A 111,862-nucleotide genomic window follows, 5' to 3' on the forward strand; every position below is an offset into this window, starting at 1 on the left:
TCCCGCTCGATCACGCTTGATCCCGCTTGATCCCGCTTTCAAGACAGCAAGCAGAGCAACAGGAAGTATCAGGCGGATCGCCGCGCGTCAGCAGCGGCGACCCGCCTGCAGCAGCAACCACGCGCAATACTAGAAACTGATCAGAAGCCGCGCGGTATTCGCCTTGTCTTTGTCCTGGGTGGAAGGATGAAGCCGGGCAACAGTGCATGTGGCGCCTGCACGCGTAGCGCGCAACGCCACGGATTGAACGATGCTCAACTCTCGCGGATATATAGGATGACTAATCGTATTGCATTGGTGACAGGTGGTATGGGCGGCCTCGGCGAGGCCATCAGCGTGAAACTGCATGACGCGGGTTATCGCGTTGTCGTGACGCACTCGCCGGACAACGCGGGCGCCAGGGACTGGTTGGCGCGCATGAAGGAGACCGACCGCGAATTCCACGCCTACGGCATGGATGTGGCCGACTATGATTCGTGCCAGCGCGGCGCGAAGCAGATCCAGAGCGAGATCGGCCCTGTGGATATTCTCGTGAACAACGCGGGCATCACGCGCGACATGACGTTCCGCAAGCTCGACAAGGTCAATTGGGACGCCGTGTTGCGCACGAATCTCGATTCGATCTTCAACATCTCGAAGCCGCTGTGCGACAGCATGGTCGAGCGCGCCTGGGGCCGCATTATCAACATTTCGTCGGTGAACGGTTCAAAGGGTTCGGTCGGCCAGACCAACTACGCCGCGGCGAAAGCCGGCATGCACGGCTTCACGAAGTCGCTCGCGCTGGAAGTGGCGCGCAAGGGCGTGACCGTGAACACCATTTCACCGGGCTATCTCGCCACGAAAATGGTGACCGCCATTCCTCAGGATATTCTCGATACGAAGATCCTGCCGCAGATCCCGATGGGCCGCCTCGGCAACCCCGGTGAAGTCGCGGCGCTCGTGCTGTTCCTGTGCTCGGATGAGGCGGGCTTCGTGACGGGCGCAAATATTCCTATCAACGGCGGCCAGCATATGCAGTAACGCTATGCTAAACATGTATCGCGCATGAATGATGTCAGGCGACTTTCGCTGGGCGATGCGCGGCGCATGGGGCAGCGGTAATCCATACCGACCGCCGCATTGCAGGGGACGCGTAAAGCGTGCCTTGCAATGCGGCGGTTTTGCATGGTGCCGCCGGGGTTTGCGGGGCACGAACGTCGCGGTCGCCGGTTTCGGGCCGACGGGTGCAACGCTCGCACGCGCTAGGCGCGGCGCGTGTGCCGCAGCGGCGCGAGGCCGCTTGACCCGACGCGCGGGCGGTCCGCAATGAAACGCGAGCTCAAAGAAAGCCTTCCGGCGTTTCGAACTCCGAATCGTCGACCTCGATATCGGCCGAGCAGGCTCCCTCGATGGCGGGCGGCGTCTGTTGCGCCGCGAAGCGCTCGCGCACGCGCTCGCGAATGCGTTGATGGATCATGCGCCGGCGCGCCGTGTCCATCGCGGCGTAGCGGTCGAGTTGCTCGCGCGAAAAGTGCAGCGTGGCGGCGCAGCGCGCGTCGAGCGTGGTGTCGCGGTGCGAGTCCACGACCCACGAAAGCTGGATGACGATTGTCTCACCCTCGTCGATGAGGCTGACCGCCGGCCGCTTGGGCGATTCGAAAATATTCGCGACGGCGATCTGGATTTCCTCCAGGCGCTGGGCGAAATCGAAGGTGTTCATAAGGGCTCCCGTCTCGATGGCTGATTCCCGCACACTTCGCAGCGCGCATCGGGCGTTCCAGCCGTGCCTGGGCACGCACGATGCGCCCATTGGCAAGCGGCAGGCGAACGCGCAAGCCGCGTAGCGCCACACGAATGGCACGACGCATGCGCGCCCGCTTAGGGACTGTCACTCATCGAAGCCTGCAAGGAGGGAGCCATGTCCATGATCGTTGCAAGCCGCTTCACGACGCTGCACGAAGCGGAAGTGGCCGTCGACAAGCTGCGTTCGAACGGCTTCGTCGGCGAGGATATTGCCTCGTTTTTCGTGAATCCGAGCGGCCAGCACGCGCGTTATCCGGCGGGCGGCGACGAGTTTGTCGACCCGGGCGCGCGCGGGTCGTCGCTCGGCGCCGCCACGGGCGCGGCGGCGGGCGCGGTGATCGGCCTCGTGCTCGGCGTGCTGATCTCGTACGTCGTGTTCCACTCGCTGGTGGTGCTGGCGGTGGCCGCCGGCGTGGGCGCCTATGTGGGCACGCTGGCGGGCGCGCTATGGCAGACGAGGGGCGGCGGCAAGGCGCGCCCGCCCGACATCGGCCACGAGCCCGACGGCACGCCAAGGGCCCGCGAGTCCGGCGTGCTGGTGGCCGTGCACGTGAGCCCCGGCACCCAGCACACGGCGGCGCAGGTGCTGGGTACGGCAGGCGGTATGGAGATCGAGCGCGCGGACGGACGCTGGCAGCAAGGGCACTGGGCGGACTTCGACCCGACCCGCAGCGTCGAGCCGCTGCGCGAATGAGGGGCGGCACGTTGCGCCGACAAGGAGGACGACATGAAGCATCGCGAGAGCCCGGACGACGACGGCAAGCACGTCAAGCGTCCGCAGCACGAAAGCAGTGAGCCGCTCGCGCGGCGTCACCCGCACGAACCGCGCTCGGTGGGCCGCCAGGGGCATAGCGACGTGGAAAGCGGGCAGGAGGACACGGACCGCTGGGGCGGCGATACGTACCAGGAGCGCACGAAAAACGACGCCCATGTGAACCGCAATTCGCGAGAGGGGCGGCGCTGAGTTCGCTCAGGCCGGACAGCTGCCGCTGAGCGCCGCGTATTACCTGGCGTTACGTGGGCATTACTTCGGCATTACCTGGGCGACACGTCGATGTCGCCGAAGTACTTATGCGCGAGCGATGTGACCGTGCCGTCGGACTCGATCTTCGCGATGGCGGCGTTCAGGCGCTCGCGCAAGGCCGTATTGCCCTTGCGGATGCCGAACGCCACGCCGCTGCCCAGAATCTTGTCGTCGCGCACGGCTTCGCCCACGAAGGCAAAGCCTTTTCCTTCGGGCTGCGAAAGAAAGCCCTTCTGGCCCGCGGGTGCGAGCACGAGCGTCGCGTCCAGACGCCCGGCGCCGAGGTCTGCGTAAATCTGGTTCTGGTCCTGGTAGGGCACCACGGTCACGCCGGCGGACTCCCAGTGCACCTTTGCATAGGTTTCCTGAATCGACGACTGCAGCACGCCGACACGTTTGCCCTTGAGCGACGCGGCGGTGGCGACGAGCCCGCTGTCACTGCGCGCGATCAGGCGGCTCGGCACGCGATAAATCACCGTGGTGAAATCGATGGCCTCGCGGCGCTTTTCGGTGGCGTTCATCGCCGAGTTGATGGCGTCGAACTTGCGGCCCTGGAGCGCGGGAATCAAGCCGTCGAACGAGGTTTCGACCCATTTGCAGGTCATGCCCGCCTTCGCGCACACGGCATTGCCGATGTCGATATCGAAGCCTTGCAGCGTGCCGTCCGCGGCTTTGGTTTCGAACGGCGGATACTGCGCCTCGACGCCGAAGCGCAACAGGTTCGCATCGGCGAATGCCGATGCCGGGCCGAGTACGCCGTATACGCACGCCAGCGCGAGGAGCGCGTTGCGTCGCTTCATGATGATCTCCTTGCCTATCAGGCTCGTTGTGTTTCGAAGGCGGTGCGCTAGATCGCGCAAAGGCGGCGTGCGCCTTCGAGCAATGTTTCGTCATCCTTGGCAAAGCTCAGGCGGATGATGCCTTCGTCGGTGCCGTCGGTGTAGAACGCCGAGAGCGGAATCGTCGCCACGCGGGCGTCGCGAATGAGCCGCAGCACGAAATCGCTGTCGCGCTCGTCGGAGAAAGACCGGAAGCGCACGAGCATGAAGAAGCTGCCTTCGCTTGGCAGCAGTTCGAATCGCGAGCCCTCCAGCGCGCGCGCGAGCAGGTCGCGCTTGTGCTGGTAGAAGGCCGCGAGGCCCAGATAGCTTTGCGGCTCGGCAAGCGCCTGCGCGAACGCATACTGCATGGGCGTGTCGGCGGAAAAGACCATGAACTGGTGAACCTTGCGGAGCTCGTCCATCAGCGCGGCGGGGGCAAGGCAATAGCCCACGCGCCAGCCTGTGACGTGATACGACTTGCCGAACGACGAGACGATCACGCTGCGCTCGGCCAGCTCGCGATAGCGCGCCATGCTCCGGTGCGGCGCGCCGTCGAACACCACGTGCTCGTACACCTCGTCGGAGAGAATCACGATGTCGGTGCCGCGCGTGAGCGCCGCAAGCCGCGCGATGTCGTCCTCGCCGAAAATCGTGGCCGTGGGATTGTGCGGCGAGTTCACGATGATCATGCGTGTGCGCGGCGTGATGGCTGCGCTTACCGCGTCCCAGTCCACGCGGAAATGCGGCTGCGCGAGCTTGACCGCGACGGGCTTCGCGCCCTGCAGGCGGACGATGGGCGCATAGCTGTCGAACGAGGGCTCGAAATAGATGACTTCGTCGCCGGGATGCACGAGCGCGCTGATCGTCGAGTACAGGCCTTCGCTCGCGCTTGCGAGCACGGTCACTTCGCTCGACGGGTCGTAATGCGCGCCATGAAGCGTCTCGAACTTCGCGGCGAGCGCTTCGCGCAGGTCGGCGAGGCCCGCCATCGGCGCGTACTGGTTGTGGCCTGCGCGCATGGCGGCGGCCACGTCATCCATGAGTTTTGCAGCCGGGTCGAAATTCGGTGCGCCTTGCGAGAGGTTCAGCGCCTGATGTTCGGCGGCAAGCTGGCCGATTACCGTGAAAATCGTCGTGCCTACATCGGGCAGCTTGGAGCGGGCCTGCGCGGCGCTCTGCATGGTCGGTCTCCCTCTGGGCGGCGCGCGGCCGCATGGTGTGACAAATGCGAGGTTGCCGGAAGATCGGGCCTTGCGCTGAGCGCCCCATTACGCCGAAAGAGCGACCCGCATGCAATCGATTAATTCTCATGCCCGCCATGCGCTGCCCTCATGGCGCACTACGGCGTCGTGCGGTCCTCACCCATCCACTCGCTGAAGAGCCGCACCTTCTGCTGTTGGGCTACGCACTCGGGGTACACGAAATAGTAGCGCGAGCCTGTGGGAACGGCGAGATCGAAGGGCATGACGAGACGGCGTGTTTCGACATCCTCGCGTACGAGCGTGCGGTCGGTAATCGCGACGCCGAAGCCCTGCATGGCGGCAGTGGCTGCGAGATCGAGCGATTCGAACGTGGGGCCGAGATCGGCATCGACCTGTTTCGCGCCCGCGCGCGCGAGCCACAGACGCCAGTCGGCGTGATCGCGCGTGGGGTGCAGCAGGGTTTGATGGGCGAGGTCGTCGGGCTTGACGAGCGGGTGGCGCGAGAGCACCTCGGGCGTGCAGACGGGCGTGAGGTATTCGTCGAAGAGCGGCACCGCATGCACGTCGGCGCCGGGCGACGAGCCATAGATGATCGCCGCGTCGAAAGGCTCCGCCTGAAAGTCGACTTCGTGCCCCCACGTGGTCGTGATCTGGATCTGCAGGTCGGGGTGCTCGTTCTGGAAGCGCATGATGCGCGGCAGCATCCAGCGCATCACGCAGGTCGGGACCTTGAGCGCAAGCTCGGTGCGCTGGCGCGTGAGGCGCTGCGAGGCTTCCTCGATGCGGCCGAAGCCGTCGCGCACGGCGGGCAGCAGTTGCTCGCCTTCGGCGGTGAGCGTGAGACCTTTCGATGAGCGGCGAAAGAGCGGCAGGCCGTAGTACTGCTCGAGCGCGAGGACTTGCCGGCTGACTGCGCCTTGTGTGAGGCAAAGGTGCTCGGCCGCGCGCGTAAAGCTGCCGTAGCGAGCGACCGTTTCGAAAATCTGCAGGGCGTTGAGCGGAGGAAGGCGTCTCATGGCGGTCGTTGGGCGGCCGGGCGAGTGCACACCCGGCGGGAATCGAGCCGCTATGATACGACGGCCGCCCGCTTCAATCGTCCGCGCCGCCTGCGCTGCGCGCCGTGCTTGCCGCGCCGCTTCCCGCAATAAGTATAGCGATTAGCAGTGGGAGAAAAAGCAGGCCAATTCGGAATGTCGGACGCATGGTCCAGGTTCCTGAAACTCAAGTCCTGGCTTTTCGACGGACTTGCGACGTACGGAGACAGTTGCGTCTCCGCGCGATTATTCAACAGGACAATCGCTAATGCTGGAGTTACCCACTGCAGATTTTCTGATACGCGTCGCGAGACCTGGCATCAAAAGGAGCGCGCGAAAGTCACTGCGGGCGCGCCAGTCAAACGCGTGGCATATGGCGATACTCCTGCAAATGACGGTAGTACGCAGGCCTCAAGCAGCGGCAGTACCCCAGCTTCCGTACCAACCGGAGGTAAGATTGTGCAGATGTCCGATAAATGGGTGTATCAAAATCTTCCCGCAGCAGTGGGCCGCGAACTGGCCGAAACGATTCGAGACGACGGGTATGCGCGGCATATTCTCTATGTACCGTTTTATCTGCCAAGCGCGATTGAGCATGTGGCTGCCTTGTTGGAGGGACGGGAGCACGACCACGGCAATCACCACCTATCCCTTCACTACACCGAAGCGGAAGTGGCGAAGGCCGTAGAAGAAAAGCAGGCGCGGCTCGACAAAAAATTTGGAAGGACGTAAGGATGGCTGATTTTTCGCAGAAACGACGCCAGCGCTTCATTAGCGAGCCGTACTTCAAATGGCTCTCAGGTTTTCTGGTTCAGTCCATAGACAAATGGTCGAACACGCTGCCCGCTAACGGTACCGAGGCACAGAAACGGGCCAATGCTGCGTCTTCTCGTGCAGACGGACGGTTCGAACTACTCCTGCTCCGCTACACGGCAGGCGAGCCTATTGCAGCGATGCGTGACGAACTCGACGCTGTGGTCGTAGAGTACGAACAGGTCGCAAAATACCGAGGTCAGGAGTTCGGTCGGCCGGACTGGCCCGCTTTTCTTCTCAACGAACTCGCCGACTACGAGCGTGCGATGCAGCTCATCGGGCTCTGCCACCTGCTTCACCGAAAGGACCTCCTTCCTCGTATTGCTGCACTGGAAGACCCGATGTATCGCGCCCAGGATACCCTGTATGAGGACCTTCTCGCATACGGCATCGACGACCGTGTAGACGTGGATACGTGGTTTCATGAGTCGTATCGGGACTGCATCAACAGTGTCTACGGCGATTCTGATGAAGAGAGCTTGACGGACCTGGATGCTTATCTTGAGAAGTGGTATGCGTCCATGCGCGGCGTCCAATGGCACGACAACCATCTGGACCTGTCCGAAGACAAAGGGCTTTATTTCGGCTACTGGGCAATCGAGGCGGCCGCGCTCGCGTATCTGCTGGAGCTGGACGACACCTCGCTGCGCGAGCACATCGTCTACCCCAAGGACCTCGTCGACTTTGCGCGTAGTTTCCAGGAGAGTGCTCCGAGCGGGGCTCCGACTACCGGGCCCGTCACGGTCCGAACTGGCCAGATTTGCCCGGAGACGGGTGTCTGGAAAGCGCAAGGATTCAATGTACCGGGTGTGCTGGTAAAGCAGGGCGATGTAATGCCCGACGTTTTCGCTCCGGACCGCAGCGGAGCGCACCGGCCGCAACCGGCGATGTGGGCGTTCGAACGTAAAGCCTGACGGCACGTTGAATTCCACCTGTAAAGCCCGCCGCGCCTAATCCGGCGGTGGAGCGGTTCCGCGAAACCGTATTCGCGTTCGTGGCGCGTTCGCGCGAGGACAGCTGACGCTTTGAAATATTTTTGTTGCGCCCCTTTCGGATTGCGCCGACCTGCCGTTAACCCGTATGCCTCGATACGGGCGTCTGGCGAAACCACAAGAGCAAAACGAATAGACAGTGGCAACGAGAATCATCGAAGGAGCGGCAGCGCGGTCCGCCGCCGGGCGCGAGGCGTCCATCGCAGGCCGCCCGGCGGCGGTGTACCTGCTCATCAAGCTGCGCGAGCACAAGGCGCGGGTCATGCTGCTGGCCGTCGCGGCGGGCTGTGTCGTCGCGTTCGCGTCGTGGCTGGACAACCAGTTGCGGCCCGCGCTCGAAGCGCGCGAGCGCAACGAACTGAACGAGGAAGCGGCCGAGGAGATGCGCACGGCCGTTGCGCCCTGCGTGCCCGGCGCGCGACACAGCCATATCTCGTGGTGCGGCGCAGTGAGGATTGTGCCGCCAGTGCCAGGACCCGTCGCGCCGCTTCCCCTCATCGCGGGCGCGCCCGCGGCGTTCTGCACGGCCAATCGCAGCCCGTCCTGCTGACGTCCTGTTCGCGCGTTGCCGGGTAGTGCCGGTATCGGTAGGGGCCGTGCACGGCGAAGTGCCGTTGCCCCGTGCAGCGAGCGAGATCGTGCGCGTTGCCGTGCTGCCGTGATCAGGGCCAGATCCGCTCCGCCGCTTTCGATCTATGCCTGCAGGCGCGCATGCTGCGCCGGCACAATTGCGGCGTGGTGACGCTGCGTTTGTCGAGCAGGACGTCGGGTACCCGCAAGAGCTTCAGATCCGGCATTCTGATATCAATACGGTGTGTGACAAAAATAATGAGCCGCGATTGGATTGATTCCGGCATAGTCCGCATGACTTCTCGTGTCCACCGCACCTAAACCGACAGCATCGAAAGGTAACGCACATGAACGAGATTTTCGGGCCCGAAGACGACTTGCCCGGCACGGCCGATTGCTGCTGTTCCAACGAAGTGACCGTGGCGGGCCTCTCCATGGCCGACGTCTGGCCGCTGCCTGGCGGGCGCGCGCTCACGCAGGTATCGCAGAAGGGCAAACCGGCCGTGACGCTCGCGAAAACGCGCCCGAATCCGGTGTTCAACGGGCACCGGGATTGGCTCGACGGCCGCCTCGTCGATACCGTGCACAAGGCGCAGGGAGCACGGCAATGAAGGCCGCCGTGGTGCGCGCGCCGGGCGGGCTCGACCGGATCGAACTGCGCGACATCGCCGAGCCCGGTGCGCCCGGCGCCGGCGAGATCCGCGTGGAGCTTCACGCCACGTCGCTCAATTTTCACGACCTGCTGGTGGCCAACGGCGCGATCCCCACGGCGGATGGGCGCGTGCTGATGGCCGATGGGGCAGGGGTGGTGTCGGCGGTCGGCGCGGGCGTGACGGAATTCAAGCGCGGCGACCACGTCGTGTCGTGCTTCTTCCCGCAATGGGCGGACGGCTTGCCGTGGCAGGCCGTGGGCAACTTTGCGCAGACGCCCGGCGACGGCGTGGACGGCTTCGCGACCTTGCACGCCGTGCGGTCCGCGAGCGCCTTCACGCTCGCGCCGCGCGGCTGGACCTCCGCCGAGGCGGCCACGATCACGACGGCGGGGCTCACCGCATGGCGCGCGCTCGTGGCCGAAGGCGGCCTCAAGGCCGGCGACACCGTGCTGACGCTCGGCACCGGCGGTGTGTCGATCGCGGCGCTGCAGATCGCGCGGATGATGGGCGCTTCGGTCATCGTCACGTCATCGTCGGACGAGAAGCTGGCGCGGGCGAAAGCGCTGGGCGCGGACCAGGTGGTCAACTACCGGCAACACGAAAAGTGGGGCGCGCTCGTGCGCGACATGACGGGCGGCAAGGGCGTGGATCACGTGATCGAAGTCGGCGGCCCCGGCACGCTCGCCCAGTCGATCGATGCGGTGCGCGTGGGCGGCCACATCGCGCTGATCGGCGTGTTGACCGGACGCGAAGGCACCGTGCCGACCTCCGTGCTCATGGCGAAGCAGGCGCGCCTGCAGGGCTTGATCGTGGGCAGTCGGCGCCAGCAGCAAGACTACGTCGCGGCGCTCGACCAGGCCGGCATTCGTCCCGTGCTCGACCGGACGTTCGGACTGGACGAGCTGGCCGACGCGTTTCGTCATCAGCAGGCCGGGGCGCATTTCGGCAAGATCTGCGCGGCCTGGTGAGGCCAACGTGGCGCCGATGGGGCGCGCGTAGGCGGTCGTCGTGCAAATTGCTTTGCATGGCAAAATGATTAAAAGCGCCATGCGAGGCGCAATGTTTCCGTTCTTTACACCGCATCACGAAGTGATATAAATAAACAGCACACGGAAAAAACGCGAACGAACCGGCCTGCTGATCCGCAACCACGAGAGCCGGGTACGTTCCATGCTCAGGAGCCCCACCATGCCGCTTTCCCGTCGTCGCTTCATGATCCTTGCCGCCTCCGTGGCTTCCACGGCGGCACTCTCCAGCGAATCGCGCGCCGACGCGCCCGTGCTCTCCGAGAGCGATCCGACCGCCATGGCGCTCGGCTATAAAACCGACGCGAGCAAAGTCGACAAGACCAAATTCCCGCGCTTCCAGACAGGACAGACCTGCGCGAACTGCCAGCTGTTTCAGGGCAAGCCGGGCGCGCCGAATGGCCCGTGCGCAACCTATGGCGGCAAGATCGTCGACGCCAAAGGCTGGTGCAATGCCTACGTGAAGAAGGCCTGAGCCATGCCCCCGCGAGGGGTATGCTACAGGCCATCGGGCAATGAGTTTCGGGAGGCGCAATGAAGGCGGTGTGCCCGCTGCACGGGCCTACGACCATCGTCGGTACGAACGCGTACGGGTTTCCGGTGTATGCGTGTTGCCGCGACGACATTCCCTTTGTCATGCCTCCGGACGCCTGTACGCGCGAGCCGGTGCGCTCCGCAGACGAGCCGGCGCCGAAACCCCGGCAACCTCCGGCAGACAAGGAGCCACGCTGACGAACCGATCGTTCGCCCACGCCGCTACGCGTTAGTCATGCGTAATGACGGCCTCGAGCAAACAGCCGAATTCCAAAGCGAATTCGACCGAGACGCGTGCATGCACGGCGCCTTGTTTGTCGAAGAATCGCTGCGTCCCGGCTAGCGTGAACACACCTTCATGCCAGATGCCGGGGTGGATATAGAGACCGTGCCGCCCGTCGAAGCGGAAGCACACGAAATTCTCCGGCGTAATGTCGTCTCCCGGCAATGCGAGCGGAACATAAAACGGGCGACGATCGAGCGGAAAGAATAGTTGCCCGCCGTCGGGGTGATAGTTCGCATGCCATATCAACATGCGCTCCGGTGTGGCAGCGCTGTCTTCGTGTGCGTCGTCTGGCTCCGTTGCGTACGCGAGAACATAGTTGCCGCCAACCGCTTCGTTTCGCCCGTAAAGAATGTCGCCGCGCCATTCGCTCACGAACGTGCCTTCGGTCGTGCCCGCTTCGTCGCCGGTTCCCGGGTCGATCGGTCTTGACCCCACTGCGGGCCACTGGACGATTTCCACCTGGCACGCGTGCGGGTCGTCCACCAGCTTGCCATAGCCGTTCAGCGTTGCCGAAGTCGCCTCGACCACGGGCATCGCCACTCGCCGCAGGTTTCGCGGAAGGGCCGGATTGAGGTAGTCGATCTCTTTGCTCATGACGAATGTCACCGGGCGTAAAAAGGCGATGCGCCAGAACCGCAACGGCACCGAGCTTAGAGCGCGTACCCGTCGGCAGTCAAATGAATAATCGTGCGGCGGCGCGATTCGCACGCCGCCGGAGCCGGTGTTCGCCTGGTGGTGCAATATGGATCGCGGCCGGCGCGTCCCTGCGCGGCAAATTCAGGAGTGGGTCATGAAATCGAATCTGCGATGCGCCTTGTATGCGTCTTTTCTGTTGACCGTCACTGGCGTGGCGCATGCCCAATCGGCAAATGCGCCCATGGACGCGTCGATGGCGCCGGGCACGACCCAGGCGGCGCCCAGCACGACGAAGGCGGACCGCGCACTCGCCCGAGCCGTGCGGCGCGCCTTGTCGAGGGCACAGGGATTCAATGTTTCCGGCGTTTTCGTTCGCGCGCGCGGCGGCGCCGTGACGCTGAGCGGCACGGTTCGCACGGGCGACCAGATTCGTCAGGCGGAAGACGTTGCGCGTTCGGTGCAGGGCGTGACTTCGGTGACGAACAAGCTGACGCTCTTTCACGGCGGGAACGGTTGAATTCGCCACGTTGGGATTCGCGCGCGGATTGCCCGGGATGCAGTCAGCGTTTCCCGAAGCGGCTCCTTCGACCCCGGCTTGTCACGCAGCAACCCGGCGAGCAAAAGAAAATGGCGCCGCAGGCTGAAAGCCTGCGGCGCCACTGTCCGGTGCTACGGCGCGGAACTCAATCCAAACCCCGCGCCGCACTCCGGCATGACACTTACATCGTCACCGTATCGGCCACTTCCTTGAAGTCGGCGATCTGGTCGAAGTTCATGTATTGGTAGATCTTGTCGCCGTTGGCGTTGATCACCCCGATGTCGGCCATGTACTCTTCCCTGGTCGGGATCCTGCCCAGACGCGAGCAGATCGCCGCCAGCTCCGCCGAGCCGAGGTACACGTTCGTGTTCTTGCCCAGACGGTTCGGGAAGTTGCGCGTCGAGGTCGACATGACCGTTGCGCCTTCGCGCACCTGTGCCTGGTTACCCATGCACAGCGAGCAGCCCGGCATCTCGGTACGCGCACCAGCCGTGCCGAACACGCCGTAGTGGCCTTCTTCGGTCAACTGCTTCTGGTCCATTTTGGTCGGCGGCGCAACCCACAGCTTGACCGGAATGTCGCGCTTGCCTTCGAGCAGCTTCGACGCGGCACGGAAGTGACCGATGTTGGTCATGCACGAGCCGATGAACACTTCGTCAATCTTGGCTCCAGCAACGTCCGACAGCGTCTTCACGTCGTCCGGATCGTTCGGGCAGGCCACGATCGGCTCATGCACGTCGGCCAGGTCGATTTCGATGACGGCGGCGTACTCGGCATCCGCATCCGGTTGCAGCAATTGCGGGTCGGCCAGCCATGCTTCCATCGCCTTGATGCGGCGCTGCAGGCTGCGCGGGTCCTGGTAGCCCTGGGCGATCATCCACTTCAGCAGCGTGATGTTGCTGTTGAGGTATTCGATGATCGGTTCCTTGTTCAGGTGCACCGTGCAACCGGCGGCCGAACGCTCCGCCGATGCATCCGAGAGCTCGAACGCTTGCTCGACCTTCAGATCGGGCAGGCCTTCGATTTCGAGAATGCGGCCCGAGAAGATGTTCTTCTTGCCTTGCTTGGCGACCGTCAGCGTGCCTTGCTTGATGGCGTAGAGCGGGATGGCGTTGACGAGGTCACGCAGCGTGACGCCCGGCTGCATCTTGCCCTTGAAGCGCACGAGCACCGATTCCGGCATGTCCAGCGGCATCGTGCCGGTGGCGGCCGCGAAGGCGACCAGGCCCGAGCCTGCCGGGAAGCTGATGCCGATCGGGAAACGCGTGTGCGAGTCGCCGCCGGTGCCGACGGTGTCGGGCAGCAGCATGCGGTTCAGCCACGAGTGGATCACGCCGTCGCCCGGACGCAGCGCAATACCGCCGCGGTTGCTGATGAAGTTCGGCAGCGTCTGGTGCGTCTTCACGTCCACCGGCTTCGGATACGCGGCGGTGTGGCAGAACGACTGCATGACGAGGTCGGCCGAGAAGCCGAGGCACGCGAGGTCCTTCAGTTCGTCGCGGGTCATCGGGCCCGTGGTGTCCTGCGAACCGACCGAGGTCATCTTCGGTTCGCAGTACGTGCCCGGGCGCACGCCCTGGCCTTCCGGCAGACCGCACGCGCGGCCAACCATCTTCTGCGCCAGCGAGAAACCCTTGCCGCTGTTGGCCGGCTGCTGCGGCAGGCGGAACAGTGCCGACGGGGCGAGACCCAGCGCTTCACGCGCCTTGGCGGTCAGACCGCGGCCGATGATCAGCGGAATGCGGCCGCCGGCGCGCACTTCGTCGAACAGCACGTCGGACTTGACCTGGAATTCGGCAATGACTTCGCCGTTCTTGAGCGCCTTGCCTTCGTACGGACGCAGTTCGACCACGTCGCCCATTTCCATCTTCGAGACGTCGAGCTCGATCGGCAGGGCGCCGGCGTCTTCCATCGTGTTGTAGAAGATCGGGGCGATCTTGCCGCCCAGGCACACGCCGCCGAAGCGCTTGTTCGGGATGTAGGGAATGTCTTCGCCCGTGAACCACAGCACCGAGTTGGTGGCCGACTTGCGCGAGGAGCCGGTACCGACCACGTCGCCCACGTAGGCGACCAGGTGGCCCTTTTCCTTCAGCGACTCGATGAACTTGACCGGGCCGCGCTTGCCGTCTTCTTCCGGCGTGATGCCGGGACGGGCGTTCTTCAGCATCGCCAGCGCGTGCATCGGGATGTCCGGGCGCGTGGTCGCGTCCGGGGCAGGCGAGAGGTCGTCGGTGTTGGTTTCGCCCGTCACCTTGAACACGGTGATGGTCAGGCTCTGCGGCACTTCCGGACGGCTCGTGAACCATTCGGCGTCGGCCCAGCTTTGCAGCACGGCGCGCGCGTTGGCGTTGCCGTTGTCGGCCAGTTCCTTGACGTCGTGGAACTGGTCGAACATCAGCAGGGTTTTCTTCAGCGCGTCGGCAGCCACGGTGCCCACTTCGGCGTCGGACAGCAGTTCGATCAGCGGGGCGATGTTGTAGCCGCCCAGCATCGTGCCGAGCAGTTCGGTCGCGCGAGCGCGCGAGATCAGCGCGCAGGCGGTTTCGCCCTTGGCCACGGCAGCGAGGAAGCCGGCCTTCACGCGAGCGGCTTCGTCGACGCCCGCGGGCACGCGGTTCGTGATCAGGTCGACCAGCATCTGCTCAACGCCCGCGGGCGGGTTGGTCAGCAGTTCCACCAGTTCGGCGGTCTGCTGGGCCGTGAGGGGCAGGGGAGGAATGCCGAGCGCGGCGCGTGCGGCTACGTGAGCGCGATAGTTTTCAAGCATTGGGGGACCTACTGGTATTGCGTTTGAAGGCGAAGGCTTTTCAGGCACTCCGAGGCTTTTCCAGACACTGCTTTGAGCGGGATTTTAAGCGCAATACGATATAACGTCAAATGTCTTATGTCTTATATAAGAGTTGGCCACGACGCCGATGCCGGCGTCAAAAAACCTGCGATTTCCCTCAGGGCTTGCGGCCAAACGCTTCCCGCAGCTTTCCTTTTGCTTTCACGAGCGTGTCGCGCCGCGATTTGGGCAGGTTTCTGCCCGCGCGGTTGATGTAGAAGTTCAGCATCGACATGGCCGACTGGAATGGCGTGCCCTTGCGCCGCCGGCTGTGCAGCGACGACTCCTTGAGCGAGCGGGCGATCGCTTCGGCGCTGCCGGACCTGAATACGCCGGCCTCGATGTCCATGGCGTCGCTCGTTTCGTTCACGTGTTTCGACCATTTGTTCGTGGTGCCGCTCGCGGCGCTTTTCCTTTGACCTTTGGCGGCGCGCGCGCGGGCATGACGCTGCCGCGCGGGGCGGCCGCCCTTGCGTCGCGTAGAAGGAGGCTGGCTCGTGTTCATGACTTCTCCCATCAGACGATTCGTTTGCTGCGCAAATGCAATACCGGCTGCACCGTGCGGCGGCGTCCGGCACGCCCTATGCGGCCACACGGTGTATACGCACGCGGAGAGGGCGCGTCGAACCGGCAAGGGAGGCAGGCGATCATGAAGTCAACGCCACGCTATGAAGTGAATGTCTGCGGCGGCAATTTCCAGCATGTCCGGGAATGCTTTCGCGAATGGAAGAATGAGACGCTTATCTATCGCAAGGACCAGAAGATGTTTGAGGGACGCAACGAGGTGCGTCCGCTGGAAAAGCGCGAGTACGACAACACGGAACAGGCGCGCAAGGCGCTGCAAAACGCCTGCAGCCCGCACGATCGCTATGCGCTGGCTGCAGAAGTGAGCAACGGCGAGCGCGACATGTGGATCGTGATGGCGGCCTATCGGGAATGAAGGCGGCGCAAGACCGGCGCAGGAGCGAGCGCGCCGGCGCAATCGTGAAGATCAGCCCGACGGGCGAGGTAAAAGAATTACAAGCGCGGCGCGCGGAATTGCAACCGCCGCGCACGAGGGAGGGATCAAATGAAAAGCATTGCGAAATCGGCTGCCAGTCCGGGCAGGCCGCGCGCCCGCTCGTGGCTCCTTTTGTGGCTGCCCGGCGCGCTCGCGCTGGCATTCGGCTGTACGGCCTGCAAACGTGCGGACGAAGGCGCCCGCCCGCAAACCGTGAACGCTTCGAGTAGCCAGATGCCGGCGCCGGCCGGCGCGCAAATGGCGCCGGCGAGCACCCCGAAACCGTAAGCAGGATGCCTCGCATCCACCCCTTTGAGGAGCCGAGTATGGGTCTTTCGACACAAAACCCCACGCCGGACGAGTCCGGCGAAACCGGCGACGAACGCGCCTCCGGCAAGCAACCGGCGCAGAAGAAACCCGCACGGGGTGCGCCGGGCAGCTTCGATCAACCGGAGTCGCGGCCTGAGTTCATGCCGCGCGAGGGCGGCCCGCACCCGGAGCAGACCGCGGAGGTGCCGCTCGGCCATCACGGCCGGGCGGAGCCGCCGGGATCGTTCGGGCACAATAGTCCACCCGTGAAAAGGAAGGGCGGTTAGTCATGCGAGGTACCGCAGCGCGCTGCCTTCAGGCGGCTCTTCGTAGCCGGCGCTCCAGCATAGGGTGAAAAACCGGTTAGCCGCTGGCGCTTCAGGCGTGGCGGCCGGCCGGCTCGTGCGCCTCTTTCCGGAGGCCGCCTTCACGTCGGCGCTGGCGTATTACGTGGTCTATCGGCCCGAGTGCGCGAGTTTGCCGCGCCTGACGGCGTTTCGTGACTGGCTAAGAAGCGAGGTGCGGGAAGAGGGGGCGCCCGGCGCGAAAACCGCGCTAAGGCGCGAGTATCCACGCCGTGATGGCGTGCACGACTTCGCTTTCGATGCCGTTGAAGCCGTGATGGGCGAACGCCCCGCACGGGTCGCCCCGCGAGGCGCCGCCGGAGACGAGCATCAGCCTGGTTTCCGGCGATTGCGTGAGCTTTTGCATGAGTGTGTCTGTCTCCGATACCGGACAGAGCTTGCAGGCGTCGTCCTTGTTGTGCACGACGAGCACGGGAATCCTGAGCGCGGAGAGGTTCATGCCCGTGACCGGGTCGCCGCCGCGGTTTTCGCGCAGGATCGTCGAGGTGAGCACGATGCCGTCCGGGCCCGCGCCGGGGTTTGCGTCGGGGTTCGCGAGCGCAATGGCGACGGCCGCGACCGACTGCGTGCCGCGGCTCGTGCCCACGAGCCATACCGGCACGTGTAGTTGTTCGCGCAACCATGCGATCACGGCGCGGGCGTCCGCGGCGTGTTCGGGCGTCTGGCGAAAGCCGTCCAGGTAGGGCGGAGATTGCCGGTCGCCCGGCGCGTCGATGACCGCCACGGCAATGCCGTCGTTCACGAACAGCATGCGGCTTCGCACGAGAAAATTGTTGGCGCCCCAGCCGAAGTTTCCCTGCGGGTCCAGTTGCAGGCCGCCGTGGCCGCCCGCGTAAAGAATCGCGGCCGCCTTTGGCGCTGCGGGCGCGATGAAGAGGAAACGCTGGGTGACGCCGGGCCGGGTGGGAATATCGACGACCTTGGGCGCGCTTTGCGCGTGGGCCAGCAAGGACGACGCTGCGAGCACGAACGCCAATGTCAATGCCGACGCCAGCGGCGCGCCGCGCCGCCAGCGCGAAGCCATGCGAGCGCTCATGGCCGCGTGACCTGGTTCAGCGCCCTGCGAGCATGCGCCCGCCGAGCCCGATCAGCACGACGCCCACCACCGAGTCGAGCGCGGCCTTGCGCCGGACGAGGAACTGGCGCACGGCGGGATGTGAGGCGAGCAGGGCCATCGAGCAATACCAGGCGCACGAGATGAGGATCGCCATCACGACAACGGCCGCTTCGAGCCAGCGCGGCGCGGCGGGGGGCACCATCAACGCGAAGATGCTGCCGTAGAACGCTATGGCCTTGGGATTCGTCATGCTGACGACGTAGCCCTTTTTCGCTGCGGCCCAACCCGATGCACCCGCCTGCGCCGCAATCTGCAAGGGCTGTCGCGCGGCAAGGAGCATTTTCGCGCCGAGCCAGATCAGATAGGCCGCGCCTGCAATGCGCAGCCCGGTGCCGATCCAGGCCACGTGCGCGACGATCAGGCTCAAACCCGCCATGGCTGTCCATGCCCACGTGCCGGAGGCGGCCGCGAGGCCGAGACCCGTCGCGAGGCCCGCGCGCCGCGAGGCGACCGCCGTGGAGGTGACGATGACGAAGTTCGGCCCGGGGCTGGCGACGCTCAGCAGCAGGACGCCCGAAAGTGCGAGCAGGACGTTGAAATAGTTCATGATGGCAGGTTCCGCGGCAGGTTCGATGCGGCCTCAATCGACGCATCGTGGATGCCTGGCATGATACTCCGGGCGATGCGATGCGATGCACTGCGCGACGAGCGCATCCCGCGCCGCGGCCAGTCATACGCTGGGCCGCTTAAGGTATCGTTTTACATGGCTTGGTGTCCGGCTTGCGCAGGTTGGCTTACAACGTGCGAAAGTCAGGACCATCCCAAAACCCACTGAACGGAGTCACCGCGATGACCACCTCCACCGCCGCACGCCGCGCCGCTTTCCGCGCCAAAGTCAACGAACGCCGCGGCCTGCTCGTGCCGGGCGCCTTCAACGCCATGAGCGCCCGCGTGATCGAGGACGCCGGCTTCGAAGCGCTCTACCTTACGGGCGCGGGCGTCACCAACATGTCGTTCGGCCTGCCCGATCTCGGTTTCATCGGTTTGAGCGACATTGCCGAGCACACGGCGCGCGTGCGCGACGCGGTCAACCTGCCGCTCATCGTCGACGCCGACACGGGCTTCGGCAACGCGCTCAACGTGCGCCAGACCGTGCGCACGCTCGAGCGCAGCGGCGCCGACGCGATCCAGTTCGAAGACCAGGTGATGCCGAAGAAGTGCGGCCACTTCGCCAACAAGGAGGTGATTGGCGCGGGCGAGATGGTGGGCAAGATCCGCGCGGCGGTGGACGCGCGCGAAGACGGCAACCTGCTCATCATGGCGCGCACCGACGCGGCCGCCGTGCACGGCATCGAAGACGCGATCGCGCGCGGCCACGCGTTCATCGAGGCGGGCGCGGACATTCTCTTTATCGAAGCCACGGAAAAGCTCGAAGACATCGAACGCCTGCCCAGGCTTATCGACGCGCCGCAGCTCATCAACATCGTGATTGGCGGCAAGACGCCGGTGCAGTCGCGTGAAGCGCTGGCGGGCCTTGGCTACGCACTGGTGCTGTACGCGAACGCGGCGCTGCAGGGCGCGGTGGTCGGCATGCAGCGCGCACTTGGGCAGTTGCGCGCAAACGGCCGCCTGGACGAAGACCCGACGATCGTCGCGCCGTTCGCCGAGCGCCAGCGTCTCGTGAACAAGCCGCTCTTTGACCGGCTCGATAGCGAGTACGCGCCGAAGGACTGAACGACGCCCCCCGGCCGCGGGCGCCCGGCAAGTTCCGTGTGATGCGAGTCAATCGGGGCGGCGTCTCACGAAACGCTGCTCCGTGACTTTCGTGCCCCATTGGTCGCCTTCGAACGCTTGCGCGAGCTGGAAGCCGAACGACTCGTACAGATGCCGCGCGGCGTCGAGGCCTTTGAAGGTCCACAGGTAAGTCTCGGCGTAGGACGCATCGACGAACTGCATCGCGTTTGTCATCAACTGCCTGCCGATGCCGGTGCCGCGCAGCGAGTCGTCCACGATGAACCAGCGCAGGTGGGCGACGCCCGCGTTGCCGCTTTCGTTCCCGTCGATGGCAAGCGAAGCCAGTACGCGATCGCGCTCCATCGCGAGCCAGAGCGCCTTGCCAACGGCTGGCAAGGCGCCGGCGAATTCGGCGAGTTCCGTCGCTACCTTCTTCTCGAAGTAAGCGCCGAAGCCCCAGTTCGCCGCGTAGAACCGGGCGTGCAGGCTCGCAATGTCGCCAATGCAGCCGGGCCGGTAGCCCTCGACGATCTGCACCCCCGCCGCCGGCGCGGTTGCGCCGGTCTCGTTGGGGTTGTCGTGCGCGAGCGCGTCGGCGTAGAGCGCGAGCGCGCGCACGAGCGCCTGCTGGTCGGCGGGCACGAGTCTGCGCAGCGCATTCGAAACCTGGTCCGTGGCGAAGCGGTCGATCTTCGCGCGCAGCTTCTGGCCGGCCGCGCTCAGGGTCAGTTCGGCGGAGCGCGCGTCGTCGGCGGTCTTGCGTTTGACGAGCCCGGCCGCCTCGAGCCGCGCGACCTGCCGGCTCGTGTTCGACTTGTCGAGCCGCAGGACGTCGCCCAGCGCCCTCGCATTGATGCCCGGCCGCGCACCGATCTCGATGATGGCGTGCACGGCGGACGGGGCGAGGTCGCTGTCGGCGAGCGTCGCGCGCATGAAGCCCAGTTCGCGCACCAGTCGCCGCGAAAACTCGCGCAGTTCGAGGATGGTCGTCTCGCGGGGCTGCGCGGGCACGTCGACAAAATCCATGATGGTCTCCGTTATGATATTCCGTTCTAATGGTTGCGACTCGCAACCATTAGAACGGAATATAGGCGCGCCCGGCAGGGAACGCAAGCTCGCAACGCAGCCGCGAAATTGCCGTTCGACCCTTGACTCGCCTGGGCTCAAGAGGAACGCCAATTGCGAGAAGGCAGAGCCTCCACGAACGCCGCGCGGCCATGCTTCAGGAACGCCTCAATCCGCTCAGAAACGCACCGGGAAAGAAGCCGCGCAAGCCGGCCGACGACGCCGGCCAGCGCGCGCTGATGCTCGGCGCGCTCGGCGTGGTCTTCGGCGACATCGGCACGAGCCCGATCTACGCGCTGCGCGAAGCCGTCCAGACGGCGCATTCCACGGCGCAGCCCGTGATGATGGGTGTGCTCTCCATGATCCTGTGGGCGGTGCTGATCGTCGTGGTGCTCAAGTACGCCTGCTTCGTCATGCGCGCCGACAACGAAGGCGAGGGCGGCATCGTCGCGCTCACTGCGCTCGTGCGCGCCGGGTTCGCGAAGGCGGGGCGTCCCGCGCCGCGTCTGCTCGTGCTCGCGGGGCTCGTCGGCGCGGCGATGTTCTATGGCGACTCGATGATCACCCCCGCCATTTCAGTGCTCTCCGCAGTAGAAGGCCTCAAGGAGATCAATCCTGCGTTCGACAGCGCCGTGCTGCCGGTTTCACTGGCGATTCTCGTGGCGCTCTTCCTGTTCCAGTCACGCGGCAGCGCCGTCGTCGGCCGCACGTTCGGTCCCGTCATGGCGCTCTGGTTTTTGAGCCTCGGCGCGGCGGGCGTGTATCACATCGTGCTTTATCCGGCGATTCTCGCCGCGGCGTCGCCGGTCTGGGCCGTGCGGCTCGCGCTCGCGCATCCGGGGCTCGCGTTTGGCGTGCTCGCCGCAGTGATTCTTGCACTGACGGGCGCGGAGGCGCTCTACGCCGACATCGGCCACTTCGGCACGCGCTCGATTCGCGTCGCGTTCTTTTGCGTCGTGCTGCCCGCAATCGTCGCGGGCTATTTCGGCCAGGCCGCAACCGTGCTGTTCGAGCCGGGCGGCGCCGGCCAGCCGTTCTTTCACTCAGTGCCGCATTGGGCGCTCGTTCCAGCGGTCGGCATCGCCATGCTGGCCACCATCATTGCCTCACAGGCGGTGATTTCGGGCGCGTTTTCGATGACGAGCCAGGCCATCGAGCTGGGCTTCCTGCCGCGCATGCGCACGATCGAAACCTCGAGCACGCGGCACGGGCAGATTTACGTTCCGACAGTCAACGCGGGATTGCTGGTGGCCGTGGTGTTTCTTGTGCTGTTCTTTCGCAGCTCCGAGCGGCTCACGTCCGCGTATGGCCTCGCTGTGGCGATGACGATGGTGACCACGTCGCTGCAGATGCTGTCCGTGTGCCGCGAAGTATGGGGCTGGCCGCGCATCGCCACATGGCTCGCGTGCGTGCCGCTGCTGATAGTGGACGGCATGCTGCTCGCCGCGAACCTGCCGAAAATTCCCACGGGCGGCTGGTTTCCGGTGTCCGTGGGCGCGTTGCTGTTCATCACGATGAGCACCTGGAACCGGGGCCGCGAACTGGAGGCGCGCCATGCGGCACGCGGCGAGCCGGTGGACGCCTTTCTACGCGGCATCTGCGCCGCCGAGCCGAAGCTGCCCCGTGTTCCCGGCACGGCCGTGTACCCGGGCAACGCACCCGGCATGACGCCCGCCGCGCTCGTGAGCAACGTGCGTCACAATCACGTCCTGCATCGTACGGTGATCGTATTCGCCAACGTTTCGGAGTCCGCACCACAGGCGGACGATGAAACGCGCATTGAAGCGCGCGATCTCGGTGCGGGCTGCTGGGAGATCGTCGCGCATCACGGCTTTGTCGAGCGGCCCGATCTGCCACGCCTTTTGACCATCCTGCAGGGCCGGCTGGGCGACTGGCGTTTCGACCCGCAACAAACCACGTTCTATCTGCCGCGCGACGAGGTACTGCGTGAGCACGCCCGGCAGGACGTGAGCCGCTGGCGCGCGCGGCTCTTCGCGTTCATGTCGTATCACTGTACCTCGAGCGCCGAGTACTACGGTCTGGCTCCCGCGCATGTGGTCGAGCTAGGCGTGCAGGTGGCGCTATGAGCATGACGTCGGCCAGCGTTGTCATGCCGTGCCCGCCTCCGCCGAAAGCGTGGAGATGATTTCCGCGTTGAAGGCGGGTAGATCGTCGGGCTTGCGGCTCGTGATGAAGTTGCCGTCGTGGACCATGGTCTCGTCCACCCACTTGCCACCCGCGTTGCGGATATCGTCCTGCAGCGTGGGCCAGCTCGTCATGGTGTGCCCCTTGACGATCCCGGCCGAGACCGGCAGCCAACCGCCATGGCAGATCACGGCAATCGTCTTGTGTGCGTCGTTAGCCGCGCGCACGAACGCCTGGGCTTCCGGAATCAGGCGGATGGCGTCTGAGTTCACCACCCCGCCGGGCAACACGACCGCGTCGTAGTCGTCTGCCTTCGCGCTGCCGAAAGTGCGGTCCACCTTGATCTTGCTGCCCTTGTCGACGTGACGAAAGCCCTGGATTTCACCGCTTTTCTGCGAGATCACGTCCACCTGCGCCCCCGCTTCCTTTAAGGCGCGGCGCGGTTCGGTAAGTTCGACTTCCTCGAATCCGTCCATGGCAAGGATTGCGACCTTGCAGTTGTCGAGCATGTTGGCCATTGCGATTTCCTCCTCGGTTGAAACTGTTCTCAACCGCAGCAAGACGGATGCCGCGCGGCGCGGGCAATGCGAATCGACGCAATCGGTGCGCAGCCGGGTTCGATTCGGCGGTGGCATGGCGCTTGCGAAACAGGAGACAAGCGTGGCACCACCGGTTCGCCACGCAGCAGTTCCATCCACAACCCTCATCAAGGAGAGCGAAATGAATGGATCGATCAAGCAACTGCTGGCTGGGGTCGTAATCGCAACGTGTTCTGCTGCCGCGCTCGCGCAGGGCGCGGGCGGGGGAGCCGGTGGCGCCGGCGGCGGCAGCAATGGCATCGGTGCAGGCGGCGGCACGACGGGCGCGGCGGGCATCAACACGGCGCGCCCGCCGGGCAGCACTGCGGGCACCCGTTATGAGAACAGCGGCTACGGCGCACCCGGCACTACCGCGACGGGCGGGGGCCAGGGAACGGGAACTGGCGCGGCGCCCGCGCCGGCGCCGGGAACCCGCCAGACCATGCCGTATAACAACAATGGTTACGGCAATGGCGGGATGAGCACACAGCCTGACGGCGGCTCGCAGGGGAGCCAGTAAGGACGGGGTGCGTAGTTAAACTAACTATCGTACAAGAAGCGGGAACAAGAAACGGGGATGTAGCGCGAAGGGCGGGCGACGCACACTGCGTTCGCCCGCCCTTTTTCAAGGCCGCATTTTTTTCAATCGACTGGTCACTCAAGACCGGCGTTTCTTTGGCCGCTCTCATCAGCGGTGCGGTGGCGGCGTTCATGCACGGTCATGGCTGAGAAAGCGTTCGACGAGGCGCGTCCAGAACGCAGCGCCGATGGTCAGGTTCTCGTCGTTGAAGTCATAGCGCGCGTTGTGCAGCATCGGCCGGCCCTCGCCATTGCCAAGGCGTATGAAACAACCGGGGCGCTGCTGCAGGTAGTACGCGAAGTCCTCGCTGCCGGCGATCGGCGGGAACGGTGCGATGACGTGTTCCGGCCCGACCAGTTCCTCGGCGACCTGACGCGCGAACCCGGTTTCGGCTTCGCTGTTGATCAGCACCGGATAGCCGCGGATGAATTCGATGTCCACCGTTGCGCCGTAGCTTTGCGCTTGTGCCTGCACGAGCGCGCGGATGCGCGCCTCGAGTGTCGCGCGCACCTCGGGCGAGAACGAGCGCACGCTCATTTCCAGCACGGCGTCTTCGGGAATGACGTTCGGCGCATGGCCAGAACGGAACGCGCCGACGGTCACGACCGCGGCTTCGTTGGGATCGACGTTGCGCGCCACCACCGACTGCAGGGCCATCACGATGCTGCTGCCCACGAGCACCGGGTCGACGGCCAGATGCGGGCGCGCCGCATGGCCGCCCTTGCCGTGAACGCGCAGCTTGACAGTGTCGCACGCGGCCATGAGCGGGCCGGCGCGAAAGCCGAACGTGCCGATGGGCATGCCCGGATGGTTGTGCAGTCCGAAGATGGCTTCGCAGGGGAAACGCTCGAACAGGCCGTCGGCGATCATGCGCTCGGCGCCGCTGTCCGAACCGGCTTCCTCGGCGGGCTGGAAGATCAGATGGACGGTGCCGTCGAAATGGCGCGTTCTGGCGAGCTGGCGCGCTGCGCCGAGCAGCACGGTGGTATGGCCGTCGTGGCCGCACGCGTGCATCTTGCCCGGGTGGACGCTTGCGTAGTCGAGGCCGGTCAGCTCCTGGATCGGCAGGGCGTCCATGTCGGCGCGCACGCCTACGGTGCGCGTGCTCGTGCCCGCCTTGAGCGACGCCACGACGCCGTGCCCGCCCACGTTGCGCGTGACTTCGTAGCCCCAGGACTCGAGCTTCCCGGCGACGAAGCGCGACGTGTCGGCTTCCTCGTACGACAGCTCGGGGTGCTGGTGGAGGTGATGACGAATTTCGTCGAGTTCCGATCGGGCTTCGGCCAGATCGGCGACTTTGCAGTAGCGGCGCTCGCTCACGAGGGGCTCCTTTATTGGAACAGGTTTGCGCGCAAGCCAGGGACCGGGTATGGCATCGACGAAAAACTCGACCCATGAAGGTGGCCGAAAGACGTGGCGCGCGCAACGAATCAGTTGCCGGTGTCCTGTGCCGGCGGCGTGTCCCCGATCCTCAACACCGCGTCGCGTTTGGCGAGCAAATGCTGCCGCAGGATGGCCGCGAGCCGCTTGCCGTCGCGCGCGTCGAGCGCCTCCAGCATCTCGCCATGCTCACGGATCGCACGGTCCCACTTGGCGGTTTCGAAGTTCGAGCGAAACCGCAGCGCCTGCAAACGGCGATTCACCGCGATATACGTCTGCCGCAGCGCCGAATTGCGCGCCGCTTCGTTGATCTTGTCGTGAATCGCCTGATTGCGGCTGTAGTAGCCGGCCAGATCGTTCTGTGCGCGGCAGGCGAGCATGGCGTAGTGCAGCGCCTTGATCTCGGCGATTTCGGTCGCGGTGATCCGTTCGCACGCCAGTTCGCCTGAAAACGCTTCGAGCCCGCTCATGAGTTCGAAGGTCTCGCGCAGTTCCGCCTCCGACATCTTCGAGACCGAGGCGCCGCGATTCGGCGAAATCTCGATCAGCCCTTCGGACGCGAGCACCTTCAACGCCTCGCGCAGCGGCGTGCGCGAAATGCCCAGGGTTTCGCACAGCTCGCGTTCGTTGAGCTTGCGCCCGGCCTCGAGCACGCCTTCCACGATGAACCGTCGCAGATGGTCGACGACGGTGTCATGAAGTTGCTGACGCGGAATGGGCGGCAGTTCCGGGCTGATCGCAGAGGGGTTCAGGTTCGGGTTTTGCATGCAAAAGGCATTTCCATCGATTTCCAGCGAATTCTAGCCCAAGGACAGGACCCCAAAGAAGTGAGTCGGGATTGGGGTAAACCACGTCAGAATTGTCTGTCTACCTATGAGCTGGCTGGATTATAGTTTTTTGAATGCAAAATTCAAAACAGGAGCGATTGCATGTTGAAGCTCGATTTCCATCCCGCCGGCCGCCACTTCCTGCAGATTCCGGGCCCGAGCCCGGTACCGGATCGCATCCTGCGCGCGATGAGCTATCCGACCATCGACCATCGCGGCCCGGAGTTCGCCGTGCTCGGACTCAAGGTGCTGGAAGGCATCAAGAAGATCTTCAAGACGCAGCAGCCGGTGGTGATCTACCCGGCCTCCGGCACGGGCGCGTGGGAAGCCGCGCTCACTAACACGCTGAGTCCCGGCGACACGGTGCTGATGTTTGAGACGGGCCATTTCGCGACGTTGTGGAAGCAGATGGCCGAGCGTCTTGGCCTGAAGCCTGAGTTTCTCGGCCTGCCCGGCATCGAAGGCTGGCGGCGCGGCGTGCAGGCCGACATGATCGAAAAGCGTTTGCGCGAGGACGCGCAGCACGCCATCAAGGCGGTTTGCGTGGTGCATAACGAGACCTCGACCGGCGTGACTTCGGACATCGCTGCGGTGCGCCGCGCGCTCGACGCCGCGGGTCACCCGGCGCTGCTGCTCGTCGACACGATTTCCGGTCTCGCCAGCGCCGACTATCGCCACGACGAATGGGGCGTGGACGTGACCGTGTCGGGCTCGCAGAAGGGTCTCATGCTGCCGCCTGGCATCAGCTTCAACGCCGTGTCGGCGAAGGCGCTGGCCGCGAGCGAGCACGCAAGGCTGCCGCGCAGCTTCTGGGGCTGGGCTGAGATCATCGAGATGAACAAGAGCGGGTACTGGCCGTACACGCCCAACACGAACCTGCTCTACGGTCTTTCCGAAGCGCTCGACATGCTGCAGGACGAAGGGCTCGACAACGTGTTCGCGCGGCACCGGCGGCTAGGCGAGGCGTGCCGGCGCGCGGTGCGCGCGTGGGGGCTCGAGATCCAGTGCGCCGATCCCGCCGTCTACAGCCCCGTGCTCACGGGCGTGATGACGCCCGAAGGCGTGGATGCGGATGCGGTGCGCAAGATCATTTACGAGCGCTTCGATCTTTCGCTCGGGACGGGCCTCGGCAAGGTCAAGGGGCGCATGTTCCGCATCGGGCATCTGGGCGACTGCAACGACCTCACGCTGCTGGCGGCATTGGCCGGCTGCGAGATGGGCCTGCGCATCGCGGGCGTGCCCTTGAAGGACAGCGGCTTGCCCGCCGCGATGGACTATCTCGCGGCGCAACCCAACGTGGTGTCGCTGAAAGCCGCCTGAAGCGGTGCGTTTGCCCATGCCGCGCACGGGGCGCGGCAGGTCAGGCCGATTCCGGGTGATGCCAGGTCGTTCCCATGCCGGACGCCACTTCGAGAAGGGCGATGCGGCCGATAGAACCAGCAACGGAGACAGACGATGAAACGGTATCGATTGACGAGCGCGAGCAGCATCGTGCTGATCATGCTCTGCATCATGTACTTCATCACCTACCTCGATCGTGTGAACGTGAGCACGGCGGCGGCAGGCTTCGGCAAGGAGTTCCAGCTTTCGCACACCGAGGTCGGGCTGGTTTTTTCGGCCTTTGCGTATCCGTATCTGCTGTTTCAGATCATCGGCGGCTGGGTGAGCGACCGCTTCGGCGCGCGCCGCACGCTGCTGTTCTGCGGCGCGCTGTGGGGCGTGGCCACCGTGCTCACGGGCATGGCGGGCGGCCTCGCCACCCTGCTCGCCGCGCGCCTCTTGCTCGGCTTTGGTGAGGGCGCAACGTTTCCCGCCTCGACCTCGGCCATGTCGCGCTGGGTCGCGAAAGAACGGCGCGGTTTCGCGCAGGGCATCACGCACTCCGCTTCGCGCATCGGCAATGCGGTGGCACCCGCGGTGGTCGTGCTGGTGATGGCGCGCTACGGCTGGCGCGAATCGTTCTATGTTTGCGGCGCGCTCAGCCTGCTGTGGGTGGTGGTGTGGGCGTTCACGTTCACCGAACACCCGAAGGATCACCCGCGCATCACCGAGGCCGAACTCGCGATCCTGCCGCAACCCAGGCCGCGCGCGACGGGCCTGCCGTGGATGGCACTCTTCAGGCGCATGATTCCGGTGACGATCGTCTACTTCTGCTATGGCTGGACACTGTGGCTTTTCCTTAGCTGGATTCCGCAATACTTCCTGCACAACTATCACCTGCAGCTGGGCAAGTCGGCGATCTTCGCCTCGGTGGTGTTCCTCGCGGGCGTGGTGGGCGACACGCTCGGCGGCCTCGTGACCGACTGGCTCTATCAGCGCACGGGCAACCTCAAGCGCGCGCGCAGCTGGATGGTCTCGGTGTGCATGCTCGTCACGCTGATCGTGCTCGTGCCGCTGATGTTCGTGCACGATCCCGTCATTTCCATGGCGTGCCTCGCAGCGGGCTTCTTCTTCGCCGAAATGACGATCGGGCCGATGTGGGCGATTCCCATGGATATCGCACCGGAGTTCTCGGGCACGGCGAGCGGCATGATGAACACGGGCTCCGCGTTGGCCGCGATCATTTCGCCCGTGGTGGGTGGTTTTCTGATCGACCGCTTCGGCAACTGGGACCTGCCGTTCGTAGGCAGCATGGTGCTGATGGGGTGCGGCGTGATTCTCGCGTTTCGCATGCAGCCGGACAGCCGCTTCGAGCTGGGCAAGAAGGCTGACCAGGCGGCGGGTTCCCATCAGGGAGTGTGAACGGCGATGGAAGGCGCACGCAGCTCCGCCATGCTGGTCAAGCCGGTTCATCTCGTTCCTTCGGGCGCGGGCCATGGCTCGCCGCTCGCGCGGCACTTGCGTGAAGCCCTGCGCGGCGACGTATTGTTCGACGTTGCGAGCCGCGGCCGTTACGCAACCGACGCCTCGATCTATCAGATCATGCCCATTGGCGTGGCCGTGCCGCGCGATCAGGACGACTTGCGCGCCGCGCTGGAAGTGGCGCGCCTCGAGCACGCTCCCGTGCTGGCGCGCGGCGCGGGTACGAGCCAGTGCGGTCAGACGGTGGGCGAAGCGCTCGTGATCGACACGTCGAAGTGGCTCAACAATATCGTCGATTTCGACGCGGGTGCGCGCACGGTGACGGTCGAGCCGGGCGTCGTGCTCGATCATCTGAACGCGTGGCTCAAGCCGCACGGGTTGTGGTTTCCCGTGGATGTTTCGACGGCCGCCCAGTGCACCATCGGCGGCATGGCGGGCAACAACTCGTGCGGCTCGCGCTCGATCGAATACGGCAACATGGTGCACAACGTGCTCGGCATCGACGCGATTCTCGCGGACGGCAGCGAAGCGCGCTTCCAGTCGTTGAAAATGCCGCATGAAGGCGCGCGGCTTACGGCCCTGCTCGAAGGCGTGCAGCGCATCGCCGCGCGCGAGCGCGGCGAGATCGCGGAGCGCATGCCGAAGGTGCTGCGCCGCGTGGCCGGATACAACATCGACCTGTTCGATTGCCAGAACCCGCTCGCCTATACCGACGACGGCGTGGCGAATCTCGCGCATCTGCTCGTGGGTTCCGAAGGCACGCTCGCGTTCAGCCGGCAGATCACGCTGAAGCTCGCGCCGCTGCCCGCGCATAAAACGCTGGGGGTAGTGAGCTTCCCCACCTTCTGGCAGGCAATGAACTCGGCGCAGCACATCGTCAGGCTCAAGCCGACCGCGGTCGAGCTGGTCGATCGCACGATGATCGAGCTTGCGCTTGGCAATCCGGGCTTCAGGCCGGTGATCGAAAAGGCGCTGGTGGGCAGGCCCGACGCGATCCTGCTGGTCGAGTTCGCGGGCGACGAGCGCGACGCCCAGGTGCGCCGGCTCGATGAACTGGTCGAACTGATGGGCGACCTCGGCCTGGCGGATGCGGTCGTGAAGATGACCGATGCGAACGAGCAAAAGGCGCTGTGGGAGGTGCGCAAGGCGGGCTTGAACATCATGATGAGCATGAAGGGCGACGGCAAGCCCGTCTCGTTCATCGAGGACTGCGCCGTGCCGCTCGAACATCTCGCGCAGTATACGAGCCGCCTGACCGAAATCTTCCATCGGCACGGCACCGAAGGCACGTGGTACGCGCACGCGAGCGTCGGCACGCTGCACGTGCGGCCGATACTCGACATGCGCCGCGACGGCGCAGCGAAAATGCGCGCGATAGGGGAGGAGGCTGCGGAACTGGTGCGCGAGTACAAGGGCGCGTTTTCGGGCGAACATGGCGATGGTCTGTGCCGCGGCGAATGGATTGCCTGGCAGTACGGACCGAAGATCAACCAGGCGTTCATGGAAATCAAGCAGCTGTTCGATCCCGAGAACCGCTTCAATCCCGACAAGATCGTGCGGCCGCCGAAGATGGACGACGCGAAGCTGTTCCGCTTCGCGCCGGGATATCGCGAGCGCCAGATGCGACCGGCGCTCGACTGGTCGGCTTGGGACGTGAGCCGCGATCCGCTCACGGGGGAGCAAACGCCGCCCGGCAGCGGCGACGACTTGACGGGCGGCCTCGCGAAAGCCGTGGAGATGTGCAACAACAACGGCCACTGCCGCAAGTTCGACGCGGGCACGATGTGCCCGAGCTACCGCGTGACGAAAGACGAGAAGCACGTAACGCGTGGCCGCGCGAACACGTTGCGGCTCGCAATTTCGGGACAGCTGGGCGAGGACGGACTCGCAAGCGACGACGTGAAGGACACGCTCGACCTGTGCGTATCGTGCAAGGGCTGCAAGCGCGACTGTCCGACCGGCGTGGACATGGCGAAGCTGAAGATCGAGGCGCGCGCGGCGTGGAATACGAAGCACGGCCTGAAGCTGCGCGAGAAGATGACTGCGTTTTTACCGCGCTATGCGCATCGTGTGGCGCAAGCCGGCGGCCTTGTGGCGGCGGGCGAGCGCATCCCTGTGGTGTCCGGGTGGGCGAAGCGCGTACTCGGCTTCGCGCCGCAACGTTCGCTGCCGCAGTTCCGGCCTTCGTTCCTTGCGGAGGTCGCGGCCGCAAAGCCCGACCCGGCGGCGGCGACGAAGGAAGTGGTGCTGTTCGTCGACACCTTCAACGACAACTTCGAGCCCGAAAACGCCCGCGCCGCGAAACGGGTGCTCGAAGCGGCCGGCTATTGCGTGCACTTCAACGTGCGCGGCGAAGAGCGTCCGTTATGCTGCGGCCGCACGTTCCTCGCAGCGGGACTGGTCGACGAGGCGAAGCACGAGGCGCGGCGCCTGCTCGATACGCTCATGCCGTTCGTGGCGCGCGGCGTGTCGATCGTCGGGCTCGAACCTTCGTGCCTGCTCTCGATGCGCGACGAATTCCTGCAATACGGCTACGGTGACGAAGCGCGCAAGCTGTCGGCTGCAGCGTTCCTGTTCGAGGAATTCCTCGTGCGCGAGAAAGGCGCGGGCCGGTTCGATGTGAAGTTGTTGCACCAGCTCGACGCGCCGCGCGCCTGGGTGCACGGCCACTGCCACCAGAAAGCGTTCGACGCCTTCCGGCCTGTGCTCACGGTGCTGGGCTGGATTCCGGGCCTGGAGGTGAAGCCGATCGAATCGTCATGCTGCGGGATGGCGGGGAGCTTCGGCTACGAAGCGCAGCACTACGAAGCCTCGCTGGCGATGGCCGAGCTCGCGCTGCTGCCCGCCGTGCGCAAGGCGGATCGCGCCGATCTCGTCGTGGCGGATGGCACGAGCTGCCGCCACCAGATCCATGACGGCGCAAACGCCACGGCGCTGCACGTGGCGCGGGTGCTGGAAATGGCGATGCGCTAGGCTAGCGTGCTCATGCCCTGGCGTGCGTGCACGGCATCGACGGCATGCAGCATCTTGCCGAAGAACGCATCGGCGAATTGCGAATCGATCCAGCGCACGATCAACGCGATCTTGCGCCCGGGCTCGATCCACATGAACGAGCTGCCCGCGCCAACCCCGAACCAGCTCGACTCGGGCACGCACGGAAACATCCGCTGCCCCGTGTTGAGCCAGACGAGCGAGCCGTAGAACGGCGCGAGCGGGCAGGGCGTGCGCATGCGCGCGATCCATTCGCCCGAGAGCACACGGCGGCCCGCGGCCAAGCCGTCGTCGAGCAGCATTTGCGCAACCTTCAGCTGGTCGTTTGCGCTCACCGACATGCCGCCGCCCCAATGCGAGCCGCCCGGCACCGACTGCACGCGCCTGCCGCCCTGATCGATCCAGGCGTCGTCGTAACCGACCCATTGCCAGTTCTCGCTCGCCCCAACGGGTCTCATGATCGTCTCACGAAATACTTCGGGTAACGAACGACCGAACAAACGCAGGAGCGCGAGCGAAAGCTGGTTGATGCGCACGTCGTTGTATTCCCAATACGTGCCGGGCGCGCGCAACGGGCGCAAGTCGCCTTTTTTCCCGTCGGGCGGCTCGCCGAACGTGACGGCGCGATAGTGATCGGCCTGATCGGAAAGGCCGAAGCACGTGCCTTGCCATTCGCTCGTCTGTTGCAGCAGGTGTGTCCACGTGACCTGCGCATTGTGGTTGTCGTCGAAGCCGATGCCGGGCACGCGCACGTGGACGGGCTCGTCGGGATCGGGCAGGAGGCCGCGGTCGTGCGCCACACCGGCGAGCAGCGCCAGATACGTCTTCGCGATGCTGAAGGTCAGATCGGGCCGATCGGGCGCGCCCCATTGCGCGAGCACTCGCCCATTCACGGCGACAGCGCCGGATACCGGTCCGCGATCGTGAATGGGGCCGAGCAAGCGGTTCCAGGGCGGCGGGTCGTTCACGTGCACACCGAAGTTGCCATCGGCGTTACGGTCCCATGCCGATTCGTGATCGACGGAAAACTGAATGGCGTCCTGAACTTCCTGCGGCAAGTCGTATTGCATGTGTGCGTGTTTCCTTTTTGTGTTCCTGTCCGGCGCCGGTTCAGCGGGCGTCGAGACGCAGACGCGCCCAGGTCAGCGTAGCGAGGCTCAGCACGGCCGCGAACATCAGCCAGAGCCCCGGCGCGAGATTGTTGCCCGTCGCCGCAATGAGCGAAGCCACGGCGAGCGGCGTGAAGCCGCCGAACGCGGTCGTGCCGACGTTGTAGGCCAGCGCCATGCCGGTGGTGCGCGTGCGCGCGGGGAAGAAGCTGGCCATGAGCGCCGGAATCGAGGCGAAATAGGTGACCTTCAGCACCGCGATCCAGACCACGGCGGCCAGCAGCGAGGGCAGCGAAGGATGGGCATTCACGAACATGAACGCGGGATAGACGGTGAGCAGGAACAGCACGCCCGCGACGAACATGATACGCGTGCGGCCCACCTTGTCCGACCAGTGGCCCACGATCGGCGTGAGCACGATGGCGATCAGGCCGGCCACGAGCGTGGCGATAAAGCCCGACGAAGGCGCGAGGCCGAGCTGCCGCGCGGCATAGGTCGGCATGTAAAGCAGCACGTACTGGGCCGACGTGGTCAGGATCAGCACGCCGATCGATGCGATGACGCGCGACTTCTGCGTGGCGAACAGTTCACGCACGGGCGACTCGGCTTTTTCGATGCGCTCGAATTCCGGCGTTTCGTCGATGCGTCGGCGGATATAAAGACCCACCGGACCAATCAGCACACCGAACAGGAAGGGAATGCGCCAGCCCCAGCCTTCGAGCTGCGGCTGTGTGAGCGTGCCCGTAAGCACTGCGCCGAACAGGGAGACGAGCAGCGTGCTCGCGCCCTGGCTCGAGAACTGCCAGCTCGACATGAAACCGCTGCGCTGCGGCGCATGCTCGATCAGGAAGGCAGTGGAACTGCCGAACTCGCCGCCCGCCGAAAAGCCCTGCAGAAGACGCGAGGCAAAAATGCCGATGGGCGCGAGCATGCCGATCGTCGCGTAGGTGGGCATCAGCGCGACCATGCCGGTGCCGATCGTCATCATCGCAATGGAGAGCGTGAGCGATGCCTTGCGACCCTTGCGGTCGCTGTATGAGCCGAGCACGAGCGCACCGACGGGCCGCGCGAGGTACGAGAGCGCGAACGTGCCTAGCGTGAGCAGCAGCGACATCGTTGCATTGTGAACGGGGAAGAAGAGCCTGGAGAGCGTCGAGGCGAAGTAGCCGTATGCCAGCAGATCGTAGAACTCGAGCGCGTTGCCGATTGAAGTCGCGGCGATGAGCCGTGAGACGTGCCTGGCTGAAGTGCCTTGAGCGGGCTCTGACCAGTGCTCGCCGCCGTGCGCGGGTAGGGATTCGATGCTCATTGGGACGTCCTCATGCAAGCGTTGTCGGATGCGGTGCGGGGTTGGACGCGCCGGCATCTCTTGCGCCGAGGTCCCAGAAGAGGCCAGCCATGATGCGCAGCCCATCGCGCACGACCGGGCCGAGCAGATGCTCGTTCGGCGCGTGCTGCGAGCAGCCCGGATACGAATGCGGCACCCAGAGCGTGGGCATGCCGAGCACCTCGGCGAATACGTCGTTGGGCAGCGTGCCGCCCAGGTTCGGCAACAGTACGGGGTCGGCTCCCGTGGTCTCGCGCAGCGAGCGCAGCGCCCACTGCACCCAGTCGTTGTCGGGATTGACTCGCGTGGCCGGTGCGCCGCGCTCCACTTCGAGTTCGATCATGTCGAAGCCGTGCGCGTCGAGGTGCGCGCGCACGATGCGTTCGAGGTCCTGCCAGTTCGTGCCGACGACGAAGCGCAACTGCAGGTAAGCGATAGCGTGTGGCGGAATCGCGTTCACGGGTTTCTCGGGATTGCCCGTACGGAACGCGAGCACTTCCAGATTGTTCCAGCCGAACACGCGCTCGGTTGGCGTGAGGCCCGGCTCGCCGTAGTCGCGATCGACTTCGGGCTCGCCCGGATTGCCGCCCACGCGAATCTCGGCGAGTGCGCGGCGCACGGATTCCGGAATCGGCGGCGGGCGCAGGCCATCGACGAGGATCTTGCCGTGTGCGTCGACCATCGAGGCGATCGCGCTCGCGAGCACGACGCCCGGGTTGCGCAGCAGGCCGCCCCAGTTGCCCGAATGATGGCCGCCTTCGCGCAGCGTGAGTTCGAGCTTGAAATTGACGAGGCCGCGCGAGCCTAGAAAAATCGTCGGGCGGTCCGCGCAGAGGCGCGGCCCGTCGGAGGCGATCAGCACGTCGGCGGCGAGTTCGTCGCGCAACCGGCTGCACAGTTCGTGCAGGCCCGGCGAGCCGACTTCCTCGCCCGTTTCGAACAGCAGCTTGAGGTTGAAGCCGAGCCTGCCATCGCGCGCGTGGAGCACGGCCTTCAGTGCCGCGAGGTTGATGCTGTGCTGGCCTTTGTTGTCGGCGGTGCCGCGGCCATACCAGCGCTCGCCGTCTATGGTCACGTCCCACGGCGTGAGGCCCGCGCGCCATTGCGCGTCGTAGCCGCGCACCACGTCGCCGTGGCCGTAGCTGAGCACGGTGGGCAGCGCATCGTCTTCATGGCGGTGGGCAATCAGGAAGGGGCCCGCGCCGTTGACGGGATTCTCGACGATCCGGCAGGTGAACCCCCATTGAGCGAGCAGCGGCGTGAGCTCCTCGTCCAGATAGCCGCGTAAACGGCCACCGCTCTCCGGCTCCTGGCTCTCGGTGCGAAACGCCACGCGGCGGCGCAGATCGTTCAGGAAGCGGCCCGAATCGTATTGGGCGGCTGCGGTTTGAATGGCGATGTCACGGGTCAACGCGCGTCTCCCTCTGTTTGAGGCCGTCTGAAGCCGTCGAACGATCCTGCAACCGCCGATATTTCTGCACAATTACAATATTTGTGATCTATCTTTGCCGAAACGGCAAAGCGGACGAGACCGCGCTCATCGACATGGACAACACCGCACTGCGCTATTTTCTGGAAGTGGCCCGCAGCGGCTCGCTGAGCAAGGCGTCCGAGCGGCTCTACGTCGCCGTTTCCGCGCTCAGCCGCCAGATCGCCCGGCTCGAAGCAGAACTCGGCACGCCGTTGTTCGAGCGGCGCCCGCGCGGCATGGTGCTGAGCGAGGCGGGGCGCATGCTCGCCGAGCACGCGCGGCGCAGCCTGCTCGAAACGGAGCGCGTGGTCGGCGAGATTCGCGGGCTGAGCGAGGGCGGGCGCGCGACCATCCGTGTTGCGAGTTCCGAAGGCCTCGCGCCGGATTTTCTGCCGCAGATGTTTGCTCACTTTCTCCGGACCTATCCGCAAACGCATTTTCAGCTGGACGTGTCGGCACCTTCTGTTGCAACGCAGCGCGTGCGCGAGGGCACGGCCGATATCGCGCTGTGCTTCAGCGTCGCGCCCGAGAAGGAGATTGCCGTGCACTGTTCGCAGCGCGCGCCGATCTTCGCGCTCATGCGGCGCGATCATCCGCTGGCGGCGCGCAAGTCGCTGTCGCTGCGCGATCTGGTCCCGTGGCCGGTCGCGATGAACAGCCAGGGGGTGACGATTCGCCAGTTGCTCGACATCGCGTGCAGCCTCGAAGGGTTGATCTTCGAGCCGGTGTTCGTCAGCAACTATCACGTGGCGTTGCAACGATTCGTACGCCTGACCGATGCCGTCACGTTCACCGGCTTTCTGACCGTGCGCGGCCGTCTCGAGGTGGAGGGACTTGCCGCTGTGCCGCTCACGAACCCGGAGCTGCATCAGCGCACGCTGCAGATCCAGACGATGGCGGGCCGCACGCTGCCGCAGACCATGCAGGCCTTTCTCGACCTGCTCACGCGCGCGATCGACGGCGATGAGCCTGCCTGTGGCTGATTTCGCCTACGCGGTGAGCCGCGCGGCGAGCCGGCGCATGCCGGCAAAAACGGTGTCGGCGACGTCCGCGGGGAAACCGGCGGGAATCTGCGCTGCGACAGCTTCGATCGCGCGGGGCGTTTGCGCGGCCACCTGCGCGAGCATCGCTTCGACCTCTGCCGCGGCGAATCCCACGCGCTGGCCTTGCGCGATCCATTGCCGCGGATAGATCTCCTCGACGCGATAGTGCCGGTTGCGTCCGCGCACGGCCATCGCAAGGCTCACGCGCTGCGGCGCAATATGATTGCGGCCCCGGCCGACGATCGGATGCGCGCTGAGCACGTCGTAGAGCGGCGTGGCCGCGTACTGGCTGCCGGGCAGCAGCGCGATGCTGTAGTTCTTCGCGTGGCCGTCCGTCGCCGCGAGCAGCCAGAAAATGACCTGCGTGACGAAGAAGTGGCGGCGGTCGACCGTGGCCTGCGCGGAGCCGTCCAGCACCTGCATGATCGCGTCGATGCCAGGGCCGCCGTCGGCTTCGTATTTGGCGAGGCCGGACGTGCCGGTGGCCTGGCACAGATCCTCCTGCGGCAGGCGTACGATCCATTTGGCGTCGCTCGCAAGACGCCGGTCGAAGCGTTCCACGACCAGCGCCTTCGCGTCCTCGAATTGCGCGATTTCGCACGGCGCGACGGGCAACCCGTAGGCCGAGACGATCTGCGTGCACAGCCACTCGTTTTCCACCGAGGTGCGCATGTCGGCGCGCATGTTGCCGACGAGGCCGAGCGGCAGCTTCAGGATGTGCGTGGTCGGCGTGCTGCCCTGCGGAAGCAGCCACTGCCCGCCATGCCGCAGCAGCGCGGTCTTTTCCTGCGCCCCGGCGATCGACAGCCGCAGGCTGTCCAGGGCATCGTGCTCGCCCGCATGCGGCGTGGCGGTGATTTCGCGCAGCAGTTGCGCGATGTCGCCTTCGCTCAGGGCGCGCCCCTTGATGCTCTTCAGGCCGGCGGGCGCAGCGCCTGCGGGAAGAATCTGCAGCGCGCCCACGCAATCGCGGCCGAGCGCGGCGAGCAACTCGAACGGCGAGGTGCCGCCTGTCTGATAGCGCGCGGCGATGCGTCTGCGGACACGGTCGCTGTCCGGCAGCAGATTGTCGAAATAATCGGCGACGATCTGGCCGCGGTAGGGCTGGTTGCCGGGCGTAAACGGCAGAGAAAGGGAGAGTGGGCGGCCTTGCTCGTCGTCGAGCCAGCTGTCGAGGTACACGAGGCGTTCGTTGCCGCGCACATTCTCCCAGTAGCCCACCGGGAGGCCGTTCATCCACAGGTCGAGCCGGTTGGGCGGGCGTTGGCGTGCGCTCACCAGTTCTCCCTTGGCTTGCTGCGGGCGGGGGACTGGCGCTGCGGGGCTGCGGCCGCTGGCGTGGCGCGGGTGCGTTTGCTCTCGGGCGAGGGCTTGGCCGCGCTCGACATCCTGGCGGCGGCCGCAGGGGTTCCGGCCGGGCGGGGCGCGGCTTTCGCCGCGACCGGCCCGGCCTTGTCTTCGGGCGCGCCGAACTTGATTTCGACGTCGACGAGCCGCAGGACCCGGACGAGCCGCTCGACGCTCGCCCCTTCGGGATTCGCCTCGAATGCGGCATAGCTTTGCTGCGAGATGCCGAGCCGCGCGGCGACGTCTTTCTGGGTCAGGCCAGCCTTCTTGCGGAAGCCGACGAGAATCGGGCGCAGCTGGCTCAGGGTCTTGAGAGGGTAGTCCACGGCAGCTCCGGGCGGCGAAATGCCGATGCAGACGGCCGATGCAAACGCAAACGCGCGGCGCAGTCGAATACAGTCTATACCCTGTAAAGTGAAAATACAAATCACAGGCTGTAATTTACAAATACAGCCTGCAGGTTGTATCCGGTGCTGGGCGAGGGCCGCCGTGGGTGCGGGGCGCCGGCAGATGTGCAACTAACTGTCAATCGCAGCGCAACCCACCCCAGCCGCTTCGCGGCCAAAACGATCTGCCTTCAGACCACCACCGAGCCAGTTTCCTCTTTTATCAGGAATCCGATCAGATTTCGACGCGCTCTCACGCCACGCGTATCACCACCTTGCCGAAATGCTTGCCGGCTTCCAGCCACGCGTAGGCTTCCGGCGCTTCGTCGAAAGCGAACACGCGGTCCACCATCGGCCGAATCTGCCGTGCGGCGACGAAACGCGTGACGTCGTCGAGCATCGCGCGGCTGCCGACCATGAGGCCATGCAGGCGCTTGAAGCCGCCGATCACCGGAAGCAGCCCGAGTTCGGGGCCCGCGAAACTCGTCACGCCGCCGATGATCGAAACGAGCCCGCCCATCTTCGCGGCGGCCACCGAGCGCGGCAGCGTATCGCGTCCGCCCACTTCCACGACGATATCCGCGCCTTCGCCGCCCGTGAGCCGCAGCACCTCGTCCTGCCATTCGGGATGCGAGCGATAGTTGATCGTCTCGTTCGCGCCGAGCGAGCGCGCGCGTTCGAGCTTCTCGTCGCTCGACGACGTGATGATGGTCCGCAACCCTGCCGCGTGGGCAAGCTGCAGTGCCCAGATCGACACGCCCCCAGTGCCGAGCAGCACCACGGTAGCGCCGGGCTGTGCGCCACCATCGGCGAAGATCGCATTCCAGGCGGTAATGCCGGCGCACGAGACCGTCGCGGCTTCCTCGTAGCTCAGGTGCGCGGGAATCGAAGCGAGCGAGCTTTCCGCAGCGACGAAGCGTTCTGCTAGCACCCCGTCGAATTGCGCACCGGGCGACTCGCGCACTTTCCACGGCGCGGGAGGACCGTCCACCCAATGCGGGAAGTAGGTGTTGATCACGCGATCGCCGGGTTTGAAGCGCGTGACGGCTGCGCCGATTTCGACCACTTCGCCCGCGCCGTCGGCGACCGGCACGAGCGCAGCGTCGCCAAGCCCGAGGTAATCGCCGCGCGCGAACATCAGGTCGCGATAGTTGAGCGAGGCCGCGTGAATCTTTACGACTACGTCATGCAGGCCGGGCGCGCGCGGCGTGAAATCGGTGCGCGCGAGTGCGCCATAGCCGCTTCCGGCCTTCAGTTTCCATGCGTTCATGGCTGCTCCAGTACAAGTGGGAGTACCTATGATAGTGTTGCTTGACAGGCGACATTGGTGAGATTCCGGCGCTTCGTTGTTGCCGTAAAGGATACAAGAGGGGGTGATATGAACGAACGCCTGAGCGGCGTGGCCGAATTTGTGGACGTGGTCGACGCAGGCAGCTTCTCCGCCGCGGGCGAGCGCCTTGGCGTGACGCGCTCGGCGGTCGCGAAGATCGTCGCGCGGCTCGAACAGCGCCTGGGCGTGCGCCTGCTGCAGAGGACGACGCGCAGCTTGAGCCTCACCGACGAAGGCCATGCCTACTACGAGCAGTGCCGCCGCGTGCTGGGCGAGCTGAGCGCCGTGGAGGCCGCCTTCGATCACGGGAGGCGCGAGCCTGCGGGGCGCTTGCGGATCAGCGCGCCGGTGCTGTTCGGGCGCCAGTGCGTGGCGCCGGTGGTGCGGCGGCTCGTGGAGGCGCATCCGCGTCTGAACGTCGAACTCTCGTTCAGCGACCGCGTGGCCGATCTCGTCGAGGACGGCTTCGATCTGGCCGTGCGCATCGGCACACTGCCCGACCATGGCACGCTCGTCGCACGCAGGCTTGGTGTGCAGCGCATGGGTATTTGCGCGTCGCCTGCGTATCTAGCGCAGCACGGCAAGCCGGCCGACGTCGCCGCCCTCGCCACGCACACTGGCATCGCGTATGGCCGCGCGGGGCAGAGCCCGGCGTGGCGCGTGCGCGGCCCCGGCGGCGAAGTCGAGGAGTGCCGGCTAGCGTCGCGGCTGTGCTTCGACGACCTGCTGGCGATCGCCGATGCGGCCGCGGCCGGCGCCGGTCTCGCGTGGCTGCCGTGCTGGCTGATGGGCCCGTATTTGAGCGACGGACGACTCGAACTCGTCATGGACAGCAAGAGCGTGATGGGCGACGAAGTTCATGTCGTGCGGCAGAAGACGCGGCACATGCCGTCGAAGGTGCGCGTGGCGGTGGATGCGCTCGTCGAGGATATTTCGCGCATGCTCGGCGCCCAAGCCGACCGCACGGACCCGATGGAGCCGACAGACCCCATCGACCTGAACGGAAATTGACGAAATCTCCTCGAGGTTTCCGTTACTTTGCCACCGGCATCGAGAACTCCGCACCCTTTTCGGTGCTTTCCGGCCAGCGCTGCATGATCGACTTCTGCTTCGTATAGAAGCGCACGCCTTCTTCGCCATACGCGTGCATGTCGCCAAAGAGGCTGCGCTTCCAGCCGCCAAAGCCGTGCCATGCCATCGGCACGGGAATCGGCACGTTGATGCCCACCATGCCCACTTCGATCTGGCGGCCGAACTCGCGCGCCACGTTGCCGTCGCTCGTGAAGCAGGCAACGCCGTTACCGAACTCGTGATCGTTGATCAGCTGCACGGCCTGTGCGAAGTCCTTCACGCGCACGCAGGCGAGCACCGGTCCGAAGATTTCTTCCTTGTAGATGCGCATCTCGGGCGTGACGTTGTCGAACAGCGTGCCGCCGGTGAAGAAGCCTTCTTCGTGGCCCGGCACCTTGAGGCCGCGCCCGTCCACCACGAGCGTCGCGCCTTCTTCGACACCGCTCGCGATATAGCCTTCGATGCGCTCGAGCGCCTGCTTCGTGACGATCGGGCCCATTTCGGCATCGGCTTGCATGCCGTCCTTCACGACGAGGCTACGTGCGCGCTCGGCAAGGCGCGGCACGATCTTGTCGGCCACATCGCCCACCAGCACGGCCACCGAGATCGCCATGCAGCGCTCGCCGGCCGACCCGTAGCCCGCGCCGATCAGCGCGTCCACGGTCTTGTCGAGGTCTGCGTCGGGCATCACGACCATGTGGTTCTTCGCGCCGCCGAGCGCCTGCACGCGCTTGCCGTGCTTCGCACCGGTCTCGTAGATATAGTTCGCAATCGGCGTGGAGCCCACGAAGCTCACGGCCTTCACGTCGCGGTGGGCGAGGAGGGCGTCGACCACGACCTTGTCGCCTTGCACGACGTTGAACACGCCGTCGGGCAGGCCGGCTTCCTTGAGCAGACGCGCCATGAAGAGCGAAGCCGAAGGGTCGCGCTCGCTAGGCTTGAGGACGAACGTGCAGCCGGCTGCGAGCGCCACCGGGAACATCCAGCACGGCACCATGCAGGGGAAGTTGAACGGCGTGATGCCGGCCACCACGCCGAGCGGCTGGCGCACGGTCCAGTTGTCCATGCCCGTGGAGACCTGCTCGGTGTAATCGCCCTTGAGCAGTTGCGGAATGCCGCAGGCGAATTCGATCACGTCGATGCCACGCGCCACTTCGCCCTGCGCGTCGGAGAAGACTTTGCCGTGCTCGGCCGTGATGATCGCCGCGAGTTCGTCCGCGTGACGATTCATCAGTTCGAGAAACCGCAGCATGACGCGCGCGCGGCGAATGGGCGGCGTGTCGCGCCACATCGGGAACGCGGCTTTCGCGCTCGCAACGGCGGCGTCCACGTCGGCAACGTCGCCCAGCACGAGGCGGCGCGCGGGGGCGCCGGTCGCGGGGTTGAAGACCGCTTGCGTGCGCTCGCCCGCGCCGCGCCCGGTCTTGCCGCCGATGAAGTGGACCACGTCTGCGGAATCGGTGTAGGGCTGCATGTCATCTCCTCGTTTGGTGAGTGTGCCGCCAGTCTACGGAGGGTGCGGGGGCGAGGAAAGACCCCGGCGCTGAATTGATTGTTTTCAGTTGTGAACAATGGCTTGCGCAGTCTGTGAAAAGTGCGCGATCGGCGTGCTAGTATCGGCGCGGGGATCACGAGTTTTGACGCGGGCTTTTCATCGATGGATACACAGCGAGTCGAAGCACTCTGGACGCATTTGCACTGGCTCAGTGTGCTGGCCACCCAGGGCAGCTATACCGCGGCGGCGGCGCGCCTCGGCGTAAGCAAGGCGGCCGTCAGCCAGCGCATCGCCGAACTGGAGCGTGTGGCAGGCGTTCCGCTTGTGCAGCGCACCACGCGCAGTGTTCGCTTCACTGAGGCGGGGCTGCGCCTCGTGGAGGACACGCGCGCCCAGTTCGACAGTATTGCCGCGAGTTTTGCGAGCGTGCGCGAGATGGCCGATGTCGCGCGCGGTACCGTGCGCGTCACCGCGCCGGTGGCCTTCGCGCGTCAGCAGCTGGTGCCGCGTCTCGCGCAGTTTTCGCGCGCGCATCCCGAAGTGCGCGTGCAGCTGGAGCTTTCCGACCGGCTCAGCTCGATTGCGACCGAAGGGTTCGATCTCGCGATCCGCCATAGCGCGCAGGTGCCGGAAACCCACGTGGCGTGGAAACTCTGCGACACGCGCTCGGTTATCGTCGCCACGCGGGCTTACCTCAAGCAGCGCGGCACGCCGCAAACGCCCGCCGATCTGGCGCAGCACGACTGTCTGTTCTATCCGCGCGCGCTGGGTGCGGGCGTATGGTCGTTCGAGAAAGCCGGCCGCCGCGCGGAAGGCGCGCGCGAGACGGTGACGGTGAACGGGCCGTTCTCGGCGAACAATAGCGAAGCGTTGCGCGATGCGGCGCTGGAGCATCTCGGCATCGCGCTGTTGCCCGATTTCAGCGCGCAAGCCGCGCTGCAGGCCGGCAAGCTCGTCGTGCTGCTGGCCAACTGGCGCCCCGTCGGCGCGTTCGCTTCGCAATTGCACGTCGTGCGGCCATATGGGGCGCAGGTGCCGCGTGCGGTCAAGCACTTTGCGGAGTTCCTGCGGCAGACGTTCAAGGATGGCTTTCCGCTGGCGTGAATCGGGCACGCAGCCACGGCGCCGCCTTCCCGAGGCGCTTTCGATAGATTTTTGGTATCCACGGCGCCCGGTGCCGACGTTATCCTTGACCCAAAATGGAGGCAGACGCATGGATCGGCGCGAAACACCTGTGGCGGATTGGGGGCGGCAATGGTACCTCGAAAGCGAATGTTCTTTAGAGGCATTCGTGAACCGGCTGCGCGACGACGGCAGCCCGTTGCACTACGCCTGCGAAGTGCGGCAGCGCATTCCCGTGTACGATTGCGCGTTGCTCGACGACGTGCTTCGTGACGCGCCGCAGCGCGCGCAATTGCAGGCGGAATGGGCGCACGTGCTGCGCGACGGCGCCGGCGTGCTCGTGCTCGAACGCGCTTACGCGAACACGCAGCCAGTGGACGACGCGACCGCCGTGTTCGAATCCATCATCCGGGGCGAGCGGGAGCAGGGCACGAGCGGCGCGGACCATTTTGCGAAGGCGGGCGCAAACGATCGCATCTGGAATGCGCAACAGAAGCTCTGCCTCGAAGCGCCCGCGGTGTTCGTCGACTACTTCGCGAACCTGCCGCTCATGGCTGTGTGCGAGGCGTGGCTCGGGCCGTGTTATCAGATGACCTCGCAGGTCAACGTGGTGCGTCCGGGCGGCGCGGCGCAGGAAGCGCACCGCGACTATCACCTGGGATTCCAGACGATCGAGGAGGCGCAGCGTTACCCGGCGCATGTGCATCGCGTCAGCGCTTTTCTCACGCTCCAGGGAGCGGTGGCGCACAGCGACATGCCGGTCGAGAGCGGGCCCACGAAACTCCTCCCGTACTCGCAACGCTACGCCGAGGGCTATCTTGCGTGGCGGCGAGCCGATTTCCGCGCGTATTTCGAGGCGCATTGCGTGCAGCTGCCGCTTGCCAGGGGCGACGCCCTGTTCTTCAATCCCGCGCTATTTCATGCGGCGGGCGCGAACCGCACAGCCGATGTGCAGCGCATGGCGAACCTGTTGCAGGTTTCATCGGCTATGGGCCGCGCGATGGAAGCGCTCGACCGCACGAGCATGTGCGAAGCGGTTTATCCCGTGCTGCGCGAGCGGCGTCGGAACGGCCTCGGCGATGCCGTCGACTTCGCGACAGCGGCGGTCATCGCGTCGTGTGCCGAGGGTTATCCGTTTCCCACGAATCTCGACCGCGACCCGCCCCTGGGGGGCCTCGCGCCGGAAAGCCAGCAGGCCCTCATGCAGCGCGCGCTGCGCGAGGACTGGGAGCCGGACAGACTCGCCGAGGCGTTGCGCATGCAGGGCGCGCGGCGCGACCCCGCGTGAGCGTGGCGATGAACTCGGCGTGCACAGGGCCTGTCTCGTGGCCGCGATTGACCACGAGACGGTGAGGTGAGGATATTCAGGATGACTATCGGCTACTATCGGCTCATTCTGAAGCTCACAGCTGCGCAAAGCGCGCTTCGTTCAGATCGGCAATCAGCGAGGGACCCGTCGGGCGCCAGCCGAGCCGCGCCTGAGTGAGCGCGCTTGAGGCGGGCATGTCCATGCCGACGAAGATCCCCATCCACCCGAAATGCGCGGGCGCCTCTTCCGGCGCGATCGAAACGGCCGGCAGGCCGAGCCCGCGGCCCAGCGCCTCGGCGATCTCGCGGCTCGTCACGCCTTCCTCCCCGACCGCGTTGTAGCGCGCGCCCGGCTGACCTTTTTCCACGGCAAGCCGATAAAGGCGCACGACGTCGGAGAGATGGCCGGCCGGCCAGCGGTTCTGGCCGTCTCCCACGTAGGCGCAAACGCCTTTCTCGCGCGCGATCGCAACGAGCGGCGTAATGAGCCCCTGCCGGAACGGGTTGTGGACCTGCGGCAGCCGCACCGCGCCCACGTTGAGCCCTTGGTCCAGCAGTGCCTGCCCGGCCAGCTCCGAGGCAATGCGCGGGTTGGGATGGTTCGTGTTGAAGACGTCTTCGCTTGCCGGCTCGCCGTGCGGGCCATTGCCGATACCCGTGCCGGACGTGATCAGCAACGGGCGATCGGAGCCGGCGAGCGCGGCGCCGAGCGCCGCAATGGCGCGCTTGTCCTTTTCGCAGTTTTCGACGAAGCGCGAGAAGTCGTGATCGAAAGCCGCATGGATCACGGCGTCCGCTTGCTCCGCGCCGCTTCGCAGGCTTGCCGGTTCCTCCAGCGTGCCGCGATGCACGCGTGCGCCGGCCCTGGCGAGCGCCTGGGCACCGGCTTCGGAGCGGGTCATGCCGATCACCTCGTGACCGGCTTCGATGAGTTCCGTAACGAGCGCCGAGCCGATGAAGCCGGTCGCGCCGGTCAGAAAAATACGCATGGTCATCTCTCCTGGGTCATGACTGGCGTACTATCTCCAAATTCTCTATACCGTTAAAGTAGTGAGTTCATCCTATTAAGATGACTAACAGGCTTTCCATTCCGATCCATTCGGCGGGCTCGCTCGGCGACTTCCTGAGGCGCTGCCGCACGCGGCTCGACCCTGCGAGCTTCGGTTTCGGCGGCCGCAGGCGCACGCCGGGGTTGCGTCGCGAAGAGGTGGCGCAGCGGGCCAATATCAGTCCGACCTGGTACACGTGGCTCGAACAGGGGCGCGGCGGCGCGCCTTCGCCGGAGGTGCTCGAGCGCATCTGCAGCGCGCTGATGCTCACCGATCCGGAGCGCGAGCACCTCTTCATGCTGGGGTTCGGGCGGCCGCCGGAACTGCGCTACCGACCCGTGGACGGGGTCAATCCGCGGCTGCAACGCCTGCTCGACTCGATGCGCTACAGCCCGGCCATCGTCAAGACAGCCACCTGGGAGGTCGTGGCCTGGAATCGCGCCGCCGCCGTCGTGCTGACCGACTACGGCAAGCTGCCGCCCGGTCAGCGCAACATTCTGCGCTTCCTGTTCTGCAACCCGGACGTGCGGGCCAAGCAGCACGACTGGGACAGCGTGGCCCGCTTCGTGGTGGGCGCGTTCCGGGCCGACGTGGCGCGCGCGGGCCTCGTTTCAGCCGTGCGCGAACTCGTCGACGAGCTGTGCAGCGTCAGCCCCGAGTTCGACGCCCTGTGGCGCGAGAACGAAGTGCTCGCGCATGCGGAAGCGGACCATGTGAAGCGCCTGCACCATCCCGTGCTCGGCCTGATTGCGTTGGAGCAGTCGGCATTTTCCGTCGATGGCCGGCCGGACCTGAACATGATCGTCTACAACCCGGTCGATACCGGGCAGGCCGAGCGCATCAAGGCGTTGATCGAGCAGCCGTGACACTGCCGCGCGCATCCTGCCTCGTCTTCCTCTCCGATCTGGGACAGACTCAGCGCCGCGAATATCGGCTGCAACACTCCTATCATGACGTGCCGCCGAACCCGGTGTCGTCAATCGATCAGTCGCACAATCATTAGCATACCGAAGGGAAGGAAAGGCAGCGCGATGCCGAACGCGCCGGGCAATAGCAGGACTAGCGTCCCTGACTACGCCTCGCGACGGCACACGATTCGCATCAATGAGGCCGCTTCAGGAGCCGGCGCACAAAGCGTTCCCGCGCCGGCTCTCTCTCACACTGCGGATTTACTGCGGTTCAGCGCCCAAGCCGCGCCGAGCGCGAAACCAACGGCGGCGGCGAGCCCGAGTGCCGTCATCGGCTTGTCGGCGACGTTGTCGCGCGTGGCGTCGGCGGCATTGTTCAAGGCCTGCTGGGACTTGCCATATAGCATTTTTGCCTTGCCGGCCAGTCCCATGGCGGGGTCGCCCAGCATGCGGCTGGCCAGGTGCTGCGCTCCTCCCGCGACCTCGTTCGCGACGGCGCGTGCGTGTCTCGTGTCCATGATCGTGCTCCTGTGTGCTCAGGGTGGGTCGTTGAATATGCGCGCTCCACTCGCGCAATCACGCTGGAGCAACGCTAATGCCCATCGCGAGGCGATCGGCGAAGCAACGGCGCATCAGCGCTCGCGTGCAAGTGCGAGGCCACCGGCACGGCACTTTCCAACGTGAAGAGCGCATTGGACCTGACTCATTTCGATGCCGGAAAAGCGCGCTGCGCAGGAACATGCGATGCGATTTCCGGGGTATCCGATAGGGCCGATTGTCTGACCATGGCTGCGTGCCGAATGCCCCCGATAAATGGGGTTCCGGGGTTGGAACATCGGGAAAGTCCGGGAGGGGAACGACAATGCGCAGGAAACCTCGATCATTGCGAGCCATGGCCGATAAATGGCTCTTTTTGCGGCCGGACACACAAGTGCACGTCAGGCGTGTTGCGCAGGATGCGAGGAAGCACCGGTCGTGCGTCTACGTGAGCGCGGTCGGCGCGGTGGGCGAATCGGGCATGTTCTTCTTTCGTCATGGTGACGGCAGCTGGTACATCTTTCCGCCGGACGACGCGCGTCCCGCGCTCGGCGTCGATGGCCGTGACGTTTGAGCGCCGAGGCGAGCCGCGACATGCCCGATCGGCGCACTGGCGCACTGGCGCCGCTCACGGGCCGAGCAGGCCCTGCGTCGGCAGCGACAGCTTGCCGTGATCGACGAAGCGCGTGCCGCCGCCAATGCCGCCTGCCAGGCGTCCGCGTATTTCGTAGGGAATGTTGCCGGCCTCTGCGCTGCCAGCAAAGGCGAAAGCCTGGCGCACGGCGGCGAATGCCGGCACGGTCAGCGGCACGACGATCACCGCTTCACCGTAGCGCGGCACGACGCCGCTTTGATCGCTCACGCCGCTGGCGAACGATTGACCGTTCAGGTCCAGTTGCAGCGACACGCCGCTAAATTCGACCGGCGTGTCGTTGGGATTCTGGATGCGCAACTTCACGTTGAAGCGCATTTCCATGCCTGCGCCCTGTAGCGGCTCGAGACCCGCCACGTTGACCCGCAGCGGCTCTCCCATTAACCCCGCGCAGCCGCCAAGCCAGAACAGCACACAAAGCAAGATGCAGAAAAGTCGCATTGAGCGCCAGGCCTCAGGTGATGGCATAGCAAGCCTCTCGTCCCGTAGAGTCCGCAGGTGCCGCTTAGTGTAGCGTTGATCCGTCGCGGGTTTCGCGCCGTGTGCCCCGCCGTGTGCCCGGCTCTTGCCGGTCCCCCGGTTTCGATTCGCGTGCTCGAGCGGGACAAGTCGACCGAATCGATCTGGATTGCATGATTCGGCCCCAACCTGCGATACGATAAGTCACTGACGCTTATACGGCATGATCTACCCGTCGTTGAAAATAATTTCAATTAGCTTTCACTGACCGCGCGCCGCCTCACGCGTCCTGACTCCTTTCCTTTCCTTTCGTTGCCCGGCCCGTTCTCATGCTCAGCGCCTTCGCTCTATTCGGGATCTTGATCGTATCTTGCCTGATGAGCGTCGCCATCCTCGGCTCGCTGATCCGAACCGCCGTACCGGGCGTGGGCCGCTGGTGTCTTGGCTACGCGCTGGTGGCCGCGGTCTCCACGTGGATCGCGCTCGCCGGCCCGCAGCCTGGCGGCATCACGATCGTCGGGACGTCGGTCGCGAGCCTGGGCGCGGTCGCGCTGCTCGTCCAGGGCACGCGCCAGTTCTTCGGCATGCGTGCCGCGTGGCGCACGGAGTCCGTGGCGCTTGTCATGATGGGCGCTGCGCTGCTCTATTACACGTGGGTGTCGCCCAGTGCCGGCGCGAGAGGCGTGCTCGTTTCGCTGGGCCTCATGTATGGGCGGCTCGCCGTGGGTACGCTGGTGCTGCGGCATGCCTCGCGCGAGGGGACGCGCTACGCATGCCGGCTGATCGCCGTGGCCGCCGGGATCGGTGCGCTCGTTTATGTCGCGCGGATCGGCGCGATCGTCTTCGGCGCCGCGCCGTCGCTTACCTTCGTGCAGCCGTCCCCCTGGAACGTGGCGCTGCTCGGTCTCGCCATCGTCACGTTGCCCTGCATGTCGATCGGCATGGTGATGCTCGCTCACGACCGGCTCCTTGGGCGCATGGAAAAGCTCGCGACGATCGACGAACTGACGGGCGCACTCACGCGGCGCGCCTTCATTGACAGGGCGCAGGTCCTGCTTGCACAAGCGCGGGAGAAGGCCGATCCCCTGGCGATCGCGATTCTCGACATCGATAACTTCAAGGCAGTCAACGACGGCTTTGGCCATGCGGTCGGCGATCGTATCCTGGCGCACGTCGCCTCGGTCGTCAGCGCACAATTGAGGTCATGCGATCTGTTCGGACGGCTGGGCGGCGAAGAGTTCGCGATTCTCTTTGCATACGCGCAAAAGCACGACGCAGCGACGCTGACGAATACGCTGCGGCTCGCTCTCGAACGTTCGTCCGCCGAAGGCGTGTGCTGCACGCTCAGCGCCGGGGTGGGCAGGTTCGTGGCGGCCGATACGCTGGAGAGCGCGATGGTGCGCGCCGACGCAGCGCTCTATGTCGCGAAGGCGGCGGGGCGCAATCGCGTCGTCATGACACCGGACGCCGAAGAAGGCGAAGTCCGTTACCTTGCCGAATCTCGCTAAAGAAATGCTTGCCCGGCAAATTTATTCCAGGGAAAATTCGCGCTGACGAAAGTCGGCATCGGAGCTGGCTTCCTGCGACCCGGCGCGTCGTACCGGGCAGGTCAATCATTTCCCGGGCAATGGCGTCCGCAACGGTGGTCATGCCGGGTAACTGCCCATGTTCAAACGCCTCTTTTCCGAACTCGCCCGAGTCTTCGTCCCTGCTGGGCGAAATCCCGACTTGCCCGCTCTGGTCGATTTCTCATACAGCGCGCTAGACGACGCCGCCATCGAGAGGGAAAGCGGCCTGTCCCGATTGCGTGACAGTGCGGGCATGCGTGCGGCCCGCTCGCGCCGCCGCGTCTGGAGGCTGCGCGAAGTTCGCCGCGACTTTCGCCATGAAGTTCGCCCGGGTCTCCGCCTCTAATGCGGCAGCAGGCTCGCTTCCGATAGCGGTTTGCTCGCGCGCATTGGCGGCGACGAGTTCGCATGCGGCTCGCGCTGGCAAGGGCAACGGGACATTCAGGTAAGTCTTTAATTGCCGCTTTCAACTGCGGCCTTCAACTTCCTCTCCGGCCTTCCCTGCCATAGGTGTTTCCGCCGGTTTTTGACGACTCGACGCGGGCATTCTGGACTGCTACCTTGCCGGGCGCAGGTGCACCCGCAGCGTCGATCACGCTTGCCGCGTGCGCCGCGGGGGAATGTCCGCGCCGCAACCATGCGGGCGGTGTCCATGTCTTGACCACCCTGATATCCAGAACCGAGGGGGATCCCATGAAAAAGTTGTTTGCAGCCATGTCTATTGCCTTGATCGCCTCCACGGCCAGCGCCGCAGCCTTCGCGGCGGACACCATTCGCTTTGGTGTCGATGCAAGCTATCCGCCGTTTGAATCGAAAGCACCGGACGGCAAACTGGTCGGCTTCGACATCGATCTTGGCAACGAGATCTGCCACCGTCTGAATGCCAAATGCGTCTGGATCGAGAACGACTTCGACGGCATGATCCCGGCGCTGAAGGCGCGCAAGTTCGACGGCGTGCTTTCGTCGATGTCGATGACCCCGGCGCGCAAGGAGCAGATCGCGTTCTCGGACAAGCTGTTCAATACGCCGACGCGTCTTGTCGCCAAGACGGGCTCGGGCATCATGCCGACCGCCGAATCGCTCAAGGGCAAGCGCGTGGGCGTGGAGCAGGGCACGATTCAGGAGGCCTACGCAAAGGCGCATTGGGCAACGGCGGGCGTAGAGGTCGTGCCTTACCAGAACCAGGACCAGGTCTATCAGGACCTGCTGGCCGGCCGCGTGGACGCCGCGCTGCAGGACGCGGTGCAGGCCGACGTGGGCTTCCTGAAGACGCCGCGCGGCAAGGGCTACAGCTTCGCCGGCGGCGACCTCGATGACCCGGCCACGCTCGGCAATGGCGCCGGCATCGGCCTGCGCAAGGAAGACACTGCGCTCAAGACGAAGATCGACGGCGCGATCGCCGGCATCATCAAGGACGGCACGTACAAGAAGATCGAGAAGAAGTACTTCGACTTCGACGTGTACGGCAAATGATGTAACGCGTCCAGCGTGACGTGTGCACGGCGCGGGAGCGAACGCACCGCTCTCGCGCCGCGTGTCGCCGGAGCAGGCTACGCGGCCTCGCGCATCGCCTTCGCTCGAGATGAATCTTTTTTCGGCGGCGCTCCGAACATCCGCGTATATTCGCGGCTGAACTGCGAGGCGCTCTCGTATCCCACTTCGAATGCGGCGGCCTGTACGCTCATCGACAGCGCGAGCAGCAGTCTGCGCGCTTCCAGCAGCCGCAACTGCTTCTGGTATTGAAGGGGCGGCAGCCCTGTCAGCGCCTTGAACTGCCGATGGAATGCCGAAGCGCTGAGCTGGGCGACTGCCGCCAGGTCTTCCACCCTCACGGTTTCGGCGAACCGCGCCCGCAAAATATCCACCGCGCGCAGCAGGCTGTGAGAAGGGCTTTCGGCCGACGCCAGCCTCGCGATTTCAGATCCGTTCGGACCGCTTAGCAACCAGTAGCCAATCTCGCGCATCAGCATGGGGTACAACATGCCGATGGCGCCGGGCGTGTCGAGCAGGCGCACGGCGCGCAGCGCGCAATCGGCGAGAGGGCCGTCGAAGTTCGCGACGAACACGCCGCGGCTTGCGTCCGCCGCAGGGACGGGCGCAGGCGACATCTCCTTTGCCACGGCGCGCAACATGGCCAGGTCCAGTTCGAGAATCAGCACCAGGCAAGGTTGGTCCGGGCTCGCCTCGAACACGCGGCCCCGCGACGGCGTTTGCACGCCGACCACGAGCGCTTGACCGGCCCGGTACTCCAGTTGCGTCCCGCCGAAACTGGCCCATTTGGCCCCTTGGGCGACGATGCACAAAGCCGGCCGCGCCGCGCGGAACGTGGGCGGCGCGGGGTGATCGGAGCGCAGGATGAGCATTCCGTCGACAGCGGTGCTGTATGGGCTCGTGCCGGGCTGCGTTTGCGTGTAGCGCAGCAGGGCGGCGGCCAGTTCGTTCGTCATGGCGGTTCGATAAGGAACGCGCGATGGAAAGTGCGCGCCGACCCATCTTAGTCAGTGAAGCAGGATCAGGCAAGAATCGGGCAGGTTCGGGTATTCACTCGCCGGTGGCGTCAGGCGCAGAATCGACGCAATCCAACACAGCGAGAGATGCCAAATGGCAACGAACAACGGTAGTGAGTCGAGCCCGAAGATCGCGGTCGTCACCGGAGGCAGCCGTGGGATTGGCCGCGACACGGTTCTGCGGCTCGCAAGCCGCGGCGTCCATTCGGTCTTCACATACAACACCCATCGCGCCGAGGCAGAAAAGGTGTGTGCGGAGGTCGCGCAAGCGGGTGGCCGCGCGATCGCACTGCAACTGAACATCGCGAATTCAGGCGGGTTCGACGACTTCGTCGCGCGCCTGCGAGAAGCGCTTGGGACGCTGAATGCAAAGGGCTTCGATTATCTGGTGAACAACGCCGGTATCTCTTCGACGGCCACGCTCGCGGCCGGCACCGAAGCGGAGCTCGACGCGCAGTTCGCGGTGCATTTCAAGGGGCCGTTTCTGTTGACGCAAAAGCTGCTGCCGCTCATCCACGACGGCGGCCGGATTGTGAACCTCTCATCGGGCCTTGCGCGCTTCGCGTTTCCGGGTCGCGCGATTTATGGCCCGATGAAGGCGGCCGTGGAAGCGCTCACGCGCTATATGGCGCTCGAACTCGCGCCGCGCCGGATCGCGGTCAACGTCGTGGCGCCGGGCGCGATTGCGACCGACTTCAGCGGCGGCGTCGTGCGGGACAATCCGGAGGTCAACAAGGCGGTGGCGGAACATACCGCGCTGGGCCGCGCGGGATTGCCGGCTGACGTGGGGCCCGTGATTGCGGGTCTACTGTCGGATGACTTTGGCTGGGTGAACGCGCAGCGCATCGAGGTGGCTGGCGGCATTCATATTTGATTTCGCGGGTCAGGGCGTGACGCTTTTGCCGGAGGCGTCGACTTCGATACCCCAGTCGCCCTGTTCGAGCCAGTCGTCGCCGAGCAGTTCGGCCGGATGCTGCGTGCGGCTCTGGCCGTTGCCGCATCGCATGTCGCTGGCAGGGCAGTAATGGTCGCAGCCCCAGCACAGGCGCTCGGGGTGCAGCGGGTGAATCGGAAACTTCTTTGCCATGATGTCGCCCCTGTGCGATCCCGGACAGAACGCAATATTGAGATTGTCGTCCTCCCGCGGCACGGTGGCAGATGGCAGAGTGTCGCGCCCAGGAAGCGCCGTGAAGGGAAAAGGTCGCGCAGGCTCTGCCTGCGTGTTGTTGCCACAGGGTCATGCTATGGTCGTATGGCGTCCGGCCGATCCGGTCGCCGCGCCTGGCGGCACTATACACAACGACCCGCGTGCTTCTCCATGACCCATTCGAGTTCTTTCCCGCCTAAGCTGCGCCGCGCGTGGCCGCTGAGGCTCTTGTGTGCCGTCGTCGTCGTGCTGGCTGTCATGGTGCTGGCGGGCTGGCTGACATTGCGCGGCAGCTTGCCGCAGCTCGACGGCACGCGTGCCGCGCCGCTCCGGGCACCGGTGACGATCGGGCGTGACGCGCTTGGCGTGCCGACGGTGCAGGGCGGCACGCGTGGCGACGTTGCGTATGCGAGCGGCTTTCTTCACGCGCAGGACCGCTTCTTCCAGATGGATTTGCTGCGCCGGGTCGCCGCCGGCGAGATGGCGGCGCTCATCGGCCCGGCGGCGCTGCCGCTGGATCGCCGCGACCGGCCCTTACGTTTTCGCGAACACGCGCAGGCGGCGCTTGCTGCGCTCTCCGCCGACGAGCGGGAGCTGATCGAGCGCTACACGGCGGGCGTCAACGATGGTCTGCGCTCGCTTCGCGCGCGACCGTTCGAATACTGGCTGTTGCGCGCGCAACCGGCACCGTGGCGTCCTGAAGACACGGTGCTCGCCGTCTACGCGATGTACTTCGATCTGCAGTATGACCAGGTGAGGCGCGTGCTCTCGCGCGCGGCGCTGCGCGAGCGCGTGCCGGCCGATCTGCTTGCATTCTTGCTCCCTGAGACGAGCCATTGGGACGCCCCGCTCGACGGCCAGCGCGCATTGGCGCAGCCGCCGGCGGCGCCGCCCGCAGCGCTGCCATCCTGGCTTGCGTCAACGCAGTCCGCTGCCGATGCCAAGCCGGACGCCGCCGAGCGACTCGCCGGCCTGCCCGGTTTCGTGAGCGGCTTCGCGGACGCCGGGAGCGCGGTCGATTCGAGTGTGGGCAGCAACGGCTTCGCGGTCGACGGCGCGCACAGCGCACACGGCGGCGCGCTGCTCGCGAGCGACATGCACCTCGGCCTGTCACTGCCGAACATCTGGTACCGGATCTCGCTCGTCTATCCCGCGCCCGCGGGCGGCGAACGACGTATCACGGGCGTCAGCCTGCCGGGTACGCCGTTCGTCGTGGCCGGCAGCAACGGCCATATCGCGTGGGGCTTCACGAACAGTTATGGGCGCTTCGTCGATCTGGTCGAACTTCAGCGCGATCCGGCCGATCCGCTGCGCTACCGCGTCCCGAACGGCGGATGGGAGCGCGCGCAGGTGATCCACGAGCGGCTCGACGTGAACGGCGGCGCGAGCGTCGATCTGCCGGTCGTGCAAACGCGCTGGGGGCCGCAGCTCGCGGTCGGCGAGCAGGCCTATGCGTTGCATTGGGTGGCGCAGGATCCGCAGGCGACCAACATGAACTTCATGCGACTCGAAGGCATCACGAACGTCGCCGACGCGTTGCGTGCCGCGCAGACCTTCGGCATGCCTACGCAGAACTTCATGGTGGCCGATGCGCAAGGCCATGTCGGCTGGACGCTTGCCGGGCCGCTGCCGCGCTTCGCAAATGCCGATCCAGACGGCGGGGCGGCCGCGCTCGCGGGCCTGCCGTACCGCTCCGGGACGTACATCGGCTGGCAAGGGTATCGGACACCCGATGCCTACCCGGTGCGCGTCGATCCGCCGGCCGGCCGCATCTGGACCGCGAACAACCGTACCTTGCCGCTGGAGGAGGTGGCGCAGATCGGCGACGCCGGCACGGACCTCGGCGCGCGCGCCACACAGATTCGCGACGACCTGCTCGCGCTGCCGCGTGCGAGCGAGCGCGACCTGCTCGCGGTGCAAACCGACGACCGCGCGTTCTGGATCGAGTACTGGCGACGCGTGGCGCTCGACGCCCTCGATGCGCGCGCGCTCGACGGCCATCCTCGCCGCGCCGAATTCCAGCGCCTCGTGCAAACGTGGGATGGCCGCGCCGACGTGAATGCCGTCGGCTACCGGCTGGTGCGCGCGTTCTACGATTCGCTCTACGAAGCATGGTTCGGTGCACTGGACGAGCAGATGGCCGCGATTGCGCCAAACCTCGGCTATCGCGCAGCAAACTCACGTTACGAAGCGACGATGGAGACGCTGGCCGACCATCGCGCGTGGATACCGGGCCGCTTCGCAGACTGGCGCGCGTTCATGCTGGACCGCATCGATCATGCGATTGCCCCGTTGTCCAGGGGCACGAAGCTCGAGGAGGCGAGCTGGGGCGAACGCAACCGCTCGGCGATTGCGCATCCGTTCGCGCGGATGGTGCCGGCGTGGCTGCCGTGGGTTCGCGCCTCGCTCAGCGCGCCGCGTGACCCGCTGCCGGGCGACATCAACATGCCGCGCGTGCAGGCGCCGGCGTTCGGCGCGTCCGAGCGTTTCGCGGTATCGCCGGGGCGCGAGCAGGACGGCATCTTCGAGATGCCGGGTGGACAGTCGGGCAATCCCATGTCGCCGTATTTCCTCGCGGGGCATGAAACGTGGGTGCATGGCGGCGCGGCGCCGTTCCTGCCGGGTGCGGCGGTGCATACGCTGAGGCTCGTGCCGGCCGCCTATGGCCTCGTTCGGTAGTGTCGCCATAGCTTCATGATCGTCATATAGGCAAGCACTGCCGCAATCAGTTCGATAGTTAGCCACACCACGAAATACAAATCTTCGGGGTCACGGATACCTGGCGCCTGCGAAGTGTACAACCACGCGCGCATCTCGCTTTCTGTCCACTCATAGGGATACGGGTGGACATAGCGAGTCGAAAGAGCGAACAGACCGAAAAACAGCGCAACCTTGAAAGCCCTACGGGCAAGTGTTGCCATACGTGATGACCTCAATTGTTCCATATGCATGAAGCCCCGAATTTCTGGCGGGGATTTTGCCGGTGTGCAGAAGTGCCGTGCGGATTCTCAGGAAATCGACACGGCTCGGCAGCGTGATGCAGCCGAGTGAGATGCCGTGACCACTTGCCGGATGCAACCGGAACTGCCCTCGCTTGACACCACTAACCCACGTTGCATCATCGATCGCCCCATCATCCCGATACAAGCCGAACCATTCACCGTGATTCGACGGATGACCAAAAGCGGTATTCCACTCATCTTTTGCCCATGCAAGCGCCCGAGACCCGATGCCGCCCGTGGGACGGTCTACGATCCAATATTTACCGGCAGGTATTGGGCCATTATCAGGGACCGCCGTGCAGCCGCCCCGATATGCGGGAATTGGCATGCCGAAAACACCCCTTGAAAAAGGTTAATTTCCTTCGATTTCATTCGCGATCAGTCGGATGATCCTGATAGAAAAGATGTGGAATTAGCGTATTTATCCGATTTGACCTGGATGCGCAATGTCGTGACGAATGCTATTCGTCAAGGTAACCTTATATTTAACGGTAATTGAAAAAATAGTAGATCCAAAGCAAAAAAAGCGCTCCGACGTGGGGGCGTTCGTTTTGGCGCTGGAAATGCTGGCGCTATTCAGTAGTACGCGGCGCAGTTGCTGCAGCAGGCGGTATCGGTACTGAGGCTAGCGGGTGCCTGAAGCGGGCGGCTGCGCCCATGTGCGAAGATGGCAATCACGAATATGGTTGAATTATCAACTTTGATTCGCCGGCATGCTGTTCGCCTCGCGCGGTGCGCGCTGCTTGCCCAGCCATTTCGCGAGATCGGCGGCGGACATCGCTTTCGAGTAGTACCAGCCTTGGCCGTACTGGACCCCCTTGCTGCGCAGCCACGCCACCTGTGCGCCCGTCTCCACCCCCTCGGCGACGATCTCCAGACCCAATTCATGGGCCATCGAAATGATGTGCGGCGCGACCACGCTCGAGGCGGTATCCTGGACAATCGTATCGACGAACGACTTGTCGATCTTCAGCACATCGATCTCGAAGGTCTGCAGATACGAAAGGCTCGAATAGCCGGTTCCGAAGTCGTCGATATAGATGGGATGGCCCGCGGCCCGGAATGCCGCGATGACGCTGCGCGTGGCTTCTGCGTTCATGACACTGCGTTCCGTCGCCTCGATGCGGATTTGCGCGGGTGCGATGCCGGTTCCTTCGAGCGACGCGCCAAGCAGGTTCAGGAAGCGCAAGCTCTGCAGATCCTCGGCGCCCACGTTGATCGAGACATAAAACGCGGGGTTCGCCGTGAGCAGCTTCCCTAGCTGCGCGATGGTCTTTTCGAGCACGAGATCGGTCAGAGGCTGAATGAGATGATTGTCTTCGGCCACGCGCACGAAGACCTCGGGCGAGATGGCCCGCTCGTTGAGCGTCCACCGCACCAGCGCTTCGGCGCCCGTACACTGGTTGTCCTCGAGCCTCACGATGGGCTGGAAAACCACGTCGATCTTGCGCCGGGAAATGGCCCACTGCAGCGTTGAAGGGAACGAGAGCTGCCGCGAAACGCGCTTGTATGCGAGCCAGCCGAGCGCGGCGCCCGCGAACACGCCGATGGTCAGCCACGCGGCGAGCAGCTTGGGCCAGTCGGCCGCCACGCTGCTGCGCGGCGACTTCACCACGACGCCGAGCGGGCGTGTCGACGATCGCGCGACAGCGTAGTTCCAGTCGTCGCTGTTCACGTTGCCGCCGCGCTTCCACGCATCGAGCATGTCGTCCGGATCCGCGCCGGCCGAGACGGCGAGGAGTCTTCCCGTCGTAATCTGGATCACGGCGATCGGGCGCCTCGCCGGATCGATGAGATCGACATAGGAGCCCGGGTCGATAGAGACGTAACGGCCATTGCGGCCAATCTGAATATCCTTGCGCACGTCGCTTAGCGGGCTCTTCTGCTGAAACCACACCAGGTAGCCGTCGTTGCTGCGGTAGTCGGGCGGCGGCAGGGTGAATTGGTTGTTGCGCACGTCGCCAAGCAGCGGAGAGCAGAGATAGTGCCCCTCGGCGTATGCGCCGGCGTCCTGAACATAGCGGTAGTTGTAGATGACACGTGCGGCCAGTTCCAGGTTGGACGGCGAACAGGGCGCGCCCGGTTCCCGGTCCAGATCGGAAAGCGCGGCGAAGGCCTGGTACGTGACGAGGTCCGTGCGCATGACCGCCTTCTCGGCGAACTCCCTGAGCTCGGCGCGATCGCGCCGCTGGACGTCCTTGTCCGCGACGTAAAGACTCGTGAAAACGGGGACGAGGGTGGCGAGGCACCCGAGTGCGACCGAAGCCGAAATCAGCGTGATGCGCTTGATCATTTCGCACCCGGTGGGATGGAACGTTAGGCAACGAACCACAGACTGGACGCACACGTGCGGCGGCGCTTCCCATGCCCGGGAGCCTGAACTCCAGACCAAAGCATACACTTCGGCCCTTCGTTTTCAACGGGCAAGCGCGTTGGCAGCCCTTCCCCGGCGCAGCCACGGCTCGCTTGCCGGTAGGACCATGGTCCGATTGTCCGTGTCCCGCGCGGCCGCCATGATCTGCACGTGTTGCTCGCCGGGTTTGCTGCTTGGGGGAGTATGAATGGAGACGCTGTCCAACTTCGTGAAGCACGCATGGCTTGCGGCCGTGATGGCGCTCGTGGCCGGCTGCGCCCAGCCGTGGCAAAGCGTCGAGCCCGGCACCGACCAGTCCGCATTGATCGCGCGTCTCGGGCCGCCGCGCGAAACCTATAATCTGCCGGACGGCGGCAAACGGCTCATGTGGCCGACCCAGCCAATGGGGTCGACGAACACCGTTGCCGACGTCGACGCGGGCGGCAAGGTCTTGAGCGTGCGTCAGGTCCTGCAGGAGAGCGAGTTCTATCGCGCGAAAGTCAACGAGTGGACGCGTAATGATGTCCTGATCAATTTCGGCAGGCCTGCGGAAACGGCCTACTTTTCGCGCATGCAGCGGGAAGTCTGGTCCTACCGCTACATCGAGAACAATATCGACTACATGATGTTCCACTTCTACTTCGACGATCAGGGCGTCTTGCGGCTCACGCAGAAGACGACGGATCCGTTGCGCGACCGGAACCTGAGGCGCGGCTTCTAGACCAGATTCCGTTCAGAGGCCTGCGCCACACGCAGGCGTGTATGCGTAGCGCCCGGCATTCTATGACCCCGCAGCGCCTCGCGCATGCGTGGCTATTGGCTGCGCTGTTCATGCTGCCCGGCGTCTTGCCGGCAATGGAGTTCAAGATCTACTATCAGCCCGATCTAAAACTCAAAATGGTAGTCGGGAAGGGAAGGATTCAGAGCGGCGACGCCGAAAAGTTTCTGGCAGCCGCCAAACTGGCCAACCGTGATCGCGAAGGACTCGTTCCCCTGGTCCTGGACAGCCCCGGCGGAAATGTCGAAGCGGCTTTTCGCCTGGTGGACGCCATGGATCAGGTCAGGGTCTATACGATCGTTGCGGACAATGCGAGGTGCGCGTCCGCATGCGCCTCGATTCTGTTCGCCTCCGGGGAGCGCAGAAGCGTCGTGGGCACGGGGCAGCTTGGCTTTCATAGTTGTTATCGTCGCACCGGGAGCACCTACGCCGAAGACTCGCTTTGCAACGAGATTATCGCGGCGAACGCCATGCAACGAGGTGTGAGCCACGCCGGCATCAATCGCTTCGTCGAGCAATATGGCGCGTCAGGCATGGCGTGGGTCGGGCGCAATATCGCGTGCACCCTGCTTCGCGGGCTTTGCAGGCCGGGGCTGCTGGAAGCGCAATCCGTAACGAAAGCGGCGCTGACGCAAAGCTTCAATTGCAGCGAGCTCATGTCCGCCCAGGCGCAACTGGTTTGCGGAGATTCGGAGCTTGCCAGCATCGACAAGACCATGGCCGAAGCCTATAACCAGAAGCTGAAGGCATCGACCAACAAAGACCGGCTAAGGGCAGAGCAGCGAGCATGGCTTCGAAACTCGCGTAATGCGTGCGGCGACAAGGCGTGCTTGTTGAAAAGTTATCAGCTTCGCGTGGCTGAACTGAAGCAGCGCGCGAGCACGGAGCATTGAGGCGTCGGCGCGCCTCTTCCGCGAGCGCAGCGCACGCACACGTCAACAGGGCCGTTCGTTCGCCGTGTATTGTGAGCACCCCGGCGAACACCCCGTTGCATCGCGAATCGTGGACATCAGGTCTTCGGGGTGCACCATCAATTCGCGCACGAGGCGCAGCATCGAATACTGGTCGAGTACGGCTTGCCAGCGTGGCGATTGCGTGAGGTGCTGCCAGACAGCATCCAGTCTTTCCGGATCCGCATGTTGCCCGTCCCACCGGGCGCTGGCGTATTCGAGGCTCGCCGGCGCGGACAAAAGCTGCATACGGCTCGCGGCGTTGAGCATTCGCGAAGCGCCGCCGGCGGGCGCATCGCAGCAATAGAGTACGGTGTTCAGCAAGCCGGATTCGTCGATACCTTGTGTGCGTAGCGATGCGCCGTGCAGTCGTACCGGCCCCTGCCGGGTCTCGAACGTATACACGACGTTTTCTTCGGCGTGTGCGAGCAAGCGCAAGCCGCGCATGAGCCGCGGGAGGTCGGTCGTCGCGGACTCGACGGACGCCTTCGCTTCGACGAGCAGGCGCACGTTCCAGACGGGCGCGATATCGCAGGTCTTCGCGTGCAGCCGCTCCAGCAGGACCACGTCCCATTCCGTCTTGGCTCGCTCGTGCGTGCCCGGTATCGAGGCCGGAACGCGCATTGAACTGACGACGCGGTACGCGTGCGGGTTCTCCTGCGCTGCGTTGAGCCTTTGAGCCAGCGCTTCGAGCGCCTGTACGGCCAGCGCTTCGACAGCCGCGCCGCGTCGCTGGGACGCCCGGCCTTGCGCCACGGCCGCCGGCGTACCCGGACGCGGACCATACGCGTCCAGCAATGATACATACTGCTGCACGAGTGGATCGGGCGCCAGGGCCTCGAGCCGGCACAAGCGCGCAAGTGCCGGACTGTCCCGCAGATCCGCCAGCGCGGGCTCGAAATCCGAGCCCTTCGCAAGCGCCGGCAAAGCGAGAAGGTTCCGCACAGTAGCGTGAAGTCCCGCGTAGTGCGCCTCGTTGTGCGCCAAAGACGCGGACGCATGCAGCCGCGCAAGTGCTTCGCGCTGCCAGGCTTGCACGGCGCGCTGCTGTTTGGCCGGATGCGCAATCGCATTGACCGCGGCATGGATCTGCCGGCGGTCCTGGTCGGCCTGTGCCGAAAGCGAAGCAAATTCGCGCACCTGGGGGGCGCGGTGCCGCAGCACCATCGCCTGAAATGCCCGGTCTCCGGAATCGGCGTGCATGGCCTCGGTGATCACGGCCGCGAGCGCGTCGATGAAACGCGGCTTCAGTGCCGCGTCTGGTGCTGCGCCACGCGCGATGGCTTCGCGCGCCTGTTCGATGACACATGCCAGCGCCCGAGCCGGATTGGCGTGTCGAAGTGAAAGCGTCGAAGCCGGGGGCTCTTGCCGCAAGCGATAACGGCGTGGGACGTCGCGAAGGATCTGTTCGAGCAGCAGAGCGGGTGATGACATCGGCGGATTTGCGGCATGCGCGTGCGGGGCAATGAGGAACATAGTCTCATAACCCCGCGCCCCGCTAGTGGCGGGTGGGCTGCGCACGTGCGGCGCGTGTCTTCGCCGCCTTTTTGGCCGCGGCGGAACGGCCCGCGGCGCCCTTGGTCTGCGCCGCCTTTTTCGCCGCCGCCGAACGGCTTGCAGCGGGCCGGCGCGCCGCCGCGGTCTTCGCCTGCTTTGACGCGGCTTCTGGCGATGCACCCGCCCGGCTTTCGGCCTTGAGCACTTGAGTCGTCGTGCGCGAGCGTTTGGCCTTCGATTCCGTGCTCGCGCGGGCAGTCTTCGCACCGTGGCCCGCCGCGTTATCCTTTGCAGCCTTCTTGCGCGTCGCTTCGCTGGTTTTGCCTGGCGCCGGCGGCTTCAGGTCCACACCGGCGCGCCGTGCCTTCGACAGGCCGATCGCGACAGCCTGCTTCGCGGAACGCACGCCATGCTTGCCCTCGCGCACGCGATCGAATTCCTCCTTCACGAATTCGCCGGCCTGGGTGCTTGCGGATTTGCCTGCGCGCTTGTCGGCGCGCGCACGCTCGATCGTTTTCTTCTCGGGCATTTCGGTTCTCCTTGATGAGTGACTCGCTTATTCCCGCAAGCGCCGTTCCGCACAGGCGCAAAGACATCAGACCGGCACGAACGCCTCGACGCCTGACGCACAGGCATGCCTTAGCCCTGCTTGCGAACCTGCCCGATGGCGCGTTCACGCGCCGCCTGCGCCTGCTGCACGAGCCGGTAGGCGGCGTAGTACTTGTAGATATTGCGCACGTAGGTGGTTGTCTCGATCCCGATCTTTTCGCCGGCCACGATCTCGACGTTGTTGAACCACTTGTCGGGCGAGAGCCCCCGGGCGGCCGCTTCCTTGCGAATCTTCGCGATCCTCGCCGGACCCGCGTTGTAGCTCGCGAACGCGAACAGGGCGCGGTCCGAGTCGGAAAACCGCGCATCCGGAAAGTAGCGGGACATCAGGAGATCCAGGTATTTCGCGCCGGCGTGGATGTTCGATTCCGTCACGCGGATGTCACCGACGGCCAGCTCCTTGCCGGTTGCCGGCATGAGCTGCATGATGCCGATCGCGCCAACGTGGCTGCGCGCGCTTTGATCGAGCTGCGATTCCTGGAACCCTTGTGCGGCGAGCATCAATGGATCGAAGTGATATTGCGCGCCGTACTTTTCGAAGAGACCGACGGTTTGCGTGAAGCGCTTCAGTTCTGGCCCCTCGGTATTGCTGGTGATCTGCTTGACGCGCTGCAATTCCTGCTGCAGACGCACTTCCGCCACGCTCTGCTTTTTCACGTAGCCAATGTAGAAGTCGGTGATGACCTGCTGGAGCCTGGGACTCTGCTTGCGAATCGCCCAGCCGATATAGCCAGCGTCGCGCACGGCCATGTCGTCGTGCACCACGATGTCCGGCAGCACCTGCGCCCAGAATTTCGCCTTCCAGTCGTCTACGACGAGAATCTGGACCAGCCCGACATTGAGCATCTCCATGGCGTCCTCGTCCTCGAGCGCATCGGGCAGCAATACCAGCTTCATCGGCGGCTTGCCGTCTTTTTTGAAGCGCGCGTTCAGGGCAGTCAGACTCTCGAAGTAGCTGCTGCTCGCGCGCACGTGCACGGTCTTGCCGCTCAAGTCGTCGAGCCCGGCGAGCGCGGGCGACTTCGGACCGGTGACGACCAGTTCCCGGACCGGCTTGCGCTCGCGTGGCGCGACGAAGTCGACCTGCTTGAGCCGCGTTTCGGTGGCGGTCAGATTGCCGGCGGCGATGTCTCCCTTCCCGGCAAGCAGAGCGGGAATGAGCTGGTCGCGCGTCGTCGGGATGATCACGAGCGTCAATGGACGCTTGCCGAGGCTGCGCTGGTAGGTCTTGTTCAGGTAGCGCTCGAAGTCGCGCATGAGTCCGGCGGTCAGTCCGCGCTCATGACCGAGCTCGTTGAAATAGAGGGTCCTGCTGTATGGCACGAGGACACGGATCAGCCTGCGGTCGAGCATGGCATCGAAATCGCCGAACTTCGGCTGGATGGCGAGGTCGAGCCGGCGCGTGGCGGTGGGCGTGGAGGCCGCGGGGGGCGATGGCGCACTGGCTGGCGCAGCCGTCGCGGCCTGTGACGCCACGGCCTGCGCAGGCGTTCCCTGGGTCGCGAGGCACCTTGTCGGCCGGCCGGCAATCGTCATCCCGAAAGCCAGGACGATCAGCAACGTATGAACAATACGCATGATGGCAGGGCCGGGTGTTCCGCGCCTTCCCATCATGTCACAACCGCATAGGCTGGCTATGGGCCCATGGTCCTATAGCGAAAGTGAACAGCCGTTACTTCGCCGACGTCATGACGTCGCAGCCGCCGTGGGAGCCGGTGTTTTTCAGGGTGAGCGTAAGGCGGCTGCCCCGGTTCGCCGTGATGATCTGCCCGTAGCTCACCGTGGGAATGAACTGGATATCCGGCGCAACCGCCACAGGGGGATTCCTTGCGCCGTCGACGGTCAGGTCGAGCTCCACGGTGACCGAGTCGATTGCGACGCCCATATCCTGCTTCCGGCCGGCCTGTTCCTTCCTGAAATTGCACACCCCCTCGAGAACCTGCTGGAGGGCGGTCGGGATATCGACTGGCTTGCCCGGCGGGATCGGCGGCGTGTTGCAGCCGACGATCATGAACGGCAAAGCGCAAAGGACCACATATCGGCAGGCGCGCATCGGGTTCCCCTTTGATGAGCCGACGGACGGCTTTGTCGAAGGGTGCCATGTGCGCATGCCCAGTCAATCGGACCTATGTCCTATGCGGGGGTTCGCTTCGTCTCGTGAATTTCGCGGTCAGGCGCGCCCACAGCGTCCGTATGCGGCGCGCGGGGTCGTCGACCAGATACGACGCTGCGAGCGCGATCAGGCCGGACACCACGCCCGTCGCAATGTGTTCGAGAACATGAAAGCGATAGAGACTCGTGTGAGCGTAGGCATCGCCGATGATGGTCAGGCAGCCCACCAGCAGCGCATTGCCATAGCGATTCGCATACCACTTCGCCGCTGGCGTGAAGGTGAGCAGCACGGCTAGCGCACCGGTGAACAGTCCCGTCTTGAATGCGATAGTCCAATGGGTCAGGCTCATGACGTTGCCCCAGCTTCCCGGCATGCAGGTCATGCACGCACTGGTTGGCTGCCAGAAGCGCTGAATGAACATTTTCACGCGGCGTTGCCATTCGCTTCCCATCACGTACTCCCGGTGCAGGGGGCGGCCCCGCGGCAAATCATACATCGCGAACGCACGATGGCGAGGCGCGCGATGCGCCCCTGGCGCAAGCCGCACCCGGAGCGCGTTACGACGGCTCAGTGCGCCATGGCGCCCGATGCCGGATGATCCATGCCCATGGCGTCATGCTTCGTCGGCTTTTTCATCTGATCATGGCTCATCGCGCCGCCCTTGCTCATGGTATCTTGCGACATGGCGCCTTTGCCCATGGTGTCCTTGTGCATCGAGTCCTTCGACATGGCGTCATTCGACATCGCGCCGCTTGCCTGCGCGAATGCAGCGCCCGCGCTCATGCTCAACAGGGCGGCCGAGATGGCGATTGCTGCGAATCGGATTGTGTTCATTTGCATTGCTCCTTGCTGGGTGGAAAAAGCCGTTGCCCCTTATTGGGCGGATGTGAAACGGAGCCGTCGCATGAAGTGGCGTATCACGCGGCGGCGGGAATACGTCACGAACCGCCGAACCAGTTGTAGCCCTGGTCGACCCAGTAGCCGCCTGGATACGTATTCGTGACGAAAATCTCGACGATGTGCTTGGGGTTCTTGTAGCCCAGCTTCGTCGGCATGCGCAGCTTCATCGGATAGCCGTATTTCGCGGGCAGGCGCTCGCCGTCGTAATCGAAGGCGAGCAAGGTTTGAGGATGCAGCGCCGTGGCCATGTCGATGCTTTCGTAGTAGTTGTCGGCGCAGCGAAAGCCTACGTATTTCGCGGTGAGATCCGCATCGACCCGGCGCAGGAAGTGCGCGAATGGCGTGCCGCCCCAGCGGCCTATCGCGCTCCAGCCTTCCACGCAGATGTGCCGCGTGATCTGCTCGGCGTGCGGCAGCGCGTACAGCTCGGGCAGCGTCCAGACGCGCTGGCCCTCGACGAGCCCGCTGAGCTTGAGCCGATAGTCGCTGCCATCGACCACGGGCGCCTCGCTTTCGCTATAGAACGCGTTGAAGGGGAAGGGGCGCGTGATCTGGGCTTCGGCGTACGTGGGTGCGAGCCGGGTCGGATCGAACAGCCAGCCCTGCACGCGATCGTTGAGCCGGGAAACGGCGGTGAGGAACGTGTTGACCGAGGCGTCGTCGGTGATCGTGCAGCCTGTCAGCAGCGAAAGACCGCCGAGTGTGAGCATGCGCTTGCCGAACAGTCGCCGTGACGGCATGTCGAGTTCGCGTCGTGCGTCGGCGAGAATTGCCGCACGGTCGAGTGCGATGATCTTGCGGTCGGGCGTATTCATCTGGAATCCTTATCGGTATCGAAGGGCGGCCACTCGAGTGGCATCGGCCGGCGTGTTCAGCGTCCGCGCAGCATGGTGAGCAGCGAGCGCGGCACGAGCGCGACCATCGTCACGTGAACGAGCGCGAACGCGGCGAGCACGGACATCGCGCAAAAGTGCACGACGCGCGCGCGGTCGTATCCGCCCATCAACTCGCGCAGCAGCGGAAACTGCACCGACTTCCAGATCGCAAGGCCCGAAAGCACGAGGACGACGAGATCGGCGATTGCAATGAGATAAGCGAGTTTCTGCACGGCGTTGTACTGGCTCAGGTCGGCGTGGGAAAGCCGGCCCGTTAGCGCGGCGCGCAGATCGCGCAGCACGGCCTGCGGGCTCAGCGGGAAGAATGTGGTGCGCCAGCGCCCTGTGGCGAGATTCATCGCGAGATAGACTAGACCATTGAAAAACAGCAGCCACATTGCCGCGAAATGCCATTGCAGTGCCCCGCCGAGCCAGCCGCCGAGCGTGATCGAGGTGGGAACGACAAACCCCGCGAACACGGGAGACGCATCGTAAATGCGCCAGCCTGAGAACATCATGACGAGCGCCGCGAGCGCGTTGAGCCAATGCGTGATGCGCAGCCAGAGCGGCTGGATTGCGCGCGGGCGGCGCACGCAGGCGGCAAGTGCGGGTGATTCTCCCATCGACGTGTGCATGGCGACTCCTCGTTAGCGCAGGGTTGACAGTGAATTCGCTGTGGCGCGCTCGCCGGTTACAGCGCACCGGGAATAAATCCGCGAGACGGGGGGGCCTAAAAATAAACTGCTTTGGCTGTAACCCAACGGGCGTCGCGAACGAACTAGCCGCTACGGGCGCACGCGCTCGCGCCGCGCAAAAGAGGCACAAGGTGGGTTTGACCAGCACATTGGCGACGATGACGGCAGGGGCGACGCCCGGCGCGCGCGCCGGCGCCGCGCATGCCGTTGCGGGGTACGAAGCGTTCGGCTACGCTCACGCGAACGGGCGCGAATGCGGCGGCGTTCGTAATGTTTTTGAAAGATCGCCTTCACAGGACGAGGCGAGCGCCATGCCCGCAAGCCCGCTCACCTATCGTCGCGACCATCCAGGACCACCTTTGCAATCCGCGGAAACCCGTCTCAAAGCGCTTTTCGTCAGCGGCCTGGAAGGCGACGCGCAAGCGTATCGCGACTTCCTCGAGGAACTCACGCGCCATCTGCGCGGCTACCTGCGCCGGCGCATTCCGCAGCTGCGCGACGACGTCGAGGACCTCGTGCAGGAGATCCTGCTGGCGGTTCACAACGCGCGTCACACATGGCGGCCCGACGAACCGCTCACGGCCTGGGTGCACGCGATCGCCCGCTACAAGCTGATGGACTTTTTCCGTTCGCGCGCACGCCGCGACATGCTCAACGATCCGCTCGACGATCACACCGATCTCTTCGCCGCGCCCGACGACGAACCGGCGCAGGCGCGCCGCGATATCGGCAAGCTGCTCGAGCAGTTGCCCGACAAGCAGCGTCTGCCTATCCTCCACGTGAAGCTCGAAGGGCTTTCGGTCGTGGAAGCGGCGAAGCTCACGGGACTCTCCGAATCGGCGGTCAAGGTGGGCATTCATCGCGGTTTGAAGGCGCTTGCCGCGCGCATCAGGGGAGCGCGATGAAAACCGACGATCTGATCAACCTGCTCGCCGCCGGCGATGCGCGCGTGGACCGCAGAGCTGTGCTGCGCCGCTTCGCCCGGGCGCTGGTGCCCGGTTTTGCGGGCTCGGTCGTGCTGATGAGCGTCGTGTTCGGCATACGGCACGATCTCATGAGTGTCATGCATACGCCGATCTTCTGGGCGAAGGTCGCGTTCCCGTTGTGCGTCGCGGCCGCTGCGGCGCTCGCGGTCAGCCGCCTCGGGCGGCCGGGCCGGCGCGGCGGCTATGCGTGGGCGCTGGTGGCGCTGCCGTTCGCCGCGGTGCTGGCGGGCGCGTGGCTCGTGCTGGGGGACGCGGCGCCCGCGCAACGCATCCCGCTCGTGATGGGGCTCACATGGCGCACGTGCCCGTTCAATATCGTGCTGCTTTCGGTGCCCACGTTTGTGGCCGTATTCTGGGCCGTGCGCGGTCTCGCGCCCACCCGCCTGCGCGCGGCGGGCGCGGCAGCCGGGCTCTTGGCGAGCGCGCTCGCGACCCTTGCCTACTGCCTCCATTGCCCCGAGATGAGCCCGGCGTTCTGGAGCGTCTGGTATGTGATCGGCATGTTGTTGCCAGCTGGCATTGGCGCGTGGCTGGGGCCGCGGCTGCTGCGCTGGTAACGACGCGTGCCGATCAACGCGCGCGAGCGCGCGTCACTGCTTCAGGAAGCGCTGCGCCAGGGCTTCGTACAGCGGCGGCGCGAACAGCTTCGAGACCGGGATTTCCCTTAACCTGACACGGCCCCATCTCAATGGGGCGCGATAGCCGGCGGCTGGAGAATCTAGCCGAAGCGGGCATCCAGCCATTGCCTCGCCCAGTTTTCCGCGTAGGCAATCGCATCTTCGCGTGCGTCGAAACCCGCGAGATCGCCGCTGGAGTGGACTTCACACTCGCTCCCATCGCTACGGCTGGTGCTGATGCGCGCATGCGCCATATATTCCCCGTCCGCCCGGCGCGGCGTTGGGTCGATATAAAAACGGTCCGGATCTGAAGGCATATTTCTCTCCCTGAATCGCAGTGAGGAGTCCATAGGCCGCCCGAGACTGCAGCGAGCCGCATTCGTGGTCTGCGATGGAGGGGGGCGGCGCGATCCCTGAGAACTGGCAGCAGGAGGAGCGGCGGGATCGGTCGCAGTCGACGGATGTTTTCATACTACCCCGACGCCTTCACTTGTACAGAGAAAGTTTCGACCTGCGTTCCTGCGCGTTCGGTAACCGTGTGCGCGTTTTGAGCAGGCCTTTGCCTCGCCGATCGTGCGTCGACGACGTCGATCTTCAACGCGGCTGCGGCAGGTGCAGGCACATCCCTTCCGGCGTGCGCGGCGAACTTGAGCGAGGCATATACTGGGCTGATCGCGGTGCCAGCGCTGTCTTTCGTTGCGGCCGATTGCGGCGAATCCGGAGAGGAGCATCATGAACGATCCATCGACCGAGGATCTTGAGCTTCTTACCGCAGACCTTCACCTCGCGCAGGCTCGAAAGAGGCTGGCGGCACTCACGGCGTGCATCCGGCGTCAACGGGATCAGGGTGCCGCCGACGTGGCAGGAGAGCATTTACTTTGCGTCATGCGCGACATCATGCAGACGATGACGCTGCACCGCGACCTGCTCAGACGCGAGGTCGAGCGGCAGCGCAGACTTTCAAGCGAAAGGCGAGGACAGTGGCCGGTTCGCTAAACGGTCATGCCTGTGTCAGCGCCGGCAAACGCCGGGCACGAGTCGGGAATCAGGAACGCGCCCCTCACCGAAGCGTATGGGGTGACAGGAGATCGGCGTGCTGAGCCGTTGTACTGACGCTTCCAGCCGGGCGCGGCTTGCGCGCTATTCGGTGTCCGCCTTCATTTCGCGCAGATGCTTGTAGACCGTCGCGCGCCCCATGCCCAGCACCTTCGCCACATAATTGGCGGAACTCTTGCCCTTGAACGCGCCTTCGGCGTGCAGCGCCTCGACCAGTTCGCGCCGGTGTTCGCGCGTGAGCGAGTTGAGCGCGATCTGCCTCTCGCGCAGCCAGCCGTGCAAAAAGGTGTTGATGCGCTCCTGCCAGTCGTCCCTGAATAGCTCTTCCGGCTGGGCGATCACGCCGGCGCCGCGCAGGAAGAGGCTGAGGGTGGCCTGCATGTCGTCGAAAGCGGCGATGTTGAAGTTGATGCACATGACACCCGCCGCGCGTCCTTCGTCGTCGAACAGCGCCGTGCTCACGCAACGCATGCGCCGGCCGTCCCAGTTCACCTTCTCGTAGGGACCGAGCAGCTTGTTTCGCGTGGTTTCTTCGACGTCTTCGAGCGCGGAGTCGTCGCCGATCTCGCGCTTCGAGAGATTGTTCGAGAGATACGCCACGGTCTGGTCCGAGAGGTCGTGAATCACGACCTCCGCGAACGGGAAGAACAGGGTGGTGATGCTGTCCGCCACGTGCGCGTAGCGCGCGAGCAGCATGTCGCGCGCGGTCTTCGGGCTGGCGATCTTTTTCACGCGGTTTTTCTCGTCTTCTCGTTTCGGCATCGGTCTGGGACGGGGTGGCGGCAGAAAGGACATCGATGATACTGCGATCAGTCGGCGCCGCGCATCAACGGGCGTTGCGCAGATGCTCATACAGCGCGTACGCGACGGCCATGTCTTCGAGGCCAAGGCCTATCGAGCGGAAGAATGCATGGCGCGCGTACGCCGGGCGCGGGCATACGCCGTTGGCAAGTTCCGCGAAATCGCCCGCGATCGCGTCGGGCGACCAGCCGTGCCCGCGCGCGGCCAGCACCATTTCGCCCGCGCTGTGCGGCGTGGTGTGGCGATAGTCGCAGTACACGTCGAGCGAGGGTAGCGCGGCCGGATCGACTTCATGCGCGTGTGCGACGTTCGTGCTGATCGAGGTGATGAGCGCGGGTTTCGTGAGCGTGTCCAGCGCGAGCACGGGCTTGCCCGACGAGGTGCACAGCATCACCACGTCGGCGTCATGCACGCAGGCTTCGGCCGTGTGCGCCACGCTCGCCCGTGAGTCCAGCGCACGCAGTTCTGCCTGACGGTGTGCGTCCCCGGCGAGCTTTGGCGAAAACACGCGAATGCTGTCCCACGGGCGAAGCGGCGCAACGTGACGAACGTGCGCCAGCGCGACCGCGCCCGAGCCGATCACGGCAAGACGTTTCGCCTCGCGCGGCGCGAGCTGGTCGACGGCGAGCGCCGTGGTGCCGGCGGTGCGCTCGGTAGTGAGCAGCGCCGAGTCGCACCACATGAGCGGCTGGCCCGTTTTCATCGACATCAGCGCGGTCCAGGCGGTGATGATGGGCGGCTCGCCTTCGGCGCCGACAATGTAGGGAGAGAGCTTCGCACCGAACACGCCCGCTTCGGCGAGCACGCCGAGATAGGTGATGAAGTCGCCGGCCTGCTTTGGAAATAGCGTCAGGGTTTGCGGCGGCTGCACGGCGTCGCCGCGGCCGAGCGAGGCGAACAGGCGGGCCAGTTCGCCTCGCACGTCGAGGCTGGGCAGGGCGGCTCGCACCTGGGCGGCGTCGACGACGAGCGGCGCGGCGAGGGCTTGGGACATCTCGTTCATGTTAGGGCTCCGGAGTCTCGATGTGGACATTTTTGTCTATTCTAGACTTTATTTTTATTTTTCGTCTATATTCCTCCTGCGGCCGCGGCCCGCGTAAATGGGCGCCGCACGAAGCGCAGCACACTTGAACAGACACTTATTACGAATTGGGTGACGACGATGAACAGGAAGATGATTCGCTTTGCGGCTGCGGCCAGCCTTGCATGCCTCGCAGGCGTGAGCGCGGGCGAGGCGCACGCGCAGGACCCGAAAACGCTGCGCTTCGGCGTAGAGGCGTCTTATCCGCCGTTCGAGAGCAAGACGCCCGCGGGCGATCTGCAAGGCTTCGACATCGATATCGGCAATGCGGTGTGCCAGAAGCTGCAGATGAAGTGCGTATGGGTGGAGAACAGCTTCGACGGCCTGATCGCTGCGCTCGAGGCGCGCAAGTTCGACGTCATCAACTCGGCCATGAACATCACCGAGAAGCGGCGTCAGCAAATCGCCTTCACCCCCGCCATCTACGTGATGCCGATCCAGATGGTCGCGAAGCGCGGCTCGGGCCTGCAGCCTACGTCCGCGAGCCTGAAGGGCAAGTCGATTGGCGTGCTGCAAGGCTCGACGCAGGAAGATTACGTGCGCAAGCACTGGGGCACGCAGGGCGTGAACGTCGTCACCTACGAGAACCAGGACCAGATTTTCGCGGACCTCGCGGCCGGGCGCCTGGACGGCGCGGTGCAGGAAGTCCAGACCGCCACCGACGGCTTCCTCTCGAAACCGCAGGGCAAGGGCTTCGAATTCGCGGGCTCGCCGCTCCAGGACCCGGCCACGCTCGGCGAAGGCACGGGCTTCGGCATGCGCAAGGACGACGCGGCGCTCAAGGCGAAGGTGGTGGCCGCGATCGATTCGCTGCGCCAGGACGGAACGCTCACGAAGCTGTCGATGAAGTATTTCGGCCGCGATATCGTCGCGAAGTGATGTCGATTACTTCGGCATCCAGAGCAGATTCATGAGCAAGAGTGCGATCGTTCTCGGGGCGGGAATCGTGGGCGTGAGCGTCGCGCTGCATCTGCAGGCGCGCGGCGTGCAGGTCACGCTCGTCGACCGGCGCGGGCCCGGCGAGGAAACGAGCCATGGCAACGCGGGGCTGATCGAGTCGTCGTCGGTCGCGCCTTATGGCTTTCCGCGCGACTGGCGCACCCTGCTGCGCCTCGTACGCAACGACTCGACCGCGCTGCGCTACGACGTGCGCTCGTTGCCCGCCTACGCGCGCTGGCTCGCGAGGTTCTGGCGCGAGTCGTCGCCGGCGCGCCTCGCGCACGCCGCGCGCGATATGCTGCCGCTCATCGAGCGCAGCGTGGCCGAGCACGACGCGCTGATCGAGCGCGCGGGCTTGCGAGAAATCGTGCGGCCCATCGGCTGGCTCGAAGCGTGGCGCTCGCCCGCCGGCTTCGAACGCGAAATGCATACGGCGCAGAACGTGGCCGACGCACACGGCCTCCACGTGCAGATGTTCGACGCGCCGGGCCTGCTCGCACTCGAGCCTTCACTCAACGAGGGCTATGCGGGCGCGATTCACTGGATCGATCCGGCCAGCGTGGCGGATCCCGGCGCGCTGACGAAGGGCTACGCGCAACTGTTCCTGCGTGAAGGCGGTGCGTTTGCACGGGGCGATGCGCGCACGCTGATGCCCGACGGCAAGGGCTGGCGAGTGCAAACCGACGAAGGACCGTTGAGCGCCGGGCTTGTGGTCGTGGCGCTCGGCCCATGGTCGGATCTCGTGACACGGCCGCTCGGCTACCGCGTGCCGCTCATGGTCAAGCGCGGCTATCACATGCACTACGCGAGCGAGGCGCGTGCGCCGCTCGAGCGTCCGGTGGTGGACATCGAAGGCGGTTACGTCGTCGCGCCGATGCGCCGCGGCTTGCGTCTCACCACGGGCGTAGAACTCGCCACGCGCGAGCGGCCGCCCAACTACAGGCAGCTCGATGCAGCCGAGCGCGAGGCGCGTCCCGTGTTCGGCCTCGGCGCGCGGCTGGACGAAACACCGTGGATGGGCCTGCGTCCCTGCACGCCCGACATGCGCCCGCTGCTTGGGCCTGCGCCGCGCCATGCGGGGCTGTGGTTCGCGTTCGGCCACAATCATCATGGGCTCACGCTCGGGCCAGTCACGGCGCGCCTCGTTGCCGAGCAAATCGTCGGCGAAACGCCGTTCGTCGATCCCACGCCTTATTTGCCCGCCCGATTTCGCTGAGACACGCGCGTCGGACCGGTAGCCTCCCGGATCGCGGCGACTGCACGGTCGCCGCGATCGACCGCCTCCAGTTACACGATAGATTGGCCTGGCCGCGCTTGCTCAATCTCCTGACTGCGCGCCGGATCAGGCTTCAGCTCATTAAGCCGGTCAACGCAGGTGCGCGGCGCGGGATCGCTCGGCTCTCAAGCTTCATTCACCGTTGCCGATAATCCGTTCAGGGTGACTCCGCAAAGTATGCATCGGACATGAATTGCGAAGTCTGAGCCGTTGCCGAATGACTTTCGCAAGTCGGAAGGCGGATTGAAAGGATCGAAAGGATGGAAGGGGCTGGGGGCGGCAGGCAGGCTCCCGGGAGCATGGTGCAATCCCGAGGCAATCGAGACCCTTGCGCCGAAAGTCAGCGCGTAGGGAAGAGGGGGAATTCGTGATAAACGGTGGGGGCGCTAACGTACGGGGGCCGTCCGGCCGGATATCGGGTGTCCAGGTATCCGCGTGCCATACGCGCGAGACCTTTATTTCTCCATCTTTTCGCGATTCACGGATTCTCTATGCTAATCAAGAACGTCGCAGTCAGTCTCCCTTCGAGGGTCGTCTCGAACGAGGAAGTCGTCGATATGATCCGGTCCCACTCTACGGCTTTCGATGGCGACATCGACAGAACAGTCCGAACCATCAAGACACTGCTCGACCGCAGCGGTCTGGTCCATCGTCGCTGGTGCGACAGCCATGAGTCGCCCATCGATCACGTTGCGATGGCGACGCGCAAGGTGTTGTCGGAAACGTATCTGCGGCCGGAGCACATCGAACTGTTCATCTTCGTCGGCATCGGCAGAGGGTTCCTCGAGCCGGGCAACAGTCATATGATGGCGAGCACGCTCGGCTTTGGCAATGCCGAATGCTTCGATGTTGTCGATGCCTGCATGAGCTGGACGCGGGCCATGTCGATCGTCGACAGTCTCTTCAAGACCGGCCAGTATAAAAACGCGATGATCGTGAATGCCGAATTCAATATGCTCGCGGGGGGGCCGCTCTATCCTTCGAATTTCGCGCTCAAGCATCACGCCCAGGTCGAATACACCCTGCCGTCGTTTACGATAGGCGAAGCGGCAACGGCCACGCTGGTGGTGGCGAAGGAGCCGGACAACTTCAGCTTTGCGTTTCGCGGCAAGCCGGACGTGTCGGACCTGTGCACGATTCCGATTCCCGGCTACGAGGGATATTGCCACCCTACCGAGCGTATCGGCAAGAATGGGGAAATGCGGTTTACCTCGTTCGGCCACGAACTGCACAAAAATTCCGATGAGCTTGCCGAGGTCTTCTCCCGACTGGCCGTTCCCAAAAAAGACATCGACATCGTTTTCACTCACGCCTCCTCGAAGGCCGCGTGGCACGGCTACGGCGTGAAGGCAGGCATCGACGATAAGATGTATCACATCTATCCGGATACCGGAAATCTCGTTTCCGCCTCGATTCCGGCTGCGATTTCCATGGCCAAGGAGACTGGGAAGCTGAAGCGGGGAGACAGGGCGTTGTGCTGGGTCGGCAGCGCCGGCATGTCGTTCAACGTGAGCAGCTTCCGGTTCTGAGGCTCGATATCAGTCTATTGAGAACGATATGAAAGGCATTGCAGGCGGCGTTCGCTATCTGATGCAGCGGGTTCGCGACGCGTATGGGTTGTCGGACCTCAGCGTGCTGGCGGTGGGCGTCATCGGGACCATCGGACATCCGCTGTACTGGCTGTGGTGGACGTACATCGACCCCCAACCCAATGAAAGCACGCTGATGCGGGTCATCGGCGCGCTCGCCTGTCTGCTGTTGCTGCTGCGCCGCTTCTGGCCCGCAGCAGCGGTGCCTTTCCTGCCGTGGTATTACTTCCTTACGGTAGCTTATTCGCTACCGTTCTTTTTCACCTACTACCTGATAACCGGCCACTATTCGATGATCTGGTCGATGGCGGAAGTCGGGATGATGTTTTTCCTGATCGCGATATTTCCGTCGTTCGTCGCGCTGGCCCTGAATCTCGCCCTCGGGGTTGGCCTCGCCATCCTATGCGTGTGGATGCTCGATCCGGCGTCCCTTCACGTCGACGGCCATCTGCTGCTCTACACCTACCTGCCGGTTTTCGCGTTCGGCATCAGCGCGGGCCTCACGTTCAGCTACAGCAATATGCGGGGGATCACGGCGCAGGCAAAGAACGGCGCGCTTCGGGCGCTCGCGGGCACGATCGCCCATGAAATGAGGAATCCGCTCAGCCAGCTCAGGTACGTGCTCGATCGCGTCGAGGAGGCGCTGCCCGCAATGGCTGAGTCGAGGCCCTCGCCGGCGTTGCCGGTCGACGCGGTGGCTTCGCTTTCCCAGCACGTCGCGCATGGGCAGCTGGCGATCGACCGCGGGCTCAGAATCATTGCGATGACGCTCGACGAAGTCAGCGCCAAGCCCATGCAGTCGGACAATCTCAACTATGCGAGCGCGGCAGAGGCGACACGCAAGGCACTCGACGAGTACGGCTTTAGTGGCAGGAAGGAGCGCAGCCGCGTGAAACTGATGGTCCTCGAAGACTTTACGTTCAAGGTCGACGAGACCGTCTATCTGTTTACGTTGTTCAATCTGATCAAGAATGCGCTGCATCACATGGCGGCGCATCCCACGGCAACGCTGACGCTGACTGTCGACCGGAACAAGGTGATCGTTCACGACACGGGACCGGGCATCGCAGCCGAGATGATCTCGCATCTGTTCGAGCCGTTCCGTACGCAGGGAAATGCCGCCGGCACAGGCTTGGGGCTCGCCTACTGCCAGCGTGCGATGCGTTCGTTCGGCGGGACGATCGAGTGCCGTTCGGAACCCGGCCGGTTTACCCAGTTTACGCTCGAGTTTCCCGCCATACCGGAGAGCGAAATCGCGGCTTACCGGCAGGCGCTCCTCGCGCGCGCCACGGAGTTTTTTAGCGGGAAGGCGATACTGTTTGTGGATGACGACGCGGTGATACGCGAGAAGGTCTGCCATGCGTTTTCAGGGGTCGGCGCCCGGGTTGTCGAAGCGCAGAGCGGTGAACGCGCGCTGACGCTTCTTCGGGAAAGCTGCGCCTACGATCTCGTGCTGATGGACATCAATATGCCGGGTCTCGACGGCTACACGACCACGGAGAAAATCCGTTCCGATGCCGGCCTGGCTGGCGGGAGCCTTCTTGTCGTCGGTTATACCGCCGAGGCTCACAACCTGGCTCGCGTACTCGCGAAGGGCGCCGGCATGGACGCAACGATCAGCAAGTCCATACGCATGGTGGAACTGTTGAGCACGCTGCAGAAACTCATGGAAAGCGGGGATCGCCATTTGCGCCACCCGCGCTTCGATGGATTCGCCGGCAAGACGATTCTCGTCGCGGACGACGATACCTACAGCAGGATGGTCGCGAAGAGCTATCTGGAGCGCTGCGGCGCGAGCGTCGTGGAGGCGGAGAACGGACAGGGCGTGCTGGCGCGCCTGCAGGGCGGCGGGAGCGTCGACGCCATCGTGATAGACATGAACATGCCCGGTATGGGCGGCGTGGAGACGGCAGCGTGGATTCGCGCCCGGGTGGACGAGTATGGCGAGATGCCGATTGTGGCCCTGACCGGCCAGTCCGATATGGCGGCCGTGAGGGCCTGTCTCGCAGCGGGCATGAACGAGGTCATGACTAAACCCGTGCAGGTCGGCGTGCTCTATGCCTGTCTCGCGCGACAGTTTGCGCATTCGCGCGCGGCGAACGCACCGGAGAAACGCGAGCGGCCGGCGGTGCCGGTCATGCGCGCGGCAGATCGGGCCGCCAATCGGGCGGCGAGCGCGGAAAACGACCTGCTCGACGAGGCCCATCTCGACGAACTGGCATCGCTCGACATGCTGGATCAGACCTTTCTCAAGGGCATTGCGCAAATCCGCTCGCTACTGGCGCAGCTTGCAGGCAGCGTGGAGGCCGGCGACATCCGGGCAGTACACGCGGCGCTGCATCTTCTTTTGGGTATCAGCGGGAATATCGGCGCGAAAGCGCTGCACCTGCATGTGAAGCAGATCTATGCGCGGGTACTCGATGGTCAATGGCCGGTTGAGACCGACTGGTTCGACCAGACCACCGCGCTGGGAAACCGCTCGGCCGACGCGTTGCATCAATATTTTGTGGCTGCGATAAGTGCGGTCGATCAGCCGGGCGTATCGAGCGAGGACTGAGGTTCGAGCGGCCGTTGCACGTCAGTCGCTTTCGCGCGTTCTGCGCGGGTGCCAAAGCGCATGGTCACGGTTGTCCCGATGCCCAATGTGGAGTCGATTTCCAGGCCGCCGCCGAAAGATCGCATGATACGGTTGCAGAAGATCATGCCCATGCCGTGGCCACCTTCTTCGGCGTGCGTCGTGATGGGGTCGCGCATGAGCCGCGCCTTTATTTCGGGAGCAATGCCCGGACCGTTGTCGCGCACGCGGATTTGCGCTTCGGGATTGTCGCGCACTTCAATGCGCAACGCCGGGCGGGGCATGTGGCTGAGCGCGCGCAGGGCGTTCGACAGCAGCGAAGAGAGGACGAGCGTCACGCAATTGGGCATCGCACGCACGACGAAGTCGTCCTGCACGTCAAGCGTGATCCAGTCGCGCTGCGAGGCTGAGAACGGGTAAGTGTCGAGCAAGGCGGCAATCAGCCGTGTCGCGCGCATTTCCCGGGCGCCGGCGCGCGATAAGGACCGCGCGCCGCCGCTTTGGTGCAAGCTCGCCCAGAATGAAGAGATCAGTGTCATGCAGTACTGCGCATTGGCGAGCATCGACGTCGCCGCATCGGCGACCTTGCTCTGGGGCATCGGATCGGACGCGCCGGTACCGCCGCTTTCGATGGTTTGCGCAATGAGTGAGATCGTCGCCAGAGGCGTGTTCAGTTCGTGCGCGAGGAACGCAAGTGTTTCATCCATCGCCAGCAACTGATGCTGACGCGTTTCGCGCTCGGTCCATTGCGCAATCGCCTCGCGCAGCGTCTCGCGCACTGTTTCTATCCGCAGCGGCTTTTCGATGATACGAAATACGCCGCCCGTATTCACCGTACGCAACAGCGTGTCCTTGTCGGCGTAGGCAGTGACCAGAATCCTCACGATTCGGGGATATCGTTGCGCCGCTTCGCGCAGTAGCTGATCGCCATTGTTGACCGGCATTCGGAAGTCGGTCACCAGGACTGCGATGTCCGCTCCATGCTGCCCGAGTATGTCGATGGCTTCGTCCGCGTTGCGCGCGAGATGAATCGGGTAGAGCCCCTGGATGGCGCGTGCGAAATAAGTGCGGGACATCTCGTCATCGTCGACGAAAAGAATGGAGAACGGCTTGTGCATGGCGCTTGTCATTGCGTTTTCAGCGTATCAATGGTGTGTGGACCGCGATCCGGGTCGGGCGGCATATTCACAGCAAGCGAAGGCCGCGGCAGCGGTCCGCCGTCGGAGAGCACACGGGTGATGCACCCGGCATCGAGCGGCCTGCTGAAACGGAATCCCTGCGCTTCCACGCAGCCGAGAGCGAGCAGGAATTCCTGCTGATCGAGCGTCTCCACGCCTTCGGCGATGACGGCCAAGCCGAGCGCCTGCGCAAGCGTAACGATCGCCTTCACGATCGCGCCACTGTCCGGTTCCCCGACGCCCTGCACGAAGGCACGGTCGATCTTGATGCGATCGACCGGCAGCGTGCGCAATTGACCGAGGCTCGAGTAGCCCATGCCGAAATCGTCGATTGCGATACGGATACCCGCACGGCGAAATTCGTGAAGGCGGCGCGCGGCGATCTCCGGTTGCTTCATCAACGCAGTTTCGGTGACCTCGAGTTCGAGCATCGTCGGATCGACGCCCGTCTCCTGCAGAATGGTCTGAAATGTCTCGACAATGTCCGTGCGTTGCAACTGGAGTGGCGACAGATTGACCGATATGCGCATGGGCGCAATACCCATGTGTATCCAAAGCGCCGACTGACGGCAAGCCTCATGCAGCACCCACTCGCCGAGTATCGCGACAAATCCCGATGCTTCCGCCAGCGAGACGAATTCGGCCGGGTCGATCTCGCCGTAGATATCATCGTGCCAGCGGACAAGTGCTTCGACGCCAAGCACGTGGCCGTTGCGCATGTCGACCTGTGGCTGGTAGTGCACGCGCAGCGTACCGGTTTCGATCGCCTTTCTGAGACGTGCTGAAAGGATGAGCTTGGCGTCGGCGTCTCCGCGCATTTCAGGTTGATAGCGATCCCAGCAATTGCGACCATGACTCTTGGCCGTGTACATCGCCATGTCGGCACACGAAATCAGTGCTTCCACATTGTCTCCATCCGCCGGAAACACGCTGATGCCGACACTCGCGCTCACCACGAGTTCATTGCCGCCAACGAGCACTGGCTTCGCGATCGCGGCGAGGACGGCATCGGGAAGGTCGAAGTGCGTGTCGTCACGCCCGCGCGGCGCAACGATCATGAACTCGTCGCCGCCGTAGCGGCCGAGAATGTCACCCGGGCGGGCGCAGGTCCGCAGACGCCCGGCAACTTCGACGAGCAGCTGATCGCCGACGCTGTGCCCGAGCGCATCATTGACGGTCTTGAACGTGTCCAGGTCGAGAAAAACGACATAGACGGATTCGCCGTGGCGGGCAGGGGCAGTAAGGAGTGCATGCAATCGTGCGCCAAGCGCGGACCGATTCGCAAGCCCGGTCAGGCTGTCGCACTCGCTGAGTTCGCGCAACCGGCGCGACCGGTCGAGAAGCCTGACTGACACGTCATGGGTCGTTTTGGCGAAAAGGAGCGGATAAATGAAGATGATGGGCAGCCAAACCGGCGCGATCCGCACAACCAGCGGCGTTGTGGCGATTCCGAAGATTGCCGCCCCGGCGATCAGGCCGGCAGCACTCGCGCCCACCCCGGCGACGAAGATCGGCCAACCGCCAACCGCCATGGTGTCGAGCGCAAACATCAACAGGATGACGACGGTTGCGACAGGCTCGAAATGAACCGCGGCGGTCAGCCAGCCGCCGAACGCCGAGTCGAAGAGCAGGTTCCATTTCTCTTTGCGGAGTGCATCGTCAGTGACATTGCGTACGCGCCGATAGGCGACATGCGGCCAGATGAGACAGATGGCAAGGACGCCGGCGAAGAGCAGCGCCGGCGCATGTTGCACGTGCAGCAAGGAGAGGACGGGTATGGAGCCGATCGCATAGCCGAGGACCCTGAGAACATAAATGCGGCGCAAAAGGCCGGCGGTCCAGAACTTTTCGCCCTTGGCGGACGTGAGCACGACGTCTCCCCGATTCAGATCATATGATTTCAGGAGAATAGACCAGATCGGACTCCAGAAGGTAGAGAACGCATTGCGACGCCAGGGCGATCCGCAGCGGCGCCGACGTCATCCGGACTCGGCTAGACCTTCGCGCTATGTGCGCATGCGCACCCCGGAGTTTTCCCAATATATGGAAAATCCGCTTGCGTTCCGTCGCGGAACTTCTAGACTGACAACTTGCGATTCGAGCCGCGATCCCATTCACTAGCCGCACTGCACGGAGTGCTCATGCGACTGACCATCCTGATCAATGGTTCCGACCCGGCAGTCAATCACGAATTCGCCCTCGTGTGGATCGATCTCGACCAGAAACGCTGGTCGCGCGAGTCGCATGAAGGACTCAACCTGCCTTCGTGGGGCGAGGTCCGCGCCGGCGGCGATGAAACGGTCCTCTGCGCTCCACGAACCGATGCACCGCTTTGCATCATGCGCGGTCTCAGCCTGAACAAGTGGCAGGAAGTCCGCGCGGGCCATGGCGATGCGAGCTGGCCGGACGACAGCGCGTGCAAAGAAACAGCATGGCAGTGGCGGTTGCAGGCTGTTGACCGTAAATCGGTGCGCGCCGCGAATTCACTGTTTGCCTGCTAGTCGTTCGCAAGACGGCCGGGCGAGCCATCGCCGATGCGGTGCGCCGTTACTCCTTCAATGTCGCGAGTAGCCGGTCGATTTCTTCGAACTGGCTTTTCGATAATTGGTGGCTTTGCATGATTTCCTGCAAGCGCTTTCGCCAATAAGCCGGCGGCAAACGCGACTCGTTCAGGTCTTCTGCAGACAGTCGCTGAATCACGGATTTGATGTGCAGGATATCGCTGTGAGCGGCTTGCGACGACCAGGCGCCGAGCCTTCCCGTTTGCCCGCCACCGTCCACGCCCCTTTCTGACACTGTTCCCATCTTTATTTGCCGTCGGAATACGGTGCCGCGCATGCATGCCCCGAGCGCACCACCGGCCTGCGGCCTCCTGTTGTCATTGACCTGGGAAGGCACGCCATGAATCAGGCGTACTGAATGCCGAATGAATATTCTGTTCGGCTAGGCCGAACGCGGTTCGGCGGTGTATTTATGGTAGTTTCCACGTTGATGACTGTCAATATTGGCAGCGCTAAGCTGGCTGAAACGCTCGACCGCCCGCTAGCGGACAAGAGACGAAATACAAATGACACAAACGGACCAAACCATTGGGGAGCGCAACGCGCTTCGCAGCGTCAGCCGGGCGCTCGATGTCCTGGAGGCGCTGGGGAGCAGCGATAACGAGGGGCTTACCGTTGCCGGGATTGCGACGGCAATCGGCGTGTCGAAGAGCACCGCGTTCGAGATATTGCAGACCTTGCTCGCCCGTCATTACGTCACCGATGTACGCCTCGGCGGCTCACGGCGCTATCGCCTCGGCTTTGCGCTCGTGCACCTCGGCGACCGTGCGGCGGCGGACGTCGGCATATCCCAGCTTGCGATGCCGGTTCTGCGCGAGCTGACCGACACGACCGGCCTCACATCCCGGCTTGCGGTGCTCGACGACAACGGCTACGCAGTCGCAATCAGTCGCGTCGAAGCGCCGGGCATCGTGCGCATCGCATCCGCCCTCGGACAACGCGAGCTTCCGCATTGCTCGGCGCTCGGCAAATCCCTGCTCGCGCTATTGCCGCCGGCGCGGGTCGTCAAGCTGCTGGCCCATACCGGCATGCCGCGCCGCACCGAGTACACCCGCCTGACACCCGCGGAGCTGATGAAGGATCTGATCCTGGTCGCCGAGCGCGGCTACGCGTTCGACGACGAAGAAGACAATCTGGGCGTGGTTTGCGTCGGAGCGGCAATTACGAACCGCGACGGCGAAGGCGTGGCTGCGATCAGCGTGACGACGCTCAAGAACGGACTGGATGGCGACGACCTGCACGCGTTGGGACGCACGCTGCGCGCCCATGCGGAGCGCATCAGCCGGATGCTCGGCGCGCAGGTTGGCCCGTAACGCGGCGTGCTGGCGCGCGTTTTCCCGGCGGATCACTGATGCCCCCGCGACGGGGCGAGGACCTCATGCTGACCACCTTCTTCGATCTGTTCGATCTGCACGACGCGAGCAGCTATGTGCCCGATCTGCTCAAAGGGGCGCTCACGAGCATCGAGCTGACCTTCAGCATCCTTGCGCTGAGCCTGCCGTTCGGCTTGCTGCTCGCCATTGCCAGAATCAGCCGGGCACGGCTGCCGAGAGCAATCGCATCGATCTATATCGAGGTCATTCGCGGCACGCCCGCGCTGCTGCAACTGTTCTACATCTACTTCGTGCTGCCCTCATTCGGAATTCGGTTCGCTCCGTTCACGGCGGGTGTGATCGGACTGTCGATCAACTACTCAGCGTATCTCGCCGAGGTGTATCGCGCGGGCATCGAAGCCGTGCCGAAGAGCCAGACGCAAGCCGCGAAGGCGCTCGGCATGTCCGGCCGCCAGACGCTGCGCCTGATCGTGCTTCCCCAGGCCATCCGTATCGTCGTGCCGCCACTCGGCAACTATGCGATTTCGCTCTTCAAGGACACCTCGCTCGTGTCGATCGTGACGGTGAAGGAATTGATGTTCACCGGCCAGATCATCTCGTCGACGAACTTCCAGTACGTCACGATATTCACGCTGGTCGGCGCGCTCTATCTGGCATTTTCGTGGCCGAGCGCCATGGTCGTGCACTGGCTCGAGCGGAAGATGGGCGCCACACGCACGGCGAACGCGGTAGTGCGTCCGCGATGACCGGTACGCTCGCACGAAGGCAGTGAGACGAATAATACGGCCGATTCGCCAGATCTGGATAACCAGCTAATTCGGGGTGTTTCATGCGCAAAGCTACGCTGGCATTTGCATCGATTGTGTTGGGTGTTGCAACATTGTTGTCCAATGCCCACGCGGCTGATAGCAGCGCAATCAGCGACGTGCGCTTCGATGGCGGCGACGGCTCGTACGCGCGTGCAATCAGGAACGGCATCACGCTCGTGATCGCCGCCGATCCGCCATCGACCTTCCGGGACGAAAAAACACGTACGTTCGACGGCGCGGATGTGCGCATCTTCCGCGAAATCACCAAGCGGCTCAAGATCACGAAGGTCACGTGGGACATCGTGCCGTTCGACGCGATGATTCCGGCATTGCTCGCCGGCCGCGCCGACGTCGTCGTCGACAACCTGCACGAGAACGAGCAGCGGCTACGCGTCGTGGCGTTCACGAGCCCGGCATACTGGTACGGATCGGGTATCGCGGTACAGCGTGGCAATCCGGCGAAGATTCATGGGTGGGACGACTTTGCCGGGCACATCGTCGGCACGGTGCGCGGGAGCATCAATCATCAGTTGCTCGAAGGGCGCAAGGACCTGAAGGAGCTCAAGCTCTACACGAGCAACGAAGCGGAGTTCTCGGATCTGATCGCGGGTCGAATCGACGTTGCGATGGAAGACGACATCAAGATCGGCCAATTCCTGAAGCAGCATCCCGCTGCCGCAATGCAAATGGTGGCTGACTACAGGCCGCTGCCGCAGGAGTACGGATACGCGCGCTACGCGTTGCGCAAGGGCGATGTCGATCTGAACAACGCGGTGTCGCGAACGCTCGACGAACTTCGCGCCGACGGCACGCTGGGATCGATCATCAGGCAGTTCGGCTATACCGACCGCAATCTCTGGTATTTCCCGGTGAACAACTGATATCGGCGCCGGCTATTCAGCACCCGGCGATGCTCATGGTAGCGAGATTGCGCAGGGCTTCTTCTACGGCGCGCCGCTGCCAAAGCCTTCCATGGCATTGCTTCCCCGTTTTCCCGATCCAGGCGCTGCATACGACGTCAATCCGTAAGGGCGACCGGGCCCGGCGAAATAAATTCCCTCCGGCTGTAACCGGGATGTGTATCCGAACGAATTAAGAGGCAGTCCCGTCGTTCTGGAGACAGATCATGCCCGTACGGCTCGTTGCCTTGGCGTTCCTTTTTCTGGTTGCACCCGTCGTGGCGTCAGCCAGGCCCGTAGTGGTCGAGCTGTTCACCTCGGAGGGATGTTCTTCGTGTCCTCCAGCGGATGCCTACCTGTCTGAGCTATCGCGCGAGCGTCGGGAGGTGCTTCCCCTCGCGTTTCACGTGACGTACTGGGACGGCCTGGGCTGGCGCGACCCTTACTCGCTGGAAGCCGCCACGCAGCGCCAGGCTGAGTACAGCGCTCGTTTTGGTGAGAGCGCCTACACCCCCGAAATGGTGATCGACGGGCAGAAGGGACTGGTGGGTTCGAATCGACGTGCAGTCGAGGCGGCAATCGCGATCGCGCGGAAAGCGGACGAGGCTGGGGTGGAGGTGAGTGGGGTGCGCCACGGCGGGACGTTATCGGTCATGGTAGGGCGCGGCGGCGGCCACGGTGTGGTCTTGCTGGTCGGCTATGACAACGCGCACGTGACAAAGGTCGGGCGAGGCGAAAACACAGGGCGAGCGCTCAGGGAGTCAAACATCGTTCGCTCGATACAGGCCGTTGGCGAATGGACAGGTGCTCCGTTGAAGCTGGAACCTGCGTCGCCGGCAGGTGAGCAGGCGGCAATACTGATCCAGTCGACGGATGGGGCAATCATTGGCGCGGCGCGAGTCGCCAATGGCGCGCCTTGAGCCGCCGGGGATGACGTCGTCAGGTCTATCCGCTGTCGTTAATAAGGTGTGCTTTCCATATTCGAAAACGACGCTACGAGAAGAGAACGAGTGCGCAGTGCAGTGGCAGTTCCCTTAACGAAATCATGTCTATCAGGCAAGGAGTTCGTCATGTCATTTGTCACGTACCTTTCACCGGTTCCATTGCGGACCATCGCGTTCGCCCTCGCGCTGGGCTTTGCCTCAAGCAGCTTTGCGCAAGCCGCTTCCGAGGTCGATCCGCCCGGGGCAGTCTATGTCATGTCGAACCAGCCATCCGGAAACTCGGTGCTTGTCTATACTCGAGCCGCAAACGGGACACTGACCTACACGGCCACCTATCAAACCGGCGGAAAAGGAGCGGGCACGGGAGCCGATCCGCTAGGTTCGCAGGGCGCGCTGATGTTGGACTCGGGCTTTTTGCTCGCGGTGAATGCCGGAAGCAATGATGTTTCCCTTTTCGCAATCGAAGGCAGCAAACTGACGCTGCTCGACAGAAAGCCATCGGGCGGTCAAATGCCCGTCAGCGTGACGGTCAAGGGACCCGTTGCATATGTGCTCAATGCCGGCGGCACGCCGAACATCAGTGGCTATCTCGTCGACGCGTTCGGCAAGCGCCTCGTTGCGTTACCCGGCTCGCAGCGGCCGCTTGCCGGCGGAACCTCCGCCCAGCCGGCGCAAGTCCGGTTCGCACCGGAAGGCAACGAATTGCTGGTGACCGAAAAGGGCACGCAGCTCATTGACACGTATTCCGTCGCCTTTACCGGCTACGCCTCGACGTCGACCCCCCATGCCTCAAACGGCGTGACGCCGTTCGGCTTCTCCATCACGACACGCGGTTATGCAATCGTCTCCGAAGCCGGGTCCGGTTCGGTTTCCTCGTACGAAGTAGCAGACGGCAAACATCTGGATTCGATCAGCGCGGCAATCCCGCTGGGCCAGTCCGCGCCTTGCTGGCTCGTCACAACCGGCGACGGACGTTTCGCCTATACCGCCAATGCCGGCAGCGGCACGATCAGCAGTTTGCGCATTGCCGCCGACGGCAAGCTAACTCTGCTCAATCCAGCTGCGGGTACGCTCAGCGCTCCGCTCGACATGGCGCTCAGCAGTCGCAGCAAATTCCTCTATGTGCGGGAGGGCAACGGCGCGGTAACCGGGTTTCACGTCATGCCCGACGGCGCGCTCGAACCGATTGGGTCAGTGACCGGCGTACCGGCTGGAGCCCAGGGGATCGCAGCGCGCTAGACAAAGAGAAGGGTCAGGCCGGTGGTAGAGAAGGTTTTCGGAATCCTCCCGTTCGCTTGATTGTCCGTGCAACTGGTTGCATTGTCGACCTCGCCGTCATGCAGCCAGTTGCGTGAACATGACTAATCGCTACCCCCGCCTGTTGCGCCCGCTCGATCCGGGCTTCACGACCTTGAAGGTATAGCCTTCGCGAGTGGGCTCATCTCGCGGGACGCGCTTGAAAAGATCGACGCGGACAGTGCCCGAAACGGGTGCGCCGTGACGCAAATTAGTGCGCGTTGTTGCCAGCACAGGGCAGGCAAACGCCTCCCGCGCCACGAAATCGTGCTTTTTTCATTGGCACGCTTCTCGCTTTGAAGAGTGCGCAAGGAGCCGGCGCAGTATCCGGTTCGTCAGACAATCTGGAAATGGACAGCTAGGGTTCCGGCCTGCTTTTCGCAGGTGCTGGTCCGAGAGCTGGCGACCTCAGGCGAGGTTACACGGCGGGATAAAAGCCCGGGAGAGAACGCGATGTTCGCGCTGCTCCCTGCCGTTGCTAACCGTCCCTTTCGAGGTCAACCTCATGCGCAAGCTCGTTCGCTGTCTTGGCATCGCCGCCGTCTCCCTCGCCACCTTCGCTTCGAGTGCCGCCTTCGCCGCCGGCCGCAGCGACTTCAAGGTTTGCTGGACCATCTACGCCGGCTGGATGCCGTGGGGGCAAGCAAAAACCCAGGGCATCATCTCGAAGTGGGCCACGAAGTATGGCATCAAGATCGATGTCGTCCAGCTGAACGACTACGTTGAATCGATCAATCAGTACACGGCCGGCAAGTTCGACGGCTGCGCGATGACCAACATGGATGCGCTCACCATCCCGGCCTCGGGCGGCGTCGATTCGACTGCCCTGATCGTGAGCGATTACTCGAACGGCAACGACGGCGTGCTCATGAAGGGCAAGGGCAAACAGATCGCCGACCTGAAGGGGCAGCAGGTCAACCTCGTGCAGTTCTCGGTCTCCCACTACCTGCTCGCACGCGCTCTGGAAAGCGCGCATATGAGCGAGCGCGATCTCAAGGTTGTGAACACATCCGATGCCGATATCTCAGGCGCATTCGCGACGCCGACTGTTCGCAACGCGGTGACGTGGAACCCGATGCTCGCCGATCTGAAAGCGCAGCCGAACGTGACCGAAGTCTTCGATTCGAGCAAGATTCCCGGCGAAATCATGGACATGATGGTCGTCAACACGAAGACGCTGCAGGAGAACCCGGCGCTCGGCAAGGCACTGACGGGCGCATGGTTCGAGATGGTTGCGCTGATGCACAGCAATTCGGCGGCGAGCACCAGCGCGCTGACGTCGATGGCGAAGGCCTCCGGTACCGACCTTGCGAACTTCAAGGGGCAACTGTCGACCACCGCGCTCTTCTACACGCCCCAGGCGGCGGTCGCTTTCGTCACGAGCCCGGACATGCCGAAGATCATGGCGCGCGTAGCGAAGTTCTCCTTTGACCACGGGCTGCTCGGCCAGGATGCGAAGAGTGCCGATTCTGTCGGCATGGCGTTCGACAAGAACGTGATCGTCGGCGACAAGAACAACGTCAAGCTGCGTTTCGACCCGACCTACGTCGAGATGGCCGCTGCAGGCAAGCTCTGAGACTGATTTCGAGGCATTCACCAGGCGCTCACCATGCGACTCATCAATCGACATCCGAGCCGAATCGGCAGCATGATGCTTCTCCTGCTGCCGTTCGTCGTGCTCTTTGCCGTGTATTTCACGGGGTCCGCGGCGCGGCTCAAGCTCAATCCCGATGACAAACTGCTTCCGGGCGCGGTGCAAATGCGCGATGCCGTGAAGTCGGTTGCATTCACCGAGGACAAGCGCACGGGTGAATATCTGTTGTGGGACGACACCCTGTCGAGTTTGCGACGACTGGGTATCGGTCTCGTGGTGAGCGCGGCAATTGCACTGGTGGCCGCTATCGCGACCGGCTCGTTTCCGCTCGTCAGCGCAACGCTCTCGCCATTCATCACCGTCGTCTCGATGGTGCCTCCGCTGGCGGTGCTGCCGATTCTTTTCATTGTCTTCGGGCTCGATGAGCTATCCAAGGTCGTGCTCATTGTTTTCGGCATTACGCCCATGATCATTCGGGACCTGCATGCCCGCGCCCGCGACATTCCCGCCGAGCTGTGGGTCAAGGCCCAAACCCTGGGGGCGACGAGTTGGACGGTGATTCTGCGCCTCGTTTTACCCCAGCTCCTGCCGCGCCTGCTGGTGGCGATGCGTCTGTCGCTCGGCGCTGCATGGCTGTTTCTCATCGCCGCTGAAGCGATCGCATCGACGGACGGCCTGGGCTATCGCATCTTCCTCGTGCGCCGCTACCTCTCCATGGATCTGATTCTGCCGTATGTCGCCTGGATAACGCTGCTCGCGTGGCTCACCGACGAACTGCTTCGGCGGATCACGCAGTGGTCGTTTCCATGGTATGGCGGAGGTGGGCGATGATCGAAGTCCGCAATGTATGGAAAGAGTACGGCGGCCAGGTGGTGCTGGAGCGCTTGAATCTGACGATCCAGGAGGGCGAGTTCTGTTCGATGGTCGGCGCTTCCGGCTGCGGAAAGTCGACATTTCTGCGGCTGCTGCTGGGCCAGGAGCAAGTCACGCGCGGCGAGATCCTGCTGGACGGTCAACCGCTGCCCGGGGAACCGGATGCCCATCGTGGCGTGGTGTTTCAACGTTACTCGGTGTTCGAGCACCTTAGCGTATTGCGCAACGTGATGCTGGGGCTGGAACTTCCGAAGGCGAAGCTCACGGGCAGACTCTTCGGGGCGCAGCGGCGCGCCGCGCGAGACGAAGCAGCGGCAATGCTCGAGCGGGTGGGACTCGGTGCCGCCTTGAACAAGTACCCGCAGCAACTCTCCGGTGGCATGCAGCAACGCCTTGCCATCGCGCAGGCCTTGATTATGAAGCCGCGCGTCCTGCTGCTCGATGAGCCGTTTGGCGCACTCGACCCCGGTATTCGCAAGGACATGCATGCGCTGCTCTCGGACCTGTGGCGCGAAGCCAGGCTAACCATTTTGATGGTGACGCATGACCTGAAAGAGGGCTTCACGCTGGGAAGCCGTGTGCTGGTCTTCGACAAGGTACGCGTGGACCCCCAGGCGCCGGGCGCCTACGGAGCCCGTATTACCTACAACATTCCACTCGACCGCAGCCGCGAATCGGTGTCCGCGGTTCATCTGGCGCGCGCGGCGGTTCGAGGCGCGTCCAGCATCGAAGTGGTTTCATGAAGGGAATTCGAACATGAAGTTATTGCTTGAAGAAACCGTACCGGGTGGCGGCCATACCTCGCTCATCGTGAAGCGCGGGCAATCGTTGCGCGTGACCGACCTGCACGGCGGCGCCAATGTCAGCGTCATGATGGTCAATGCATCGGAGAAGAGCGAGCGACTGAACCTCCCGGATTCGCTGAAGTGCCAGCACACCGCAAAACTCACGACGGGTCACTGCCTGTACTCCGATATGGGGCGTGTTCTCGCTGCCATCGTCGACGACACGTGCGGGTGGCACGACAGCATCGGCGGCGTCTCGAACGCCGAGGAGGTCGCGGTGCGGTATGGAGCTGGCCGCTATCAGGAACTGCGCAACGCGTTCTACCGGAATGGCACGGACAATTTGCTCGTCGAGATGGGCAAGTGGGGGCTCGGGATCTCAGACCTGCTGATGACGCTCAACCTTTTCAGCCGCGTCGATGTCACCGGCGAAGGCGAACTCAATTTTGTGAGCCACAACTCGAAGGCTGGCGATTACGTTGAACTCTATGCGCCAATGAACACGCTCGTCGTGCTCACCGCGATTCAGCACCCGCTCGACCCGAACCCTGAATATGCACCCAAAGCGGTGAAACTCGAATTGAGCGAGGCGCAGCCCGGCGTGGCCGAAGTGTGCCGTACCGCATGCGAGGAAAACGTGCGCGGCTTTATCAACACAGAGCGATTCTTTCTTTGAGCGGAGGCCACTTCATGATGAGCACGCTTGTCGTCAGCGACAAACAGCCCGAGAGCGCGGTCTACCGCGAGACAGTTGCCGCGGGTGAGCCCTGGCTTCACGAGGTGAAGGCGGGCCAGACGCTGCGCATCGTCGATCTGGAGGGTAACCAGGCGGTCGATACGCTGTTCTACAGCCTCGCCCACCCGCGCGAGCGCTTCGACCCGCAACGCACGCTGCGTCGACAGAAGAAGCTCTACCTGACGACTGGCTCGGTGCTGTACTCGAATCTCGGCAATCCCATGCTGACCGTCGTTGCCGATACCTGTGGCCGCCACGATACGCTCGGCGGCGCCTGCGCACAGGAGAGCAATACCGTGCGCTATGCGCTGGGAAAGCGTTATATGCACAGCTGCCGCGACAACTTCCTGCGCGCTTGCGCGCATGACGGCCGCCTCTCGAAGCAGGACATCGGCGCGAACGTCAACTTCTTCATGAACGTGCCTGTGACGGCAGAAGGGGGGCTTACTTTCGAAGACGGCATTTCCGCACCGGGGAAGTACGTCGAACTGCGTGCCGAGATGGACGTCATCGTGCTGATTTCCAACTGTCCGCAGTTGAACAATCCGTGCAATGCCTACAACCCGACGCCAGCGGAGTTGCTGATATGGGACTGAAGCGTCTGCGCAGCTGGATCTCGTTGCTCATGCTCGTGCGCGCGGGACGTCATTTCACGCTCACGCGCGAAGCGCTCGCCCCGACAGATCGCTGACGCGAATACGGCCGTGGACGACCGCGGCTCGCTTCTCCCACGGCGGGACGGCCCGCCCCTGAATCACGATTTCTCCCATGTTCGAGAAGATTCTTATCGCCAATCGTGGCGCCATTGCGTGCCGGATTCTGAGAACGCTGCGCGAACTCGATGTCACCGGCGTCTCCGTTTTTGCGGAGGCGGATAGAGCGAGCCGTCATGTGAGCGAGGCGCCCATCGCGCACTGCCTGGGCGATGGCCCCGCCGCGACGACCTATCTCGATACGGACAAAATCCTTGAGATCGCTCGCCGCGAGGCCGTGCAGGCGATTCACCCCGGGTATGGATTCCTTTCCGAGAACGCCGCCTTTGGCGAAGCTTGCGAAGCGGCGGGGATTGCCTTCATCGGGCCCACGCCCGCACAGCTGCGTGCCTTTGGCCTGAAGCATACGGCGCGTGAAATCGCGGAGAAGGAAGGCGTGCCGATGCTCAGGGGCACCGGCTTGCTCGCTGATCTGATGGCGGGACTCGAAGCGGCAGAAGTCATCGGCTATCCGGTGATGTTGAAGAGCACGGCCGGCGGCGGCGGGATCGGCATGCGTGTGTGCTGGAACGCAGCCGAACTCAGTGCGCATTTCGATGCCGTGAAGCGACTTGGTGAAAACAATTTCAGCGACTCCGGCGTTTTCCTCGAAAAGTACATCGAGCGGGCACGACATCTCGAAGTGCAGGTTTTCGGCGACGGCAAGGGCGATGCCATCGCACTCGGCGTGCGCGACTGCTCCGTGCAGCGGCGCAACCAGAAGGTGCTCGAGGAAACGCCCGCGCCGTGCTTGCCGGATGGGATTTCCGAGGCACTGTGCGCGGCTGCCGTGAAGCTCGCGAAGGCAGTGGGCTATCGCTCCGCGGGCACCGTCGAGTTCGTGTACGACAGCGCGGCGCAACAATTCTACTTCCTCGAGGTCAACACGCGCCTGCAGGTGGAGCACGGCGTAACCGAACAGGTGTGGGGCATCGACCTCGTGCACTGGATGATCGAACTGGCAGCGGGCACGCTCGGACCGTTGCAGGAACTCGCAGCGAATCTGGCGCCGCGCGGCCATGCGATTCAGGCGCGGCTCTATGCGGAAGACCCCGGCCGGGACTTCAAGCCGAGCCCCGGTCTGCTGACCGACGTTGCGTTCCCGCCAGCCGACGGCCGCGCGCTACGCATCGATACGTGGATTGAAGCCGGCTGCGAGGTGCCGCCGTACTTCGACCCCATGCTCGCCAAGGTGATCGCCTGGTCCCCGACTCGCGACGAGGCGCGCACCGCGCTCAAGAACGCACTCGAAAACACGCGTATCTACGGCGTGGAGACGAACCGCGACTATCTGCGCCAGATCCTGGACGACAAGCCGTTTGCCTCCGGCGAGCCATGGACGCGTTGCCTTGCGGAACTCAAGTACCATGCCAGCGTGGTCGAGGTCGTCGGCGGCGGCACGCAGACGACGGTACAGGACTTCCCCGGCCGTCTGGGATACTGGGCGGTCGGCATTCCGCCTTCGGGGCCGATGGATGACCGCGCCATGCGGCTGGGCAACCGCCTGCTCGGCAACGGCCCCGATGCCGCTGCGCTCGAAATCACGATGAGCGGCCCGACGCTGCGTTTCAATACGGACGCGGTCGTCGCCATCACGGGGGCGGAAATTCCCGTGCTGCTCGACGATATCGCGCAACCGTTGAATACGAGCCTCTTTGTGCCGGCAGGCTCGACGTTGTCGCTCGGCACCATTCGCGGTGCCGGCGCGCGCGCTTATCTGTGCGTGCGCGGAGGTCTCGACGTCGGCGTGTATCTCGGCAGTCGTAGCACCTTCACGCTCGGTCAGTTCGGGGGCCATGGCGGCCGCGCAATACGCGCGGGCGACGTGCTTCATCTCTATGCGCTCGAGAATTCGCAGGCCGGCAAGACGCTGAATGCCGTGCCGAAGCTCGAAGACGTTCGGAGCCTCCGCGTGATTTATGGTCCGCATGGCGCGCCCGAGTACTTCAGCTCTCGCTACATCGAACGCTTCCTCGCCACCGATTGGGAAGTTCACTTCAACTCGAGCCGTACCGGTGTGCGCCTGATCGGCCCGAAGCCGGAATGGGCACGCGAGGACGGCGGCGAGGCCGGCCTGCACCCGTCGAACATTCACGACAATCCCTATGCGGTCGGCGCCATCGACTTCACCGGCGATATGCCGGTGATTCTCGGACCCGACGGGCCGAGTCTCGGCGGCTTCGTCTGCCCGGTGACCATCATCGAGGCCGACCTCTGGCACATCGGGCAGTTGAAGGCCGGCGACAAAGTTCGCTTTGTTCCGGTGGAGGTTGAAGAAGCGCGTGAGGCCGCACGCCAGCGCGCCCGCGAACTGGAGAGCCTCGAGGTCGAGTCGAACGCGCCGATTCGGAGACGGTCGTCGCTGACATCGCCCATCGTGCTCGACATGGGTTCGGGCGGCGAGCGGCTTGTTGCGCGCGTGTCCGGCGATACGCATCTGCTGCTCGAGATCGGACCTGCCGAGCTGGACCTCGTTTCGCGCTTTCGCGGTCACGCGCTCATGCAGTCTATCGAGGCCATGGCGCTTCCCGGCGTCGTCGATCTGACGCCAGGCATCCGTTCTCTCCAGATTCACTATCGACCGGAGCAACTGGCGCTCGCGCAACTGCTGGCTGTGGTACGCGAGGCCTGGGAGCAGGTCTTGCTGAAAAGGGATCTGCGCGTGCCGTCGCGAGTCGTTCACATTCCGCTCTCCTGGGATGACCCGGCGTGTCAGCTCGCGATTGAGAAATACATGACCACGGTGCGCAAAGACGCACCCTGGTGCCCGAGCAACCTGGAGTTCATTCGCCGGATCAACGACCTCGAGTCCATCGATGCCGTAAAACAGATCGTTTTCGACGCGAGCTATCTCGTGATGGGCCTCGGTGACGTCTACCTGGGTGCGCCTGTCGCGACACCGCTCGACCCGCGTCACCGCCTCGTGACGACCAAGTACAACCCGGCCCGTACGTGGACCGCGGAGAATTCGGTCGGCATCGGCGGCGCGTATCTTTGCGTGTACGGCATGGAAGGGCCCGGTGGTTATCAATTCGTCGGGCGCACGCTGCAGATGTGGAATCGCTATCGCAAGGTCGCGGATTTCGCCGGTCAGCACTATTTGCTGCGCTTTTTCGACCAGATTCGCTTCTACGAAGTATCGGCCGACGAACTGCTTCGCATCCGCGCCGATTTTCCGCTTGGGCGGTATCCGTTGAAGATTGAAGCGTCCGAACTCTCGCTGGCGGATTATCAAGTGTTTCTTGAGAGCGAAGCTGCCAGCATCGGCGCGTTCCGTTCAAGTCAGAAAGCCGCCTTCGAGGCCGAGCGTGAGCGTTGGCGCGCAGCGGGCAGCCCGGAAGAGGCCATCGAGGCAACGGGCGCAGAGGACACCCAACTGGCCCCCCTAAAGGACGGGCAGGTCGCCGTGGACTGCGAAATCGCCGGCAGCCTCTGGCAGGTCAAGGTGAAGGCGGGAGACATCGTTGCCGCCGGCGACGTACTGCTCATTATCGAGTCGATGAAGATGGAGATCTCGGTGTTTGCCTCGTGTGCAGGGACCGTCGGCGAAATCTACGTGGCCCCTGGCTCGCCTGTGCGCGCCGGGCAGCGCGTCGCTGTTATTGAACGCCGATAATTGCAAGGACAGGAAATCATGCCGACATTCGATCTGCGACTCTCCACGCTCCGTAGTGCCTATCGTGATGGGCGCCTCACGCCGCGCCAGCTCGTGGCTGAGCTGCTCGGAAAAGCGAGTGCGCTGAATCCAGCGTTCAATCTCTTCATTCATCTTCTGACCGAAAGCGAAGTCGCGCCGTACCTGGACTGGCTCGAGAAGCAAGACTTCGAGCGTCTGCCGTTGTATGGCGTGCCGTTCGCCATCAAGGACAACATCGACCTTGCAGGAGTCCAAACGACCGCTGCATGCCCCGACTTTGCATACACGCCGAAGGCGTCCGCAACTGTCGTCAGTCAACTGATATCGCTTGGCGCAATCCCGCTTGGGAAGACCAACCTGGACCAGTTTGCTACGGGCCTGAACGGCACGCGTTCGCCATACGGCAAATGCCGCAACAGCGTGCATCCCGACTACCCGTCGGGCGGCTCCAGCGCGGGTTCGTCGCTTGCCGTTGCCTTGGGCGTGGCGAGTTTCGCGCTCGGAACCGACACGGCGGGGTCGGGCCGCGTGCCCGCCGGTCTGAACAATCTCGTCGGACTCAAGCCGACCCGGGGCATCGTGTCGACGGCGGGTGTCGTTCCCGCCTGCCGCACGCTGGATTGCGTGACGTTCTTCACGGCCACGGCCGGCGAGGCCAGCGAGCTTCTCTCCTTGACCGCGCAAACCGATGCTCGCGATGCATATAGTCGCAAAAACCCTCAGTGGAACTCGGCAAGCGCGTTCGGCAAGCCCACGTCGTTTCGCTTCGGGGTTCCGGCACGGCTTGAATTCGCAGGATGCGCCGAAAGTCCGGAGCTGTTCGCAACGGCGCGCGCGCTTCTGGAAGCGGCAGGCGGCGAGGCCGTGGAGATTGATTTCGAACCCTTTGTCGAGGCCGCGAATCTCCTTTATCAGGGCCCGTGGGTTGCGGAGCGTTACAGCGTGGCCGGCGAGCTGATGTCAGCGAAGCCAGACGCTGTGCTGCCCGTCATTCGGGACGTGCTGGCCAGGGCGCCGGGTGCGACGGCGGTCGAACTGTTTCGCGCGCAATATCGCCTGCAGGCGTTGAAGGCAGCCTGTGACGCGGTGGTCGATTCATTGGACTTCGTGCTGACACCGACCTATCCGCGCCCGGTGACGCTGGCCGAACTGGAAGCGGACCCGATTGGACCGAACTCATTGCTCGGTTACTACACGAACTTCATGAATCTGCTGGATTACGCGGCTGTCGCCGTGCCGGCAGCGTTCATGAAGAACGGACTCCCATGGGGCGTCACTGTCTTTGGCCGCGCGTTCACCGACCAGTATCTGCTGGGTGTTGCCGACGTGTTGCAGACGGCGAGCGGCATCGCATGTGTCGGCGCAAGCCACCCGGAGCCTGCCGCGCGGCGCGTAGCGGCCAACGACCGGATTCGCGTCGCGGTGTGCGGTGCCCACATGCAGGGGCTGCCGCTGAACAAGGACCTGGTTTCGCGAGGCGCGCAGCGGATGCAGGTAACGCATACGGCGGCCCATTATCGGCTGGCCGTGCTGCCGGCTTCTGCGGATGGCACCCGACGCCCGGGATTGTGGCGAGTTGCCGGGAACGGCTCGAAGGTTGCGGTCGAAGTCTGGGAAATGCCGAGCGCCGAGCTGGGCTCGTTCATTGCCACCGTGCCGTCTCCGCTGGTGCTGGGGAAAGTCGAATTGTCGGACGGCTCGTGGGTGACCGGCTTCTTGTGCGAGCCCTATGGCGTGCTCTCGGGCACCGATATAACCGAATCTGGTGGATGGCGAGCGTGGCTCGCCAGCTAGCGCCGGCCTGACTGACGGCTTACCTCTTCAAGTACTTGCGAATTGCCTCCGGGGTGACCGGCGTAAAGAAGTTGACCAGATTGCCGTCCGGATCCCGAAAGAGCAACGAGCGATTGCCCCATGGCAGGGTGGCAGGCGCCTGTACGACGTCTTTGAGCCACCCGCCGAGCCGGCTGTACACCTCGTCCACGTCGGGCACATGGAATTCGAGAATGAGCGAGCGATTGCTTGCCGGTATCGCAGCCCCTGATCCGAACAGGTCCATGGTGCGCTTACTGCCAATTGCGAGCGTAGCGGTGGATGTGGACAACTCTGCGAATTCTTCCGTGTACCAGATAGCGTTCAGCCCGATGTCCTCGTAGAATTGGACGAGCCGTTTGATGTCGTCGGTGATGATGCGAACGGAGACGAAGTCCATTTTCTTCCTCAAGTCGTTAAACCCATATCCGGACCCGCATTGGCAAGCTCGAGGTCCGGCAGTCGTGTCGCCGCTAACGCAGTAGACGGCGTTCCAACATCCTACAAAAGGCCTGCTGCCACCATGCTGTCAGCAGCGAAACTCCGTCATGCGGCGAGCAGATCGACTCTTCCAGATCATCCAGATTCTGCGACGCGCAAAGCGTCCGGTGACCGCACGCGTTCTGTCCGATGAGCTGGAAATCTCCGTGCGGACTGTTTATCGCGACATCGCCGATCTGATGGCCCAGCGCGTGCCCATTTCCGGTGAGGCAGGCATTGGTTACGTGCTCGACCGTTACTACGACATGCCTGCCCTCATGCTGACGCCAGACGAGTTGGAGGCCGCCGTGCTCGGCGCACAATGGGTCGCCCAGCGAAGCGATCCGGCGCTGGCACGAGCCGCTCAAGATCTGATCGCCAAAATAACGGCAGCGGTGCCGGACCCGTTGAGACCCTACATCGCGGAGCCGACAGTCAGCGCGCCGCCGCCGCAATCGTCGCTGGCCGACAGGCTGGACATCGCGCAGGTTCGCGAGTGGATCCGCGTGGGTCGCAAGCTTCGAATCCGTTACCGCGACGAGCTTGGACGCGCGAGCGAACGCACCATATGGCCGCTGCTCATTGGTTATGCGGATGCTGTCCGGCTGCTTGTTGCGTGGTGCGAACTACGTCAGGCATTTCGTCACTTCAGGACGGACCGGATTGTCGACGCCGCGTTTCTCAACGAGCCGCACGCGGTGCGGAGAAGAACACTGATGGCAAGGTGGAAAGCGCATATGAAGCAATCGCGCGGGATCGATCTGCCGGAATAAATGCAGCAGACATACGTCATCCCGACTCGGGCCCAGGAGGCGAGCGTCGGCCGGCGTGTAGTGGAGGATGGGCGTTCCGGTGGCTACGTCGCGCCTGTCTCGCGTGCCGCATGGACCAACGCCAACGCGAGTCGTGTCCCGACCTCGGCGTTGTGTTTCACGAGCGCGATGTTCGTCGCCAGACTGCGTCCACCCGTCAATGTCTCGATGCGAGCCAGCAGGAAGGGCGTCACGGCCTTGCCTGTGATGCCTTGTGCCGCGGCCTCGGTAAGCGCCTGCTGAGTCAGCGCGTTGATCTCCGCTGACGGCATCGCCGACGCTTCCGGCACGGGTGTGCTCAACACGACACCGCCCTCGAGGCCCAGGTCCCACTTGGTGCGGATGAAGCGCGCCTGGTCCGCTGCGTCGTCCAGCCGGAAGTCCGCGCGAAAGCCGCTGTCGCGCGTGTAGAACGCGGCGAAATTGTCCTGCCCGCAACTGAGCACCGGCACGCCGTGCGTTTCCAGATATTCCAGCGTGAGCCCGATGTCCAGGATGGACTTCGCGCCGGCACAAACCACCGCCACTGAGGTCTTCGCCAATTCCTGCAGGTCGGCCGAGATGTCAAAGGTTTCCTGCGCGCCCCGGTGCACGCCGCCAATGCCGCCAGTGACGAAAACCTCGATGCCGGCCAGCGCGGCACATATCATCGTGCCGGCCACCGTTGTGGCGCCGAGGCCGCCGCCGGACAGCACGGCCGGCAAGTCGCGGCGGCTAACCTTGTGTACATGACCCGAGCGGCCGAGCCGTTCCAGCTCGTCGTCAGCGAGCCCGATGTGGATTCGCCCGCCGATCAGGGCAATCGTCGCGGGTTCGGCTCCCGCCATACGGATCAGGGCCTCCACTTCACGCGCAGTGCGAACGTTCTCCGGATAGGGCATGCCGTGAGCGATGATGCTCGACTCCAGCGCGACAAGCGGGCGGCCGGCGGCCTTGGCAGCGGCTACAGACGCGCTGAATGTCAGCCAGGGGCGTGCGAGGTCTGCAACCATGTCCTTGGGCCTTTGGGGATTGTGAACTCCGAGTATGCAGCACGGGACCGCTTCACGGCGCATTGTTCACGGGAATCGAGCCGAGGCTCGCCTTTGCGTGCCGATCCTCGTAACGACAGAGATCGGCCGGTACGGAAGACCAATCATTGGCAAGCTTCTTGCAGGTGAGCCCTCGTTTGAACTTCGTGGTCATCCTCATCGATTGCAGATCAAACCTCGGGAAGTGCGCCGGATCTTTGCCTATCCTTCCAGTGTGAGAGTGGCGGTTGCCAGACTTGCGATTACGGGGGAAGGTAATGCATGTTCGGACGGGTTTTGTCGGGTGCGTAGGCGACACGCCGCTTATCAGGCTCGCGCGTCTCAGCGACGAAACCGGCTGCGAGATTCTCGGTAAGGCCGAATTCATGAACCCGGGTGGTTCGGTGAAGGACCGGGCCGCGCTGTCCATTATTCAGGACGCCGAGCGGCGTGGCGAACTCAAGCCCGGCGGCACGGTGGTGGAGGGAACCGCCGGCAATACCGGCATTGGCCTTGCCCATATTTGCGCGGCTCGCGGCTATCGCTGCGTTATCGTTATTCCGCAGACGCAGTCTCCCGCGAAAATGGAATTGTTGCGCGTCCTTGGTGCTGAAGTCCATGCGGTTCCGGCTGCCCCATACAAGGACCCGAACAACTACCAGAAGATTGCTGGAAGGCTTGCGCAGGAGCTGGACGACGCGATCTGGGCGAACCAGTTCGACAACCTTGCCAATCGCTGGGCTCACTACGAGACGACCGGCCCTGAAATCTGGCGCGATACCGCTGGCACGGTCGATGCGTTCGTCAGTGCCACCGGCACGGGCGGCACCCTCGCCGGCGTGGCCCGCTTCCTGAAAGAGAAGAACCGCGATGTGTGGATCGTTCTCGCCGACCCGTACGGTAGCGGTTTGTACAGCTACGTGAAGACGGGCGAGATTCACGCAGAAGGCAACTCGATTACCGAAGGGATCGGCTCCAGCCGCCTGACTGCGAACCTCGAGGGCACGCCGATCGACGACGCTTACCGGGTCGATGACCAGTCATGCGTCACAATGGTCTACCGGTTACTGCGAGAAGAAGGGCTCTATGTCGGCGGTTCGACAGGCATCAACGTCGCGGCTGCCGTCAGGCTTGCCCGGGAGATGGGGCCGGGGCATACGATCGTCACACTGCTGTGCGACGGCGGTGAGTTGTACCGATCCCGCCTTTTCAATCTGGACTGGCTGAAACAAAGGGGGCTGTTCCCGGCGTAGGCTGCCCGTCAAGCCCGACGTCGCCCACGTTCCCCTTTGTGTTTATTTTGTGAGGAGGTCAAATGAAAACCAGGGACAAAGGCAATGTGCGCGCATTCGTGCAGACGGCCGAACAGATCGGCGGCTGGGTGTGGGTTATCTCGCTTGTCGACTTCGATGCGCGCGAAGTCCGGCGCTCGCTCGTGGCCGAAGAACCGTTCTCCACGGAACGCGCGGCGAAAGACGCGGGCTACGCCCGTCTCGAAGCGCTCGCGCACGATCAGTAGCCGCGCAGGGAGAGTCCTCATGTCTGGTCAACGAGGTACATCGGCGTTCGACGTAGCCGTCGACGCCGGCAGTTATCGTGTCGCGCGTCCTGATAACCCGCAGCAGGTTATCGAACTACTACGCGAACACAAGATTCAGATCGTCGACCTGAAATTCACTGATCTGCCCGGTCTTTGGCAGCACTTTTCCATCACCCTGCCCGAGGTGCACGAAGACCTCTTTGCCAACGGTATCGGCTTCGACGGTTCATCGATTCGCGGATTTCAGGAAATTCAGGAATCCGACATGCTTCTCAAGCCGGATCCCACGACTGCGTTCATCGATCCTGTGAGCGAAGCGCCCACCCTCTCGATGATCTGCGACGTGATCGATCCCGTGCTGCATCAGCCGTACTCGCGCGATCCGCGCTACATCGCGAGGAAGGCCGAAGCATACTTGAAGCAGACCGGAATTGCGACAACGTGCTACTTCGGGCCCGAGCTCGAGTTCTTCATATTCGACTCGATCCGTTTTGGCCAGGATGCCCATTGCGGCTACTTTTATGTTGAATCTGCCGAAGGGGACTGGAATTCGGGTCGTGACGAAGGAGCCTATGGCGGGGGCAACCTCGGTTACAAGCCTCGCTTCAAGGAAGGGTATTTTCCGGCGCCGCCACATGACACGTTGCAGGACATCCGCTCGGCGATCGTGTTGTTGCTTCAGCAGGCCGGTGTGCAGGTGGAGGTGCATCACCACGAGGTGGCGACAGCGGGACAGAACGAAATCGACATGCGGTTTTCCACCCTTACGCGCATGGCCGACAACGTCATGATCTACAAGTACATCTGCAAGAACGTTGCGCGCCAGCACGGCAAGGTGGCGACGTTTATGCCGAAGCCGCTTTTCGCCGACAACGCGAGCGGCATGCACTGCCACCAAAGCCTGTGGAAGGACGACGATAACCTGTTCTACGATGCGCACGGCTGGGCGCTCACGTCCGCCATGTGTCGATGGTATATCGGCGGCCTGCTCAAGCATGCGCCTGCGCTAATGGCGTTCTGCGCGCCGACCACGAACTCCTACAAGCGTCTCGTGCCCGGATATGAAGCGCCGGTGAATCTGGCAATGTCGCAACGCAACCGCTCGGCGGCCGCGCGCATTCCGATGTATTCCGATTCGCCGAAGGCGCGGCGCGTCGAGTTTCGGTGTCCCGATCCGTCGGCCAATGCGTACCTCGCCTTCCCGGCAATGCTGATGGCGGGGCTCGACGGCATCGAAAACAGGACAGACCCAGGCGACCCGCTCGATGTCAATATTTACGACCTGCCTCCAGAGAAGGCGAAGGACGTCCGTCAGGTGCCGGGATCGCTCGATGAATCGCTGAATGCGCTCGAGGCCGACAACGAGTTTCTGCGCAGAGGCGATGTTTTCACTGAAGATGTCATTGACACGTGGCTCGAGTACAAGCGCAAGCATGAGATCGACGCGATCAGGCTGCGCCCGCACCCGTGGGAGTTTTACTTGTACTTCGACGTCTGATCATCCGTGCACACAGTGTCATCCGCATGCGGAGAAGGATGGACGCAATAACTATAATGAACTGGGCAGCGCCCGCCTCGCATGACGCGTTTTGGGCTGCGGGGCAGTGAGGGTGCTGCTTCGTCCCCCCTTTGCGCGAGGCAGATCATGCAACGCACCGATGCGATCCTCAAGCAGGTAATGGCGGCGTTCGAACGCGAATCGCACCTGAAGCTCCACCATTCTCCCATTCACATCAGCCGCAATAGCGGTGTCTTGACTGTTGCAGGCGAAGTGCCGGACGTGGCGTCCAGGAAGCGGCTGATTCGGTTGACCCGGACTTACAGCGACGGCGAACCACTCGTCGACGAGCTGCGCGTCAGCGCTGAGCCGCCGCTTGGCGACGGCGAGTTGCGCACGCGGATCTGCGAAAGGATTTTACAGACGACGGAGTTCCGCAACTGCGTAATTTGTGCGCGTGTGAAAGGCCAGCTCGAAATGCTGCGCGGCACCATGGACCAGGCCGGCGAGGAAGGCGGGGGCGTTGTGGAGGTAACCGTAGAAGGCGGCGTCGTGACGCTGACGGGCCAGGTGATGAGCCTGTCGCATCGACGGCTCGCCAGTGTGATCGCGTGGTGGGTCGGCGGGTGCCGGGACGTGGCGAACCTGCTGGAGTGCGTACCGCCTCAAGCGGATGGAGACGAAGAGATTCACGAGGCCATGGCGCTCGTGCTCGAATCCGATCCCCGCGTTCACGCTGAACAGATCACGATCAACGTGGAAAGGAACCAGATTACGCTCGCCGGGTGTGTGGCGACCGACGCCGAGAGGCGCCAGGCAGAGATGGACGCGTGGTGTCTGGACACCCTGGGAGGTGTGGTCAACCGGATAGCGGTGCGAGCGTGAGCGTATCCAATCTGCGACGCCGGGCACCCTGTGACGGACATCGCGAAACGCATCGCGCTCGCGCAGCAAGCATCGGGGTCCGCAGGACGCTGTGCACGCTGACCTGTCTGGCGGCATCCTGCCTGCTGTGTCCGAGGCTGTCGGCCCAGGCATCCGACGATGCCGCCCGCCTGCGGGTCACATACCAGAGCATGAACCGGCTGCTCGACCATAATTCGTTTCATCGGCGGTTGTATCTCGATTCCCAGGAATCTCCATCCACGGTTACGGGCGAAATCTACGCTGTCATGGACCACCCGTTCGCAACCGTGAGTGCCGCTCTTGGCGACCCGTCAAAAGGCGCGACCAATTGGTGCGATGTATTGTTTTTACATCCCAACGTCAAGTACTGCAGTGTTTCCGGCAGTAACAACGGCAACGTCCTGACCGTGAACATCAGCCGGAAGGAAGCCCCGGAAGAACTTGGGTCTACTTATCGCTTGCGTTTCGCGTATGATGCGCCGATCACGGGTCCGGGATATTTTCACGTAACGCTCCACGCAGACAGTGGCCCGCTTGACACCCGCGATTATCAGATCGCCCTCGAAGCGGCATCACTCGATAGCGAGCATACCTTCCTGCATCTGACCTACGCATACAGTTACGGCACGATAGGGCGTCTTGCAATAAAAGCCTATCTTTCGACTTTCGGCAGCGGAAAGGTCGGTTTCACCAACGTCGCGGATCCGTCCGCGGAACAGCCGGAATACGTCGATGGGATGCGCGGCCTCGTGGAGCGCAACACCATGCGCTACTACCTGGCCATCGATGCCTGGCTGGGCGAGCCGCCGGGCACGCCCGACACGCGCCTCGAGCAACGCCTGAGCAACTGGTTTAGCGCCAGTGAGCAATATCCGCGACAGCTGCACGAAATCGATCGGCAGCAGTATATGGAAATGAAACAACAGGAGTACCGGCGCCAACAGACGGAGCAATAACCAGGAAACCCGGTATCAGCGTCCGGCTGTCCGGCGCGCCGATTGCCGCAAGACCCATTCCGGCAAAGCCACACGGCACGCCTTGATGGTTACGCTGCGAAGTGCGTTGACTTGCGTCAAATGCCCGTGACCGCTCCACGGCAGTATGAAAGCGAATCTCCCCCATCGATCGTGAGGTCCGCTATGACTGCTGGAGACACCCCCGTTCCGTTCACGAGGATCCTCGTCGCGGTGGATTCCACGCCCGCGTCGGCGGCAGCGCTCAGTTACCTGCGCGGTCTCCTGTGTCCGGGCGCTACCGTGCGCATGGTGGCCGTGGCCGAGAACCCGCGCACGCTGGTGCCGCTGGGGGGCTGGGCCGGGGCGCAGCTCCAGGCGGCAAGGGACGAACTGCGGCTTGATGCAGAGGCAGCGATAAAGACCGCGCGATCCAGACTGGATGGCTGCGGCGCGGAACTCGAGGACCAGCTCATCGACCTTTGCAGGGTAGGCGGTGACCTTGTCCACGCGCTCGCCGAAGCGATATCGCACTGGTCACCCGATCTGGTCGTCCTCGGAGCGCGTCATCATCGAGCCTTGATGCGCTGGGTGGAGGGAGAGATATCCGCGCCGCTCACGCGGCTGCTTCACGCGCCGATCCTGATCGTCCCGGTCGAATATGAAGGTGGGCTCGACGGCCCTCCTGCGCGGATCCTGTTCGCGACCGACGGTAGCGACGCGTCCATGAACGCCTTGCGTGCGGGTGCGAGGCTCGTGGCGCCACGCTCGGAGTGGCGCGTCGTCTACGTCGTCGATCGACTGCTTGCACCCGGGACCGGACCGTTCGAGCAACAGTTCGAAGACTCGCTGACGAAGGGCGGCCAGGTCGCCCTCAAGGTGGCAGGCGACGAACTTGCCGCGTACGAACAGCAAAACGATTGGGCTGTGGAGACGGCGCTGATCAGGACTGACAGCACGTATGACGACGTGCCGCATGCGATCGACCGCGAGGCGCGGAGCTGGAAGGCGCAGCTTGTCGTCCTCGGAACACACGGGCGACGCGGTCTTACACGCTGGCTGCTTGGCAGCGTCGCTGAACGAACGCTGCGACTGACGTCGGTTCCGCTTTTGCTCGTGCCACCGGCCGATAGTTAGGCCGTTAGGGGCCGCCATGACATCAAGGTAGGGGGCGCGAACGCTTGATGTATGTCAATCGAGGAGTCGTGGACGTGCATACGATGACGTTGCGATTCGCCATGGATGCCCGCTGGCTCCGATCGTTTCGCTCGTTATGAAGCGATACGAATCAATCGCGTTTCCCGCCACGCCATACGCCGAATATCGGGTTATCGGAATGTGGGTTGGCCTGATGCGGAGGTACATGATGAACCCCAGGTTTTTCTCTTCGCGTGCGTTACGACATTGCGTCGTCGCGGTGCTGGTTGCTTTGCCATGTGCATTTTCCCTCGCGCAGCCAGCCGATAGTCCGCCCGCCGGAGGCAACGGACCATACGGTGGCGGCCCCGGCATGATGGGAGGTTGCGACGGCGACTGCATGGGCGCAGCAATGATGGGTTCGGGCATGGGCGGCGCCGGCATGGGCGGCGCCGGCATGATGGATGGCTACGGCTGTGGCGTCGGCCACGTCGGCTGGGACCCCGGCCTGAAACTGTCGCGCGACCAGCAAACGCGCATGAATGCGATCGTTGGTCAATCGCGCAAGGCGCGCTGGCTACTGATGGGCAAGATGCTCGATGAACAATCGACGCTTCGCGGTCTTTATGCGTCGCCCAAACGCGACCAGGCCGCCATCGACGCCAGTTACGCCACCATGCGCGACCTGCGCAAGCAGATGTATGCGATCTCCGCCGACGAACACAAGCGTATCGACGCCCTGTTGACCCGCGAGCAGCGCGAACGGCTGCGCGAATACTGACGCGAAATCGAAGCCCGCAACGCGTGGCCAGCTTCGGTCGAGGCCGCGGGTTTCGCTGGATTCGCCGCCCGACGAGCGTGCACGCGCTTGTGGAGGATTGACGTGAAAGCACTGGCGTTCCTGTTCGTCATCGTGTTGCTGATCAATCTCATGCCAGCCTTCGCGCCTCCCACATGGATGGCGATGTCGTGGGTTGGGTTCAACTTCCACGAGAGCAATATGCTGCTTGTTGCTGCCGTTGCGGCCAGTGCCGCAACGGCAGGTCGACTCACGCTTGCCGCATTTTCCCGGTCGCTGGTGAGAAGGCGCTGGTTGCGCGAGGCCGATCGACAAAACATTGACGTGGTCAGCGCGTGGCTCGGCAAGCACAGGAAGAAGACAGCTGGCGCCTTTCTCGTGTATGCGCTCAGTCCGTTTCCGTCCAATTACCTGTTCATTGCCTACGGGCTGTCGGGGCTGCCGCTCGGCTTCGTCGGGGCAGCGTTCTTTGCCGGGCGCATGATCAGCTACACGATCTGGGCTCGCCTGGGACGGCTCGCGTCATCGTTCGTCGATCCCGAGGCGCTGTTTGAAGGGCAGTATCTCGGCGTCGGGTTCGTGCTTTCGCAACTGGCGTTGCTCGGACTCGTGTACGCACTCATGAAGCTCGACTGGAAACTGCTCCTCGAAAAGCGAAAACTGAAGTGGCGGCGGCCCGTAGGGCATGCCGACCGCAACGACGCAGGCCCAGTCGGTTCCTGACCCGGTGACATTGAGCAGATAGCAGGAGGGCATCTCGCCGGAGAAGTCACTCTATTTACTGATAATATATTTATTGATATATTATTTGTGTGTGAATTGAGTGAGGGCGCAATGGACCCAAGCCACCCCATCATCGACCTGGCGACCATGCAGGCTGCCGCGGCAAACGCGTGCGCACTGCTCAAGGTGCTCGCCAATCCCGACCGCCTGCTGCTGATGTGCCGCCTCTCCCAGGGGGAGCTGTCCGTGGGAGAACTCGAGGAGGCGCTCGCCATCCGGCAGCCGACCCTGTCCCAGCAGTTGGGGCTGCTCCGTGAAAACGGCCTGGTGGCAACGCGTCGCGAGGGCAAGAACATCTTCTATTCGGTGGCGAGTCCGCAAGCGCTCGCCGTCATGGCGGTCCTGTATCAGCAGTTCTGCGCGAATCCTTCTGGGGACGAATCATGTTGATTGACTTCACGCATTTCACGCCTGGTCTCTCATTGACCGGCGGACTCATCATCGGCCTCGCGGCCGCGGGACTCGTGCTGCTCAACGGTCGCATCGCCGGCATCAGCGGCATCTTCGGTGGCCTGTTGAGCCTGCCGCGCAACGACAGCGGCTGGCGCATCGCCTTCGTCGCCGGCCTCGTCCTTGCCCCTGTCATTGCGGGCCTGCTCGGCAGGCCGGCAATTGCGGATATCGAGGCGGGCTGGGGCGTCATCCTGGTTGCCGGTTTCCTGGTGGGGATCGGCACTCGCTATGCCAGCGGCTGCACGAGCGGCCACGGCGTGTGCGGTCTCTCACGCGGATCGCTGCGTTCGCTCGTTGCCACGCTGACCTTCATGGCGGCGGGATTTCTGACGGTTTTTGTTCAACGGCATCTGATCGGAGGCTGACATGGCGATCCTCACCGCACTGCTTTCAGGACTGATTTTCGGCGTTGGACTGATGGTTTCCGGCATGAGCAACCCGGCCAAGGTGCTGGGCTTCCTCGATATCGCCGGCAGCTGGGACCCGTCCCTCGCGTTCGTGATGGTGGGCGCCATCGTCGTGGCCTCGCTCGCATTCTTCGTCGCGAGACGCCGCACGCGCTCGCTCCTGGGCTTGCCCATGCAGCTTCCGGCAAGCACGACGATTACGCCAAGGCTCGTCCTCGGCAGTGCCGCCTTTGGTATCGGCTGGGGCCTGGCGGGTTTTTGCCCGGGGCCCGCGCTCGTCGCGCTGGGCGCGGGCTATCCGAAGGCCATTGGATTTGTGGCAGCCATGGTGGCGGGTATGGTCGTCTTCGAACTCGTCGAACGGACGAAATCGGGCATGCAGCGGGCGTAAGCGACGTCCACGGCAACGGGCCGCGGTTCCTCACGGCGGGCGCCGTATGCATGCCAAAAGGCGCCCCCGGCTCACGCGATGACGGCCTTGGCGAGCATGCCGAGAGCCACGCATACGAGGATGGCCGCAAAGCCGGACTGGACATGATGAGCGGCCAGACGATGCGACACGAGGCGTCCGCCTAGCATCCCCGCGGCGGTGGCGGCGCTGAACCACAGGACGACGTCGAACGGAAACGCCGTACCGTGCATCGCCGTCGCCAGCACGCCGCCACTGCCAACCAGCGCAATCACCATCAACGACGTTGCCACGATGCCGTGCATCGATACATCGGTCAGCTTGCGCATCAACGGCACGATGATGAATCCGCCGCCCACGCCGAGCAGCCCCGTCATCAGTCCGGTAAGCGACCCGGTCGCCGCCAGTGCCAATGCGGTGGGCCACGACCAGTCGAACCGGCCCGTTGCCGGGTTGACATGAGCGACGCAAAGCGGCGACGCCTGTTGTGCCGGTGCCTTGCGCCTGAGCGTCTGATGCAGGAGCCGGAAGGCAACGAAAAGCATGACACAGGCGAACAAGCCGAGCAGCAGCCGCTGAGGCAGGGCGCGTGCGAGGCGCGCCCCCAATGCCGTGGCGGGAACCCCGAGGGCGGCCATCAGCAGGGCGGCACGATAGCGGACGAGGCGTTTGCGGAACGCCTCGAGCGCGCCCACTGCCGCGCTGCCCGCGACGGCGACCAGCGCGACTGGCGTTGCCTGCTGCATGGGCCAGCCCATGCCAAACACGAGCGCGGGAACGGCGAGGATGCCGCCACCGGCGCCCGTGAGTCCAAGAATGGCGCCGACTACGGCGCCGAGTAAAAGCGAGACCAGCATCGATTACCTCGAGGGACGGCAAATACACGAATATCAGTCGGCCACCTGGGGTTGCACGAGCCACTCCCGTCCCTTGAGCATGCCACGCCAGTAAAGCGGCGGCAGGATGCGCTCCTTGAGCAGCCAGGCGAGACCGGAGGGCTTCTTCCCGTCGATGATCCATGAGGGAAAGGTCGGTGCGACCTTGCCGCCGTAGAGAAACTCGGCGAGCACGATCTTGCCGCGCTCGACCGTAAGCGGGCAGGAGCCGTAACCGTCATAGGTCGCCGCTCCGCGCGTGACGCCCAGGGCAGCCAGCACGTTGTGAGCGACGACCGGCGCCTGCTTGCGCGCCGCGGCGGCGGTTTTTGCGTTCGGCGTACTGGTCGCGTCGCCCAGTCCGAAGACGTTTTCGTAGGCCTTGTGGCGCAAGCTAGCCTGATCGACGTCGACCCAGCCGCCGGCATCGGCGAGCGGGCTGACGCGGATGAAATCGGGCGCCTTCTGGGGCGGCACGACGTGGAGCAGATCGAAACCGGTCTCGAATGTTTCGCTGCCGCCGCCCGGGAGTGCTCGCGTGAAGGTCGCTCGCCGTGCTTCGCCGTTCACGGCCGTCAGGTTGAAGCCGAAGTTCAGATCGATGCCGTAGGACTCCACATACTTCATGAGTGCGGGCACGTAGTCGGCGACACCGAAGAGGGCCGCGCCGGCGTTGTAGAACTCGACATTGATCTGGTCGAGCCTGCCGGTGCGGCGCCAGTGATCGCACGAGAGATACATGGCCTTCTGGGGTGCGCCCGCGCATTTGATCGGCATGGGCGGTTGCGTGAACAGCGCGCGCCCTCCCTTGAGCTGCTGCACCAGTTGCCAGGTGTAGGGCGCAAGGTCGTAACGATAGTTGGAGGTCACGCCGTTGCGGCCGAGTGTCTGCGGCAGTCCCTCAATGGCATTCCAGTCCAGCTTCAGGCCAGGGCAGACAACGAGCTGCCGGTATTTCACGACGCGGCAGCCTTCCAGGATCACGGCGTTTTCGGTGGGCTCGAACGCTGCCACTGCCGCCTTGATCCAGTGCACGTTGCGCGGCAGGACGCTGCCCATTGGACGCGCTGTCGTTTCGGGACGGAATACGCCGGCGCCGACCATCGTCCAGCCGGGCTGGTAGTAGTGCACGTCGGCGGGATCGATGATGGCAATGTCAAGACCGGGAGCGCGGGCAAGCAGGCTCGAAGCGGTGGCGACGCCGGCCGCTCCCGCGCCGATGATCACGACGTCGTGTTGTTCCTCTGCGGATTGGTGCGGCGAGCCGATGCGACGCGCGAGCCCGCTCAAGTCGACCCCGGCGCGTTTGCCTGCGGCAAGGATCTCGACGAGCGACATGGCCGGCGTGCTGGCCAGCGCCCAGAGGGTCGCCGAGCGCATGCCGCTGCGGCAGTAGGCGAGCAGGGGGCGCGGCAGGGTGTCCAGATAGCCGCGGAACCGTTCGGCATCCTGATCGCTCACCTTGCCCGATTCCACCGGAAGGTAGTGCGCTTCGATACCGAGTTCCCGCGCGGCCCGCTCGATTTCGGTGAACGTGGGCTGGTCTGCACCTTCGCCGTCGGGACGGTTGCAGACGATCGCCCGAAAGCCCATCTCGCGCAGTGCGGCGAGATCCGGAACGCGGATCTGAGCGGAAACGGAGAACGTATCCGTGAGCTTTTTAAGTTCCATGCTTGCCTCTTGCATTTTCATTGAGTACCGCTATCGATCAAAGAACGTTGATCGGGATCTTGATGTATGAAACGCCATTGCTCTCCGGCTCCGGCAGGTGGCCGGCGCGCATGTTTACCTGCACGGACGGCAGGATGAGAACGGGCATGTCGAGCGTGGCGTCGCGGGCCGTGCGCATGGCGATGAACGACGCCTCGTCGATGCCGTCGTGCACATGGACGTTGGCTTCGCGTTCTTCAGCCACGGTGCTTTCGAATTTGACGGCGCGACCGCCTGGCTGATAGTCGTGGCACATGTACAGGCGCGTCTCGGGCGGCAGGCTGAGGACTCGGCGGATCGACCGGTAGAGCGTTGACGCGTCGCCACCGGGAAAGTCGCAGCGGGCAGTTCCGTAGTCGGGCATGAACAGCGTGTCGCCGACGAAGGCGGCCTGCTGGGTGCCGTCGCTGACCACGTAGGTCACGCATGCCGGCGTATGGCCCGGCGTGTGCATCACGCGGACCTCCAGCTCGCCCACATGAAACGTGTCGCCATCGGCAAAAAGGCGGTCGAACTGCGAGCCGTCGGTGCGGAAGTCCGGACCCGCATTGAACAGCTTGCCGAACACGCCCTGTACCCGCGTGACCTCGCCGCCGATGGCGACGTTGCCTCCGAGCCTTTCCCTGAGATACGGCGCCGCGGAAAGGTGATCGGCGTGGACATGGGTTTCAAGCAGCCAGTCCACTCGTGCGCCCAGCGATTCGACGCGGCTCGCGAGCCGGTCTGCCGTGACAGTACGCGTGCGCCCCGATTTCGGGTCGTAGTCAAGCACGGTGTCGATC

The 111,862-nt window shown here is 64.2% G+C and carries 109 protein-coding genes, 1 pseudogene and 1 riboswitch (1 of these 111 cut by a window edge); of the genes and pseudogenes, 63 read left to right on the forward strand and 47 right to left on the reverse strand.

The window, feature by feature from the left end; genetic code table 11:
- Window positions 1–276: 276 nt before the first annotated feature.
- Window positions 277–1,020, forward strand: coding sequence for an acetoacetyl-CoA reductase (gene phbB / locus BHE01S_RS08780; protein ID WP_042262838.1), 744 nt, complete (start codon window positions 277–279; stop codon window positions 1,018–1,020).
- 298 nt (window positions 1,021–1,318) lie between these two features.
- On the opposite strand, the gene BHE01S_RS08785 is transcribed toward phbB, so the two are convergent.
- The gene (locus tag BHE01S_RS08785) at window positions 1,319–1,699 is read right to left on the reverse strand and encodes a hypothetical protein (RefSeq protein WP_042262840.1); all 381 of its coding nucleotides are present in this window, start codon (window positions 1,697–1,699) and stop codon (window positions 1,319–1,321) included.
- 198 nt (window positions 1,700–1,897) lie between these two features.
- Here BHE01S_RS08785 and BHE01S_RS08790 point away from each other — a divergent pair, with 198 nt between their 5' ends.
- Together BHE01S_RS08790 and BHE01S_RS08795 are read left to right on the forward strand one after the other, a co-directional pair.
- A complete protein-coding gene (locus BHE01S_RS08790) occupies window positions 1,898–2,476 on the forward strand; it encodes a hypothetical protein (protein WP_042262842.1) in 579 nt (192 codons plus the stop codon).
- A gap of 33 nt (window positions 2,477–2,509) precedes the next feature.
- The gene (locus tag BHE01S_RS08795) at window positions 2,510–2,746 is read left to right on the forward strand and encodes a hypothetical protein (RefSeq protein WP_042262844.1); all 237 of its coding nucleotides are present in this window, start codon (window positions 2,510–2,512) and stop codon (window positions 2,744–2,746) included.
- Between the two features lie 71 nt (window positions 2,747–2,817).
- On the opposite strand, the gene BHE01S_RS08800 is transcribed toward BHE01S_RS08795, so the two are convergent.
- The 3 genes from BHE01S_RS08800 to BHE01S_RS08810 form a co-directional block, all read right to left on the reverse strand.
- A complete protein-coding gene (locus BHE01S_RS08800) occupies window positions 2,818–3,606 on the reverse strand; it encodes an ABC transporter substrate-binding protein (protein ID WP_042262846.1) in 789 nt (262 codons plus the stop codon).
- A gap of 47 nt (window positions 3,607–3,653) precedes the next feature.
- Complete coding sequence (locus tag BHE01S_RS08805) at window positions 3,654–4,808, reverse strand: methionine aminotransferase (RefSeq protein ID WP_042262847.1); 1,155 nt, start codon at window positions 4,806–4,808, stop codon at window positions 3,654–3,656.
- 158 nt (window positions 4,809–4,966) lie between these two features.
- Window positions 4,967–5,845, reverse strand: coding sequence for a LysR substrate-binding domain-containing protein (locus tag BHE01S_RS08810; RefSeq protein ID WP_042262850.1), 879 nt, complete (start codon window positions 5,843–5,845; stop codon window positions 4,967–4,969).
- Window positions 5,846–6,328: 483 nt separating this feature from the next.
- On the opposite strand from BHE01S_RS08810, the gene BHE01S_RS08815 reads away from it, so the two are divergent.
- The 6 genes from BHE01S_RS08815 to BHE01S_RS08840 all read left to right on the forward strand — a co-directional run bounded on the left by BHE01S_RS08815 (window position 6,329) and on the right by BHE01S_RS08840 (window position 10,391).
- Entirely contained in the window at window positions 6,329–6,595 is a 267-nt protein-coding gene (locus tag BHE01S_RS08815) for a hypothetical protein (RefSeq protein ID WP_157025243.1), read from the forward strand.
- A gap of 2 nt (window positions 6,596–6,597) precedes the next feature.
- On the forward strand, window positions 6,598–7,590 hold the full coding sequence (locus BHE01S_RS08820; protein WP_042262855.1) for a PoNe immunity protein domain-containing protein: 993 nt from the start codon (window positions 6,598–6,600) through the stop codon (window positions 7,588–7,590).
- Between the two features lie 217 nt (window positions 7,591–7,807).
- Window positions 7,808–8,218, forward strand: a complete 411-nt coding sequence (locus tag BHE01S_RS08825) for a hypothetical protein (protein ID WP_157025245.1) — start codon at window positions 7,808–7,810, stop codon at window positions 8,216–8,218.
- 367 nt (window positions 8,219–8,585) lie between these two features.
- Complete coding sequence (locus tag BHE01S_RS08830; protein WP_042262860.1) at window positions 8,586–8,849, forward strand: hypothetical protein; 264 nt, start codon at window positions 8,586–8,588, stop codon at window positions 8,847–8,849.
- Window positions 8,846–9,859 carry a zinc-dependent alcohol dehydrogenase family protein gene (locus tag BHE01S_RS08835; protein WP_042262861.1) on the forward strand — a complete coding sequence of 338 codons (1,014 nt, stop codon included), beginning with the start codon at window positions 8,846–8,848 and terminating at the stop codon, window positions 9,857–9,859. The genes BHE01S_RS08830 and BHE01S_RS08835 overlap by 4 nt, the downstream gene beginning before the upstream one ends.
- Before the next feature lie 220 nt (window positions 9,860–10,079).
- The gene (locus BHE01S_RS08840) at window positions 10,080–10,391 is read left to right on the forward strand and encodes a high-potential iron-sulfur protein (protein ID WP_042262863.1); all 312 of its coding nucleotides are present in this window, start codon (window positions 10,080–10,082) and stop codon (window positions 10,389–10,391) included.
- Between the two features lie 288 nt (window positions 10,392–10,679).
- On the opposite strand, the gene BHE01S_RS08845 is transcribed toward BHE01S_RS08840, so the two are convergent.
- Entirely contained in the window at window positions 10,680–11,477 is a 798-nt protein-coding gene (locus tag BHE01S_RS08845; protein WP_245639678.1) for an ureidoglycolate lyase, read from the reverse strand.
- Between the two features lie 49 nt (window positions 11,478–11,526).
- Here BHE01S_RS08845 and BHE01S_RS08850 point away from each other — a divergent pair, with 49 nt between their 5' ends.
- Window positions 11,527–11,889, forward strand: coding sequence for a BON domain-containing protein (locus BHE01S_RS08850; protein WP_042263245.1), 363 nt, complete (start codon window positions 11,527–11,529; stop codon window positions 11,887–11,889).
- Window positions 11,890–12,091: 202 nt separating this feature from the next.
- On the opposite strand, the gene acnB is transcribed toward BHE01S_RS08850, so the two are convergent.
- Window positions 12,092–14,677, reverse strand: coding sequence for a bifunctional aconitate hydratase 2/2-methylisocitrate dehydratase (acnB, locus tag BHE01S_RS08855; RefSeq protein WP_042262865.1), 2,586 nt, complete (start codon window positions 14,675–14,677; stop codon window positions 12,092–12,094).
- Window positions 14,678–14,855: 178 nt separating this feature from the next.
- On the reverse strand, window positions 14,856–15,254 hold the full coding sequence (locus BHE01S_RS08860) for a DUF3175 domain-containing protein (RefSeq protein ID WP_042262867.1): 399 nt from the start codon (window positions 15,252–15,254) through the stop codon (window positions 14,856–14,858).
- Between BHE01S_RS08860 and BHE01S_RS39780 the strand changes: the two genes are divergently transcribed.
- From BHE01S_RS39780 to BHE01S_RS38965, 3 genes and pseudogenes are all read left to right on the forward strand, one after another.
- Window positions 15,153–15,677, forward strand: coding sequence for a hypothetical protein (locus tag BHE01S_RS39780; RefSeq protein WP_407669491.1), 525 nt, complete (start codon window positions 15,153–15,155; stop codon window positions 15,675–15,677). The two genes, BHE01S_RS08860 and BHE01S_RS39780, sit on opposite strands and share 102 nt — an antisense overlap.
- A 386-nt stretch (window positions 15,678–16,063) precedes the next feature.
- On the forward strand, window positions 16,064–16,333 hold the full coding sequence (locus BHE01S_RS08875) for a hypothetical protein (protein ID WP_042262872.1): 270 nt from the start codon (window positions 16,064–16,066) through the stop codon (window positions 16,331–16,333).
- Window positions 16,334–16,430: 97 nt separating this feature from the next.
- Window positions 16,431–16,565: pseudogene (locus BHE01S_RS38965) on the forward strand (LysR family transcriptional regulator); the annotation flags it as partial.
- Window positions 16,566–16,601: 36 nt separating this feature from the next.
- On the opposite strand, the gene BHE01S_RS08880 reads toward BHE01S_RS38965, so the two are convergent.
- Together BHE01S_RS08880 and BHE01S_RS08885 are read right to left on the reverse strand one after the other, a co-directional pair.
- A complete protein-coding gene (locus tag BHE01S_RS08880) occupies window positions 16,602–17,447 on the reverse strand; it encodes an alpha/beta hydrolase (protein ID WP_084068686.1) in 846 nt (281 codons plus the stop codon).
- A 16-nt stretch (window positions 17,448–17,463) separates the two neighbouring features.
- Window positions 17,464–18,075, reverse strand: coding sequence for a LysE family translocator (locus tag BHE01S_RS08885; protein WP_042262877.1), 612 nt, complete (start codon window positions 18,073–18,075; stop codon window positions 17,464–17,466).
- Between the two features lie 242 nt (window positions 18,076–18,317).
- Between BHE01S_RS08885 and BHE01S_RS08890 the strand changes: the two genes are divergently transcribed.
- Window positions 18,318–19,202, forward strand: coding sequence for an isocitrate lyase/PEP mutase family protein (locus tag BHE01S_RS08890; RefSeq protein WP_042262879.1), 885 nt, complete (start codon window positions 18,318–18,320; stop codon window positions 19,200–19,202).
- 48 nt (window positions 19,203–19,250) lie between these two features.
- Here the strand turns inward: BHE01S_RS08890 and BHE01S_RS08895 are convergent, their stop codons facing one another.
- Window positions 19,251–20,228, reverse strand: a complete 978-nt coding sequence (locus BHE01S_RS08895) for a bifunctional helix-turn-helix transcriptional regulator/GNAT family N-acetyltransferase (RefSeq protein WP_042262882.1) — start codon at window positions 20,226–20,228, stop codon at window positions 19,251–19,253.
- A gap of 191 nt (window positions 20,229–20,419) precedes the next feature.
- Here BHE01S_RS08895 and BHE01S_RS08900 point away from each other — a divergent pair, with 191 nt between their 5' ends.
- Window positions 20,420–22,354: a potassium transporter Kup gene (locus BHE01S_RS08900; protein ID WP_052405786.1), complete on the forward strand. Its 1,935-nt coding sequence runs from the start codon at window positions 20,420–20,422 to the stop codon at window positions 22,352–22,354.
- A 21-nt stretch (window positions 22,355–22,375) separates the two neighbouring features.
- Here BHE01S_RS08900 and BHE01S_RS08905 read toward each other — a convergent pair whose 3' ends face one another.
- Entirely contained in the window at window positions 22,376–22,930 is a 555-nt protein-coding gene (locus tag BHE01S_RS08905; RefSeq protein WP_042262884.1) for a type 1 glutamine amidotransferase domain-containing protein, read from the reverse strand.
- Here BHE01S_RS08905 and BHE01S_RS39645 point away from each other — a divergent pair.
- Entirely contained in the window at window positions 22,905–23,510 is a 606-nt protein-coding gene (locus BHE01S_RS39645; protein ID WP_174479496.1) for a hypothetical protein, read from the forward strand. The two genes, BHE01S_RS08905 and BHE01S_RS39645, sit on opposite strands and share 26 nt — an antisense overlap.
- 189 nt (window positions 23,511–23,699) lie before the next feature.
- Here BHE01S_RS39645 and BHE01S_RS08915 read toward each other — a convergent pair whose 3' ends face one another.
- Both BHE01S_RS08915 and BHE01S_RS08920 read right to left on the reverse strand, forming a co-directional pair.
- On the reverse strand, window positions 23,700–24,890 hold the full coding sequence (locus BHE01S_RS08915; protein WP_084068688.1) for a M20 aminoacylase family protein: 1,191 nt from the start codon (window positions 24,888–24,890) through the stop codon (window positions 23,700–23,702).
- Between the two features lie 110 nt (window positions 24,891–25,000).
- A complete protein-coding gene (locus BHE01S_RS08920) occupies window positions 25,001–25,717 on the reverse strand; it encodes a GntR family transcriptional regulator (protein ID WP_042262891.1) in 717 nt (238 codons plus the stop codon).
- Window positions 25,718–25,879: 162 nt separating this feature from the next.
- Between BHE01S_RS08920 and BHE01S_RS08925 the strand changes: the two genes are divergently transcribed.
- The 3 genes from BHE01S_RS08925 to BHE01S_RS08935 all read left to right on the forward strand — a co-directional run bounded on the left by BHE01S_RS08925 (window position 25,880) and on the right by BHE01S_RS08935 (window position 31,552).
- Window positions 25,880–27,097: a pyridoxal-phosphate-dependent aminotransferase family protein gene (locus BHE01S_RS08925; protein ID WP_042262893.1), complete on the forward strand. Its 1,218-nt coding sequence runs from the start codon at window positions 25,880–25,882 to the stop codon at window positions 27,095–27,097.
- A gap of 135 nt (window positions 27,098–27,232) precedes the next feature.
- The gene (locus BHE01S_RS08930) at window positions 27,233–28,519 is read left to right on the forward strand and encodes an MFS transporter (RefSeq protein ID WP_042262895.1); all 1,287 of its coding nucleotides are present in this window, start codon (window positions 27,233–27,235) and stop codon (window positions 28,517–28,519) included.
- 6 nt (window positions 28,520–28,525) lie between these two features.
- Entirely contained in the window at window positions 28,526–31,552 is a 3,027-nt protein-coding gene (locus BHE01S_RS08935) for an FAD-binding and (Fe-S)-binding domain-containing protein (protein ID WP_042262899.1), read from the forward strand.
- Here the strand turns inward: BHE01S_RS08935 and BHE01S_RS08940 are convergent.
- The 3 genes from BHE01S_RS08940 to BHE01S_RS08950 are packed head-to-tail and all read right to left on the reverse strand — an operon-like array spanning window position 31,549 to window position 35,417.
- The gene (locus BHE01S_RS08940) at window positions 31,549–32,640 is read right to left on the reverse strand and encodes a serine hydrolase domain-containing protein (protein WP_042262901.1); all 1,092 of its coding nucleotides are present in this window, start codon (window positions 32,638–32,640) and stop codon (window positions 31,549–31,551) included. The two genes, BHE01S_RS08935 and BHE01S_RS08940, sit on opposite strands and share 4 nt — an antisense overlap.
- 40 nt (window positions 32,641–32,680) lie before the next feature.
- On the reverse strand, window positions 32,681–33,988 hold the full coding sequence (locus tag BHE01S_RS08945) for an MFS transporter (protein WP_042262903.1): 1,308 nt from the start codon (window positions 33,986–33,988) through the stop codon (window positions 32,681–32,683).
- A gap of 10 nt (window positions 33,989–33,998) precedes the next feature.
- Window positions 33,999–35,417 carry a M20 family metallopeptidase gene (locus BHE01S_RS08950; protein ID WP_042262907.1) on the reverse strand — a complete coding sequence of 473 codons (1,419 nt, stop codon included), beginning with the start codon at window positions 35,415–35,417 and terminating at the stop codon, window positions 33,999–34,001.
- A gap of 134 nt (window positions 35,418–35,551) precedes the next feature.
- Here BHE01S_RS08950 and BHE01S_RS08955 point away from each other — a divergent pair, with 134 nt between their 5' ends.
- Entirely contained in the window at window positions 35,552–36,460 is a 909-nt protein-coding gene (locus BHE01S_RS08955; RefSeq protein WP_042263249.1) for a LysR family transcriptional regulator, read from the forward strand.
- A gap of 6 nt (window positions 36,461–36,466) precedes the next feature.
- On the opposite strand, the gene BHE01S_RS08960 is transcribed toward BHE01S_RS08955, so the two are convergent.
- The 3 genes from BHE01S_RS08960 to BHE01S_RS08970 form a co-directional block, all read right to left on the reverse strand.
- On the reverse strand, window positions 36,467–37,798 hold the full coding sequence (locus BHE01S_RS08960; protein WP_042262911.1) for a type II toxin-antitoxin system HipA family toxin: 1,332 nt from the start codon (window positions 37,796–37,798) through the stop codon (window positions 36,467–36,469).
- Window positions 37,795–38,193, reverse strand: coding sequence for a helix-turn-helix transcriptional regulator (locus tag BHE01S_RS08965; protein ID WP_042262913.1), 399 nt, complete (start codon window positions 38,191–38,193; stop codon window positions 37,795–37,797). Before BHE01S_RS08965 ends, BHE01S_RS08960 begins: the two co-directional genes overlap by 4 nt.
- A 313-nt stretch (window positions 38,194–38,506) precedes the next feature.
- Window positions 38,507–39,523: a zinc-dependent alcohol dehydrogenase family protein gene (locus BHE01S_RS08970; RefSeq protein ID WP_042262915.1), complete on the reverse strand. Its 1,017-nt coding sequence runs from the start codon at window positions 39,521–39,523 to the stop codon at window positions 38,507–38,509.
- A 108-nt stretch (window positions 39,524–39,631) separates the two neighbouring features.
- Here BHE01S_RS08970 and BHE01S_RS08975 point away from each other — a divergent pair, with 108 nt between their 5' ends.
- Window positions 39,632–40,594 carry a LysR family transcriptional regulator gene (locus BHE01S_RS08975; RefSeq protein ID WP_042262919.1) on the forward strand — a complete coding sequence of 321 codons (963 nt, stop codon included), beginning with the start codon at window positions 39,632–39,634 and terminating at the stop codon, window positions 40,592–40,594.
- A gap of 22 nt (window positions 40,595–40,616) precedes the next feature.
- Here the strand turns inward: BHE01S_RS08975 and BHE01S_RS08980 are convergent, their stop codons facing one another.
- A complete protein-coding gene (locus BHE01S_RS08980) occupies window positions 40,617–42,128 on the reverse strand; it encodes a CoA-acylating methylmalonate-semialdehyde dehydrogenase (protein WP_042262920.1) in 1,512 nt (503 codons plus the stop codon).
- 183 nt (window positions 42,129–42,311) lie between these two features.
- On the opposite strand from BHE01S_RS08980, the gene BHE01S_RS08985 reads away from it, so the two are divergent.
- Window positions 42,312–43,253 carry a LysR family transcriptional regulator gene (locus BHE01S_RS08985; RefSeq protein WP_042262922.1) on the forward strand — a complete coding sequence of 314 codons (942 nt, stop codon included), beginning with the start codon at window positions 42,312–42,314 and terminating at the stop codon, window positions 43,251–43,253.
- A gap of 109 nt (window positions 43,254–43,362) precedes the next feature.
- Window positions 43,363–44,559, forward strand: a complete 1,197-nt coding sequence (locus BHE01S_RS08990; RefSeq protein WP_042262925.1) for a phytanoyl-CoA dioxygenase family protein — start codon at window positions 43,363–43,365, stop codon at window positions 44,557–44,559.
- 115 nt (window positions 44,560–44,674) lie between these two features.
- On the opposite strand, the gene BHE01S_RS08995 is transcribed toward BHE01S_RS08990, so the two are convergent.
- Window positions 44,675–45,568, reverse strand: a complete 894-nt coding sequence (locus BHE01S_RS08995) for an SDR family oxidoreductase (protein ID WP_042263252.1) — start codon at window positions 45,566–45,568, stop codon at window positions 44,675–44,677.
- Window positions 45,569–45,648: 80 nt separating this feature from the next.
- Here BHE01S_RS08995 and BHE01S_RS09000 point away from each other — a divergent pair, with 80 nt between their 5' ends.
- Window positions 45,649–46,494 (forward strand): helix-turn-helix transcriptional regulator, encoded by an 846-nt coding sequence (locus BHE01S_RS09000; RefSeq protein WP_042262927.1) that lies wholly within the window; start codon window positions 45,649–45,651, stop codon window positions 46,492–46,494.
- Between the two features lie 290 nt (window positions 46,495–46,784).
- Here BHE01S_RS09000 and BHE01S_RS09005 read toward each other — a convergent pair whose 3' ends face one another.
- Window positions 46,785–47,054: a CsbD family protein gene (locus BHE01S_RS09005; RefSeq protein ID WP_052405787.1), complete on the reverse strand. Its 270-nt coding sequence runs from the start codon at window positions 47,052–47,054 to the stop codon at window positions 46,785–46,787.
- Between the two features lie 374 nt (window positions 47,055–47,428).
- Between BHE01S_RS09005 and BHE01S_RS09010 the strand changes: the two genes are divergently transcribed.
- A complete protein-coding gene (locus BHE01S_RS09010) occupies window positions 47,429–47,647 on the forward strand; it encodes a hypothetical protein (protein ID WP_052405789.1) in 219 nt (72 codons plus the stop codon).
- 54 nt (window positions 47,648–47,701) lie between these two features.
- Here BHE01S_RS09010 and BHE01S_RS09015 read toward each other — a convergent pair whose 3' ends face one another.
- Entirely contained in the window at window positions 47,702–48,166 is a 465-nt protein-coding gene (locus BHE01S_RS09015; RefSeq protein ID WP_245639679.1) for an LEA type 2 family protein, read from the reverse strand.
- A gap of 395 nt (window positions 48,167–48,561) precedes the next feature.
- Between BHE01S_RS09015 and BHE01S_RS09020 the strand changes: the two genes are divergently transcribed.
- A complete protein-coding gene (locus tag BHE01S_RS09020) occupies window positions 48,562–49,692 on the forward strand; it encodes a GGDEF domain-containing protein (protein ID WP_245639680.1) in 1,131 nt (376 codons plus the stop codon).
- Window positions 49,693–50,445: 753 nt separating this feature from the next.
- Window positions 50,446–51,225 (forward strand): ABC transporter substrate-binding protein, encoded by a 780-nt coding sequence (locus BHE01S_RS09025; protein ID WP_042262934.1) that lies wholly within the window; start codon window positions 50,446–50,448, stop codon window positions 51,223–51,225.
- Between the two features lie 77 nt (window positions 51,226–51,302).
- On the opposite strand, the gene BHE01S_RS09030 is transcribed toward BHE01S_RS09025, so the two are convergent.
- A complete protein-coding gene (locus tag BHE01S_RS09030) occupies window positions 51,303–52,115 on the reverse strand; it encodes an AraC family transcriptional regulator (protein WP_245639681.1) in 813 nt (270 codons plus the stop codon).
- Between the two features lie 238 nt (window positions 52,116–52,353).
- Between BHE01S_RS09030 and BHE01S_RS09035 the strand changes: the two genes are divergently transcribed.
- Window positions 52,354–53,133 carry an SDR family NAD(P)-dependent oxidoreductase gene (locus tag BHE01S_RS09035; protein WP_042262939.1) on the forward strand — a complete coding sequence of 260 codons (780 nt, stop codon included), beginning with the start codon at window positions 52,354–52,356 and terminating at the stop codon, window positions 53,131–53,133.
- 9 nt (window positions 53,134–53,142) lie between these two features.
- On the opposite strand, the gene BHE01S_RS09040 is transcribed toward BHE01S_RS09035, so the two are convergent.
- Window positions 53,143–53,346: a DUF3079 domain-containing protein gene (locus tag BHE01S_RS09040; RefSeq protein WP_042262941.1), complete on the reverse strand. Its 204-nt coding sequence runs from the start codon at window positions 53,344–53,346 to the stop codon at window positions 53,143–53,145.
- Window positions 53,347–53,634: 288 nt separating this feature from the next.
- On the opposite strand from BHE01S_RS09040, the gene BHE01S_RS09045 reads away from it, so the two are divergent.
- Window positions 53,635–56,085: a penicillin acylase family protein gene (locus BHE01S_RS09045; protein WP_407669486.1), complete on the forward strand. Its 2,451-nt coding sequence runs from the start codon at window positions 53,635–53,637 to the stop codon at window positions 56,083–56,085.
- On the opposite strand, the gene BHE01S_RS38975 is transcribed toward BHE01S_RS09045, so the two are convergent.
- The 3 genes from BHE01S_RS38975 to BHE01S_RS09055 form a co-directional block, all read right to left on the reverse strand.
- The gene (locus tag BHE01S_RS38975; protein ID WP_042262944.1) at window positions 56,067–56,327 is read right to left on the reverse strand and encodes a membrane protein; all 261 of its coding nucleotides are present in this window, start codon (window positions 56,325–56,327) and stop codon (window positions 56,067–56,069) included. The two genes, BHE01S_RS09045 and BHE01S_RS38975, sit on opposite strands and share 19 nt — an antisense overlap.
- Window positions 56,308–56,736, reverse strand: a complete 429-nt coding sequence (locus tag BHE01S_RS36580; protein ID WP_084068690.1) for a DUF2778 domain-containing protein — start codon at window positions 56,734–56,736, stop codon at window positions 56,308–56,310. Before BHE01S_RS36580 ends, BHE01S_RS38975 begins: the two co-directional genes overlap by 20 nt.
- Before the next feature lie 366 nt (window positions 56,737–57,102).
- Window positions 57,103–58,701, reverse strand: coding sequence for an EAL domain-containing protein (locus BHE01S_RS09055; RefSeq protein ID WP_052405791.1), 1,599 nt, complete (start codon window positions 58,699–58,701; stop codon window positions 57,103–57,105).
- Window positions 58,702–58,969: 268 nt separating this feature from the next.
- On the opposite strand from BHE01S_RS09055, the gene BHE01S_RS09060 reads away from it, so the two are divergent.
- Entirely contained in the window at window positions 58,970–59,482 is a 513-nt protein-coding gene (locus tag BHE01S_RS09060) for a hypothetical protein (protein ID WP_042262947.1), read from the forward strand.
- Between the two features lie 62 nt (window positions 59,483–59,544).
- The gene (locus BHE01S_RS09065; RefSeq protein WP_042262950.1) at window positions 59,545–60,432 is read left to right on the forward strand and encodes a lysozyme inhibitor LprI family protein; all 888 of its coding nucleotides are present in this window, start codon (window positions 59,545–59,547) and stop codon (window positions 60,430–60,432) included.
- Between the two features lie 42 nt (window positions 60,433–60,474).
- On the opposite strand, the gene BHE01S_RS09070 is transcribed toward BHE01S_RS09065, so the two are convergent.
- The 8 genes from BHE01S_RS09070 to BHE01S_RS09105 form a co-directional block, all read right to left on the reverse strand.
- On the reverse strand, window positions 60,475–61,923 hold the full coding sequence (locus BHE01S_RS09070) for a hypothetical protein (protein WP_042263260.1): 1,449 nt from the start codon (window positions 61,921–61,923) through the stop codon (window positions 60,475–60,477).
- 64 nt (window positions 61,924–61,987) lie between these two features.
- Window positions 61,988–62,515 (reverse strand): DUF6496 domain-containing protein, encoded by a 528-nt coding sequence (locus BHE01S_RS09075; RefSeq protein WP_042262953.1) that lies wholly within the window; start codon window positions 62,513–62,515, stop codon window positions 61,988–61,990.
- Window positions 62,516–62,625: 110 nt separating this feature from the next.
- Window positions 62,626–64,173, reverse strand: a complete 1,548-nt coding sequence (locus tag BHE01S_RS09080; RefSeq protein WP_042262956.1) for an MltF family protein — start codon at window positions 64,171–64,173, stop codon at window positions 62,626–62,628.
- A gap of 94 nt (window positions 64,174–64,267) precedes the next feature.
- Window positions 64,268–64,648 (reverse strand): hypothetical protein, encoded by a 381-nt coding sequence (locus BHE01S_RS09085; RefSeq protein WP_042262958.1) that lies wholly within the window; start codon window positions 64,646–64,648, stop codon window positions 64,268–64,270.
- Window positions 64,649–64,721: 73 nt separating this feature from the next.
- A complete protein-coding gene (locus BHE01S_RS09090; protein ID WP_042262960.1) occupies window positions 64,722–65,159 on the reverse strand; it encodes a hypothetical protein in 438 nt (145 codons plus the stop codon).
- A 116-nt stretch (window positions 65,160–65,275) separates the two neighbouring features.
- The gene (locus BHE01S_RS09095) at window positions 65,276–65,542 is read right to left on the reverse strand and encodes a pentapeptide MXKDX repeat protein (RefSeq protein WP_042263263.1); all 267 of its coding nucleotides are present in this window, start codon (window positions 65,540–65,542) and stop codon (window positions 65,276–65,278) included.
- Window positions 65,543–65,646: 104 nt separating this feature from the next.
- Window positions 65,647–66,423 carry a molybdopterin-dependent oxidoreductase gene (locus tag BHE01S_RS09100; RefSeq protein ID WP_042262963.1) on the reverse strand — a complete coding sequence of 259 codons (777 nt, stop codon included), beginning with the start codon at window positions 66,421–66,423 and terminating at the stop codon, window positions 65,647–65,649.
- Window positions 66,424–66,479: 56 nt separating this feature from the next.
- On the reverse strand, window positions 66,480–67,118 hold the full coding sequence (locus tag BHE01S_RS09105) for a cytochrome b/b6 domain-containing protein (protein ID WP_042262966.1): 639 nt from the start codon (window positions 67,116–67,118) through the stop codon (window positions 66,480–66,482).
- A 419-nt stretch (window positions 67,119–67,537) separates the two neighbouring features.
- Here BHE01S_RS09105 and BHE01S_RS09110 point away from each other — a divergent pair, with 419 nt between their 5' ends.
- Together BHE01S_RS09110 and BHE01S_RS09115 are read left to right on the forward strand one after the other, a co-directional pair.
- Entirely contained in the window at window positions 67,538–68,083 is a 546-nt protein-coding gene (locus BHE01S_RS09110; RefSeq protein ID WP_042263265.1) for a sigma-70 family RNA polymerase sigma factor, read from the forward strand.
- Window positions 68,080–68,721 (forward strand): DUF1109 domain-containing protein, encoded by a 642-nt coding sequence (locus BHE01S_RS09115; RefSeq protein WP_042262968.1) that lies wholly within the window; start codon window positions 68,080–68,082, stop codon window positions 68,719–68,721. The genes BHE01S_RS09110 and BHE01S_RS09115 overlap by 4 nt, the downstream gene beginning before the upstream one ends.
- Before the next feature lie 161 nt (window positions 68,722–68,882).
- Here the strand turns inward: BHE01S_RS09115 and BHE01S_RS09120 are convergent, their stop codons facing one another.
- Window positions 68,883–69,098 (reverse strand): hypothetical protein, encoded by a 216-nt coding sequence (locus tag BHE01S_RS09120; RefSeq protein ID WP_042262972.1) that lies wholly within the window; start codon window positions 69,096–69,098, stop codon window positions 68,883–68,885.
- Between the two features lie 415 nt (window positions 69,099–69,513).
- Between BHE01S_RS09120 and BHE01S_RS09125 the strand changes: the two genes are divergently transcribed.
- Window positions 69,514–69,777, forward strand: coding sequence for a hypothetical protein (locus BHE01S_RS09125; protein WP_157025249.1), 264 nt, complete (start codon window positions 69,514–69,516; stop codon window positions 69,775–69,777).
- A 144-nt stretch (window positions 69,778–69,921) separates the two neighbouring features.
- Here the strand turns inward: BHE01S_RS09125 and BHE01S_RS09130 are convergent, their stop codons facing one another.
- Window positions 69,922–70,533, reverse strand: a complete 612-nt coding sequence (locus BHE01S_RS09130) for a helix-turn-helix transcriptional regulator (RefSeq protein ID WP_245639691.1) — start codon at window positions 70,531–70,533, stop codon at window positions 69,922–69,924.
- A gap of 130 nt (window positions 70,534–70,663) precedes the next feature.
- Complete coding sequence (locus BHE01S_RS09135; RefSeq protein ID WP_042263269.1) at window positions 70,664–71,632, reverse strand: ornithine cyclodeaminase family protein; 969 nt, start codon at window positions 71,630–71,632, stop codon at window positions 70,664–70,666.
- A gap of 168 nt (window positions 71,633–71,800) precedes the next feature.
- Between BHE01S_RS09135 and BHE01S_RS09140 the strand changes: the two genes are divergently transcribed.
- The 4 genes from BHE01S_RS09140 (at window position 71,801) to BHE01S_RS09155 (ending at window position 78,080) form a co-directional block, all read left to right on the forward strand.
- A complete protein-coding gene (locus tag BHE01S_RS09140) occupies window positions 71,801–72,598 on the forward strand; it encodes an ABC transporter substrate-binding protein (RefSeq protein ID WP_042262976.1) in 798 nt (265 codons plus the stop codon).
- Between the two features lie 31 nt (window positions 72,599–72,629).
- Complete coding sequence (locus BHE01S_RS09145; RefSeq protein WP_042262978.1) at window positions 72,630–73,874, forward strand: NAD(P)/FAD-dependent oxidoreductase; 1,245 nt, start codon at window positions 72,630–72,632, stop codon at window positions 73,872–73,874.
- Between the two features lie 551 nt (window positions 73,875–74,425).
- Complete coding sequence (locus BHE01S_RS09150) at window positions 74,426–75,463, forward strand: 3-oxoacyl-[acyl-carrier-protein] synthase III C-terminal domain-containing protein (RefSeq protein WP_042262981.1); 1,038 nt, start codon at window positions 74,426–74,428, stop codon at window positions 75,461–75,463.
- Between the two features lie 28 nt (window positions 75,464–75,491).
- Entirely contained in the window at window positions 75,492–78,080 is a 2,589-nt protein-coding gene (locus BHE01S_RS09155; protein WP_042262984.1) for an ATP-binding response regulator, read from the forward strand.
- Here the strand turns inward: BHE01S_RS09155 and BHE01S_RS09160 are convergent.
- Both BHE01S_RS09160 and BHE01S_RS09165 read right to left on the reverse strand, forming a co-directional pair.
- Entirely contained in the window at window positions 78,053–79,228 is a 1,176-nt protein-coding gene (locus tag BHE01S_RS09160; protein ID WP_084068695.1) for a hybrid sensor histidine kinase/response regulator, read from the reverse strand. The two genes, BHE01S_RS09155 and BHE01S_RS09160, sit on opposite strands and share 28 nt — an antisense overlap.
- Window positions 79,225–81,147, reverse strand: coding sequence for a putative bifunctional diguanylate cyclase/phosphodiesterase (locus BHE01S_RS09165; protein WP_052405793.1), 1,923 nt, complete (start codon window positions 81,145–81,147; stop codon window positions 79,225–79,227). Before BHE01S_RS09165 ends, BHE01S_RS09160 begins: the two co-directional genes overlap by 4 nt.
- 270 nt (window positions 81,148–81,417) lie before the next feature.
- On the opposite strand from BHE01S_RS09165, the gene BHE01S_RS09170 reads away from it, so the two are divergent.
- The gene (locus tag BHE01S_RS09170; RefSeq protein WP_042262986.1) at window positions 81,418–81,777 is read left to right on the forward strand and encodes a DUF3564 family protein; all 360 of its coding nucleotides are present in this window, start codon (window positions 81,418–81,420) and stop codon (window positions 81,775–81,777) included.
- 46 nt (window positions 81,778–81,823) lie between these two features.
- Here the strand turns inward: BHE01S_RS09170 and BHE01S_RS09175 are convergent, their stop codons facing one another.
- The gene (locus BHE01S_RS09175; RefSeq protein WP_052405795.1) at window positions 81,824–82,174 is read right to left on the reverse strand and encodes a hypothetical protein; all 351 of its coding nucleotides are present in this window, start codon (window positions 82,172–82,174) and stop codon (window positions 81,824–81,826) included.
- A 169-nt stretch (window positions 82,175–82,343) separates the two neighbouring features.
- Between BHE01S_RS09175 and BHE01S_RS09180 the strand changes: the two genes are divergently transcribed.
- The 12 genes from BHE01S_RS09180 (at window position 82,344) to atzF (ending at window position 97,290) form a co-directional block, all read left to right on the forward strand.
- Window positions 82,344–83,150, forward strand: coding sequence for an IclR family transcriptional regulator (locus BHE01S_RS09180; protein WP_042262987.1), 807 nt, complete (start codon window positions 82,344–82,346; stop codon window positions 83,148–83,150).
- Between the two features lie 65 nt (window positions 83,151–83,215).
- Window positions 83,216–83,917, forward strand: a complete 702-nt coding sequence (gene ehuD, locus BHE01S_RS09185; protein ID WP_042262989.1) for an ectoine/hydroxyectoine ABC transporter permease subunit EhuD — start codon at window positions 83,216–83,218, stop codon at window positions 83,915–83,917.
- 137 nt (window positions 83,918–84,054) lie between these two features.
- Window positions 84,055–84,861, forward strand: a complete 807-nt coding sequence (locus BHE01S_RS09190) for a substrate-binding periplasmic protein (RefSeq protein WP_167337671.1) — start codon at window positions 84,055–84,057, stop codon at window positions 84,859–84,861.
- A gap of 245 nt (window positions 84,862–85,106) precedes the next feature.
- The gene (locus BHE01S_RS09195) at window positions 85,107–85,799 is read left to right on the forward strand and encodes a DUF1223 domain-containing protein (protein WP_042262994.1); all 693 of its coding nucleotides are present in this window, start codon (window positions 85,107–85,109) and stop codon (window positions 85,797–85,799) included.
- Window positions 85,800–85,949: 150 nt separating this feature from the next.
- Window positions 85,950–87,062, forward strand: a complete 1,113-nt coding sequence (locus BHE01S_RS09200; RefSeq protein ID WP_042262998.1) for a lactonase family protein — start codon at window positions 85,950–85,952, stop codon at window positions 87,060–87,062.
- A 404-nt stretch (window positions 87,063–87,466) separates the two neighbouring features.
- Window positions 87,467–87,566, forward strand: a riboswitch (guanidine-I (ykkC/yxkD leader).
- Window positions 87,567–87,624: 58 nt separating this feature from the next.
- Entirely contained in the window at window positions 87,625–88,695 is a 1,071-nt protein-coding gene (locus tag BHE01S_RS09205) for a putative urea ABC transporter substrate-binding protein (protein ID WP_042263001.1), read from the forward strand.
- 33 nt (window positions 88,696–88,728) lie between these two features.
- Complete coding sequence (locus BHE01S_RS09210; RefSeq protein ID WP_042263003.1) at window positions 88,729–89,544, forward strand: ABC transporter permease; 816 nt, start codon at window positions 88,729–88,731, stop codon at window positions 89,542–89,544.
- Window positions 89,541–90,329: an ABC transporter ATP-binding protein gene (locus BHE01S_RS09215; RefSeq protein ID WP_042263005.1), complete on the forward strand. Its 789-nt coding sequence runs from the start codon at window positions 89,541–89,543 to the stop codon at window positions 90,327–90,329. Before BHE01S_RS09210 ends, BHE01S_RS09215 begins: the two co-directional genes overlap by 4 nt.
- Before the next feature lie 13 nt (window positions 90,330–90,342).
- The gene (locus tag BHE01S_RS09220) at window positions 90,343–91,047 is read left to right on the forward strand and encodes an urea amidolyase associated protein UAAP1 (protein WP_042263008.1); all 705 of its coding nucleotides are present in this window, start codon (window positions 90,343–90,345) and stop codon (window positions 91,045–91,047) included.
- Window positions 91,048–91,061: 14 nt separating this feature from the next.
- The gene (locus tag BHE01S_RS09225) at window positions 91,062–91,703 is read left to right on the forward strand and encodes an urea amidolyase associated protein UAAP2 (RefSeq protein WP_042263010.1); all 642 of its coding nucleotides are present in this window, start codon (window positions 91,062–91,064) and stop codon (window positions 91,701–91,703) included.
- A 172-nt stretch (window positions 91,704–91,875) separates the two neighbouring features.
- Window positions 91,876–95,475: an urea carboxylase gene (gene uca, locus BHE01S_RS09230; RefSeq protein ID WP_042263012.1), complete on the forward strand. Its 3,600-nt coding sequence runs from the start codon at window positions 91,876–91,878 to the stop codon at window positions 95,473–95,475.
- Window positions 95,476–95,493: 18 nt separating this feature from the next.
- The gene (atzF, locus tag BHE01S_RS09235; protein ID WP_042263277.1) at window positions 95,494–97,290 is read left to right on the forward strand and encodes an allophanate hydrolase; all 1,797 of its coding nucleotides are present in this window, start codon (window positions 95,494–95,496) and stop codon (window positions 97,288–97,290) included.
- Between the two features lie 19 nt (window positions 97,291–97,309).
- On the opposite strand, the gene BHE01S_RS09240 is transcribed toward atzF, so the two are convergent.
- Complete coding sequence (locus tag BHE01S_RS09240) at window positions 97,310–97,708, reverse strand: VOC family protein (RefSeq protein ID WP_042263014.1); 399 nt, start codon at window positions 97,706–97,708, stop codon at window positions 97,310–97,312.
- A 148-nt stretch (window positions 97,709–97,856) separates the two neighbouring features.
- Here BHE01S_RS09240 and BHE01S_RS09245 point away from each other — a divergent pair, with 148 nt between their 5' ends.
- Window positions 97,857–98,561: a helix-turn-helix transcriptional regulator gene (locus BHE01S_RS09245; RefSeq protein WP_042263017.1), complete on the forward strand. Its 705-nt coding sequence runs from the start codon at window positions 97,857–97,859 to the stop codon at window positions 98,559–98,561.
- 83 nt (window positions 98,562–98,644) lie between these two features.
- Here the strand turns inward: BHE01S_RS09245 and BHE01S_RS09250 are convergent, their stop codons facing one another.
- A complete protein-coding gene (locus tag BHE01S_RS09250; RefSeq protein ID WP_042263019.1) occupies window positions 98,645–99,592 on the reverse strand; it encodes a pseudouridine-5'-phosphate glycosidase in 948 nt (315 codons plus the stop codon).
- A gap of 296 nt (window positions 99,593–99,888) precedes the next feature.
- Between BHE01S_RS09250 and BHE01S_RS09255 the strand changes: the two genes are divergently transcribed.
- From BHE01S_RS09255 to BHE01S_RS09305, 11 genes are all read left to right on the forward strand, one after another.
- A complete protein-coding gene (locus tag BHE01S_RS09255; RefSeq protein WP_042263021.1) occupies window positions 99,889–100,863 on the forward strand; it encodes a cysteine synthase A in 975 nt (324 codons plus the stop codon).
- Window positions 100,864–100,925: 62 nt separating this feature from the next.
- Window positions 100,926–101,129 (forward strand): hypothetical protein, encoded by a 204-nt coding sequence (locus tag BHE01S_RS09260; protein WP_042263024.1) that lies wholly within the window; start codon window positions 100,926–100,928, stop codon window positions 101,127–101,129.
- A 19-nt stretch (window positions 101,130–101,148) separates the two neighbouring features.
- Window positions 101,149–102,648 (forward strand): type I glutamate--ammonia ligase, encoded by a 1,500-nt coding sequence (glnA, locus tag BHE01S_RS09265; RefSeq protein WP_042263026.1) that lies wholly within the window; start codon window positions 101,149–101,151, stop codon window positions 102,646–102,648.
- Between the two features lie 147 nt (window positions 102,649–102,795).
- A complete protein-coding gene (locus BHE01S_RS09270) occupies window positions 102,796–103,533 on the forward strand; it encodes a BON domain-containing protein (protein WP_042263030.1) in 738 nt (245 codons plus the stop codon).
- A gap of 71 nt (window positions 103,534–103,604) precedes the next feature.
- Window positions 103,605–104,510 (forward strand): hypothetical protein, encoded by a 906-nt coding sequence (locus BHE01S_RS09275; RefSeq protein ID WP_407669490.1) that lies wholly within the window; start codon window positions 103,605–103,607, stop codon window positions 104,508–104,510.
- A 183-nt stretch (window positions 104,511–104,693) separates the two neighbouring features.
- A complete protein-coding gene (locus tag BHE01S_RS09280) occupies window positions 104,694–105,644 on the forward strand; it encodes a universal stress protein (protein ID WP_042263031.1) in 951 nt (316 codons plus the stop codon).
- 136 nt (window positions 105,645–105,780) lie between these two features.
- Window positions 105,781–106,425, forward strand: coding sequence for a Spy/CpxP family protein refolding chaperone (locus tag BHE01S_RS09285; protein ID WP_084068697.1), 645 nt, complete (start codon window positions 105,781–105,783; stop codon window positions 106,423–106,425).
- Between the two features lie 102 nt (window positions 106,426–106,527).
- Window positions 106,528–107,166, forward strand: coding sequence for a hypothetical protein (locus BHE01S_RS09290; RefSeq protein WP_157025252.1), 639 nt, complete (start codon window positions 106,528–106,530; stop codon window positions 107,164–107,166).
- Between the two features lie 111 nt (window positions 107,167–107,277).
- Window positions 107,278–107,616 carry an ArsR/SmtB family transcription factor gene (locus BHE01S_RS09295; RefSeq protein WP_042263033.1) on the forward strand — a complete coding sequence of 113 codons (339 nt, stop codon included), beginning with the start codon at window positions 107,278–107,280 and terminating at the stop codon, window positions 107,614–107,616.
- The gene (locus BHE01S_RS09300) at window positions 107,610–108,044 is read left to right on the forward strand and encodes a YeeE/YedE family protein (RefSeq protein ID WP_042263035.1); all 435 of its coding nucleotides are present in this window, start codon (window positions 107,610–107,612) and stop codon (window positions 108,042–108,044) included. Before BHE01S_RS09295 ends, BHE01S_RS09300 begins: the two co-directional genes overlap by 7 nt.
- A 1-nt stretch (window position 108,045) precedes the next feature.
- Complete coding sequence (locus tag BHE01S_RS09305; protein WP_042263036.1) at window positions 108,046–108,477, forward strand: YeeE/YedE family protein; 432 nt, start codon at window positions 108,046–108,048, stop codon at window positions 108,475–108,477.
- Window positions 108,478–108,548: 71 nt separating this feature from the next.
- Here the strand turns inward: BHE01S_RS09305 and BHE01S_RS09310 are convergent, their stop codons facing one another.
- The 3 genes in view from BHE01S_RS09310 to BHE01S_RS09320 are tightly spaced (at most 37 nt apart) and all read right to left on the reverse strand, a layout consistent with a single transcriptional unit that may run on beyond the window.
- A complete protein-coding gene (locus BHE01S_RS09310) occupies window positions 108,549–109,352 on the reverse strand; it encodes a sulfite exporter TauE/SafE family protein (RefSeq protein ID WP_042263039.1) in 804 nt (267 codons plus the stop codon).
- A 33-nt stretch (window positions 109,353–109,385) separates the two neighbouring features.
- The gene (locus BHE01S_RS09315) at window positions 109,386–111,041 is read right to left on the reverse strand and encodes a bifunctional protein tyrosine phosphatase family protein/NAD(P)/FAD-dependent oxidoreductase (RefSeq protein WP_042263286.1); all 1,656 of its coding nucleotides are present in this window, start codon (window positions 111,039–111,041) and stop codon (window positions 109,386–109,388) included.
- Between the two features lie 37 nt (window positions 111,042–111,078).
- Window positions 111,079–111,862, reverse strand: the 3' portion of a protein-coding gene (locus BHE01S_RS09320; RefSeq protein WP_042263041.1) for an MBL fold metallo-hydrolase. It continues 98 nt past the right edge of the window; 784 of the gene's 882 nt are visible here — the last part of the coding sequence; the start codon falls outside the window, past its right edge; it ends in the stop codon at window positions 111,079–111,081.

The sequence above is a fragment of the Paraburkholderia heleia NBRC 101817 genome (assembly GCF_000739775.1).
GTDB lineage: Bacteria > Pseudomonadota > Gammaproteobacteria > Burkholderiales > Burkholderiaceae > Paraburkholderia > Paraburkholderia heleia.

Bases quoted from the DNA above. Each gene is read 5' to 3' on its own strand.
- BHE01S_RS09150 (WP_042262981.1), top strand. From the start codon at position 74,426: ATGCTAATCAAGAACGTCGCAGTCAGTCTCCCTTCGAGGGTCGTCTCG.
- BHE01S_RS09080 (WP_042262956.1), bottom strand. From the start codon at position 64,173: ATGCGTATTGTTCATACGTTGCTGATCGTCCTGGCTTTCGGGATGACG.
- BHE01S_RS08900 (WP_052405786.1), top strand. From the start codon at position 20,420: ATGCTTCAGGAACGCCTCAATCCGCTCAGAAACGCACCGGGAAAGAAG.
- BHE01S_RS09300 (WP_042263035.1), top strand. From the start codon at position 107,610: ATGTTGATTGACTTCACGCATTTCACGCCTGGTCTCTCATTGACCGGC.
- BHE01S_RS09130 (WP_245639691.1), bottom strand. From the start codon at position 70,533: ATGCTGCTCGCGCGCTACGCGCACGTGGCGGACAGCATCACCACCCTG.
- BHE01S_RS09070 (WP_042263260.1), bottom strand. From the start codon at position 61,923: ATGTCATCACCCGCTCTGCTGCTCGAACAGATCCTTCGCGACGTCCCA.
- BHE01S_RS08880 (WP_084068686.1), bottom strand. From the start codon at position 17,447: ATGAGCGCTCGCATGGCTTCGCGCTGGCGGCGCGGCGCGCCGCTGGCG.
- BHE01S_RS09000 (WP_042262927.1), top strand. From the start codon at position 45,649: ATGACTAACAGGCTTTCCATTCCGATCCATTCGGCGGGCTCGCTCGGC.
- BHE01S_RS08820 (WP_042262855.1), top strand. From the start codon at position 6,598: ATGGCTGATTTTTCGCAGAAACGACGCCAGCGCTTCATTAGCGAGCCG.
- acnB (WP_042262865.1), bottom strand. From the start codon at position 14,677: ATGCTTGAAAACTATCGCGCTCACGTAGCCGCACGCGCCGCGCTCGGC.
- BHE01S_RS09160 (WP_084068695.1), bottom strand. From the start codon at position 79,228: ATGACAAGCGCCATGCACAAGCCGTTCTCCATTCTTTTCGTCGACGAT.
- BHE01S_RS08785 (WP_042262840.1), bottom strand. From the start codon at position 1,699: ATGAACACCTTCGATTTCGCCCAGCGCCTGGAGGAAATCCAGATCGCC.
- BHE01S_RS09090 (WP_042262960.1), bottom strand. From the start codon at position 65,159: ATGGGAAGCGAATGGCAACGCCGCGTGAAAATGTTCATTCAGCGCTTC.
- BHE01S_RS09195 (WP_042262994.1), top strand. From the start codon at position 85,107: ATGCCCGTACGGCTCGTTGCCTTGGCGTTCCTTTTTCTGGTTGCACCC.
- BHE01S_RS08800 (WP_042262846.1), bottom strand. From the start codon at position 3,606: ATGAAGCGACGCAACGCGCTCCTCGCGCTGGCGTGCGTATACGGCGTA.
- phbB (WP_042262838.1), top strand. From the start codon at position 277: ATGACTAATCGTATTGCATTGGTGACAGGTGGTATGGGCGGCCTCGGC.
- BHE01S_RS09310 (WP_042263039.1), bottom strand. From the start codon at position 109,352: ATGCTGGTCTCGCTTTTACTCGGCGCCGTAGTCGGCGCCATTCTTGGA.
- BHE01S_RS36580 (WP_084068690.1), bottom strand. From the start codon at position 56,736: ATGCCAATTCCCGCATATCGGGGCGGCTGCACGGCGGTCCCTGATAAT.
- BHE01S_RS08835 (WP_042262861.1), top strand. From the start codon at position 8,846: ATGAAGGCCGCCGTGGTGCGCGCGCCGGGCGGGCTCGACCGGATCGAA.
- BHE01S_RS08790 (WP_042262842.1), top strand. From the start codon at position 1,898: ATGTCCATGATCGTTGCAAGCCGCTTCACGACGCTGCACGAAGCGGAA.
- BHE01S_RS09015 (WP_245639679.1), bottom strand. From the start codon at position 48,166: ATGCGACTTTTCTGCATCTTGCTTTGTGTGCTGTTCTGGCTTGGCGGC.
- BHE01S_RS08930 (WP_042262895.1), top strand. From the start codon at position 27,233: ATGAAACGGTATCGATTGACGAGCGCGAGCAGCATCGTGCTGATCATG.
- BHE01S_RS09205 (WP_042263001.1), top strand. From the start codon at position 87,625: ATGCGCAAGCTCGTTCGCTGTCTTGGCATCGCCGCCGTCTCCCTCGCC.
- BHE01S_RS08795 (WP_042262844.1), top strand. From the start codon at position 2,510: ATGAAGCATCGCGAGAGCCCGGACGACGACGGCAAGCACGTCAAGCGT.
- BHE01S_RS09065 (WP_042262950.1), top strand. From the start codon at position 59,545: ATGACCCCGCAGCGCCTCGCGCATGCGTGGCTATTGGCTGCGCTGTTC.
- uca (WP_042263012.1), top strand. From the start codon at position 91,876: ATGTTCGAGAAGATTCTTATCGCCAATCGTGGCGCCATTGCGTGCCGG.
- BHE01S_RS09095 (WP_042263263.1), bottom strand. From the start codon at position 65,542: ATGAACACAATCCGATTCGCAGCAATCGCCATCTCGGCCGCCCTGTTG.
- BHE01S_RS09295 (WP_042263033.1), top strand. From the start codon at position 107,278: ATGGACCCAAGCCACCCCATCATCGACCTGGCGACCATGCAGGCTGCC.
- BHE01S_RS09115 (WP_042262968.1), top strand. From the start codon at position 68,080: ATGAAAACCGACGATCTGATCAACCTGCTCGCCGCCGGCGATGCGCGC.
- BHE01S_RS09200 (WP_042262998.1), top strand. From the start codon at position 85,950: ATGTCATTTGTCACGTACCTTTCACCGGTTCCATTGCGGACCATCGCG.
- BHE01S_RS09025 (WP_042262934.1), top strand. From the start codon at position 50,446: ATGAAAAAGTTGTTTGCAGCCATGTCTATTGCCTTGATCGCCTCCACG.
- BHE01S_RS09305 (WP_042263036.1), top strand. From the start codon at position 108,046: ATGGCGATCCTCACCGCACTGCTTTCAGGACTGATTTTCGGCGTTGGA.
- BHE01S_RS09105 (WP_042262966.1), bottom strand. From the start codon at position 67,118: ATGCACACGTCGATGGGAGAATCACCCGCACTTGCCGCCTGCGTGCGC.
- glnA (WP_042263026.1), top strand. From the start codon at position 101,149: ATGTCTGGTCAACGAGGTACATCGGCGTTCGACGTAGCCGTCGACGCC.
- BHE01S_RS08885 (WP_042262877.1), bottom strand. From the start codon at position 18,075: ATGAACTATTTCAACGTCCTGCTCGCACTTTCGGGCGTCCTGCTGCTG.
- BHE01S_RS09120 (WP_042262972.1), bottom strand. From the start codon at position 69,098: ATGCCTTCAGATCCGGACCGTTTTTATATCGACCCAACGCCGCGCCGG.
- BHE01S_RS08895 (WP_042262882.1), bottom strand. From the start codon at position 20,228: ATGGATTTTGTCGACGTGCCCGCGCAGCCCCGCGAGACGACCATCCTC.
- BHE01S_RS08975 (WP_042262919.1), top strand. From the start codon at position 39,632: ATGAACGAACGCCTGAGCGGCGTGGCCGAATTTGTGGACGTGGTCGAC.
- BHE01S_RS08955 (WP_042263249.1), top strand. From the start codon at position 35,552: ATGGACAACACCGCACTGCGCTATTTTCTGGAAGTGGCCCGCAGCGGC.
- BHE01S_RS09020 (WP_245639680.1), top strand. From the start codon at position 48,562: ATGAGCGTCGCCATCCTCGGCTCGCTGATCCGAACCGCCGTACCGGGC.
- BHE01S_RS08925 (WP_042262893.1), top strand. From the start codon at position 25,880: ATGTTGAAGCTCGATTTCCATCCCGCCGGCCGCCACTTCCTGCAGATT.
- BHE01S_RS09030 (WP_245639681.1), bottom strand. From the start codon at position 52,115: ATGCTCATCCTGCGCTCCGATCACCCCGCGCCGCCCACGTTCCGCGCG.
- BHE01S_RS08875 (WP_042262872.1), top strand. From the start codon at position 16,064: ATGGGTCTTTCGACACAAAACCCCACGCCGGACGAGTCCGGCGAAACC.
- BHE01S_RS08935 (WP_042262899.1), top strand. From the start codon at position 28,526: ATGGAAGGCGCACGCAGCTCCGCCATGCTGGTCAAGCCGGTTCATCTC.
- BHE01S_RS09285 (WP_084068697.1), top strand. From the start codon at position 105,781: ATGAAGCGATACGAATCAATCGCGTTTCCCGCCACGCCATACGCCGAA.
- BHE01S_RS09170 (WP_042262986.1), top strand. From the start codon at position 81,418: ATGCGACTGACCATCCTGATCAATGGTTCCGACCCGGCAGTCAATCAC.
- BHE01S_RS09125 (WP_157025249.1), top strand. From the start codon at position 69,514: ATGAACGATCCATCGACCGAGGATCTTGAGCTTCTTACCGCAGACCTT.
- BHE01S_RS09255 (WP_042263021.1), top strand. From the start codon at position 99,889: ATGCATGTTCGGACGGGTTTTGTCGGGTGCGTAGGCGACACGCCGCTT.
- BHE01S_RS09315 (WP_042263286.1), bottom strand. From the start codon at position 111,041: ATGGAACTTAAAAAGCTCACGGATACGTTCTCCGTTTCCGCTCAGATC.
- BHE01S_RS08985 (WP_042262922.1), top strand. From the start codon at position 42,312: ATGGATACACAGCGAGTCGAAGCACTCTGGACGCATTTGCACTGGCTC.
- BHE01S_RS09280 (WP_042263031.1), top strand. From the start codon at position 104,694: ATGACTGCTGGAGACACCCCCGTTCCGTTCACGAGGATCCTCGTCGCG.
- BHE01S_RS08945 (WP_042262903.1), bottom strand. From the start codon at position 33,988: ATGAGCATCGAATCCCTACCCGCGCACGGCGGCGAGCACTGGTCAGAG.
- BHE01S_RS08840 (WP_042262863.1), top strand. From the start codon at position 10,080: ATGCCGCTTTCCCGTCGTCGCTTCATGATCCTTGCCGCCTCCGTGGCT.
- BHE01S_RS09270 (WP_042263030.1), top strand. From the start codon at position 102,796: ATGCAACGCACCGATGCGATCCTCAAGCAGGTAATGGCGGCGTTCGAA.
- ehuD (WP_042262989.1), top strand. From the start codon at position 83,216: ATGCTGACCACCTTCTTCGATCTGTTCGATCTGCACGACGCGAGCAGC.
- BHE01S_RS09155 (WP_042262984.1), top strand. From the start codon at position 75,492: ATGAAAGGCATTGCAGGCGGCGTTCGCTATCTGATGCAGCGGGTTCGC.
- BHE01S_RS08810 (WP_042262850.1), bottom strand. From the start codon at position 5,845: ATGAGACGCCTTCCTCCGCTCAACGCCCTGCAGATTTTCGAAACGGTC.
- BHE01S_RS09135 (WP_042263269.1), bottom strand. From the start codon at position 71,632: ATGTCCCAAGCCCTCGCCGCGCCGCTCGTCGTCGACGCCGCCCAGGTG.
- BHE01S_RS09210 (WP_042263003.1), top strand. From the start codon at position 88,729: ATGCGACTCATCAATCGACATCCGAGCCGAATCGGCAGCATGATGCTT.
- BHE01S_RS09245 (WP_042263017.1), top strand. From the start codon at position 97,857: ATGCGGCGAGCAGATCGACTCTTCCAGATCATCCAGATTCTGCGACGC.
- BHE01S_RS09075 (WP_042262953.1), bottom strand. From the start codon at position 62,515: ATGCCCGAGAAGAAAACGATCGAGCGTGCGCGCGCCGACAAGCGCGCA.
- BHE01S_RS09055 (WP_052405791.1), bottom strand. From the start codon at position 58,701: ATGATCAAGCGCATCACGCTGATTTCGGCTTCGGTCGCACTCGGGTGC.
- BHE01S_RS08890 (WP_042262879.1), top strand. From the start codon at position 18,318: ATGACCACCTCCACCGCCGCACGCCGCGCCGCTTTCCGCGCCAAAGTC.
- BHE01S_RS09215 (WP_042263005.1), top strand. From the start codon at position 89,541: ATGATCGAAGTCCGCAATGTATGGAAAGAGTACGGCGGCCAGGTGGTG.
- BHE01S_RS08850 (WP_042263245.1), top strand. From the start codon at position 11,527: ATGAAATCGAATCTGCGATGCGCCTTGTATGCGTCTTTTCTGTTGACC.
- BHE01S_RS09140 (WP_042262976.1), top strand. From the start codon at position 71,801: ATGAACAGGAAGATGATTCGCTTTGCGGCTGCGGCCAGCCTTGCATGC.
- BHE01S_RS08990 (WP_042262925.1), top strand. From the start codon at position 43,363: ATGGATCGGCGCGAAACACCTGTGGCGGATTGGGGGCGGCAATGGTAC.
- BHE01S_RS09060 (WP_042262947.1), top strand. From the start codon at position 58,970: ATGGAGACGCTGTCCAACTTCGTGAAGCACGCATGGCTTGCGGCCGTG.
- BHE01S_RS38975 (WP_042262944.1), bottom strand. From the start codon at position 56,327: ATGGCAACACTTGCCCGTAGGGCTTTCAAGGTTGCGCTGTTTTTCGGT.
- BHE01S_RS08830 (WP_042262860.1), top strand. From the start codon at position 8,586: ATGAACGAGATTTTCGGGCCCGAAGACGACTTGCCCGGCACGGCCGAT.
- BHE01S_RS09240 (WP_042263014.1), bottom strand. From the start codon at position 97,708: ATGGACTTCGTCTCCGTTCGCATCATCACCGACGACATCAAACGGCTC.
- atzF (WP_042263277.1), top strand. From the start codon at position 95,494: ATGCCGACATTCGATCTGCGACTCTCCACGCTCCGTAGTGCCTATCGT.
- BHE01S_RS09145 (WP_042262978.1), top strand. From the start codon at position 72,630: ATGAGCAAGAGTGCGATCGTTCTCGGGGCGGGAATCGTGGGCGTGAGC.
- BHE01S_RS08980 (WP_042262920.1), bottom strand. From the start codon at position 42,128: ATGCAGCCCTACACCGATTCCGCAGACGTGGTCCACTTCATCGGCGGC.
- BHE01S_RS09005 (WP_052405787.1), bottom strand. From the start codon at position 47,054: ATGGACACGAGACACGCACGCGCCGTCGCGAACGAGGTCGCGGGAGGA.
- BHE01S_RS09225 (WP_042263010.1), top strand. From the start codon at position 91,062: ATGATGAGCACGCTTGTCGTCAGCGACAAACAGCCCGAGAGCGCGGTC.
- BHE01S_RS09040 (WP_042262941.1), bottom strand. From the start codon at position 53,346: ATGGCAAAGAAGTTTCCGATTCACCCGCTGCACCCCGAGCGCCTGTGC.
- BHE01S_RS08860 (WP_042262867.1), bottom strand. From the start codon at position 15,254: ATGGGAGAAGTCATGAACACGAGCCAGCCTCCTTCTACGCGACGCAAG.
- BHE01S_RS09100 (WP_042262963.1), bottom strand. From the start codon at position 66,423: ATGAATACGCCCGACCGCAAGATCATCGCACTCGACCGTGCGGCAATT.
- BHE01S_RS08805 (WP_042262847.1), bottom strand. From the start codon at position 4,808: ATGCAGAGCGCCGCGCAGGCCCGCTCCAAGCTGCCCGATGTAGGCACG.
- BHE01S_RS08970 (WP_042262915.1), bottom strand. From the start codon at position 39,523: ATGAACGCATGGAAACTGAAGGCCGGAAGCGGCTATGGCGCACTCGCG.
- BHE01S_RS09220 (WP_042263008.1), top strand. From the start codon at position 90,343: ATGAAGTTATTGCTTGAAGAAACCGTACCGGGTGGCGGCCATACCTCG.
- BHE01S_RS08995 (WP_042263252.1), bottom strand. From the start codon at position 45,568: ATGCGTATTTTTCTGACCGGCGCGACCGGCTTCATCGGCTCGGCGCTC.
- BHE01S_RS09010 (WP_052405789.1), top strand. From the start codon at position 47,429: ATGGCCGATAAATGGCTCTTTTTGCGGCCGGACACACAAGTGCACGTC.
- BHE01S_RS09250 (WP_042263019.1), bottom strand. From the start codon at position 99,592: ATGGTTGCAGACCTCGCACGCCCCTGGCTGACATTCAGCGCGTCTGTA.
- BHE01S_RS08815 (WP_157025243.1), top strand. From the start codon at position 6,329: ATGTCCGATAAATGGGTGTATCAAAATCTTCCCGCAGCAGTGGGCCGC.
- BHE01S_RS09260 (WP_042263024.1), top strand. From the start codon at position 100,926: ATGAAAACCAGGGACAAAGGCAATGTGCGCGCATTCGTGCAGACGGCC.
- BHE01S_RS08940 (WP_042262901.1), bottom strand. From the start codon at position 32,640: ATGCAATACGACTTGCCGCAGGAAGTTCAGGACGCCATTCAGTTTTCC.
- BHE01S_RS09035 (WP_042262939.1), top strand. From the start codon at position 52,354: ATGGCAACGAACAACGGTAGTGAGTCGAGCCCGAAGATCGCGGTCGTC.
- BHE01S_RS09085 (WP_042262958.1), bottom strand. From the start codon at position 64,648: ATGCGCGCCTGCCGATATGTGGTCCTTTGCGCTTTGCCGTTCATGATC.
- BHE01S_RS08920 (WP_042262891.1), bottom strand. From the start codon at position 25,717: ATGCAAAACCCGAACCTGAACCCCTCTGCGATCAGCCCGGAACTGCCG.
- BHE01S_RS09180 (WP_042262987.1), top strand. From the start codon at position 82,344: ATGACACAAACGGACCAAACCATTGGGGAGCGCAACGCGCTTCGCAGC.
- BHE01S_RS08905 (WP_042262884.1), bottom strand. From the start codon at position 22,930: ATGGCCAACATGCTCGACAACTGCAAGGTCGCAATCCTTGCCATGGAC.